Origin of the sequence: Pseudomonas sp. BCA17 (genome assembly GCF_004519405.1) — a bacterium.
In the GTDB taxonomy this organism is placed as follows: domain Bacteria; phylum Pseudomonadota; class Gammaproteobacteria; order Pseudomonadales; family Pseudomonadaceae; genus Aquipseudomonas.
Genome location: NZ_SGWI01000004.1, coordinates 284131 through 398365 on the forward strand (window position 1 = coordinate 284131; position 114235 = coordinate 398365).

105 protein-coding genes and 2 pseudogenes (2 of these 107 running past the window's edge) are annotated in these 114235 nt (G+C 58.8%); 50 read left to right on the plus strand and 57 right to left on the minus strand.

Annotation, left to right across the window (positions count from 1 at the left end):
* The 3 genes in view from EXW71_RS17445 to EXW71_RS17455 are tightly spaced (at most 3 nt apart) and all read right to left on the minus strand, a layout consistent with a single transcriptional unit that may run on beyond the window.
* Window positions 1-289, minus strand: the 5' portion of a protein-coding gene (locus tag EXW71_RS17445; RefSeq protein ID WP_134659710.1) for an ABC transporter permease. 569 nt of this gene lie to the left of the window's left edge; the window shows 289 of its 858 coding nt (coding positions 1-289); the start codon lies at window positions 287-289; the stop codon falls past the left edge of the window.
* Entirely contained in the window at window positions 286-1233 is a 948-nt protein-coding gene (locus EXW71_RS17450) for an ABC transporter permease (RefSeq protein WP_123715150.1), read from the minus strand. The genes EXW71_RS17445 and EXW71_RS17450 overlap by 4 nt, the downstream gene beginning before the upstream one ends.
* Window positions 1234-1236: 3 nt before the next feature.
* A complete protein-coding gene (locus EXW71_RS17455; protein ID WP_123715149.1) occupies window positions 1237-2124 on the minus strand; it encodes a proline iminopeptidase-family hydrolase in 888 nt (295 codons plus the stop codon).
* 183 nt (window positions 2125-2307) lie between these two features.
* Between EXW71_RS17455 and EXW71_RS17460 the strand changes: the two genes are divergently transcribed.
* Window positions 2308-3072, plus strand: a complete 765-nt coding sequence (locus EXW71_RS17460) for a LuxR family transcriptional regulator (RefSeq protein ID WP_134659708.1) — start codon at window positions 2308-2310, stop codon at window positions 3070-3072.
* Between the two features lie 92 nt (window positions 3073-3164).
* Window positions 3165-4097, plus strand: coding sequence for a proline iminopeptidase-family hydrolase (locus tag EXW71_RS17465; protein ID WP_134659706.1), 933 nt, complete (start codon window positions 3165-3167; stop codon window positions 4095-4097).
* 99 nt (window positions 4098-4196) lie between these two features.
* On the opposite strand, the gene EXW71_RS17470 is transcribed toward EXW71_RS17465, so the two are convergent.
* Window positions 4197-5699: a nucleobase:cation symporter-2 family protein gene (locus tag EXW71_RS17470; protein WP_134659704.1), complete on the minus strand. Its 1503-nt coding sequence runs from the start codon at window positions 5697-5699 to the stop codon at window positions 4197-4199.
* A 158-nt stretch (window positions 5700-5857) separates the two neighbouring features.
* On the opposite strand from EXW71_RS17470, the gene EXW71_RS17475 reads away from it, so the two are divergent.
* Window positions 5858-6691 carry a nucleoside-binding protein gene (locus EXW71_RS17475; protein ID WP_134659702.1) on the plus strand — a complete coding sequence of 278 codons (834 nt, stop codon included), beginning with the start codon at window positions 5858-5860 and terminating at the stop codon, window positions 6689-6691.
* A gap of 66 nt (window positions 6692-6757) precedes the next feature.
* On the opposite strand, the gene punC is transcribed toward EXW71_RS17475, so the two are convergent.
* Window positions 6758-7942 carry a purine nucleoside transporter PunC gene (gene punC / locus EXW71_RS17480; RefSeq protein ID WP_134659700.1) on the minus strand — a complete coding sequence of 395 codons (1185 nt, stop codon included), beginning with the start codon at window positions 7940-7942 and terminating at the stop codon, window positions 6758-6760.
* A gap of 122 nt (window positions 7943-8064) precedes the next feature.
* Between punC and punR the strand changes: the two genes are divergently transcribed.
* Window positions 8065-8982, plus strand: coding sequence for a DNA-binding transcriptional activator PunR (gene punR, locus EXW71_RS17485; RefSeq protein WP_134659698.1), 918 nt, complete (start codon window positions 8065-8067; stop codon window positions 8980-8982).
* On the opposite strand, the gene EXW71_RS17490 is transcribed toward punR, so the two are convergent.
* A complete protein-coding gene (locus tag EXW71_RS17490) occupies window positions 8960-10132 on the minus strand; it encodes an aspartate aminotransferase family protein (protein ID WP_123715142.1) in 1173 nt (390 codons plus the stop codon). The genes punR and EXW71_RS17490 overlap by 23 nt on opposite strands.
* Before the next feature lie 103 nt (window positions 10133-10235).
* Between EXW71_RS17490 and EXW71_RS17495 the strand changes: the two genes are divergently transcribed.
* The gene (locus EXW71_RS17495) at window positions 10236-11141 is read left to right on the plus strand and encodes a LysR family transcriptional regulator (RefSeq protein ID WP_123715141.1); all 906 of its coding nucleotides are present in this window, start codon (window positions 10236-10238) and stop codon (window positions 11139-11141) included.
* On the opposite strand, the gene EXW71_RS17500 is transcribed toward EXW71_RS17495, so the two are convergent.
* Both EXW71_RS17500 and fabV read right to left on the minus strand, forming a co-directional pair.
* Window positions 11138-11761, minus strand: coding sequence for an HAD family phosphatase (locus EXW71_RS17500; RefSeq protein WP_134659696.1), 624 nt, complete (start codon window positions 11759-11761; stop codon window positions 11138-11140). The genes EXW71_RS17495 and EXW71_RS17500 overlap by 4 nt on opposite strands.
* 148 nt (window positions 11762-11909) lie before the next feature.
* Window positions 11910-13103, minus strand: a complete 1194-nt coding sequence (gene fabV / locus EXW71_RS17505) for an enoyl-ACP reductase FabV (protein WP_123715139.1) — start codon at window positions 13101-13103, stop codon at window positions 11910-11912.
* Between the two features lie 274 nt (window positions 13104-13377).
* On the opposite strand from fabV, the gene EXW71_RS17510 reads away from it, so the two are divergent.
* The 5 genes from EXW71_RS17510 (at window position 13378) to EXW71_RS17530 (ending at window position 17119) form a co-directional block, all read left to right on the plus strand.
* Complete coding sequence (locus tag EXW71_RS17510; RefSeq protein WP_060753185.1) at window positions 13378-14202, plus strand: aspartyl/asparaginyl beta-hydroxylase domain-containing protein; 825 nt, start codon at window positions 13378-13380, stop codon at window positions 14200-14202.
* A gap of 151 nt (window positions 14203-14353) precedes the next feature.
* Entirely contained in the window at window positions 14354-15727 is a 1374-nt protein-coding gene (ppnN, locus tag EXW71_RS17515; RefSeq protein WP_134659694.1) for a nucleotide 5'-monophosphate nucleosidase PpnN, read from the plus strand.
* A gap of 297 nt (window positions 15728-16024) precedes the next feature.
* Window positions 16025-16282, plus strand: coding sequence for an AbrB/MazE/SpoVT family DNA-binding domain-containing protein (locus EXW71_RS17520; protein WP_134659692.1), 258 nt, complete (start codon window positions 16025-16027; stop codon window positions 16280-16282).
* Entirely contained in the window at window positions 16279-16674 is a 396-nt protein-coding gene (locus tag EXW71_RS17525; RefSeq protein ID WP_134659690.1) for a PIN domain-containing protein, read from the plus strand. The genes EXW71_RS17520 and EXW71_RS17525 overlap by 4 nt, the downstream gene beginning before the upstream one ends.
* Before the next feature lie 70 nt (window positions 16675-16744).
* On the plus strand, window positions 16745-17119 hold the full coding sequence (locus EXW71_RS17530; RefSeq protein ID WP_177421605.1) for a hypothetical protein: 375 nt from the start codon (window positions 16745-16747) through the stop codon (window positions 17117-17119).
* 7 nt (window positions 17120-17126) lie between these two features.
* Here the strand turns inward: EXW71_RS17530 and EXW71_RS17535 are convergent, their stop codons facing one another.
* Both EXW71_RS17535 and EXW71_RS17540 read right to left on the minus strand, forming a co-directional pair.
* A complete protein-coding gene (locus tag EXW71_RS17535; RefSeq protein ID WP_053255072.1) occupies window positions 17127-17456 on the minus strand; it encodes a YXWGXW repeat-containing protein in 330 nt (109 codons plus the stop codon).
* Between the two features lie 128 nt (window positions 17457-17584).
* A complete protein-coding gene (locus EXW71_RS17540) occupies window positions 17585-18481 on the minus strand; it encodes a LysR family transcriptional regulator (RefSeq protein WP_134659688.1) in 897 nt (298 codons plus the stop codon).
* 50 nt (window positions 18482-18531) lie between these two features.
* Here EXW71_RS17540 and EXW71_RS17545 point away from each other — a divergent pair, with 50 nt between their 5' ends.
* A complete protein-coding gene (locus EXW71_RS17545; RefSeq protein WP_256657096.1) occupies window positions 18532-19245 on the plus strand; it encodes an NADPH-dependent F420 reductase in 714 nt (237 codons plus the stop codon).
* 67 nt (window positions 19246-19312) lie between these two features.
* Here EXW71_RS17545 and mqo read toward each other — a convergent pair whose 3' ends face one another.
* Entirely contained in the window at window positions 19313-20959 is a 1647-nt protein-coding gene (mqo, locus tag EXW71_RS17550; RefSeq protein WP_123715133.1) for a malate dehydrogenase (quinone), read from the minus strand.
* Between the two features lie 482 nt (window positions 20960-21441).
* Here mqo and EXW71_RS17555 point away from each other — a divergent pair, with 482 nt between their 5' ends.
* Window positions 21442-22629, plus strand: a complete 1188-nt coding sequence (locus tag EXW71_RS17555) for an MFS transporter (RefSeq protein ID WP_134659686.1) — start codon at window positions 21442-21444, stop codon at window positions 22627-22629.
* Between the two features lie 73 nt (window positions 22630-22702).
* On the opposite strand, the gene EXW71_RS17560 is transcribed toward EXW71_RS17555, so the two are convergent.
* Window positions 22703-22924 carry a hypothetical protein gene (locus tag EXW71_RS17560; RefSeq protein ID WP_134659684.1) on the minus strand — a complete coding sequence of 74 codons (222 nt, stop codon included), beginning with the start codon at window positions 22922-22924 and terminating at the stop codon, window positions 22703-22705.
* 187 nt (window positions 22925-23111) lie between these two features.
* Window positions 23112-23516, minus strand: a complete 405-nt coding sequence (locus tag EXW71_RS17565; protein ID WP_134659682.1) for a MerR family transcriptional regulator — start codon at window positions 23514-23516, stop codon at window positions 23112-23114.
* A 74-nt stretch (window positions 23517-23590) separates the two neighbouring features.
* On the opposite strand from EXW71_RS17565, the gene EXW71_RS17570 reads away from it, so the two are divergent.
* Window positions 23591-24670, plus strand: coding sequence for an SDR family oxidoreductase (locus EXW71_RS17570; RefSeq protein WP_134660019.1), 1080 nt, complete (start codon window positions 23591-23593; stop codon window positions 24668-24670).
* Window positions 24671-24830: 160 nt separating this feature from the next.
* Here EXW71_RS17570 and EXW71_RS17575 read toward each other — a convergent pair.
* Window positions 24831-25064, minus strand: a pseudogene (locus EXW71_RS17575) (DUF6124 family protein); the annotation flags it as partial.
* Between the two features lie 563 nt (window positions 25065-25627).
* On the opposite strand from EXW71_RS17575, the gene EXW71_RS17580 reads away from it, so the two are divergent.
* Window positions 25628-26509 carry a restriction endonuclease gene (locus EXW71_RS17580; RefSeq protein ID WP_123715127.1) on the plus strand — a complete coding sequence of 294 codons (882 nt, stop codon included), beginning with the start codon at window positions 25628-25630 and terminating at the stop codon, window positions 26507-26509.
* 149 nt (window positions 26510-26658) lie between these two features.
* Here the strand turns inward: EXW71_RS17580 and EXW71_RS17585 are convergent, their stop codons facing one another.
* The gene (locus EXW71_RS17585; RefSeq protein ID WP_167659654.1) at window positions 26659-28335 is read right to left on the minus strand and encodes a multicopper oxidase family protein; all 1677 of its coding nucleotides are present in this window, start codon (window positions 28333-28335) and stop codon (window positions 26659-26661) included.
* A 916-nt stretch (window positions 28336-29251) separates the two neighbouring features.
* Between EXW71_RS17585 and EXW71_RS17595 the strand changes: the two genes are divergently transcribed.
* From EXW71_RS17595 to EXW71_RS17610, 4 genes are all read left to right on the plus strand, one after another.
* The gene (locus EXW71_RS17595; protein WP_134659678.1) at window positions 29252-30967 is read left to right on the plus strand and encodes a carbamoyltransferase C-terminal domain-containing protein; all 1716 of its coding nucleotides are present in this window, start codon (window positions 29252-29254) and stop codon (window positions 30965-30967) included.
* 74 nt (window positions 30968-31041) lie between these two features.
* Window positions 31042-32217 (plus strand): MFS transporter, encoded by a 1176-nt coding sequence (locus tag EXW71_RS17600; protein ID WP_134659676.1) that lies wholly within the window; start codon window positions 31042-31044, stop codon window positions 32215-32217.
* Complete coding sequence (locus tag EXW71_RS17605; protein WP_256657095.1) at window positions 32183-32890, plus strand: HAD family phosphatase; 708 nt, start codon at window positions 32183-32185, stop codon at window positions 32888-32890. The genes EXW71_RS17600 and EXW71_RS17605 overlap by 35 nt, the downstream gene beginning before the upstream one ends.
* Window positions 32890-33519 (plus strand): YdcF family protein, encoded by a 630-nt coding sequence (locus tag EXW71_RS17610; RefSeq protein WP_134659674.1) that lies wholly within the window; start codon window positions 32890-32892, stop codon window positions 33517-33519. Before EXW71_RS17605 ends, EXW71_RS17610 begins: the two co-directional genes overlap by 1 nt.
* A 707-nt stretch (window positions 33520-34226) precedes the next feature.
* On the opposite strand, the gene EXW71_RS17615 is transcribed toward EXW71_RS17610, so the two are convergent.
* The gene (locus EXW71_RS17615; protein WP_134659672.1) at window positions 34227-34985 is read right to left on the minus strand and encodes an SDR family NAD(P)-dependent oxidoreductase; all 759 of its coding nucleotides are present in this window, start codon (window positions 34983-34985) and stop codon (window positions 34227-34229) included.
* Window positions 34986-35797: 812 nt separating this feature from the next.
* Here EXW71_RS17615 and EXW71_RS29080 point away from each other — a divergent pair.
* Complete coding sequence (locus tag EXW71_RS29080; RefSeq protein WP_256657101.1) at window positions 35798-36082, plus strand: helix-turn-helix domain-containing protein; 285 nt, start codon at window positions 35798-35800, stop codon at window positions 36080-36082.
* 440 nt (window positions 36083-36522) lie between these two features.
* Here EXW71_RS29080 and EXW71_RS17625 read toward each other — a convergent pair whose 3' ends face one another.
* From EXW71_RS17625 to EXW71_RS17635, 4 genes and pseudogenes are all read right to left on the minus strand, one after another.
* Complete coding sequence (locus EXW71_RS17625; RefSeq protein ID WP_134659668.1) at window positions 36523-37542, minus strand: GGDEF domain-containing protein; 1020 nt, start codon at window positions 37540-37542, stop codon at window positions 36523-36525.
* A 177-nt stretch (window positions 37543-37719) separates the two neighbouring features.
* Window positions 37720-38226: a methyl-accepting chemotaxis protein gene (locus EXW71_RS29415; RefSeq protein ID WP_372241333.1), complete on the minus strand. Its 507-nt coding sequence runs from the start codon at window positions 38224-38226 to the stop codon at window positions 37720-37722.
* 42 nt (window positions 38227-38268) lie between these two features.
* Window positions 38269-38988 (minus strand): annotated as a pseudogene (locus EXW71_RS29420) (PAS domain-containing protein); the annotation flags it as partial.
* Window positions 38989-39097: 109 nt separating this feature from the next.
* Window positions 39098-39973 carry a helix-turn-helix domain-containing protein gene (locus EXW71_RS17635; RefSeq protein WP_134659664.1) on the minus strand — a complete coding sequence of 292 codons (876 nt, stop codon included), beginning with the start codon at window positions 39971-39973 and terminating at the stop codon, window positions 39098-39100.
* A gap of 362 nt (window positions 39974-40335) precedes the next feature.
* Between EXW71_RS17635 and dusA the strand changes: the two genes are divergently transcribed.
* Window positions 40336-41322, plus strand: a complete 987-nt coding sequence (gene dusA / locus EXW71_RS17640; RefSeq protein ID WP_134659662.1) for a tRNA dihydrouridine(20/20a) synthase DusA — start codon at window positions 40336-40338, stop codon at window positions 41320-41322.
* A gap of 216 nt (window positions 41323-41538) precedes the next feature.
* Here the strand turns inward: dusA and EXW71_RS17645 are convergent, their stop codons facing one another.
* The gene (locus EXW71_RS17645; protein WP_134659660.1) at window positions 41539-42285 is read right to left on the minus strand and encodes a hypothetical protein; all 747 of its coding nucleotides are present in this window, start codon (window positions 42283-42285) and stop codon (window positions 41539-41541) included.
* 425 nt (window positions 42286-42710) lie between these two features.
* Between EXW71_RS17645 and tal the strand changes: the two genes are divergently transcribed.
* Window positions 42711-43637, plus strand: a complete 927-nt coding sequence (tal, locus tag EXW71_RS17650; RefSeq protein ID WP_134659658.1) for a transaldolase — start codon at window positions 42711-42713, stop codon at window positions 43635-43637.
* 169 nt (window positions 43638-43806) lie between these two features.
* Here tal and rssC read toward each other — a convergent pair whose 3' ends face one another.
* The gene (rssC, locus tag EXW71_RS17655) at window positions 43807-44289 is read right to left on the minus strand and encodes an anti-sigma factor antagonist RssC (protein ID WP_010212025.1); all 483 of its coding nucleotides are present in this window, start codon (window positions 44287-44289) and stop codon (window positions 43807-43809) included.
* Entirely contained in the window at window positions 44289-45470 is a 1182-nt protein-coding gene (gene rssB / locus EXW71_RS17660) for a two-component system response regulator RssB (RefSeq protein WP_134659656.1), read from the minus strand. Before rssB ends, rssC begins: the two co-directional genes overlap by 1 nt.
* 276 nt (window positions 45471-45746) lie before the next feature.
* On the opposite strand from rssB, the gene EXW71_RS17670 reads away from it, so the two are divergent.
* On the plus strand, window positions 45747-46043 hold the full coding sequence (locus EXW71_RS17670; RefSeq protein ID WP_134659654.1) for a PilZ domain-containing protein: 297 nt from the start codon (window positions 45747-45749) through the stop codon (window positions 46041-46043).
* A gap of 62 nt (window positions 46044-46105) precedes the next feature.
* On the opposite strand, the gene EXW71_RS17675 is transcribed toward EXW71_RS17670, so the two are convergent.
* Window positions 46106-46744: a VacJ family lipoprotein gene (locus EXW71_RS17675; protein ID WP_372241334.1), complete on the minus strand. Its 639-nt coding sequence runs from the start codon at window positions 46742-46744 to the stop codon at window positions 46106-46108.
* A 247-nt stretch (window positions 46745-46991) separates the two neighbouring features.
* On the opposite strand from EXW71_RS17675, the gene EXW71_RS17680 reads away from it, so the two are divergent.
* Both EXW71_RS17680 and EXW71_RS17685 read left to right on the plus strand, forming a co-directional pair.
* Complete coding sequence (locus tag EXW71_RS17680; protein ID WP_134659652.1) at window positions 46992-47600, plus strand: HAD family phosphatase; 609 nt, start codon at window positions 46992-46994, stop codon at window positions 47598-47600.
* Window positions 47601-47710: 110 nt separating this feature from the next.
* Window positions 47711-47977: a DUF4404 family protein gene (locus EXW71_RS17685; RefSeq protein WP_134659650.1), complete on the plus strand. Its 267-nt coding sequence runs from the start codon at window positions 47711-47713 to the stop codon at window positions 47975-47977.
* Between the two features lie 136 nt (window positions 47978-48113).
* Here the strand turns inward: EXW71_RS17685 and queF are convergent, their stop codons facing one another.
* Together queF and EXW71_RS17695 are read right to left on the minus strand one after the other, a co-directional pair.
* On the minus strand, window positions 48114-48944 hold the full coding sequence (gene queF / locus EXW71_RS17690; protein ID WP_134659648.1) for an NADPH-dependent 7-cyano-7-deazaguanine reductase QueF: 831 nt from the start codon (window positions 48942-48944) through the stop codon (window positions 48114-48116).
* 69 nt (window positions 48945-49013) lie between these two features.
* Window positions 49014-49535, minus strand: coding sequence for a plastocyanin/azurin family copper-binding protein (locus EXW71_RS17695; RefSeq protein WP_134659646.1), 522 nt, complete (start codon window positions 49533-49535; stop codon window positions 49014-49016).
* Between the two features lie 157 nt (window positions 49536-49692).
* On the opposite strand from EXW71_RS17695, the gene EXW71_RS17700 reads away from it, so the two are divergent.
* Both EXW71_RS17700 and EXW71_RS17705 read left to right on the plus strand, forming a co-directional pair.
* The gene (locus EXW71_RS17700) at window positions 49693-50373 is read left to right on the plus strand and encodes a heavy metal response regulator transcription factor (RefSeq protein ID WP_134659644.1); all 681 of its coding nucleotides are present in this window, start codon (window positions 49693-49695) and stop codon (window positions 50371-50373) included.
* Entirely contained in the window at window positions 50370-51725 is a 1356-nt protein-coding gene (locus EXW71_RS17705; RefSeq protein WP_134659642.1) for a heavy metal sensor histidine kinase, read from the plus strand. The genes EXW71_RS17700 and EXW71_RS17705 overlap by 4 nt, the downstream gene beginning before the upstream one ends.
* 114 nt (window positions 51726-51839) lie before the next feature.
* Here EXW71_RS17705 and EXW71_RS17710 read toward each other — a convergent pair whose 3' ends face one another.
* The 3 genes from EXW71_RS17710 to EXW71_RS17720 are packed head-to-tail and all read right to left on the minus strand — an operon-like array spanning window position 51840 to window position 55085.
* Window positions 51840-53084 carry a lipoprotein-releasing ABC transporter permease subunit gene (locus tag EXW71_RS17710; protein ID WP_123715110.1) on the minus strand — a complete coding sequence of 415 codons (1245 nt, stop codon included), beginning with the start codon at window positions 53082-53084 and terminating at the stop codon, window positions 51840-51842.
* 59 nt (window positions 53085-53143) lie between these two features.
* The gene (gene lolD, locus EXW71_RS17715; RefSeq protein WP_167659653.1) at window positions 53144-53827 is read right to left on the minus strand and encodes a lipoprotein-releasing ABC transporter ATP-binding protein LolD; all 684 of its coding nucleotides are present in this window, start codon (window positions 53825-53827) and stop codon (window positions 53144-53146) included.
* Window positions 53828-53834: 7 nt separating this feature from the next.
* Window positions 53835-55085, minus strand: coding sequence for a lipoprotein-releasing ABC transporter permease subunit (locus EXW71_RS17720; RefSeq protein ID WP_134659641.1), 1251 nt, complete (start codon window positions 55083-55085; stop codon window positions 53835-53837).
* Window positions 55086-55179: 94 nt separating this feature from the next.
* Between EXW71_RS17720 and EXW71_RS17725 the strand changes: the two genes are divergently transcribed.
* Both EXW71_RS17725 and EXW71_RS17730 read left to right on the plus strand, forming a co-directional pair.
* Window positions 55180-55764 carry a PilZ domain-containing protein gene (locus tag EXW71_RS17725; protein ID WP_134659639.1) on the plus strand — a complete coding sequence of 195 codons (585 nt, stop codon included), beginning with the start codon at window positions 55180-55182 and terminating at the stop codon, window positions 55762-55764.
* 44 nt (window positions 55765-55808) lie between these two features.
* Window positions 55809-56531, plus strand: a complete 723-nt coding sequence (locus EXW71_RS17730) for a glycerophosphodiester phosphodiesterase (RefSeq protein WP_134659637.1) — start codon at window positions 55809-55811, stop codon at window positions 56529-56531.
* Window positions 56532-56573: 42 nt separating this feature from the next.
* On the opposite strand, the gene sthA is transcribed toward EXW71_RS17730, so the two are convergent.
* A complete protein-coding gene (gene sthA, locus EXW71_RS17735; protein WP_060753154.1) occupies window positions 56574-57968 on the minus strand; it encodes a Si-specific NAD(P)(+) transhydrogenase in 1395 nt (464 codons plus the stop codon).
* Window positions 57969-58202: 234 nt separating this feature from the next.
* Here sthA and EXW71_RS17740 point away from each other — a divergent pair, with 234 nt between their 5' ends.
* Complete coding sequence (locus EXW71_RS17740; RefSeq protein WP_134659635.1) at window positions 58203-58745, plus strand: chalcone isomerase family protein; 543 nt, start codon at window positions 58203-58205, stop codon at window positions 58743-58745.
* Window positions 58746-58907: 162 nt separating this feature from the next.
* Window positions 58908-60206 carry an MFS transporter gene (locus EXW71_RS17745; protein ID WP_123715105.1) on the plus strand — a complete coding sequence of 433 codons (1299 nt, stop codon included), beginning with the start codon at window positions 58908-58910 and terminating at the stop codon, window positions 60204-60206.
* 88 nt (window positions 60207-60294) lie between these two features.
* Here the strand turns inward: EXW71_RS17745 and EXW71_RS17750 are convergent, their stop codons facing one another.
* Window positions 60295-61758 (minus strand): glyceraldehyde-3-phosphate dehydrogenase, encoded by a 1464-nt coding sequence (locus tag EXW71_RS17750; protein WP_134659633.1) that lies wholly within the window; start codon window positions 61756-61758, stop codon window positions 60295-60297.
* Window positions 61759-62098: 340 nt separating this feature from the next.
* Between EXW71_RS17750 and mfd the strand changes: the two genes are divergently transcribed.
* From mfd to EXW71_RS17765, 3 genes are read left to right on the plus strand one after another with little or no spacing between them, the layout of a single operon-like run.
* On the plus strand, window positions 62099-65548 hold the full coding sequence (gene mfd / locus EXW71_RS17755; protein ID WP_123715104.1) for a transcription-repair coupling factor: 3450 nt from the start codon (window positions 62099-62101) through the stop codon (window positions 65546-65548).
* Between the two features lie 11 nt (window positions 65549-65559).
* A complete protein-coding gene (locus EXW71_RS17760; protein WP_123715103.1) occupies window positions 65560-66129 on the plus strand; it encodes a CsiV family protein in 570 nt (189 codons plus the stop codon).
* 9 nt (window positions 66130-66138) lie between these two features.
* A complete protein-coding gene (locus EXW71_RS17765; RefSeq protein ID WP_134659631.1) occupies window positions 66139-68829 on the plus strand; it encodes a DEAD/DEAH box helicase in 2691 nt (896 codons plus the stop codon).
* Here the strand turns inward: EXW71_RS17765 and nagZ are convergent.
* Window positions 68826-69833 carry a beta-N-acetylhexosaminidase gene (gene nagZ, locus EXW71_RS17770; protein WP_134659628.1) on the minus strand — a complete coding sequence of 336 codons (1008 nt, stop codon included), beginning with the start codon at window positions 69831-69833 and terminating at the stop codon, window positions 68826-68828. The genes EXW71_RS17765 and nagZ overlap by 4 nt on opposite strands.
* Before the next feature lie 153 nt (window positions 69834-69986).
* A complete protein-coding gene (locus EXW71_RS17775; protein WP_053255043.1) occupies window positions 69987-70694 on the minus strand; it encodes a TetR/AcrR family transcriptional regulator in 708 nt (235 codons plus the stop codon).
* Window positions 70695-70956: 262 nt separating this feature from the next.
* On the opposite strand from EXW71_RS17775, the gene lexA reads away from it, so the two are divergent.
* Complete coding sequence (gene lexA, locus EXW71_RS17780) at window positions 70957-71565, plus strand: transcriptional repressor LexA (RefSeq protein WP_123715100.1); 609 nt, start codon at window positions 70957-70959, stop codon at window positions 71563-71565.
* Window positions 71566-71575: 10 nt separating this feature from the next.
* The gene (gene sulA / locus EXW71_RS17785) at window positions 71576-72049 is read left to right on the plus strand and encodes an SOS-induced cell division inhibitor SulA (RefSeq protein WP_134659626.1); all 474 of its coding nucleotides are present in this window, start codon (window positions 71576-71578) and stop codon (window positions 72047-72049) included.
* 232 nt (window positions 72050-72281) lie between these two features.
* Here the strand turns inward: sulA and EXW71_RS17790 are convergent, their stop codons facing one another.
* The 7 genes from EXW71_RS17790 to EXW71_RS17820 form a co-directional block, all read right to left on the minus strand.
* The gene (locus EXW71_RS17790; protein WP_017254451.1) at window positions 72282-72515 is read right to left on the minus strand and encodes a hypothetical protein; all 234 of its coding nucleotides are present in this window, start codon (window positions 72513-72515) and stop codon (window positions 72282-72284) included.
* A 130-nt stretch (window positions 72516-72645) separates the two neighbouring features.
* Window positions 72646-73167 (minus strand): DUF6586 family protein, encoded by a 522-nt coding sequence (locus EXW71_RS17795; RefSeq protein ID WP_123715098.1) that lies wholly within the window; start codon window positions 73165-73167, stop codon window positions 72646-72648.
* A gap of 205 nt (window positions 73168-73372) precedes the next feature.
* A complete protein-coding gene (gene topA / locus EXW71_RS17800; RefSeq protein ID WP_134659624.1) occupies window positions 73373-75994 on the minus strand; it encodes a type I DNA topoisomerase in 2622 nt (873 codons plus the stop codon).
* A gap of 114 nt (window positions 75995-76108) precedes the next feature.
* The gene (locus EXW71_RS17805) at window positions 76109-76345 is read right to left on the minus strand and encodes a DUF1653 domain-containing protein (RefSeq protein WP_021490990.1); all 237 of its coding nucleotides are present in this window, start codon (window positions 76343-76345) and stop codon (window positions 76109-76111) included.
* A 97-nt stretch (window positions 76346-76442) separates the two neighbouring features.
* A complete protein-coding gene (gene fadA / locus EXW71_RS17810; RefSeq protein WP_123715097.1) occupies window positions 76443-77618 on the minus strand; it encodes an acetyl-CoA C-acyltransferase FadA in 1176 nt (391 codons plus the stop codon).
* 29 nt (window positions 77619-77647) lie between these two features.
* Complete coding sequence (fadB, locus tag EXW71_RS17815; protein ID WP_065902014.1) at window positions 77648-79795, minus strand: fatty acid oxidation complex subunit alpha FadB; 2148 nt, start codon at window positions 79793-79795, stop codon at window positions 77648-77650.
* Window positions 79796-80411: 616 nt separating this feature from the next.
* Window positions 80412-80849 carry a hypothetical protein gene (locus tag EXW71_RS17820; RefSeq protein ID WP_123715096.1) on the minus strand — a complete coding sequence of 146 codons (438 nt, stop codon included), beginning with the start codon at window positions 80847-80849 and terminating at the stop codon, window positions 80412-80414.
* 105 nt (window positions 80850-80954) lie between these two features.
* Here EXW71_RS17820 and EXW71_RS17825 point away from each other — a divergent pair, with 105 nt between their 5' ends.
* A complete protein-coding gene (locus tag EXW71_RS17825) occupies window positions 80955-81395 on the plus strand; it encodes a universal stress protein (protein WP_123715095.1) in 441 nt (146 codons plus the stop codon).
* An 87-nt stretch (window positions 81396-81482) separates the two neighbouring features.
* Here the strand turns inward: EXW71_RS17825 and EXW71_RS17830 are convergent, their stop codons facing one another.
* Window positions 81483-83402 carry an ATP-binding cassette domain-containing protein gene (locus tag EXW71_RS17830; RefSeq protein WP_134659622.1) on the minus strand — a complete coding sequence of 640 codons (1920 nt, stop codon included), beginning with the start codon at window positions 83400-83402 and terminating at the stop codon, window positions 81483-81485.
* Window positions 83403-83615: 213 nt separating this feature from the next.
* Here EXW71_RS17830 and EXW71_RS17835 point away from each other — a divergent pair, with 213 nt between their 5' ends.
* On the plus strand, window positions 83616-85544 hold the full coding sequence (locus tag EXW71_RS17835) for a transglycosylase SLT domain-containing protein (protein WP_123715093.1): 1929 nt from the start codon (window positions 83616-83618) through the stop codon (window positions 85542-85544).
* A gap of 79 nt (window positions 85545-85623) precedes the next feature.
* Here the strand turns inward: EXW71_RS17835 and EXW71_RS17840 are convergent, their stop codons facing one another.
* Window positions 85624-87417, minus strand: a complete 1794-nt coding sequence (locus tag EXW71_RS17840; RefSeq protein ID WP_134659620.1) for an ABC transporter transmembrane domain-containing protein — start codon at window positions 87415-87417, stop codon at window positions 85624-85626.
* 255 nt (window positions 87418-87672) lie between these two features.
* On the opposite strand from EXW71_RS17840, the gene EXW71_RS28805 reads away from it, so the two are divergent.
* Window positions 87673-87846: a PA1571 family protein gene (locus EXW71_RS28805; RefSeq protein WP_167659652.1), complete on the plus strand. Its 174-nt coding sequence runs from the start codon at window positions 87673-87675 to the stop codon at window positions 87844-87846.
* 229 nt (window positions 87847-88075) lie between these two features.
* On the opposite strand, the gene pdxB is transcribed toward EXW71_RS28805, so the two are convergent.
* Entirely contained in the window at window positions 88076-89218 is a 1143-nt protein-coding gene (gene pdxB, locus EXW71_RS17845) for a 4-phosphoerythronate dehydrogenase PdxB (protein ID WP_134657914.1), read from the minus strand.
* Between the two features lie 255 nt (window positions 89219-89473).
* Here pdxB and EXW71_RS17850 point away from each other — a divergent pair, with 255 nt between their 5' ends.
* Window positions 89474-90874 carry an MATE family efflux transporter gene (locus EXW71_RS17850; RefSeq protein WP_134657915.1) on the plus strand — a complete coding sequence of 467 codons (1401 nt, stop codon included), beginning with the start codon at window positions 89474-89476 and terminating at the stop codon, window positions 90872-90874.
* 83 nt (window positions 90875-90957) lie between these two features.
* On the opposite strand, the gene tusA is transcribed toward EXW71_RS17850, so the two are convergent.
* Both tusA and rlmM read right to left on the minus strand, forming a co-directional pair.
* Window positions 90958-91209, minus strand: a complete 252-nt coding sequence (tusA, locus tag EXW71_RS17855) for a sulfurtransferase TusA (protein WP_123715090.1) — start codon at window positions 91207-91209, stop codon at window positions 90958-90960.
* A 27-nt stretch (window positions 91210-91236) separates the two neighbouring features.
* Complete coding sequence (gene rlmM / locus EXW71_RS17860; RefSeq protein ID WP_123715089.1) at window positions 91237-92313, minus strand: 23S rRNA (cytidine(2498)-2'-O)-methyltransferase RlmM; 1077 nt, start codon at window positions 92311-92313, stop codon at window positions 91237-91239.
* A gap of 196 nt (window positions 92314-92509) precedes the next feature.
* On the opposite strand from rlmM, the gene acnA reads away from it, so the two are divergent.
* Window positions 92510-95251 (plus strand): aconitate hydratase AcnA, encoded by a 2742-nt coding sequence (gene acnA, locus EXW71_RS17865; RefSeq protein ID WP_134657916.1) that lies wholly within the window; start codon window positions 92510-92512, stop codon window positions 95249-95251.
* Between the two features lie 52 nt (window positions 95252-95303).
* Here acnA and EXW71_RS17870 read toward each other — a convergent pair whose 3' ends face one another.
* Window positions 95304-96242: an aspartyl/asparaginyl beta-hydroxylase domain-containing protein gene (locus EXW71_RS17870; protein ID WP_123715087.1), complete on the minus strand. Its 939-nt coding sequence runs from the start codon at window positions 96240-96242 to the stop codon at window positions 95304-95306.
* A gap of 109 nt (window positions 96243-96351) precedes the next feature.
* A complete protein-coding gene (gene cysK / locus EXW71_RS17875; RefSeq protein ID WP_123715086.1) occupies window positions 96352-97326 on the minus strand; it encodes a cysteine synthase A in 975 nt (324 codons plus the stop codon).
* A 124-nt stretch (window positions 97327-97450) separates the two neighbouring features.
* Here cysK and EXW71_RS17880 point away from each other — a divergent pair, with 124 nt between their 5' ends.
* The 3 genes from EXW71_RS17880 (at window position 97451) to EXW71_RS17890 (ending at window position 100646) form a co-directional block, all read left to right on the plus strand.
* Window positions 97451-98524, plus strand: coding sequence for a DUF748 domain-containing protein (locus EXW71_RS17880; RefSeq protein ID WP_134657917.1), 1074 nt, complete (start codon window positions 97451-97453; stop codon window positions 98522-98524).
* A 98-nt stretch (window positions 98525-98622) separates the two neighbouring features.
* The gene (locus tag EXW71_RS17885) at window positions 98623-99468 is read left to right on the plus strand and encodes a MoxR family ATPase (protein ID WP_060753128.1); all 846 of its coding nucleotides are present in this window, start codon (window positions 98623-98625) and stop codon (window positions 99466-99468) included.
* Window positions 99468-100646 (plus strand): VWA domain-containing protein, encoded by a 1179-nt coding sequence (locus tag EXW71_RS17890; RefSeq protein ID WP_123715084.1) that lies wholly within the window; start codon window positions 99468-99470, stop codon window positions 100644-100646. Before EXW71_RS17885 ends, EXW71_RS17890 begins: the two co-directional genes overlap by 1 nt.
* Window positions 100647-100774: 128 nt before the next feature.
* Here the strand turns inward: EXW71_RS17890 and EXW71_RS17895 are convergent, their stop codons facing one another.
* From EXW71_RS17895 to EXW71_RS17905, 3 genes are read right to left on the minus strand one after another with little or no spacing between them, the layout of a single operon-like run.
* A complete protein-coding gene (locus tag EXW71_RS17895) occupies window positions 100775-101689 on the minus strand; it encodes a biotin-dependent carboxyltransferase family protein (RefSeq protein ID WP_134657918.1) in 915 nt (304 codons plus the stop codon).
* Complete coding sequence (gene pxpB, locus EXW71_RS17900; RefSeq protein WP_134657919.1) at window positions 101686-102390, minus strand: 5-oxoprolinase subunit PxpB; 705 nt, start codon at window positions 102388-102390, stop codon at window positions 101686-101688. The genes EXW71_RS17895 and pxpB overlap by 4 nt, the downstream gene beginning before the upstream one ends.
* Window positions 102387-103127: a 5-oxoprolinase subunit PxpA gene (locus tag EXW71_RS17905; RefSeq protein WP_123715081.1), complete on the minus strand. Its 741-nt coding sequence runs from the start codon at window positions 103125-103127 to the stop codon at window positions 102387-102389. Before EXW71_RS17905 ends, pxpB begins: the two co-directional genes overlap by 4 nt.
* A gap of 173 nt (window positions 103128-103300) precedes the next feature.
* Between EXW71_RS17905 and EXW71_RS17910 the strand changes: the two genes are divergently transcribed.
* On the plus strand, window positions 103301-104221 hold the full coding sequence (locus EXW71_RS17910) for a LysR family transcriptional regulator (protein WP_134657920.1): 921 nt from the start codon (window positions 103301-103303) through the stop codon (window positions 104219-104221).
* Between the two features lie 67 nt (window positions 104222-104288).
* On the opposite strand, the gene EXW71_RS17915 is transcribed toward EXW71_RS17910, so the two are convergent.
* The 3 genes from EXW71_RS17915 to EXW71_RS17925 are packed head-to-tail and all read right to left on the minus strand — an operon-like array spanning window position 104289 to window position 106180.
* Window positions 104289-104831, minus strand: coding sequence for a DUF2937 family protein (locus EXW71_RS17915; protein ID WP_123715079.1), 543 nt, complete (start codon window positions 104829-104831; stop codon window positions 104289-104291).
* Window positions 104832-104842: 11 nt separating this feature from the next.
* A complete protein-coding gene (locus EXW71_RS17920) occupies window positions 104843-105619 on the minus strand; it encodes a class II glutamine amidotransferase (protein ID WP_123715078.1) in 777 nt (258 codons plus the stop codon).
* A 30-nt stretch (window positions 105620-105649) separates the two neighbouring features.
* Entirely contained in the window at window positions 105650-106180 is a 531-nt protein-coding gene (locus EXW71_RS17925) for an MFS transporter (protein ID WP_134657921.1), read from the minus strand.
* Window positions 106181-106201: 21 nt separating this feature from the next.
* Here EXW71_RS17925 and EXW71_RS17930 point away from each other — a divergent pair, with 21 nt between their 5' ends.
* Window positions 106202-108247, plus strand: coding sequence for a S9 family peptidase (locus EXW71_RS17930; RefSeq protein WP_134657922.1), 2046 nt, complete (start codon window positions 106202-106204; stop codon window positions 108245-108247).
* A 35-nt stretch (window positions 108248-108282) separates the two neighbouring features.
* Here EXW71_RS17930 and EXW71_RS17935 read toward each other — a convergent pair whose 3' ends face one another.
* On the minus strand, window positions 108283-108567 hold the full coding sequence (locus tag EXW71_RS17935) for a hypothetical protein (RefSeq protein ID WP_123715077.1): 285 nt from the start codon (window positions 108565-108567) through the stop codon (window positions 108283-108285).
* Window positions 108568-108645: 78 nt separating this feature from the next.
* On the opposite strand from EXW71_RS17935, the gene EXW71_RS17940 reads away from it, so the two are divergent.
* Complete coding sequence (locus tag EXW71_RS17940; protein WP_123715076.1) at window positions 108646-109332, plus strand: spermidine synthase; 687 nt, start codon at window positions 108646-108648, stop codon at window positions 109330-109332.
* 41 nt (window positions 109333-109373) lie between these two features.
* On the opposite strand, the gene EXW71_RS17945 is transcribed toward EXW71_RS17940, so the two are convergent.
* A complete protein-coding gene (locus EXW71_RS17945) occupies window positions 109374-110294 on the minus strand; it encodes a ParB/Srx family N-terminal domain-containing protein (protein WP_134657923.1) in 921 nt (306 codons plus the stop codon).
* Window positions 110295-110390: 96 nt separating this feature from the next.
* Between EXW71_RS17945 and EXW71_RS17950 the strand changes: the two genes are divergently transcribed.
* The 3 genes from EXW71_RS17950 (at window position 110391) to EXW71_RS17960 (ending at window position 111818) form a co-directional block, all read left to right on the plus strand.
* Complete coding sequence (locus EXW71_RS17950) at window positions 110391-110765, plus strand: YajD family HNH nuclease (RefSeq protein WP_134657924.1); 375 nt, start codon at window positions 110391-110393, stop codon at window positions 110763-110765.
* Window positions 110766-110932: 167 nt separating this feature from the next.
* Complete coding sequence (locus EXW71_RS17955) at window positions 110933-111400, plus strand: RNA methyltransferase (RefSeq protein WP_003189607.1); 468 nt, start codon at window positions 110933-110935, stop codon at window positions 111398-111400.
* A 67-nt stretch (window positions 111401-111467) separates the two neighbouring features.
* The gene (locus EXW71_RS17960; protein WP_134657925.1) at window positions 111468-111818 is read left to right on the plus strand and encodes a DUF2892 domain-containing protein; all 351 of its coding nucleotides are present in this window, start codon (window positions 111468-111470) and stop codon (window positions 111816-111818) included.
* Between the two features lie 78 nt (window positions 111819-111896).
* Here EXW71_RS17960 and EXW71_RS17965 read toward each other — a convergent pair whose 3' ends face one another.
* Window positions 111897-113117 carry a hypothetical protein gene (locus EXW71_RS17965; RefSeq protein ID WP_134657926.1) on the minus strand — a complete coding sequence of 407 codons (1221 nt, stop codon included), beginning with the start codon at window positions 113115-113117 and terminating at the stop codon, window positions 111897-111899.
* 13 nt (window positions 113118-113130) lie between these two features.
* Entirely contained in the window at window positions 113131-113580 is a 450-nt protein-coding gene (locus EXW71_RS17970) for a YcgN family cysteine cluster protein (protein WP_003172524.1), read from the minus strand.
* 152 nt (window positions 113581-113732) lie between these two features.
* Between EXW71_RS17970 and EXW71_RS17975 the strand changes: the two genes are divergently transcribed.
* Window positions 113733-114235, plus strand: the 5' portion of a protein-coding gene (locus EXW71_RS17975) for a nitroreductase family protein (RefSeq protein WP_134657927.1). It continues 82 nt past the right edge of the window; the window shows 503 of its 585 coding nt (coding positions 1-503); the start codon lies at window positions 113733-113735; its stop codon lies beyond the right edge, outside the window.

A 114235-nucleotide genomic window follows, 5' to 3' on the forward strand; every position in this document is an offset into this window, starting at 1 on the left:
TCACCCCGACGATGGCCAGTTGCAGGTCGATGCGCGCGCCCCAGATCACCCGTGAAAGGATGTCTCGGCCATAGTTGTCCGTGCCGAAGGGATGGGCCGCGCTCGGCGCCAGCAAGCTGAAGTCAGTGTTCTGCGCAATCGGGTCATAGGGCGCGACCCACGGCGCGAACAGCGCCAGGGCCAACCAGCCGAGCAGGATCAACAGCCCCCAGGCCGCGGTCAGCCGACCGTTGCGAAAACCAAACCGCAGGCGCAAGCGCCATGGGGCGATCAGTGGGCGGCTGCTCATTGCATCTTCACTCGCGGGTCGAGGGCCACCGTCACCACATCGGCGAGGAAGTTGACCACCACCGTCGCACAGGCCAGCACCATCGCCACGCCCTGCACCACCATGTAGTCGCGGGTAAAGATACCGCGCACCAGCAATTGGCCAATGCCCGGAATCGCGAACAGACTCTCGATCACCACGGTGCCGCTGATCAGCCAGCCGATATTCACTGCCAGCAGGTTGACCGCCGGCACCAGTGAGTTGGGCAGCACATGCCGGCGGAACACCGCGGCCTCCGACAGCCCGCGCGCCCGTGCAGCGGTGACATGGTCGGCCTGCAACTCCATCAACATGCTCGCCCGCAGGTTGCGTACCAGCACCGCCGACAGCGCCAGCGCGATGGTCAGGCAGGGCAACAGCATATGGTGGGCCTTATCCAGCCAGGTCCGCCCATAGCCGGACACCGGGAACAAGCCCCATTGCACACTCAGCAACAGGATCAACATCAAGCCCAGCCAGAATGCCGGCATGCCCAGGCCGACCGTGGTGAACACGCGGACCAGGTTGTCCACCCACCCACCTTTATTGCGTGCCGCCAGCGTCGCCAACGGCAGCGCAATCAGCAGCGCCAGCACCACACTGCCCAGTACCAGCACCAGGGTCGGCTCGATGCGGGTGACGATCAGCTTCAGCGCATCAACCTTGTACAGCAACGACTGGCCGAGATCGCCCTTGAGCAGGTTCTTGAGGAAGTAGAAATATTGCAGCCACAGAGGCTGATCAAGACCGTACTGCGCGCGGATTTTCAGCAGGGCATCCGGTGTGCTGCGCGAGCCGAGCAAGGCCCGCGCCGGGTCGCCGGGGATCGAGCGCACCAGCACAAAGGTGATCAGGCTGATGCCGAACAACACCGGCAGCAATTGCAGCGGCCGGGAGAGCACAAAGCGGTAGCGCGCCAGGTTCATCCGTCAGCCTCGATGACGAGCGAGAAAGTCCAGCAACACCGGAAAATATGCCTGGGGCTCTTCATAAAACGGCATATGGCTGCTGTTGGGGAACACGTGCAACTCGGCGTGCCTGGCGGCCTGCTTCATGCGCATGGCGCAGGCCGGGGTCAGCTCGTCATGTTGGCCGGTGGTGATCAATATCGGCATCTTGAACCCGGCCATCTCGGGGATGCGGTTCCAGTCCTTGAGGTTGCCGATGTACAGAAATTCGTTGGGGCCTTGCATGGTTTCGTACGGTCCCATGTTCCAGTCGCCGAGGGAGCGCTTGACCGGCTCGGGCCATTCGTCCAGGCGGCACACGTGGCGGTAGTTGAGCAAGGTAATGGCCGCCTGGTACTGCGGGTGGTCCAGGGTGCCCATGGCTTCGTGGCGTTGCATCATGGCCACGGTTTCGCTGCCCAGGGCACTGCGCAGGCGTTCAAGTTCTTGAGACAGGTGCGGGATGTCGCCGACGGTGTTTTCCAGGATCAGGCTTTTCAGCGCGTCGGGGTAATGGATGGCGTATTCGATACCCAGCCAGCCGCCCCAGGAATGCCCCAGCAAGTGCACGCGGCCCAGGCCCAGGGCTTGGCGCACGGTTTCGACTTCTTCCACATAACGGCGGATTTCCCACAGGGCAACATCGGTCGGTCTGGCTGATGCGCCCGTGCCAAGCTGGTCGAATGCAACCACTCGCAGGTTATGGTCCTTGAGCCAGCCATGGGCGTCGCGCAAGTAATCACACGGCAGGCCCGGACCGCCGTTGAGACACAAGAGCACCTCATCGCCGTCGCCAAAGCTGTAGACCACGAGGTTATGACCGTCGACTTGCACGTTGTACTGCTGGTCGGGGGCAATTTCACGCCACATGTATACATTCCTTGTGTTGTATCGGCCTGGCAGCTAGCGGCCGTTTATCAGGCCAACACTACCGAGGATGCCGCGCGTCCATAACCTAGTATTTCTTATAGGTTTGGCCTGGCAGTCCTTCGCCGGGGCGTGGCATTCTACTTGCAGCAAGTCGAGATTCAAACGAATTCGGGAGCAGAACGGATGCTGGCCAAGCTAACTGCCTTCAATAACCGCCTTATGCCGGGCAGGAGCCTGGATGAACAGATGGACAACACGTTCATCCTCGCCCAGCAGTTGGGCTTCGATGCGTTGGTGTATGACTACACCCCGGTGCCCATCGACCTTGATGGCACGCTGATCACCCCCTCGGTGCTGGAGTTGCGTAACACACCGACCGACTGGCAGGCCTTGTGGTGCAGCGAAGGGTTTTACCAGATTGACCCGGTGCAGCATCTGGCGCTGAGCACGGTGTCGCCGTTTGTCTGGTCTTACGAGGCAAAAACCGAGACCGCCCTGCAGAAAATCATCGACCCCTGCCACGCGCCGGTATCGTCCTACCTGCATGAACGGCAACTGACCTGCGGTGTCAGCGTGCCCATTCACTTGCCCCGGGGCGGTTTTGCCTCCCTTACCGGGCTGCGCATCGGCAAGGCGCACACGGTTTTGAAGGACGCCCAGCAGACCCTGGCGGATTTCAGCCTCATTACTCACGCCTTGCAGGAAGCGGCCTACCCGCTGTTCAGCAAAGAGCTTCGCACCTACCCGCACATTCATTTGACCAAGCGTGAACGCGAGTGCCTGAAATGGGCCACCGACGGCTTGACCGCCGCCGAAATCGCCACGCAACTGAGCCGTTCATTGGCGGTGGTCACCCTGCACCTGGCTTCGGCCATGCACAAACTGGGCGCCAAGAACCGCGTCCAGGCGGTGGTGCGTGCCACCCATTACCGCCTGCTCGAAGATTGAGCCATCGGCAAAACCTATCTGTTTTGCTAGTTACCTAAACGTCTCGTGCAGATTATCGTGGCCCTGATCCTTTTTTCAGAGCAGGGTACGAAATGGAATTCATCGAAAAAGTCCGCGAAGGCTATGCGACCTTTGGCGCTTACCAGACCTGGTACCGCGTCACCGGCGACCTGACCACCGGCCGCACCCCCTTGGTGATCATCCATGGCGGCCCTGGTTGCACCCATGACTATGTCGACGCCTTCAAGGACGTCGCCGCCAGTGGCCACGCGGTCATTCACTATGACCAACTGGGCAACGGCCGCTCCACTCACCTGCCCGACAAAGACCCATCGTTCTGGACCATCGGCCTGTTCCTCGAAGAGCTGAACAACCTGCTGGACCACCTGCAGATCAGCGATAACTACGCGATCCTCGGCCAGTCCTGGGGCGGTATGCTCGGCAGCGAACATGCGATCCAGCAGCCCAAGGGCCTGCGCGCGTTTATCCCCGCCAACTCGCCGACGTGCATGCGCACCTGGGTCAGCGAGGCCAACCGCCTGCGCAAATTGTTGCCGGAAGGCGTGCATGAAACCCTGCTCAAGCATGAACAGGCCGGCACCTACCAGGACCCGGAATACCTGGCCGCTTCGCGGGTTTTCTATGACCAGCACGTATGCCGGGTCAACCCATGGCCGGAAGAGGTGGCACGTACCTTCGCCCAGGTTGATTCAGACCCGACGGTGTACCACGCCATGAGCGGCCCGACCGAGTTTCACGTCATCGGCAGCTTGAAAGACTGGAACGTGATTGGCCGCCTGTCGGCGATCAACGTACCGACGCTGGTGATCTCCGGTCGACACGACGAGGCCACGCCGCTGGTGGTCAAGCCGTTTCTGGATGAGATCGCGGACGTGCGCTGGGCACTGTTTGAAGACTCCAGTCACATGCCCCACGTGGAAGAACGCCAGGCGTGCATGGGAACAGTGGTGAAGTTTCTGGATGAGGCGTGTTCGGCGAAACACCCCGAACGCAAGGCTGGATGATTGCCAAATGTGGGAGCGTGCCTGCCCACGAAGACGGTGTGCCAGCCGCGGTTATTTCAACCGAGCCACCGCCTTCGCGAGCAAACCCGCCCCCACCGTTCAGACCTCGCTGGTCTCAGGCTTTGCCGACTTCTTCGGCACATCGGCCAGCAACGGAATCTCCGTCCCCTGTGCATCAAACAACTTGCCGCCACTGAAGTAATCCCCGTCACGCAGTGCCGCCACATCGTGGAAGCACAAACTGCGCTCCGTCCCCGCCACGAACACCGATTGCTGGTCCGAATTACCGACGGTGAAGTGGTTGAACGCCAGGTTCAGCAAAATGGCCATGATCGCCGACGAACTGATCCCCGAATGGAAAATCGTCGCAAACCAAGTAGGAAAGTGATCATAGAAACTCGGCGCCGCGATGGGGATCATGCCGAAACCGATTGAAGTGGCAACGATGATCAGGTTCATGTTGTTGCGATAGTCCACCTTGGACAAGGTGCGAATGCCACTGGCCGCCACGGTGCCGAACAGCACAATACCGGCTCCCCCGAGTACCGAGGTCGGCACCGCAGCGATCACGCGCCCCATGAACGGCAGCAAGCCGAGCACCACCAGGAACACCCCGCCCGTGGCCACCACAAAACGACTTTTCACACCGGTCACCGCCACCAGCCCGACATTCTGTGCGAATGCACTCTGAGTGAAAGAGCCGAAAATCGGCGCGAACATACTCGACAGCATGTCAGCACGCAGGCCGTTACCGAGGCGCTTGGAATCGACTTTGGTATCGATGATCTCGCCCACGGCCAGGATATCCGCCGAGGTTTCCACCAGCGTTACCATGACAACAATGCACATGGAGATGATCGCGGCCACATGGAAGGTAGGTACGCCGAAATGGAAGGGTGCAGGGAAACCGAACATCGGCCCCTGGGTCACGCCGGAAAAATCGGCCATGCCGAGCAATACCGCGATCACCGTGCCTATCACCATCGCCAGCAGGATCGACAAGCGTGAAATAGTCGCGCTGCCGATCTTGCTCAGCAGCAATACCAGCACCAGGGTCAATGCGGCCAGGCCTATATTCGCCATGCTGCCGAAATCGGGCGCACGGCTATTACCGCCCATGGCCCACCGTGCCGCAACGGGCATCAGGGTCAGGCCAATGGTGGTGATGACGATGCCAGTCACCAGCGGCGGGAAGAACTTGGTGATCCTTGAGAATACCGGCGTGATCAACAACCCGATAAACGACGCGGCCATCACCGCCCCGAGAATCGCCGGCACGCCACCGGCGCCATCACTGCCGACAATCGCCACCATCGTCGCCACACCGGCGAACGAAACGCCTTGCACCAGCGGCAGCTGACAGCCGAAGAACGGCAGGCCAAGGGTTTGCAACAAGGTCGCCAAACCACCGGCAAACAACGAGGCCGCGATCAGCAGGCCAATATCCGCGGGTGATAACCCGGCCGCCTGGCCGACGATCAACGGTACCGCGACGATGCCGCCGTACATGGTGAGCACATGCTGCAGGCCGTAAGCCATATTGGCGGCGACGCCAAGATTTTCATCTTCTGGCCGCTGCGATGACGCCTTCGGAATAGTCATGGTGAGGGGTTCTCTGTTTTTGTTGTGCAAGCACTGTATGCAATGTCATGGCTCGATGTCCATAGAGTTGTATACAATCAATTGAACAAGATACCCTCCAACGGCGTTACAAAAACAATCCGGCCGTCATGAGCCAGAACGCCAAAGGACCTGAAACAATGAAAAAGGCATTACAAGGTGCAACCGTTGCCCTCACTCTCCTCGGCGGCGGGGAGGCCGTTGCAGTGGAATGGATGAACAACAGCTTGGGATTTCGCTACGGACAGCACTTCACCAACCCGAACAACCCCGACGACTTCAGCAAGCGCATCTACAGTTTTACCCACGCCAGCGGCTACCAGTACGGCAGCAACTACCTCAATCTCGATGTGTTCCTCTCCGACAGCCGCGACCCACGCAAGGGCACCGACCATGGCGGCAGTGAGGTGTATGCCGTCTATCGGCACCAGTTGTACGCGTCGCGGGTATTCGATGTGCCGCTCGGTACCGGGCTGATCAAGGACTACGCGCTGACCCTGGGTTTTGACGCCAACCGCAACAACAACTTCGCCTCGGCCAAAAAGCGCGCACTGGTAGCCGGCCCGACGTTGAAATTCAACACCGTCGGCGTGCTGGACCTGAGCCTTTTGTACTACAAGGAACGAAACCATACCGGCATCCCAGGTGCGAAGGAGTCCAATTATACCTTCGACGACACCTACATGCTCAACCTGACGTGGATGCGCCCGTTTGAAATCGCCAACCATGCGGCCAAATTCCAGGGTTTCATCAATTATGTCGGGGAAAAAGGCGAGGACTACCACGGCCGCGATACTGCGCCGGAAGCGCTGATGCGCACGGCGTTGATGGTGGCGGTGCGGCCGGGGAAAAGCGTCAAGCCGAACCTGTATCTCGGGCTGGGCTACGAGTACTGGCACAACAAGTTCGGCGTTGACGGCGGCCGGGGTAGCCGCACATCTACGCCGACGCTGAATATGGAAGTCACGTTCTAACCGAAGACCCCAATCAAAATGTGGGAGGGACGGTGCCCTCCCACATTTTTTGAACAGGTTGTCAGTTCACGCCTTGGCCAATTCCGAATGATCCGTCTTCGACCGCGCCAACCAATACCCCAGCACCGCCATCGGCGCGGTCGCCAGCATCACGATCACGGTAATCAGCAACGGCTGGTCGAGCATCGACGACACCAGCAGGCTGCTGAGAAAGCACAGGCCCAACTGCAGGGTGTTTTGCAGGGCCGCCGCCTTGCCGGAGTTTTCCGCAAACGGCATCAGCGCATTCGCCACCACGATGGGGTAACTGGCGCCGTTGACCAATGCCATCAGGCAGAACGGGATCAGCAACGTGGTGAGGGTCGGCACCGTCAATGTGGCGACCAGATACAACGCCACCATGCTGATGCAGTAGGCCAGCAGCAACCACGGCAGCAGGGTTTTACCCTGGTAACGCTGCAGTGCGCTGCGGCAACTGTAGCCACCGATGAGAAACGCCAAGGTCGGCAGCACATAGCTCAGGCCAATGTCATTCGGGCTATAGCCCATGCCGCCAAGGATAAACGGTGAAGCGGTCAGCCAAGCGAAAAAACTGGCGGAGCACGCGGCGAAGATCATCACGTTGCCGGTGAACACGCGAGAGGTCAGCAACTGGCCGTACCCCAGGCGTGAAGGTTTGCCCTCCTCCGCCTGACGTTTCGGCATTCTGCGCAGGAACAGCGTCGGCAGCAGCAACAACAGCGCCACACCCAGCAAGACCCCGAAGATCGCCTGCCAGCCAAAGTGATTCAACACCAGCGCCCCCAACAACGGCGCCAGGGCCGGCGACAGCGACATCAGCGGCATGATGCCGGCAAACACACGGTGAGCTTTGTCGGCCGGGTAGCGGTCGATCACCAGGGCCTGCCAACTCACCGCGGCGGAACACACGCCAATCGCCTGTATGAAGCGCAATGCCAGCAACTGCGGCGCGGTCTCGACCCAGAACATGCCGAGGCAGCCCAGCACAAACAGGCTAAGGCCCGTGAGCAGGATCGGCTTGCGCCCCAGACGGTCAGACAACGGCCCCCACAACAACTGCCCCACCGCAAAACCGGCGAGGAAAATACTCAAGCTGGCGCCCACGGCACCCGCACCAATCTGCAACTGCTCGCCCATGGCACCGAATGCCGGCAAGTACATGTCCATGGCGAGATAACCGAGCATGCTCAGCCCCGCCAGATACCCCGTAAAACCAAACGAATTTTTCATCGAAACCTTTGAGAACCTGCCATCAAACAATTTGTTGACCGACGCCCATTATGAAGCTGACAGTTTTGCTGTGAAGCGATAATAATTGGACACTCTTATCAATATTTTTGAAGGCAAGTCCCATGTGGTCCGAATACTCCCTGGATGTAGTCGATGCCGTGGCACGCCATGGCAGCTTCAGCGCCGCGGCCCAGGAGTTGCACCGCGTACCCTCGGCCATCAGCTACACGGTGCGTCAGATTGAAGAATGGCTGGCGGTGCCTCTGTTTGTGCGGCGGCATCGCGATGTCGAACTGACCCCGGCCGGCCGCCTGTTTATCGACGAAGCCCGTGGTGTGATGAAAAAAATGCTCGGCACGCGGCGTTTATGCCAGCAAGTGGCGAACGGCTGGAGCGGTCAATTGAAAGTCGCCGTTGACTCCATCGTCAAACCCCAGCGCTGCCGCCAGTTGGTGTTGGACTTCTACCGGCAGTTTCCCGAGGTGGAATTGCTGTTGGAGTACGAAGTGTACAACGGCGTGTGGGACGCCCTGGCCGATGAGCGCACCGACATCGTGATCGGCGCCACCAGCGCGGTGCCGGTGGCCAGCCACTTCACCTTTCGCGACATGGGCTTGCTGAACTGGTTGTGCGTGGCCAGCGCCAAGCACCCATTGGCGGCGGTTGAAGGTTTGCTCAGTGATGATCAATTGCGCCCGTTCGCGTCACTGTGCATGACCGATACCTCGCGCAACCTGCCCAAGCGCGATACCTGGACCCTGGATAACCAACGGCGTCTGGTGGTGCCCAACTGGGCCTCGGCACTGGATTGCCTGCGCGACGGCCTGTGCGTCGGCATGGCGCCGGCGCATCAGGTGTTACCGTGGATCGAACGCGGTGAACTGGTCGCGCTGCAATTGCACAGACCGTTCCCGGCCAGCCCGTCGTGCGTGGCCTGGGCCCAGAACAAACTGTCTCCGGCCATGGCGTGGCTGCTGGAATACCTGGGCGATACCGAGACGTTGAACCAGGAATGGCTCAATGGTCCAGTAAACGGGTGATTGCCCTCACGATCATATCGACCTCTTTGCCCGCCAGGGTCAACGGCGGCAACAGGCGGATGATTTTGCCCCGCGTCACGTTGATCAACAGCCCATGTTCCTGGGCGGCTCGCTGGGTCAGGTCGCGATAAGGGCTGGCCAGCTCGATACCGATCATCAAGCCCAGCCCGCGAATCGCCAGCACCTGCGGGTGCTCGCTCAGTTCCACCCGCAACCGCGCCAACAAGCGTTCGCCCTGTTGCGCGGCGTTCTGCAGCAAACCTTGCTCTTCAATAATATCCAGCACGGTGCAACCCACGCGGCACGCCAGCGGGTTACCGCCGAAGGTACTGCCATGGCTGCCCGGGGTGAACAACTGGGCCACTGCAGCGCGCGCCAGGCAAGCACCGATGGGCACGCCGTTGCCGAGGCCCTTGGCCAGGGTCATTACGTCCGGGGTAATGCTCTCGTGCTGGAAGGCAAACCAGGTGCCGGTACGGCCGATACCGGTCTGGATTTCGTCGAGCATCATCAGCCAACCGTGGCGCGTGCAGTGATCACGCAGGGCTTTCAGGTAACCGGGCGGTGCGGGCAACACGCCACTTTCGCCCTGGACAGGTTCCAGCAAGACGGCCGAGATGCGCGAGCCGAACTGTAGCGTGAGCGCTTCCAGAGCCGCCATATCGCCGAAGCGCACCTTGAGAAAATCCCCCGGCAAGCGCTGGAAACCCAAGCGCACCGACGGCCCGTCGCTGGCCGCCATAGTGCCCAGGGTACGGCCATGAAAGGCGTTTTCCATGACCACCACCAACGGCTGCTCTATGCCTTTTTTCCAGCCATGCAGGCGCGCCAACTTCAGTGCTGTCTCGTTGGCTTCGGCACCGGAGTTGTTGAAGAACGCACGGTCCAGGCCGGACAACTGGGTCAGGCGCCGAGCCAGCTGTTGTTGCCAGTCAATGCTGTAGAGGTTGGAGGTGTGCAGCAACAAACCGGCCTGCTCACTGATGGCCGTCACCAGTTTCGGATGGGAATGCCCCACATTGGTCACTGCGACACCGGCCACCGCATCGAGGTATTCACGGCCCTGCTGGTCCCACAGGCGTGTGCCCAGGCCACGGGTAAAACTCAAGGCCAAGGGTTGATAAGTGTCCATCAGGCAGGCGGCGGTCATGGCGGCGGGCTCCAGTGCATCATTGTGATAGCTCCAGTATCGTTAGCCACCCAAGCTGGATAAACTGCACATTCCTGCAATGACTTTAAACCAGGGCTTGATAATGGATCTGTTCCAGGCAATGTCGGTGTACGTAAAAGTGGTGGAAGCTGGCAGCATGACCGCCGCGGCTCACGCCTGCGGCATGTCGACCACCATGGTCGGCAACCACTTGCGCGCCCTGGAACAAAGACTGGGCGTCAGCCTGCTCAAGCGCACCACCCGCAAACAAAGCCTTACGGAGTTCGGCGGGCAGTATTACCAACGTTGTCTGGAAGTGCTCGGGCTGGTGGCTGACTCGGAGCAATGGGCGGAGCAAGCCCATAGCGACGCTCCCAAAGGCACCTTGCGTATCACGGCCCCGCCGGTGTTCGGCACAGAGCGACTGGCGCCGGCCTTGAGCGAATTTGCCCAGCGCTACCCCCTGATCAATCTGTACGTGGTGCTGAGCAATCAGCGCATGGACCTGGTCGACAGCGGCTTCGACGTGGCGATTCGCCTGGGCGAGCTGGAACCCTCAAGCCTGATCGCCAGGCCCATGCAGGACTACACCCTGACCCTCTGCGCCTCACCGATTTACCTGGCGCGACGCGGTACGCCGCAGGTGCCCGAGGACCTGCGACAGCACGATTGCCTGGCGTTCGCGTACCCCTCGACCGACGACTGGCGCAATGCCGACAAACTGTGGCGCATGACCGGCCAGGAAGGCGAAGTGGAAGTTGCCGTGTCCGGCTCGCTGACGATCAACAGCTCCCAAGGCCTGCACCAGGCGGCGGTACAGGGCATGGGCATCGTGATGCTACCTGACGCCCTCGTCCGACCCGACCTGCAGGCCGGAAAACTGGTGGCGCTGTTGACCGACTATCAACTGCCCTGCCGCCCTATGCACCTGCTGTACCGCCAGGACCGCTATCGCCTGCCCAAATTGCGTGCCTTCGTCGACTTCGTCATGGAAAAGTGGGCGCGCTAGAACGCCACGCCCAACTCACGCAGACGCGCAGCCGTACGCTCGGCCGAGACATGGTGAATTCCCTGCCAACCGAGCGCGACCGCCGCCTCGGTATTGCCGGCGACGTCATCGATAAACACCACTTCGCCTGGCTGGATATCCGGCAGATGGGCGCGCACCTGTTCCAGGCTCGCGTGATAGATCGCCGCGTCCGGCTTGATCTGCTTCAACTCGCCAGACACCACGATGTCGCGAAAGCGCTGCAGGAACGGGTAGTTGGCACGCGCATAAGGGAACGTCTCGGCCGACCAGTTGGTGAGCCCGAACAGAGGCATGCCGGCTGCGTGCAGCGCTTCGAGAATCGCCACGCCTTCGGGCAGCGGGCCGCGCAGCATCTCGTGCCAGCGGTCGTAGTAAGCCTGGATCAAGGGTTCGTATTGAGGGTATTGCTCGATCAGGCGGCGCGTGCCGTCCGCCAGGCTGCGGCCAGCGTCCTGCTCGGTGTTCCAGGCTTGGGTGCAGATGTTATCGAGAAACCATTGCCGCTCCTGGTCGCCGGCAATCAGCTTGCGATACAGATGTTGCGGGTTCCAGTCGAACAGGACACCGCCAAAATCAAAAACTACTGCACGAATCGTCATCAGATCCTCCGTTAGCGTGGCTTGATAGCCGAAGGAGTCTGGCAGATTGTGAGGGAGGGTGGGAGCGCGAGGGGGTGTAAGAAACTTCCAGGCTTACACGAGAAAAAATGGGAGGGAGACAAGCCCCCTCCCACTTTCAGACTGCGTCTCAGGCTTGAATCAGGCCATTGATCTTCACAGTCGGGTTCACGTCAGCGTCGTAATCCACGCCGTCGATTTCAAAGCCGAACAAGCGCAGGAATTCTGCCTTGTAGCCGGCAAAATCGCTGATCTCGTTGACGTTTTCGTCGGTGACCTGGTTCCACAGGGCCGCCACGGCGTCCTGGACTTTCGGTTCCAACTCGGCCAGGTCGGCACGCAGGCGGCCGTCGGCGTCCAGCTTGGGCTCTTTGCCGTACAGGCTGTCCTTGAACAGGCCGTAGACCTGCTCGATGCAACCTTCGTGGGTGCCCTGCTCTTTCATCACTTTGAATAGCAGCGACAGGTACAGCGGCATGATCGGGATGGCCGAACTGGCCTGGGTGACCACGGCCTTGAGTACCGACACACGGGCGTCGCCCTTCAGCGCGGCGAGGTTGTCGCGCAAGGTCAGGACCTTCTTGTCCAGGTCTTTCTTGGCTTCGCCGATGGAGCCGTTCCAGTAGATGTCCTGGGTCAGCTTCTCACCAAGATAGGTAAAGGCGGTGGTCTTGGCGCCTTCGGCGAGCACGTCGGCGTCACGCAGGGCGTCGATCCACAGTTGCCAATCTTCGCCGCCCATCACTTTGACGGTGCCGTCGATTTCTTCCTGGGTGGCCGGCTCAAGGGTGGTGTCGACCACAACACCCTTGTCGGTGTTGATACCGCGCAGGGTCACAGCCTTGCCGATAGGCTTGAGGGTGGAGTTGTGCACCACGCCTTGCGGGTCGGTACGGCGTGGCGCGGCCAGGCTGTAGACCACCAGGTCGATCTTGCCCAGGTCTTTCTTGATGGTTTCGATGGTCAGGCGCTTGATCTCGTCGGAGAACGCGTCGCCGTTGATGCTCTTGGCGTACAGGCCTTTTTCGACGGCAAACTTCTCGAACGCGGCGCTGTTGTACCAGCCGGCGGAGCTCAGCTTGCCTTCTTCGCCTTCCTTCTCAAAAAACACGCCCAGGGTGTCGGCGCCGCAACCAAACGCAGCACTGATGCGCGCGGCCAGGCCGTAACCGGTGGAGGCGCCGAGGACCAGCACCTTTTTCGGGCCGCCTTCGATGGCGCCGTGTTGGGTGACGTAGTCGATCTGCTCTTTGACGTTCGCTTCACAGCCAACAGGGTGAGCGGTCACACAGATAAAGCCACGAACCCGCGGTTTGATGATCATAAAAATTCTGCCTCTTCCAAGGTGCCGAAGGCCAATAGTGGCCATTCAACTTCAATCGTACCGGTCTATGACGTCCGAAAAACCGAAGCGTCACGATAGACGCAAATCTTCTGTTCTCAAAATTCAATCCACAAAACATCAGGACGGCCATAACACCTGTTAAAAATTGTGCCGGGGCTTCACAAATTCGCAATATTTAAACCGCCAGGCGACGTCATAAAGTCCTATCATGGGCGGATTGTTTCGCTTTGTTTCCGGTCCGGAGCCATGTTTCATGAGTAAAAGTGCTGTTCGCAAAAAGCTGGTATCAGTTGCCTGGGTGCTTGGCGTTCTGCTGTTTATCTACTGCTTCCCACGCACCAGCCTGGTATTTCTGCTGCTGGTGGTGTTCTGCGGCCTGTACGATTTCCTGCGCAACGGCCTGTATGACCGTGACACCATCAAGAAGTACTTCATCGGGAACGGCCGCAATACGTGGATATTGGCACCGTTCAATACGTTGTTCGACCTGTTGAGCAGCCGCAACCGCCATGTTTACACCATGCGCGACCTGCCGCCCGCCTGGCGCGAGGACCTGCAACAGGTGATCGATGACGCCATGGCCAACAAAGATGAAATCATCAGTTACCTGGATGAGCGCATGGCCGAGAAGAAGCGCGGCATGCTGTTCTTCCAATGGTACGGCCGGCCGATCGAAACCACCCTGGACATCCCGCAACTGCGCAAGAAACTGCCGTTTGTGAAGACCATCGGCGTCTCGGTATTCAACGAGAACCGCTCGACCTCCTTCCATTTCGGCCCCCTGCGCATGATGTTCCGCGTGCTCTACAACATGGCACCGGCACCGCACCATGAAGGCGTCTACATTCAGGTGGGCAAGCACAAGCACTACTGGCACGACGACCCATTGTTTATTTTCGATGACACCTTGATGCATGCGTCCTTCAACAAGAACGATGCAAAACGCTACTGCCTGTTCATCGATATCGTGCGACCGACCCCGCTGCCGGGCGTGCTCAACGCCGTGATCTCAGGCTTTGCCGGCCTGGTCTTCACCCTGCGTCGGGTTTTCTACAAAAACTGGAAGCTGATTCAGTAAGTTCTGCGGCATGATGGTGCCGGACGGTGTTTGCGCCCAGCCTGTGAGGCGGCCAGAATAACGGTCCAGTGCGCCCGAGTTCGGGCGCCCACCATTCCCAGGCCATCGCCGCTCCCGTGGGAGGCGATGGCTGTGCTTTCAAGGAATCAGAATGCCCCAACGTCAAGTCATCAATGCCTCCGTCAGCCCCAAGGGCAGCCTCGAAACCCTCTCCCAGCGTGAAGTGCAACAACTGAGTGAAGCCGGCACCGGCAGCATCTACACCCTGTTCCGTCAATGTGCCCTGGCCATTCTCAACACCGGCGCGCATATCGACAACGCCAAGACCATCCTCGACGCCTACAAAGACTTTGAAGTGCGTATCCACCAGCAGGATCGCGGCGTACGCCTGGAACTGCTGAATGCCCCGGCCGATGCGTTCGTCGATGGTGAAATGATCGCCAGCACCCGTGAGATGCTGTTCAGCGCCCTGCGTGACATCATCTACACCGAGAACGAGCTGGACAGCCAGCGCATCGACCTGAGCAATTCCCAAGGCATCACCGACTACGTGTTCCACCTGCTGCGCAACGCCCGCACGCTGCGCGCCGGGGTCGAACCGAAGATCGTGGTGTGCTGGGGCGGCCACTCCATCAACACCGAAGAATACAAATACACCAAGAAAGTCGGGCACGAACTGGGCCTGCGCAGCCTTGACGTATGTACCGGCTGCGGCCCCGGCGTGATGAAGGGCCCGATGAAAGGCGCGACCATTTCCCACGCCAAACAACGCATCACCAACGGCCGTTACCTGGGCCTGACCGAGCCGGGCATCATCGCCGCCGAAGCGCCGAACCCGATCGTCAACGAGCTGGTGATCCTGCCGGATATCGAAAAACGCCTGGAAGCCTTCGTGCGCGTCGGCCACGGCATCATCATCTTCCCGGGCGGCGCCGGTACGGCCGAAGAGTTCCTGTACCTGCTGGGCATCCTGATGCACCCGGACAACCGCGACCTGCCCTTCCCGGTCATCCTCACCGGGCCGAAACACGCCGCGCCGTACCTGGAACAATTGCATGCATTCGTCGGTGCCACCCTGGGCGAGGCGGCGCAAAAGCACTACCAGATCATCATCGACAACCCCGCCGAAGTGGCACGGCAGATGACGAGCGGCCTGAAGGCCGTGAAGCAGTTCCGTCGCGAGCGCAACGACGCGTTCCACTTCAACTGGCTGCTGAAGATCGACGAAGGCTTCCAGCGCCCATTCGACCCGACGCACGAGAACATGGCCAGCCTGCAACTGAGCCACGCGCTGCCACCGCATGAACTGGCGGCCAACCTGCGCCGTGCGTTTTCGGGCATCGTGGCCGGTAACGTCAAGGACAAAGGCATTCGCCTGATCGAACAGAACGGCCCCTACGAGATCCACGGCGACCCGGCCATCATGAAACCGCTGGATGAGCTGCTGAAGGCATTCGTGGCCCAACACCGCATGAAGCTACCGGGTGGCGCGGCGTATGTACCGTGTTATCGCGTCGTTCAATAAAAGTGACTCAGTAAAGGTGGCTGAGTAATCCGCACAGCACCGTCACACCATTGATTCCACCCACGGGCCAGGGTGCGCCAGTTTGCGCACCCCGGCCGTGGCTCCAGGCGCAATGCCCACGTGGAAACAGGCGGTCGGTCATATGCTGTATCTCTTTGCAGGCGTTTTCGGGCGTGTCGACGGGGTAAACCGGACTATCGTTTTTAACTGTCCCGATCAACTCGCACCAGAAGAGCGCCTATGGACCAACGGATCTTGTCCTCCATAATTCCTTACCCTAATGTAAGGAGCATAACGATGGAGATATTCAATATGGCAACCGCCACACTGACCTCAAAAGGGCAAATCACTATTCCGGTCCAGGTCAGAACAGCCTTGGGCCTGGAAACCGGAGACCGCGTAGAGTTTGTCGAGATGGAAGACGGCAGGTTTTCCATCATTGCCGCCAGCAAAACCGTACACGACCTCAAGGGCCTGGTCCGTAAACCTGCCAGGGCTGTCTCGATCGAAGACATGAACCGCGCCATCGCCACGCAAGGAGCAAAAGCCGGATGATCGGCCTGGATACCAACGTGTTGGTGCGCTACGTCACTCAGGATGATCCCGTGCAATCCCCCAAGGCGTGCGAGCTGATCGAATCGCTCACCACGCTTTCGCCAGGCTTTGTCAGCCTGGTGTCAGTGGTGGAATTGGTGTGGGTCTTACAAAGCTGCTACCAATGCGCCAAAAGCGAATTGGTGACGGTTTTGGAGACGCTGTTGCGCACCCGCGAATTGATCATCGAACAGGCGGAAATCGTTTGGCAGGCACTGCGGCGGTTCACGGCGAGTAAAGCCGATTTTGCCGACTGCCTGATCGAGCGCTGCGCCCATTCAGCAGGGTGTGAATACACCGCTACATTTGATCTGGATGCAGCCAAGGCAGCCGGGATGAAACGCCTGAGCTGAGCCATCGCGTTGCGGTGGCGACCAGGCTTTGGTAAAAACGCGTTCAGACCTGATCAAGAGAAACACTCACGTGCGTAAGCTGCTTTTCGCAATCTTGAGCGTGGCCCCTGCACTGGCCATCGCCGACACCATCACCTGGCCCGACCTGCCGCAAACCTGCTTCGTCAGCGGTCGCTCTGCCACCAGCGTAGATGTCGATACGGGCTGTGCGGCCTTCCTGATCAACGTGAAAGGCAAGGCGGCGGGTACGCCGATCAAGCTGGATATCCCGCAGTACGCCCTGCACGTCGACGAGGCCACCGGCAAGGAAACGCCGGTGATCATCATCCAGGCGGAAGAAAACGGCGAGATCAAGGCCGTGGGCTATCGGGAGCTGGGCACCGACCAGCTCGGCGCCGCATTGCTGCGGGAGGTTCGGCTCCTAGGTACCCAGAAGCCGAGCTAGCCAAGGCTTAGCGAACCCAGCCGCCACCCTGCCAGTGGTAACCGTCATTACGTTGCACCCAATGCGGATGCACATAACGGTAACCTTCGCGCACCGGCTCCCAGTGGCCATGCACCGCCACGTATCGCCCGCCCTGCCAACGCCAGTAACCGCGCGACCAGACATAGCCGTAACGTGCTGCCGGCTCGACCTCGATCACTTGGACCGGTGGCGGTTGCGGCGCGACGACCTCGACATACTCACGTTGTACCGGTCCGCGTTCATGCACCACGCGCTCTTGCACACACCCGGACGCCGCGACGACCACTGCCGCCAAAGCTGCATAACGTAGCAACATACAAAACCCTCGGGCGTTATCGCCCAACAAACACGCTGAAAATTCCCCCTTCCTGCAGCCTCGCTCCTGCTTGGCTCTGAGTTCTTTTTAACAGGTAGTGTCTGTCGGCGGGCTGAACGGCGGGCGCCTTAAGCCTGGCCAAAACGCTGTAACACAGCGTCGACAAAGCGCCGCAGCTTGGCCGTGCGTTGCCGGTTTGCGGTGTAGACGAGGTGCATCGGGCGACTCGGTGCGTCAAAGGCCGGCAGTACGCGCACCAACTCCCCCCTGGCCAGCGCCGCACGCAAGAAATCCTCAGCCCCCAGGACAATGCCAAATCCATCCAGCGCGGCCGACATCAAGGCCCTGCTCTCATTGATCTGCAAACGGCTGGAAACCGCCACTCGGTAAGTGGCCGCACCTTGGTGGAACACCCATTCCCGATCAGCAAGGCGGGCCCAGAAGGCGTAGCCCAGGCATTCATGCTGCTCAAGGTCTGCCGGTATCAGCGGTGTACCGCGTGCCGAGAGGTAAGCCGGTGCCGCACAGGCCACCAAGCGATAAGGTGCCAAGGGCCTCGCCGTGAGGCTGTTCGTGGCCAGTGGGCCGATACGAAAGGCCACCTCATAACCTTCCTCCACCAGGTCGACGAAGCGGTCTGTCAGGTGCAGGTCGATTTCCACGTCTGGATGATCGCGCAGGAACGCCGTGATCAGAGGCATCAGGCTATAGGAGCCAAAAGTTACCGGGGCGGTGATCCTCAGCTTGCCGCGCGGCGTGTCGTTCATGATCTGCGCGAGCGAGTCGGCGGCGTCGGCTTCCGCGAGGATATGTTTGCAACGCTCGTAGTAGGCACTGCCCAGCTCGGTCAAGCTTTGCCGGCGAGTGGTGCGATTAAGCAGGCGCGCACCCAGACGCTGCTCAAGCGCGGCGACATGCTTGGCCACCATCTGCGGCGACATGTTCAAACGCTCGGCTGCACGTGCGTAGGAGCCCGACTCAGCGGCCATGACAAACGCATGCATGCTTGAAAGACGGTCCATCATTCCCTACTCCCAGTAACAACATCGACACCAAAACGCTTATTTATCGAGATTTGGTTGCTAATCATCATAACCGCTCCCCCGTTCACAGGAGCAAGGACATGAAGATTGGCGTAATAGGCGCAGGCTTTATCGGGCGGGCCGTGGCCGAATTGGCACTGGCGGCCGGGCATGAGGTGATGTTGAGCAACTCCCGTGGCCCCCAGACCATGAGCAGCGTGCTCAGCGGCATCTTGGGTGTGCAGGTGGGCAGCGCGGACGATGCCGCCAGATTTGGCGATGTGGTGCTGGTGGCCATCCCCCTGGAGCACTACCGCAGCGTCCCGGCGCAATGGCTGGAGGGCAAGGTGGTGATGGACGCCAATAACTACTACCCGAACCGTGACGGGCATATTCCGGCGCTGGACCGCTTTGAAACCACCACCAGCCGGCTGCTCGCCGAGCACCTGCCGCATGCGCATGTGGTGAAGGTGTTTAACGCGATATTTGCCCCCGACCTGACCCAGGACGCTCGCCCCCACGGTGCAGCGGACCGCCGCGCCCTGCCGGTGGCAGCGGACGATGCGGCAGCCAAGGCGCAGGTGATCAGCTTGCTCGACGAACTCGGGTTCGATGCCGTGGATGCTGGCGGGCTGGATGACAGCTGGCGCTTTGAACGGGGCAAACCCGCGTACTGCATTCCGCTGGATCAGGCAGGCCTGGAGGCCGCGCTGACCAAGGCCGAACGTACGGTTGAACTGCCTGCTGTCGAACGAACCCGCCGATAAACGCCCGTGCACAAAAAAGCCCGCTGACCGTCACCGGTTCAGCGGGCTGTTTACATCAGGACTTGGCTTACAGCGCCAGGTCAGACGCAGGCTTGCTTGGCTCGGCCGCAGGCTTGGCAGCCTCGGTGGCCTTTGGCGCCGCCAGTTGCGGGATGGCTGGCGGTGGAGTCAGTTGCAGGACGCCGGCCGTGTAGGCCCATTCCTTGGCAACCGCTTCAGGACTGTCGTTCAGCTTGGTACCGTAGCTCGGTACGATCTGGTGCAGTTTGGCCTGCCACTCAGGGCTCGCCACTTTGTCCTTGAACACTTTCTGCAGCACGGTCAGCATGATCGGAGCCGCGGTGGACGCGCCCGGCGATGCACCCAGCAGGCCGGCGATGGTGTTGTCGGCGGAGCTGACCACTTCGGTACCGAGTTTCAGGACGCCGCCCTGCTCTTCGTCACGCTTGATGATCTGCACACGCTGACCGGCCTGCCACAGGCGCCAGTCTTCTTTCTTGGCGTTCGGGAAGTACTCTTGCAGCGCCTTGAAGCGGTCGTCGTCCGACAGCATCAGTTGACCGGCAAGGTACTCGACCAGTGGGTATTCATGAATACCGACTTTGGTCATTGGCCAGATGTTGTGGGTGGTGGTGCTGGTCAGCAGGTCCAGGTACGAGCCTTCCTTGAGGAACTTGGTCGAGAAGGTCGCAAATGGGCCAAACAGGATCACGCGCTTGCCGTCCAGCACGCGGGTGTCCAGGTGCGGAACCGACATCGGCGGCGAACCCACCGAAGCTTTACCGTAAGCCTTGGCCAGGTGCTGCTCGGCCACGGTTGGGTTATCGGTCACCAGGAACGAGCCACCCACTGGGAAGCCTGCGTATTCCTTGGCTTCAGGAATGCCGGACTTTTGCAGCAAGTGCAGTGCACCGCCGCCCGCGCCGATGAACACGAACTTGGCATCGGTTTCGGTCTTGGTGCCGTCTTTCAGGTTTTTGTAGCTCACACGCCACGAACCGTCGGCGTTCTTGGTGATGTCCTGCACTTCGCTCGACAGTTTCAGGTCGAACTTCGGTGTGGTTTGCAGGTGAGCGACGAACTGACGGGTGATCTCGCCGAAGTTGACGTCGGTGCCGATTGGCGTCCAAGTGGCCGCGATTTTCTGGTTCGGGTCACGCCCTTCCATCATCAGCGGAACCCACTTGGCGATCTGCGCCGGATCTTCGGAGTACTGCATGCCGGCGAACAACGGGCTCGCCTGCAGGGCTTCGTAGCGCTTCTTGAGGAACTTGATGTTGTCATCGCCCCACACAAAGCTCATGTGCGGCGTGGAGTTGATGAACGAACGCGGGTTCTTCAGCACGCCCTGCTGGACCTGCCAGGACCAGAACTGACGAGAAATCTGGAAGGCTTCGTTGATCTCGACCGCTTTCGGGATCTCAACAACGCCATCCTTGTTTTCCGGGGTGTAGTTCAACTCAGCCAGGGCCGAGTGACCGGTACCGGCGTTGTTCCAGCCGTTGGAGCTTTCTTCGGCAACGCCATCAAGACGTTCGACCATCTCCATCGACCAGTCCGGCTGCAGCTCGTTGAGCCAAACACCCAGGGTCGCACTCATGATGCCGCCGCCGATCAGCAGCACATCGACTTTCTTTGCCTCTTCCGCGTGAACGGACGTGATCCCCATCGACAAAGCCAGCCCCAGCAGGGCAGTGTTTACTTTCTTAAACATCAGTAGCACCTATGATAAAACGCCATCCGCCCCGCCGCCCCGGATCATGGCAACCCTCGATCACGCTACGTCAGGCAACGTACCGTGGGGTTTACGCAATCACATGAGGACCGCAGGGTGGGCACACAAGGCCGATGAATCGGCCTCACTGTTATGTCCCTTCTGCGCTGACTTCTTATCATTATTGGCTTCAGCTACCTGGGCGACAGACCACCGCCGGGACGTATACGGGTGTACGCACCAGGGAAAGACTAGACCAAGACGGCGCGCAGAATATCACGCTGAGCGGTGTTTATGCGTCGTTTGGCCAATTGACAGCTCTAAATCGCCCGTTTTGGCGCGACCGTGTCAAGGCTGGCAGACGCGACGTGGCGTCACAGGGTTGGAACGTTTACGCAAAACGCTGTTCTAGACAGTTTCGCCGCTGCTTGCGTAGCATCGGCGGCTTTCCTTCGTGCGATCCATCCAGACTAGAGTTGTCCATGACTATCCAGCAGACACCCGGGCATGTACTGCCCGCGCGTAGCGCCGCCAAAATGGAAGCGGCCATGGCCGTGGGTGCCTTCGCAATCGGTACCGGCGAATTTGCCATCATGGGCTTGATGCCCGACATCGCCCACAACCTGGGTTTAAGCGAACCCCAGGTCGGCCACGCCATCAGCGCGTATGCCTTGGGTGTGATGGTCGGCGCCCCATTACTGGCGATCCTCGGCGCCAAGTTGCTGCGCAAACACATGTTGCTGTTGCTGATGGGGCTCTACGCCCTAGGCAACCTCGCCACCGCCTTCACCCCGACCTTCGGCTCACTGGTGGCCTTCCGCTTTATCAGCGGCCTGCCCCACGGCGCCTACTTCGGGATTGCCGCCGTAGTCGCCTCGAGCATGGTGCCCAACGACAAACGCGCCGGCGCCGTGGCCCGCGTGATGATGGGCCTGACCCTGGCCATGCTGCTCGGCAACCCCATCGCCACCTTCCTCGGCCAGCACCTGGGCTGGCGTTCGGCGTTCGGGCTGGTCAGCGTGATTGCCCTGTGCACCATCGCTCTGGTCTGGCAATTCGTGCCCCACCGCCACGACGAGCAACGCAGCGACCCGCGCAAGGAAATGCGCGCCTTCACCAAACCCCAGGTGTGGATGGCGCTGTCGATTGGCGCCATTGGGTTTGCCGGGATGTTCTGCGTATTCAGCTACCTGGCACCGACCATGCTCGAAGTGACCAAAGTGTCGCCGCAGTGGATTCCGTTTGGGCTGGCGGCGTTTGGTGTCGGCGGGATTATCGGCAACATTGCCGGCGGCAAGCTGTTTGACCGCATGCAGTTCCGAGCGGTGGGCTTGATATTGGTGTGGTCGATGGCCGTGTTGCTGTTCTTCCCCTTCGCGGCGTCGTCGCTGTGGGGCGTGCTGCTGAGCATGGGATTGGTCGGCACCATGGTGGCCTTGGCTGCGCCGCTGCAGATCCGACTGATGGACATCGCTCATGAAGCCCCGAGCCTGGCGGCGGCGTCCAACCACGCGGCGTTCAACCTGGCGAACGCACTGGGGCCGTGGTTCGGAGGCATGGCAATCACGGCGGGATATGGCTGGACAAGCACCGGCTACATCGGCGCGGCTACCGCGCTGGTGGGCCTGGGCCTCTACCTCATCGCCCGCCGCATGCAGGGCGGCCACTGAAAGCCCAATTGTAGGAGGGGGCTTGCTCCCGATGGCAGCGGGTCAGTCAACACACTGATGACTGACCTCCCCGTCAATCATCATGCAACAGCCCTGACCCATACTCCCCATAACTGCTGCCCAACCCACTGCCGCCAAAATTCATCTTGGCGGCTTTGCTCGGACTGTGGTCACCAAACGCCTGGCATCCCCCCGAGAAACACGGGTCGCCGCTCACGCCCGAAGAACCCGACGAACAAGCACTCAACAGCAACGTACCAGCAACCATCACGACTTTGACGAGGTTCGAAATCATGTTTTCAGTTCCCTGTGGGCTGGAGGCGCGAGGGTCCTCTCTTGAAGAGGATCGTAGACCTCAAAGGCTCAGGGAGTGATGAAACTTTACTGCGCGACAGCAGGGGTTCAGGTTGCCGCCTTGGGGTAAGGCGGAGGCGCGGCGTTGCCGGCTTGCTCCTGGGCTGGAGGATTGCAGCCTTCGTTGTCTAGACGCCAACCGTTGAATGGGCAGCGTTGCTCAGTTGCTGAAGTTCAAGCTGCTTGGCAGCACTGGCCTCAAGACTCGCGCGCTCTGCATCCAGATACTGATAAATGCCATGGAGGTTGGTGATTTTCTGCTTGATCTCCGCCATCTTCTTTTCAATCAGCTTAGCGCCGTCAGCACAATCGATCAGCTTGTTGCGCTGCGCATCCAGAATCTCGCCTATTTCCCCGAGGGAAAACCCCATGCTTTGCGCCCGCTGGATGAAGTCCAGGTCCTGCAGGGTTTGCGCGGTGTAAACACGATAATTGTTGGTTCGCCGCTGCGGTGAGATCAAGCCGATTTGCTCGTAATAACGCAGCGTATGGCGGCTTGCACCGCTGCGCGCCTCAAGTTCGCCTATTTTCATGAAAACAACACTTGACTGTAGAGTTGGGTCGACAGTTTACGCTTGATTTCTTACCTGACCCAAGGAACATAGAAATGAGCGTGGAGTGCTTTGTCACGGGCGGTACCGGCTTTATCGGTCAACACCTGGTGGCGCACCTGAGTGCAAAAGGTCACACCGTACAGGTGTTGATGCGTCGGCCAGAGCGCCTTGCCGCACTGCGGGAACAAGTCGACCGGTTGGGAGGGAACGCGTCCCGGGTATTTGCCGTGGCTGGCGACCTGGAGCAGGACAACCTCGGGCTGAGCCTTGCCGACCGCGAAAGGCTGAGGCAAGCCAGCGTGGTATTTCACCTGGGAGCCCACTTTGCCTGGGGGCTTTCAGTGCAGCAGTCACGTGCCGTGAATGTAGAAGGCGCAAAACGCGTGGCGCTATTGGCGGCTGAGCAAAAAAGCCGGTTAGTGATGATCGGCGGCTTCATGCTGAAAAACCATGAACACCTGCAACGCATAGGCATTGATCCTCATCATCCGGAGTTGACCAATTGGCCCGCCCTCTACCGGCGTGTCGGTGCTTATGAGGGGAGCAAGCTGGAGGCACACTTTGCCACCCTGGCGCTGATGTCAGCCAAGGGCGCAGACGTGACCGTCGTCCATCCCGCCACGGTGTGTGGTCACAGCCACACCGGCCATATCCTCGAAGGTCAGCCACTGATGGAGCTTATACGAAGCCTTATGCACGGAAAGCTGACTGCCGTGCCCGGCACCGCCGAACACTGGCTGCCGCTGGTCACCGTGGATTATCTGGTCGAGTTGGTGGCGGCCAGTGCTTTTGACCCGGCCATGAAGGGCCAGGAGCTGCTGGCACTGGATGCCCAAACGCCCAACTTGCGCGAACTTCTGGCACAGGTGGCACAAGCCATCAGCGTAAAGCCTCCCAAGCATCACATTCCGCTCCGAGTGCTGAAATGGCTACTGAGGATTCCTCCCGTCGCGCGTTTTTTGAATACCAGTGTCGAGGCTTTGGACTTCATCCAGACCACGCGTTTTGATACAGCGGCGGTCGAGCAATTTGCCGGCAGGCATGGGATAGCTAAATCGGATATACGTGAGTCTTTGCGGCGTACTGCTGTGTTCGTCAAGTCACAGGGCATAGCCACGGGCGAGTCTCGCTGACTTATTGCGGGCAACCAGAGATCGTGTTTTCAGTTCTCTATGGGCTGGAGGCGCGAGGGGCCTCCCTTGAAGAGGATCGTAGGCTTCAAAGACACAGGGGATGATGAAGGGACAACACGGGTTCAGGCTGCCGCCTTGGGTAAGGCGGCGGGACGGATTGTCAGGCGGTGGCCTTGCTGGCGGCAGGCGCGGCTTGCTCCTGGGCTCGGTCAACGAGTAACGCGCTCAGGTCGATTAGTTGTTGGATGCCCAGGACGATGGCGCGGTGGGGGTCTTCAAGTTCGAACGCTAGCGTGGCGGCCATTTGGTTGGCGGATTCCAGGTTTTCGGAGGCGTTAGCCAGGAGGGTTTCTGTGTCTATTTTGGGGTTGACTAGGAATAGGTTGCCGGATGGCGCAGTGTTTTGATCGACATGAGGATTGTGTGATTTGTTAGGCATGGGCGAAGCTCCAAATATTTACGGGAGTTAAAACGCCTTAGCAATACGGACTTCCACCTCCGGCCGCTGGGTTTGCAGCGGCTTAAGGAGGTTAGTTACAGATGGTCTGACGGGCAAGCCGAGAAAAGTGTGGGAAGGTTCCTAGGGTAGATCGTGATCTGACCCCGATATACACGCGGTTCTTTTTGGTGGCGAGCAAAGTGACGATTTCACTCAACTTCATAGCTGGTTGATATGCGCAAGCAGGATCTAGGGAATAGATAGAAAAGAGCAGGGCCCGATAGCCGCCGATAGCCATGGGTAGAAACCGGCAGCGTCCGGCCAAAAGCAGACCATGGACAGGCTGTCAAAGTCTTTCTAAGCTCTGCGGAGGCTATCTCGCGTTCCCTCGCCTCATGCCGCGCTTCTGGCGTGACACTCAACTTGCTTAAGGAGTTATGCATGGATACGAAATCATATAAAGCCTTTGGCAGAACCTATTATGCCCCTTGTGGCGCCTACCTATAATTAGGCAGCTCATGAGCATCTGGGTGCACCACGAAGTCGGAGACGTTCCATCTATCGGAGAGATTTCCGGACAGCAGTGCAGGTTCTGTAACGGTCCTCTTGTCCAAGAACAAATCGAGGATCGCTGGGCCGGAATCTCAAATGAGACCGCTGAGTTGCACAGGAAGACCGTGCTTGGGATGGCCGAGATTCATGGCGACTTCATACTAAGAGAAATGGAACTAGTGTGTGAGCCGGATGAGAGGGAAGCATATCTTTCCACTTGCCCCTTGTGCGGGTGGTGGCAAGTATTCAAAGAAATCTACCTTTGCACCAAGAGCCAGATATGGTTTGTCGAATGCGGTACAAGTGCAGTCCTGTACAAATTTAATACAGTTGACATTACAATTCCGGCTGAAGAGGTGCGCCAATACTTGGTGGCAAAATACGAGGGCCGTTTCAACGTTCATCCACGTCGACTCGAGGAAGTAGTCGCGAGTGTCTTCTCGAGTCACGGCTTCAGATCAGAGGTAACGTCCTATTCACGAGATGGGGGAATCGACGTTATCCTCCGTGACGCGCTCGGTCGCCCTATAGCCATCCAAGTGAAGCGCTATAAGGGAGCAATCGAGGTGGCTTCTATCCGCGAGTTGCTTGGAGCTATGGTACTGAAAGGCTTCACCAGGGGAGCCTTCGTCACTACCTCCACATTTCAGGCTGGCGGACAAGAGATGGTGAGGACCGCATCGGTTCGAGGCCTCGCCCTAGAGTTGATTGACGGTGCGCGATTTTTAAGCGGCCTTCAAATCGCCCAACTAATAGATTTCCGTCGGTATCCGCGGTTCCTTCAGGACGATGTCCTGGGTTCGCTGAAACTCCGGCTGGGCAATGAATACCACTGCAATTCCCTTTAAGAACAGAGCACTTGCTTTGTTCATTCACCGCAGCAGCAAGATGCCTGACTGCGATAGGCACGGAAATCGGAATCAGGCCACAATATAACTCTGACTCCCCCACCCAACCTCATAAAACGTGAACCGTACTTTTCAGCCCTCCACTCCCCTCAATGCCCCTTATGATGCCCCACCCCCTCACCCGCTACTGACACGCTCGCCTGCGCCACTTTCCCCGACGCGGGAAGCACTCGAATGATGCTCATCATCCCCAGGTCTTCGTGCCCCAGCAGGTGGCAGTGAAAGACAAAATCCCCCACCACTTCACCGCGAAAATCCATCAGCAGTGACACGCTGGGGTACGGGTCCTGTGCATTACCGGACCAGGCCGGCACCTCGATGGTGTCCAGGTATTGCCCCACAATCCCCGGTGCCTGCGGCTCTTTACCGAAGTTGTTCTGCCCCTGCACATAAAAATGAATCTGGTGGATGTGAAACACATGGTTTTCGGTGCTGCGGTTCTCGACAGACCACTGCTCCACCGTGCCTTGAGTGGTGGTAATACTCGGTGGCTGGTCGGGATTGAACACGTGCGGCACTTGGCCGTCGACCGTCATGTAGAACTCGGTTTGGTTGGCGTTTTCGGAGAAGTACAAGTTGCGCTGGGCAACGACGGGGGCTTGCTTCAATCCGGCAAAGCGCTTTCCAGCCGTTTCGGAAATTGGTCGTGCAGGCAGGCTGGCAAGTTTTGCCTCGGTGTTAGCCCCTACGTCGAGCGTGATCAGCGGGCGAGTCGGGTTGCAGTCGCCGTCCGCACCGGTGTTGATATTGGCCGTCATCAGCGTGGCTTTTTGCACGCCGACGCCAGGCATATTCGCCACGAATTCTACGCGCGACGCCGGCGGCAACCGGAAATGATTGACCGCAATGCTCTGGCCGGTGCCGCCCGTGCCGTCTTGAGAGTTGATTGGAACACCGTCGATGGCTATCAAGTTAAGGGTCTGCGGCACGTTGTCGTAGACGAGGCTCAGGTCGAGTATTGAATCTGCGGAAATATTGGCGACCCGCCAAAACTGGGCCTGGCCCGGTGGGACTTGCATCTTGGCGGCGACAAAAAATACGTTGTTCTTATCGGTGTAGGAGTTGACCGGCACATTGTTCACGGTAACGTCGTGGAACGGCACGTCGACCCCGCAGTTACCGGGCCCTTCCTTCAGGTTATTGAGCTGGCGCTGATCACGCAGAACCAGGACCTGTTGCGGTAGCCCCTGCACCGCTGGAAAAAACCGTTCGATCCCGTCCACAATCAATGCGCCAGTCGCGCCGCCCATGACGACCGGTTCGGAAATGCCGTGCACATGCGGGTGGTACCAGTACATCCCTGGTGGCTCGTCAGTGGGGAAGTCCAGGGTGTAGGTGAAGGTTTCGCCGGAATTGATGATGGTTTTGATCACCTCATCCCCGCCACATACCGGTGCGGTATTGGTGCCGTGATAATGCAGGTTGACCGAGGTGCTGTTCATGAACTTGGCACCGCAATTGGGCGGGTCGAGCGCCATCGGCTTGATTCCCTGGGGCGTGTTGTTGGTGACCACCACCGTCAGTTTGTCGCCGGGCAGCACATGCAACGTGGGATTCTGCATGCCGTCGGGCGCCATGAAGCAATAAAGTGTACGGCCCTTGTCATCGACCGTTTGCTGATAAGAAAAGCTCACCGCCAGCGTGCCATTTTCACTGTAAAGCGCGGGCGGCGTGACTACGTGCGCGCCTTGGGCAAACCTTGGACACCCGCCGGGAATCGGCGCGATTGCTGCGCTCCTGATAGCGGCAGGCGCGGTTTGCGCCAATGTGCTGCCATGTGGGAGCAGGGATGACAGGAGTACCACGCACGCCGATGCAGCAAGCGCCTTGATCGCTATAAGTCCATTCATGTTCACCTCGTCATTGAGAGCGACCGGGTGTACGCCTACTGCGCATCACCACTGCAATTGAACAACCGTATGAGGGAAGAGGCGCCTATCTGACTGGAACAAACGCTGCGACACGCGGGGCGGCTGCCCTTGTGACATTCCACATCATATCCTGCCAATCCTGAGCGACAGACTAGCTCAGCCGTTACAAGGGTGAGCGGCGTTGAAAGATCATTGAGTTATAAAAGCAATAGCAAAATGACATCGCGCGAAAAAGATGATGGCATCTTGCGTCAGGATAAGGTCACGTGTCAGGGGAATACTCAATCCCGGATTTGCTAAAAAGATGTATGAAAATCAACTCGCGTTAGAAGCGACACTAATAGAGTTTGCTCTCCATAGTGAAAAGTCAGGCTGAGTGAGGTTGGTAATAACGTATGGGGTGCTCTTTCGTAATAGGTAAAAACGCTGGGTACATCAAGCAGGGCTTGGCCAAGCTAAGAATTAAACACTTTTGACGAAGCACGCCATTATTATTTTCAGGTATGCGGTGGAATTGGGGGACAGCCTCTGCATATGGGCTTAATACGTAACGCCACAGCCACAAGGATTTAACTGAATTTTCGGGCAATCCATAGTTATAACCAAAAGCCATGTCAGAATTTTCTTATGGAAAATTTTCATAGGAGCGTCACAATCCCATGCTACGGTTTTTTCGTCAGAGGGCAGGATCGCCCACTTGGGACTATTAAACGGTCCACTGGACGCCAGGGAATATTCTGAGGACAGAGTTATGGGCGGTACTGATGCAGTGATCTCTGATAATCACTGAACTGCAAAACATGGAGTTGTTATGATAGTTTTAGGAATTACTAACAATGATTTATCAGGTGCCTGCCTGGTGCGCGACGACCGAATTCTCTCTGCGGTAAGTGAAGAACGGTTTACCCGTATCAAAGATGACAAAGTCTGGCCTGCGCAATCTATTTCATTTGTACTGAGTGAAGCGGGTATTAGTTTAGAGGACGTAGACTATGTGGCCTATGGCTGGAACGCAGGCTTCACAGTTGAAAAGCACTTACCTTTATATTTCGACCGTATTGTAGATGAAGTCAAGAACAACCCTGATGGGCTACCTCTTTTTCGTAAACGTATTGCTGACGAAATCAGCAATGACAAGGAAAAAAGAGCTGAGTTCGATAAGTTTATCTCAGATAACGCGTTGTCCGCCTACTACATAGACCATCATGAATGCCACGCGTTGGGTGCTTATGTATGCTCCCCCTTTGATGAAGCTTTAACCTTGACATGTGATGGGCGAGGTGATTTCCAATCACTGACGCTAACACATTACACACCCAACGAAACCACGGTATTACAGCGTGAAACAAGCATTGATAGTCTGGGGTACTTCTACGGACGTATCACCCATCTACTAGGTTACAAACCTAATCGTCATGAAGGTAAGATCACAGGGTTGGCTGCATTCGGCGATCCTGAGAAATTGCTTGGCGTGATGCGACAAATGATTAATGTCGAGGATGGGCGCATCAGAGCCAAATGCGGAGACCTTTTCCTGCCTTCGTATAATGGTTATAGCGACACTTTACAGACTTTACTAGCGCAGGAAAAACCGGAAGATATCGCAGCCGCCGTTCAACGCCATGTTGAAGACATGCTTGTCAAAGTCGTAACTTACCATCTAGAAAATATAGGGACTAGCAACCTTTGCTTAGCTGGTGGTGTATTTGGCAACGTGAAGCTTAACCAGCGTTTACGAGAAATCCCTAACGTGAGTAACGTCTATGTGCTGCCATGCATGGGAGACGGTGGCCTAGCATTGGCTGCTGCAGTGGGTGCTGCTTACCTGGAAAAAGGCACTCGATTCAAAAACCCGGCGATGACGCTGGGCCCATCAGCACGTAGTGTTTCACAAAATATAAACCTCATAAATCGTGACTATCCTGAATTGGGTTATCACAACCCGACCAATATCATTGAAACGCTCGTAGATGCTTTAATGGAAAACCAGGTTCTAGGAATGTTCAAAGGAAAAATGGAGTTTGGCCCGAGGTCGCTGTGCAACAGGAGTATCGTCTACCATGCCAAAGACGCTGATGTGAACGACTGGCTCAACAAACGGATGCACCGAACTGAGTTTATGCCATTTGGCCCAGTGACAGCTGTCGAGCAGGCCGCCGAATGCTATATCGGCTGGTCCGAAGAGCAGATTGCCGCTGATACCATGACAATGACATATGATTGCCATCCGCAGTTTATCGAGGCCAGCCCCGCTGTCGTGCATATTGACGGTACCGCTAGACCGCAGGTAATTCGTCCTGAAGCTGATGGGTTTATGCATAAACTGCTAAATGCCTGGCACTCTCGAACAGGGCAATCTGCTTTGATAAACACTTCTTTCAATCGTCATGAAGAGCCGATTGTATGCTCGTCACAAGATGCCTTGGCTGCCCTTAAGGAAGGCATGGTCGATTTGGTAGTTATGAGCGAGTCGTTAATCGTATGGCGTAAAAACAAGAACAGTTTCGCATTACAGCGCTTTGAGTAAGACCGATTGGCTTAGGGGCTTTATAAAGCCCCTTTTTCAAAGTTGGTGTTCTGCTGTTTTTATCTGGTGACCCGATGTACATGATATTTTTTGGTTTTTTTGCAGCTGAGGGCATTATCTATCCATTCTGGCCAACCTGGCTGGATACCCTAGGATTTAGCGCCGGCCAGATAGGTTTGCTGATCGCGGCAGCTTATTGGCCTCAAATTGCAACAGGGGTGTTGATTACATACGTCGCGGACTGGCGTGTAGATCAAATTTACCTGGCCGCACTACTAAGTTTTTCAGCAGCAGTGAGTACTCTGCTGTTTTATTTCCTACCCACCTCTCTATTAATTTTTATCACGCTGAGCATTTCGTTCGGCGGCGTATGGATGGTCGTGCTGCCTCTGTCCGAGTCGTATCTGCTCAAACGAGACAAACAGTCCATTCAAAATTACGGCTGGGTAAGAGCGGTTGGCTCTTCAGCATTTATTTTAATGTCGACACTGGGTGGTATTTTTTTTACTATTTATGGGCTTTCCTGGGTGCCTGTCATCGCTGCTGCAAGCATGACCTTTACAGGCTTGAGTTGCCTATGGCTAAGACATCGAATTCCAAATACAAAATTATCTGGTAATACTCAGATCGCTAAAAAGCCAGATTGGAGACGGCTATTCGAAAACAAAATACTGCTACTTGCAATCGCTTCTGCAGGCATAATCCAATTAAGTCACACGCTATACTTCGCCACAATCTCAATAAACTGGGGACTTAAAGGCTACTCATCGACTACAGTTGGATTATTCTGGTCAGTCGCTGTGTTTGCTGAAATTACATACTTTGCATTCTCAAACAAAATTTTAAGATTTTTCTCTCCGCTATCTATCGTAGTTCTATCCAGTTTATGTGCATCGCTTCGCTGGGCGTTTTTCTCTAATAGCGACGCTGTATCACTAATCATTATAGGACAGTGCATGCACGCGCTGAGTTTTGCTGCTTATCACACGGCAATTATGCGCTTTATCCGCGATCACGCTCCGCAAGACATCCAGATTTTAACTCAGGGTTTCTATTATTCTTTCGCAGTAGCAATACCAATGGGGCTAGCCACGCCTCTTTCCGGCTACCTTTACGAGATAATGCCCAATGGCTCTTTTTATGTAATGGCAATTATAGCCTTACTCGGCGCGCTACTAGCCTTAATCGCTCATCAAAAAATGCGGAACTCTAAACATGATGGCACACACGTTTACAGCGGTCTGTTTTGATATGGACGGTGTTCTTATTCAGTCACGGGAAGTTATTGAGCATGCTTGGACTAGCGTGGCGCGCGAGTACGGCGTTGAAGTTAGTCAGAATTTTATCCATGAACACATCCATGGTCGACCAGGGGAGTATACTCTTCAAGCTCTCTTTCCTAACTTCAGCCAACCCACCCGCAGCATAATCAAAAAACAAGTAGATGCGGCTGAAGAGGTCGCTGTCTGTTTGTTGGTACCTGGGGTGGCAAAGCTAATTTCTCAATTGCGGGAACGCTCAATTCCGTTGGCATTGGTAACCAGTAGTTGGCCCGCTCGTATCGCCTACGTACTCGATCATCATGGGCTAGAAGCTACCTTTGAATGTATAGTCTCACGCGAGGATGTCAGCAATGGAAAGCCAGCGCCTGACTGTTATCAGCTGGCGGCTCGAAAGCTAAACACCCCCATAAATGAGTGCCTTGTCTTCGAAGACTCCGTAAGCGGTGTCCAGTCGGCTGTAAGCAGTGGTGCATGTTGTCTCGGCATCAGCAATGACTTTTCGCTAAGCAACTACGGCGCCAAGGCGGTGTACACCGACTTTAACGCCCTGCCAATTATAGAAAGTTTGGCACCAACCTCTCTTTTTAATGAAAATGGCCTGATTCTCGGCAACCATAGTTCTAGGAGTTTAACTTCTTAATGACATCAACACTAAAGTATGCCGCTATTCTCTGGGAGTTCTTATCTGAAGGACGTCAGCATGAAAAGTGTGACTTGTTAGTAGTCTGTGGATCGTACGATCTTCGTGTCTGCGATTACGCTTGCGAATTGCTTCGCAAGGGAGTAGCTGAACATTTATTGTTCACAGGCAATACCGGTAACTGGACTAGACATTTATGGGATAAAACTGAAGCCGAAATTTTTGCTCAGCGTGCACTAGACCTCGGCGTTTTACATGAGCAATTCAGCCTAGAAAAACGAGCAACCAACTTTGCTGAAAATATCGCCTTTGCCAAAGAAATGTTCCCACAAATAAAGAGCGCTACTTTTCTTACCAAGCCAAACTCAATCCGCCGAGTAAAATTGACTTTACCCATCCAGTGGGCGGGCCTTGACGCGTGGGTTGATGCGCCGAGGTATTGTTTCCCTGAGCAAACTTCCAATCAGGTGGGAGTGCTCGGATTAATCGATGAAATGGTGGGCGATATACAGCGTATTATGGTGTATCCAAAACAGGGATTTCAAATTGAAGAAGAAATACCGAAAAAAGTCCAGGCGGCCTGGAAGTACTTAATTGAGCAGGGGTTTAAAAACCACCTTATCAGTTAATATGAAACGGACGTTTCTGGACGTATCACTTTGTGGTGCCTACAAGGGAAACCCGTTAGTCCACGTAATCCACAGTTGGCCATGCGGGATGTCACGCATCCTGCCCAGCCACTATTATCGCCCGTTCAATAACACCTGACAGGGGCCAGCTTCATCTCCCGTCGCTTGATCCAGGCTTGGGCAACGTGTTTACGGTCGAAGGTTTAGTTTGGCCCCGATGATGGATTGGACTAACTCTATGTACTACCCCAATATCTATTGAGAAAACTGGCGCACACCTCATCCCGTACCACTTTTTTACCACTCTTTCGAAAAAGAAAGCATTCATCCTTGCAGGTGCCCTTACGCCACTACCATGACATCATCGAATCTACCGCCCTATTTCCATCTCAAGAAAATAAGGATTTTTTCGATGAAACAGAGCCGCCGTCGATCAAGTCCAGTTTCAGATATTCGCATGGTCCTACGCTTTTCCGTCGCTCCATGACGGTTTGGACATAGCACTTCTCAAACCGCCGGCAGTCTGGCTTAAAGTATTAAGCCGTGGATCTCTTAGCAATTTCCAAGCAAGCATCAATTTGGAACGCTCAACGTAACCGTCCGCGCAAGGCACCATGTTTCGGTGATACGACCTAATCAACCAGTCGCATAAATAGGATCGCAAGCCCGGTCCGTCAACACGGCTTAAGTTACCGAAAAAGGCCTTATCAAGAGCCTGCAGGGACGCTCATCCCTCCGTCTGCCATGACTACGGCTCCTAAAATGTAAGACGCCCGCTCCGATGCCAGGAAGGCGACCACTTCTGCGATTTCCTCGGGCTGAGCGGCACGCTTGATGGGCGTTTTTTCGCCATGCTGGGCTAGGAATCCAGGGCCGTCATCCACAACATCGTTCAAGATATTAGTAACCACATCCCCAGATCCGACCGCATTGACGCGAATGCCGTAGTCAATGACCTCCAAGGCCAGCGTGCGCGTAAGCTGGGCCAGCGCTCCTTTTGAGGCGGTGTAGGCAGCAATCGTAGGGAACGCCTGGTAAGTAGCGTAGGAGGCGATGTTGACGATGGCCCCACTTCGATTCGGGATCATCGCCTTTACGGCTTCCCGAGCATGTAAAAATGCGGCGGTAACATTGACCGCCTGGATGCGCTCCCAGTCGTCACGTGTCATATCCACGACTAATTTGTTAATAATTATCCCAGCATTATTGACCAATATGTCCAAACGGCCGAAATGCGCTATCGCTGTAGCCACTGCTGTTTCGGCAGCGCCATCCTGGGTGATATCCGCAATCAGCGGAATCAGGCCAGGTTTGGCGAGCTGCTCGACCGTCGGGCTTTTGTCTTCAGCGACTACTTTAGCCCCACGCTCATGCAGCATCAGGGCGACAGCTCGACCAATTCCGCTAGCTGCACCGGTTACCAGAGCTACTCGACCCTCGAACTCACCACGCGTATCAGAAGCCATCTCTATCTCCAAGGCAGGCGTCCAGCAGCAAGAACTGCCGCTGTAGACAACGTCACCTTCTCCTATCCGTGAGCTAGGATCTGACGCGTTTTTGCCGAACTGTCGGGATTTTGCTATTTGTTGCCAGGTACCCTGTCCAACCATCGCCCGCGAAACCACGCCATGGAAAAATTCAGACAGCCAATTCTTTCAACTCATCAGGAGCGTATTCCTGCCCATAAAAAATGCCAGATTACCTGCCCGCTACCGCCCATCAGCCTATCGGCCAAAGCGTTAACTCTCAGGTGCAAGTACAAATATTCAGGCATCGAACCACCCTACAGAATCTAACGATCCCCGCCGTCGCAGAGCCATTGCTTGTTCTGGTCGTTTCAGGCGCTGCGATTGTAGAAGAGCGCGTTGGGGAAGAAGATTGGATATCCAACGCCGTCACAACTGACGACTTTTTTCTGACGATGTCGCCCGTTCCCTATGAAATGCGATGGCAAACAGCAAGCGATGGGGGCTTTGAGGTAATACATGTCTATCTCAGCCAGGGGCTACTGGATCTTGCCGCTAGGGATGTATTTGCTGGCCATGGTGGGACAATGAGGCTTCGGGAGGTATCAGGGGAGCGAGACGATGAAATCTCCAGACTCATGAGATCCCTCTATCACGAAATGACCTCAAGCGAACAAGCCAGCTCTTTGTATTTACAAGGAGTAGCCCAGGCGCTGGCCGTGCATTTAGTCCGAGGCTACGGGGACAGTATTGACTCGTCCACGCGCATGAATGCCTTGCCTGCTTACAAACTTCATAGGGCCATAGCCGCCATGCATGCTGGGCTGGATAGCGCGTTCAACTTAGGCAGGCTGTCCTCAGAAGCTAGCATGAGCATTTCGCATTTCAGTCGCATGTTCAGAAAGGCAACGGGACGTAGCCCTTCCCAGTACTTTATTCATATGCGAATGGAGGTGGCACGTCAGCTACTTCTGGAGTCCGATCTCAGCATCCTTAACGTCGCCCTCAACGTTGGATATGCAAGTCCGAGCCATTTCGCTCAAGTTTTCAGGCGTCATACCGGCGTAACACCGCGTGAGTACCGACATCGCAGCTAAGTTCAGATAGATACCCGCGTCGCACTATCAACACCCAGCCCCCTCTGAACCATTCCTGATCAACAGCCCCCCTTCGCATTCTCCATCCCAGATTCCAATGCCCTCAGTCATAGCTCAACCGCAAACCCTCTCCCGCCGCTTCACCGTCGCCATCATGAAGGATTGGATATAGTCCTCAAAACCACTAGCTCTGCTATCGAGCACTGATAGATCAGTCTCATAGTAAATTCTAAGCAAGCATAAATTTGGTAGACCCCTGCTATGCTTAGCCGTTCTCGATGAGGTAGTACACATGCCAGATGATTATTCACTCTCGGATTTGCTTGAACGAAGACCGAAGAAAGTTTTCAGAATCGAACGATTCAAGAACATTAAAGTAAAGGTGTGCAACGTCAACATAGACGTCATCCAGTCAAGCCTTATTATATAGTCGCAAGAAGCTACGGCCCGATCCGTTTGCCGTTCTGAAACACCCTATCCTTGCCATCATGTTTGGCTTTATACATATTAATATCTGCGCATTTAAGCACTGCTGACATGTCTGATATTGCCGAAAATTGCGCGATACCCGCGCTACAGGTATATTGATGTGGAGGCAAGACACTGCAACGAATGTTTGCTAATAAGTGCATTGCATATTCATGCGCAACGGCGTCATCGTCGCCCAATAGTAAGACACCGAACTCTTCGCCACCGATCCGCCCAACACTGTGGCTGCCCGGGGTAAGTTTCAGGCAAGACGCCATAGCGCATAAGATCTTATCCCCAATATCGTGACCGTACTGATCGTTCTTCTGCTTAAAGCTATCGATATCCAACATAATAAAATAGCCGCTGCGACCTTCTGCCAATGAGCGTTGAAAGGTATCCATGAAGGCACGCCGGTTAAGTATAGAGGTAAGAAAATCCGTCTCCGCCAATGCTCTGAATTCACTTTCTTTCAAAAGTATTGAACGCATGCTTCTCAAATAGGTAAAACTAAGTGTAACGCCAATAAACATGGAAGCGATGCTAAAAATGCCCAGATAAATCCCGAGCCCACTATACAAACCGAGATCGAGTGAGGGCCACATTACTGCCCAAACCAGCACTGCGGACAATAAATAATCTTGCACCGCAACAAATAAAATGGCGCTACTCACTACGATAATTACAGCAAGCGGAAGTGCGAAGATGCGCAACTCAATATGTGCGGCAATAACATGCCCAAAACCTAATGACAACAAAAAAATATATACACCGCCGAATACTCTCCACACCCAAAAATAAGCGGTTTTACAGTGGATATTCCAGACCAATAACAGAGTGATTGTAACCGTAATATTTGGCAGATCCAGCGTGGTCATAGGATCAATCAACAAAACAACTATCCAAGCAACCAGCCCCACCAATTCAATCTTGGTAACTGCGGGTGATAGTAGCGTTCGCATTCTTGATCTGATCTTGAAAATCACCGGCATCCTAAACTCCGCTTTCGAAACCACCTGGATATTTCAATGTCAGGGCCAGAGCTCATCCATGACGCAGATTTTTCTCTACTACTGTCGATCTTATTAATCTGAAAAAGAATGCATGTAACAATCGCGGTGCCTGCAATCTATGAAACAGTAAGAATTAATGCGAGGAACACAAAAAATTCAATCCAGGTCGCTGGTGACCCTACCAATTGCTTTCACGACTTGCTCAGCGCCAAACTGGATAGCCGCCATTGCCATGCGTGCCTGCTCGGATAACTCCAGCAAAACGTCGGCTTGGTCCCTGCTACACTGAACGCGCAACGCGGCTTGACCAGCAAATTCACGATTTTGCAGGACCACGCCTGTAATCTCTTGCGTTGCTAAACTGGTGCGGCCGGCGAGTTTGCGCACTTCATCCGCCACTACCGCAAAACCTCGCCCGTGCTCACCTGCGCGTGCGGCTTCTATAGCAGCGTTAAGCGCTAAAAGATTGGTCTGGGTGGCAATGGACCCAATGGTATCAACTATAGAACCGATCAACTGCGACTGCGATTCAAGAGCGGTCATGCTTTCGGTCACTGAGGCCATCTGTTGCGCAATAGTTTGCATACCGCGAATCGAATCGGCGACCAGATCGATGCCTCTTTTAGCTTTTACGTCGGTATCCAACGACACGTCGTAAGCCATAGTAGCGGCTTGCTTGACTCCTTCGGCTTTCTCAACTTGCTCGGTCACCACGCTGGCGAATTTGGCTATTTTATAAATCCGGCCGGAAGCGTCCTTGATGGGATTGTAAGTGGCCTCCAACCACACCACTTTTCCGCCTTTATCAACCCTGCAAAAGCGCCCGGCGTGAAAAACACCTCTGTTTAGTGTTTTCCAGAACTCGGAGTAGTGCGCCGAAGCCACGTCCTGCGCCAAGCAGAAAATACGGTGATGCTTGCCCTGTAATTCCGCAGCGCTATACCCCATAGCTTGTACGAAAGACTCGTTGGCATGAACGACCTCACCTGCAAGGTTGAATTGAATTATCGCCATTGAACGATTCAGCGCGCTAAATATTTCTATGGCGTCCTGTTCGTCCCGCGCCAGGGGGGGCGCGACAATGCCGTAGCCTTGGAACGTTCGGTTCGCCGCTTTGACCCAACCGATACTAAGTGCAACAGTGCAGCCATCGGCGGCGCGATAGAGTTGCTGATCTATAGCGCATAGGCTCGGAGCGAATTTTCTTTGCGGATCATTTGAGATGTCGCTCACTGCCATGCTCGACAGACTTTCCAAAGAATACCCTAGCGTCTCTGCAAATCGCTGATTGGCCGAAATAATTCGCCCAGCTCCATCAACATGTATTGAGAGAAAGACCGAATCGATGCCGGCGAGCGTACCGAGCAACTCCGTTAGTTTCCCTTGATGTTCAAACAGAGCATTCTTGACTCGACGATTAAACATACTGACATCCGGTAGGAGCGAGCGCAAAAAAGGACAGTTTTATGTACATATTTTTCTAGAGAGCGAATTAAAAATAATGCATCTTCATCAGGTTCACACCCTAAAAACTTCAGATATCAACAGAATTACTCTCATCCTCGTACTCAGCAACGCCTAATTCCATACTTACCCGAGAAACCGAAAAACATATTGACATGGCCCGCCTCATCAGCTCGACAAATGCCGGGCTCAACTCTATTAGCCGCTTATTACATTTGAAGTAACCTTGTAACTCTCCCTCTTTGATCATGCGTTGCATGTGGGTTTTTGACACGCCCAAGTTCGACGAAATTTGAACATAGGACGAGACGTTGTAACCGGTTTCCAGCGATCCGTTTCGCAGGGCATCGGTATAAAGCGCAAGCATTGGCAAGTGACCGCCGTCCCGATTGAGAATCCATTTTGCTTCAGGGAGCATCTTATCGAGCAGCAAATCTGATTCAAGAATTTTGGCAAACCCACGAGCAAAAACCCGTAATAAATTCGCTGACCTTTCTAATCCCGACAACGAACTATTGTACGGAGAGATCATCTGCGCAGGCAGTAAGTACGACTTGATCAACTGCGTGGCATCGCACAACGTCTTATCCGTAGGTTGAAAACTACGCTGGCGTCCATCCTGAACGTGTAGCTGAACGTCCATATAGCCACTTAAAACCAAAAATGAGAAATAAGTATCCAGACTGTTGCGAGACATATAACCTCGCCTCTGGCAAAAAGCTTTTACTGTCGACAAGGGGACTTTTTCATCTTTATAGCTAAAACTCAGCAAAGATAGGGCCACCATGAACCTGTCATACTTTAAAAGATTCTTATAGAAAAAAGGCTTTTCTCGATAGCTTTTCATTATCAAATCAAAATGCAGAAGAATAGCTTCGTCTATATAGACTTGTGTCATCTCGAAACTGGTCTCTTTCAAACGCTCAAGCAGATCAGTTATGTTCATCTAACCTAAACGACCTCTTCACACTAACCAGATAGTTACAAATCGCAATTTTCGTAGTATATACATATTCCAACAGTTGGCTGATTCACCCCAAAAATGTTTTATGGCCTGGATCGCCTCAAGCACGTTAGGCTGAGCGCGCGTCAGATCGATTTCCTATCGGCGGAGTGCTGTCTATCGAAGGAAGGGCTATATAGGGGGCAGATCACGATATCTGAGGCAATGGCCGGTTTCTGATCGTCGGTATATTTCATCCGTTAACGTTACGTGCGATATGGTCAGGAGCGCTTCACACCTCCCCGACACCCAAGACCCATCCCTGATAAACTGCGCCCCATTCGCCTCGCTGACTCAGATTCCCCATGCCCCTACAAACCGCTCCCCTCTCCCGCCGCTTCTCCGTCGCCCCGATGATGGACTGGACCGATCGCCATTGCCGCTACTTCCTGCGCCTGCTCTCCAAGCACGCCCTGCTCTACACCGAGATGGTCACCACTGGCGCGATCCTCCACGGCGATCACGAGCGCTTTCTGCGCCACAACGAAGCCGAGCACCCGCTTGCCCTCCAATTGGGTGGCAGCGTTCCGGCCGACCTGGCGGCGTGCGCGCGTATGGCGGAGGCTGCCGGTTACGATGAGGTGAACCTGAACGTCGGCTGCCCCAGCGACCGCGTCCAGAACAACATGATCGGCGCGATTCTGATGGCTCACCCTGCGCTGGTGGCCGATTGTGTGAAGGCGATGCGTGATGCGGTGTCGATTCCGGTGACGGTGAAGCATCGCATCGGGATCAATGGGCGGGACAGTTATGCCGAGTTGTGTGATTTTGTTGGCACGGTGAGGGATGCGGGGTGCACCAGTTTTACGGTGCATGCGCGGATTGCGATTCTGGAGGGGTTGTCGCCGAAGGAGAACCGCGACATTCCACCATTGCGCTATGACGTGGCCGCGCAGTTGAAGCGGGACTTCCCGGAGTTGGAGATTAATCTCAACGGCGGCATCAAGACGTTGGAGCAGTGCCATGAGCATTTGCAGACGTTTGATGGCGTGATGCTGGGGCGGGAGGCTTATCACAATCCGTATTTGCTGGCGGAGGTGGATCAGCAGTTGTTTGGCAGTGAGGCGCCGGTGATCAGCCGGGCGCAGGCGTTGGCGCAGTTGCGCCCGTATATCGCTGAGCATTTGGCCAGCGGCGGGACGATGCACCATATTACGCGGCATGTGCTGGGGCTGGGCACCGGGTTCCCGGGGGCGCGCAAGTTCAGGCAGTTGTTGTCGGTGGATATTCATAAGGCGGCTGACCCGCTGGCTTTGCTGGATCAGGCTGGGGAATTGTTGGAGGGGCGGTGATTGGTTAGCGGCTGGGGATCAGTTGGTTTTGGATTGACGGACACATTGCTATCGGGGCAAGCCCCCGCCCACATTTGGATTTATGTATCTCAGCAAGGCAGCGGTGGCTGTGAGGCTGTCATCGCAGGCAAGCTAGCCCTTGCAATTTGAGCGGTGGCCTAGCCTGGGCAAGTGCGAGGGCGCGGCATACGCTGCCGGCCCTTGCTGCAATGTTGCTTAGTTCTCCGGCACTGTTCCTTTGGGAACAGTTACCCATTGGTCGGTGTCGCGGTTATACTTTTTCCAATCTTTCTCGGTTCTAACCTTGCGGTATAGCGTGCTGAATGTTGTGCCGCCTAGAATTTGAAATTGAACTTCGCCGCCTGGTGTTTTGCAGTTAACCAACCCCAGAATGGGGGAATTCGGGTTCACTTGTAGTGCATACACTGCATTCCCAAAGGTTCCGGTGGTGGCGTAGTCCAATGCAAAACTCACGAACTGGCTTTTCGGGGTGTCGCTGGACTGTAATGCGAGCAGTCGCATTGTCGTGAAGGTGGCACCGTTAAAACCCAGCGCATGCAAGTCAGGCCCATCGATGGCCCAGTACTCTTGGGGTGTGCCGCCAACTTTGACGTTTTTATCCAGGTCATTCTGAGCCTTGGAATAGATCACCCCGGCCTTGAGCTTCTGGACATGCCAATTGTTGGTGTCTGCGTTTTCATACGCGCGGTACACCCAGGTGGCAGGCGCCGTCACTCTGGAATCAGTGATCTTCCCGCCATAGGTCGAGGTCAGTTCATTTTCCTTCTCGAGGGTACGACTGCCTATCGGTTTGCTGGCTTTGGCGGTGGCAATGATATCGCTCATCTCCTGGTTATCGTAGCAACCGGCGGTGAGGGCTTGCTGCACTGTTACATCGGCAAATACCACCGTTGAACATATAAAGCCCATGGCAGCGACTAGCGTTGATACATTCCATTTCATCACGTCTCTCCTTTACTTTTTCACTGGCGGACAAGCAGATAATTAATGGGAAGGCACACACGCACTTCGCCGCGGACAATTAAGTCATCAGAGTTTTTATCGGCGTATTCAGCGTCTGCGATTCAGGTATAGCACAAGCAAAAACAGCAACAAGCAAACTTATAAGAAATAAAGTTTTCACAACTTCAAAGTATTGAATTCAGCTATTTAAATTGGCTTAAAATTGACTTAAAGGCTGAGGCATAGCCTGCGGTCACTCCGGTTGAACCTACCACCGGTTTTGCCCTCCTATTGATCAGCAAGGCCGGTCATTCAAACGGCTGTTTTCAGGTTATCGCCCTCGCAAACGCTCGAACACGTTTGCGCCCTTGAGCGCCTGCCGGTGCTCGGGTAATGTCACCAGACCCATAGGACAGAGCACGCCCATGACTTCCAAGCTGGAACAACTCAAGCAATTCACCACTGTCGTTGCCGATACCGGCGATTTCTCGGCACTCGCCAAGCTCAAGCCACAAGACGCCACCACCAACCCTTCCCTGCTGCTCAAGGCCGCGTCGATTCCGGGCTATACCAAGCTGCTGAATGAATGTGTAAAGGACTGCGATGGCGATGTGGGCCTGGCCAGCGACCGCTTTGCGGTGGCGGTGGGTCAAGAAATCCTCAAAGTGGTACCGGGCCGCATTTCCACCGAGGTGGACGCCCGTCTGTCGTTCGACGAAGCCGCCATTCTCAAGCGGGCGCACCGCCTGATCGACCTTTACGACAAAGCCGGCGTTGGCCGTGACCGTGTGCTGATCAAGATCGCCTCCACGTGGGAAGGCATCCGCGCGGCGGAAAAGCTGGAAAAAGAAGGTATCCAGACCAACCTGACCCTGCTGTTCTCCTTCGCCCAGGCCGTGGCCTGCGCCGAAGCCGGGGTGTTCCTGATTTCACCGTTCGTGGGCCGTATCTACGACTGGTACAAGAAGGCCAACGGCAACGACTACACCGGCGCGGATGACCCGGGCGTGCAGTCGGTGACGCGCATCTACAACTACTACAAAGCCAATGGCTATAAGACTGTAGTGATGGGTGCGAGCTTCCGTAACCTGAGCCAGATCGAGGAGCTGGCCGGGTGTGATCGCCTGACCATCAGCCCGGATCTGCTGGAGAAGCTGGCAGCCGATACTGGCAAGCTGGAGCGTAAGCTGGCGCCCGGGCAGGCCGGTGAGGCGCGTATTCATATGGACGAGAAAGCGTTCCGCTGGGCCTCCAACGAAGACGCGATGGCAACTGAGAAACTGGCGGAGGGTATTCGGCAGTTTGCTCGGGATCAGGAGAAGCTGGAGGCGTTGTTGTCGGCCAAGCTGTAAAAGCGCAGGCGGCAAAAAGGGCGGCACCTTTGCGGGTGCCGCCCTTTTTTGTGCCTTTGTCCCGGGCTCAAGCCAGGCTTAGCTTAACTGAGGGCGCGAAAGGTGGGTCAATCTGGAGACCGACGCTCGCAAGCCCGCTCCCACAGCTGGAGGGGATTTCAGCTGCAGATCAGTGGCGTTCCAGGGCGTTGACGAGGTCGTGGAAGGCTTCGCGGTTGGACTCGTTCAAGCCCATCAGGATCTTGTGCGCTTCCAGCACCTTGACCCGTACGATTTCTTCGGACTGGTCTTGCGAAGGCAGGTCGGTCAGGCATTCAGGGCATGGGATCGGGCGGTCAACGATGTTGAACACCTGGTCGAAGCCCATCGACTGCAGCAGACGGGTGATGTCTTCGTGGGTGGTGACCACAGTCGGCAACAGGCCGACCTTCTGCCGAGACAGAATGGACAACTTGGCCAACAGGCCCAGCGTGGTGCTATCGATGCTGCGGGTTTCGGTCAGATCGATCACGATCGCCGAGAAGTTCAGCGCTGTGAAGATCCGCTCAATCGTCGCATCCAGCGCCGAACACAAGGTCAGGCGCACTTCACCGACAAACTTGAGGACAAATGTCCCGTCCTGCTCGGCGAATTGGATTCTTCCGGTACTCATCAAAGATTCCTGCTCAACACCAATAGGGCGATATCATCCGGCATCTCCCCTAGCGTGGCCAATCCAAACACTTGCCGCAGGCCATCCAGGCTGCCGCCCGCCGACTTGACCTTTTGGGGCAAGGCGGCTTCTTTCTCCTTGAGTGTAGGCTCTGGAAGAAGGTCCAGGATACCGTCGGACATCAGCGTGAGGCTGAAGGTCGGCGGCAGTTCCAGGATGTGGTCTTCGTAGGTGGCTTCATTGAACAAGCCTACGGGCAGACCACGCCCTTCCAGGTAACGCACACTGTCGGGAGTGTATAAAACAGGCATCGGCAGGTGACCGCCAATACTGTAGGTCAGAAGACCGGTTTCTTCATCAATCACGCCGCCGACCATCGTCACGTGCTTGCCCAGCTTACAGCTGATCAGGCCTCGGTTGATGTGGCCCAGCACCTCGGAGGGGGTAAATTCCGGCAAGGTGCCATTGCGCTTGGATTCGAACAACAACCGCGTGGTCATGAACTTCAACAACACGGTGACAAAAGCAGATGATGCGCCATGGCCGGAAACGTCGGCCAGGTAAAACGCTACACGTCGTTCATCCACACGGAAGTAGTCGACGAAATCACCCGACAGGTACAACGACGGGATGATCTGGTGGGCAAACTTGAACTCGTCAATGCTCCACGGGCTGACCGGCAGCATGTTCATCTGCACCTGGCGACCGGCGTTCTGGTCCTCCTGGAGCAGATTGAGGCTGGCTTCGAGCTCGCGGTTGGCGCTCTCGAGCTTTTCGCGGTAACGCTGGTTCTCGACCAGCAGGCGTGCCCGGTCCAGCGCGCGGCGCACCGAATGCTCCAGCACGGCGAGGTCTTCCAGGGGCTTGATCAGGTAGTCGGCGGCGCCCAGGCGCAGGGCCTCGACGGCATCGTTCATCACGCCGGCACCGGACACGACAATCACCGGCGTCTGTGGGGCACGCTCAGTCACCTGGCGAATCAGCTCCAGGCCACCCATCTGGGGCATGCGCAGGTCGCAGATCACGAGGTCGGGCTGGTCGCGCTCGAACACCTGGAGACCCTGTTGGCCATTACTGGCCTGCAGGACGCTGAAGCCACTGTCTTCCAAATAGGCCGCGAGGCTCGCGCGCACTACTTCGTCGTCATCGATTATCAGCAGCGTGGCACTGGTTTTTTGCATGTGGGCAAACGGCGCCAGAATTAGGTTGGCGTAGGTGGCTCGACAATGGCCGGGCGCACGTACTGGATTCGCTTTCTAGCCTCTCTGTCCTACAAAGCATAGGCAATTAACCCACGCACAACTGTAAAGCAGAGGTGCCCTTCTAAGGCGCAGACGGTACTCCCATCCGTCAGGGGTTTCAAGCTCATGCCGATGGTCGCCGGGCGTCTTTACACCGCAAATCACCGGGAGTTATAAGAACAGCCAACACCACAACACAAAGTAAGGATGGAACCCATGAGCGAACACGAGCGCGACTACGCCGAGAAACGCGACTTCATCCGCATGCGAGTGGATGCCGATGTGTCGTTGATCCACGCCGGGCAGGAGATAGCCGGGGTTTGCCTGGACCTTTCCAGCTCAGGCATGCAGGTGCAGGCCCCTCGCCAGTTCAACGTGGGTGACCCATTGACGGTACGCATCGATTCAGAGCATCCGGCCCTCAAGGGGCTGGAGGCGGACACCGAGGTGGTGTGGACCAAGGCTATGGGGGATGAGCAGCACCTGGGCCTGAAGATCTTGAAAATGCGCTGAAAGCCATCCACAAAAAAGGCGACCACTAAGGGTCGCCTTTTTCCATTTCAAAATGTCACAGCTTAAAAGTCGTCGACGACCTTGCCATCCTTGACCTTGAACTCACGGTTCTGCAGGTACGCATTACGGATGAAGGTGTACTTGTCGCCGGTGATCAACTTCTCGCTGTCGAGCAGGCTGGCACGGGTATCAACAATGTTCAGGCCGAAGGTGCTGTTACGCCAGCCGATATCGTTCATGTAGCGATACGGCTGGGTGTAGGTGTCGACGTATCGGGACGGCGCATCACGCAGGGTGCTCGGCCCCAGCAACGGCAGCATCACGTAAGGACCACTGCCAACGCCCCAGTAGCCGAGGGTCTGGCCGAAGTCTTCATCGTTGCGGTGCAGCCCCATTTTGGTGCCGACATCGATAAAGCCCAGCACACCGAATGTGGTGTTCACCAGCAGGCGAGCGGTGTCGACACCGGCCGCATGCGGTTTGAGCTGCAGCACGTCATTGGCAAAGTTGCCGACATCGCCGATGTTGCGGAAGAAGTTATGGATGCCCGTCTGCATGAACTGCGGGGTGACAAACTGATAACCCTGGGCCAATGGCTTGAGCGCGTAAGTGTCAACGGTGTCGTTGAAGGTGAAGATCGGACGGTTGACGCTTTCCCATGGATCGTCTTCCGACGCAGCCTGGGCGGCGAACGGGGCCATTAAAATAGTGGCACACACAGATAGCTGAGCGAAGTACTGGCTCCAGCGCATAGCTTTGGCTCCTTGAATAGTCTGTCATGGGCGCTATGCCCTGAAGAAGGCCGTCAGTATATGACGGAAGTAACAATTTAGGCAGCCAGTAGGAAACGTCATATGGAAAATGCACAAAATTCCTACAATCACCTGCCGATGTCATCTGCTTGTCATACCGCCTCGCTAGCGTCACAGCTATTTCAGGGATGTTGAAATGCCTCACGCCGAAATTGCCGTCTCCAGCGCCCCGGCCCTGACTGCCATACTGTTCGGCCTGAGTGGCTGCCTGGTGGACTTCGGTTCCCAGGCACGCACCGATTCGTCATCTCTCGACTCCCAAGCCACCCCTGGCGCGCTGAAGATCCTGCGTAGCCTCAAGGAGCAGGGCGTGCCATGTGCCTGGCTGGATGAACTGCCCGCCGCAGTGACCAAGCCACTGGCCGCCCAATTACCTGATTGGTTGAAAGCAATACCGCCCTCCTCCATCCGCTGGCCTGCGCCTCATGCGTGCTGGCAAGCCTTGATGGAATTGAACATCGAACGCCTGGACGGCTGCGTACTGGTCAGCGGTGAGCCACGCCTGTTGCAGTCAGGGCTGAATGCCGGGCTGTGGACCATTGGCCTGGCGTCCTGCGGGTCACTCTGTGGCCTGGCGCCCGAGCAATGGCAGGCACTCACCGAGCAACAGCGCGAGCACAAGCGCGGCAAAGCCACGGTGGCGCTGTATGGGCTGGGCGTGCACTCGGTGATCGATCACCTGGGCGAGCTTGGTACCTGCCTGGCGGACATCAGCCTGCGCCGGCTCAAAGGCGAGAAGCCCTGATCGAGATCATGCACAGTCGGCGCCGGTGGATTAATCTACAGGTCAGCCCGTAGACCTTTCCCGGCGTGCCGCGGTCTATGCCAGTGCCTATCGATAAAAGGAAAAACGTCATGCCTGATCGCAAAAAACTGGAAGAACAGGTCGAAATCCTGCGCGGGCAGCTGGAACAGGACCCGCCGCTCTCGCTCGAAAAACGTGAAGCGCTGGAAGAGTTGATCGCCCGATTCGAAGTGCAACTTGAATTGGAACCGGCGACTCAGACACCCAGCATTGCTGACGATGTAAACCGGGCGGTGGAGGGGTTTGAACTGGATCATCCAGGCATTGCCGGGACATTGCGCAATATCGTGCTCACGCTGGGCAATATCGGGATCTGATTTACCCCGCCAACCAAGCGCAGATCCAACTGTGGGAGGGGGCTTGCTCCCGATAGCAGAGGTTCAGACACAAAAGCTGTGACTGACACTCCGCCATCGGGAACAAGCCCCCTCCCACATTGGTGTCGCGTGCAGGCTACTGACGAGCCAGGCGCACGTTCTGGAACGCTACATCCTCAGTGCTGCGATACGGGTTGATATCCAACCCGCCACGGCGCACATACCGCGCATACACCGTCAATTTCTCCGGCTTCAGCAGGCGCTGCAGGTCGAGGAAGATGCGTTCCACGCATTGCTCATGGAAGTCCGAGTGCTGGCGAAAGCTCACGATATATTCCAGCAGGCTCGCGTGATCCAGCGCCGATCCACGGTACTCCACCACCACGCTGCCCCAATCGGGCTGGCTGGTGACCGGGCAGTTGGATTTGAGCAGGTGGCTGTGCACGCTCTCCTCGACGATGCGCGAAGCATCGCAGCGCAGCAGTTCGGGGCGCGGATGCTCGTAGTTGCTGACACTGATATCCAAGCCATCGATACACACACCCGGCAATGCCATCACGCCCTCGGCCTCGATCTCGGCCAGGCTGCGGATGCGCACAGTCACAGGTTTGCCGGCGGCGGCGCTGAGGTCGTCGCGTAGCGTCGTTTCCAGGCTCTGGGTGTCGGCGAAGGCGGTCTGATTCAGCGAATTGAGGTACAGCTTGAAGGACTTGGACTCGATGATGTTCGGCGAGTCGGCCGGAATGCTGAATTCACCGATGGCCACCACCGGCTTGCCCGACGGCAGCAGCCAGGACAATTCGAAGCAGTTCCAGAAATCTACGCCCTTGTAAGGCAAAGTCTCGGCGCTGAGGCCAAGCTCGGCCCACTTGGCAGCGCGAGGGATCGGGAACAGCAACGACGGCGTGTAAGTGGAGATGTATTCACTGGACTTGCCCAGCGGCGAATGTTCGGCTGCGGGATGCATGGCGGAAACCTGGCTAAATAAACCGCGCCAGTCTACCAGTCTTTGCCCCCGCGCCTAAACGGCACGGGATCAATCGACGTTGAGCTGGCCGACCATGCCCGCCTGGTAGTGCCCGGGAATGTTGCAGGCAAACTCCAGGCCGGTACTTTTACTGAACGTCCAGGTCAATTCGGCGGTTTTACCCGGCTCGACCAGCACGCTATTGGGGTCATCATGCTGCATGCCGCCCTTATCACCATGCCCCATTGCACTGTGATCCATCTTGCCCATGCCGGTCGCGGTGAGCATGCCACTGGCCTGCATCTGTAACATTTCCTTCTGGTGTTCGGCATGCATCGCCGCGTCGCCCAGGTTGAATTCGTGAAGCAACTGGCCTTTGTTGACGAGTACAAAGCGCACCGTCTCACCGGCTTTTACGTGCAAAGATTTGGGCGAAAACGAAATGTCCTGAAGTACAACTTCCACGGTACGCGTGGCCTTGCTCGCCGGCGCCGGCTGGCCAAATGCGAACGTGTGGCCTGCATCGGCAGTTGCATCGAAACTCAAGGCCAACAAGCAACCCGCCAGGATCAGGGGTATACGCAACGCCATCGCTCTTCTCCAAAAATGTGTGACTCGCTTGACCCACACTCTAAGATTACGCCGCTGCCAGCCAGCTGACTGTTAGATTACAACTTTGTCAGCTTGCGCCCTTCCCCTGGCGCCCACGGTATAAAGCCCGTCGTGCCCCGTTGCCAAGAGTTACCCCATGAAACTGCTGATCGTCGAAGACCAACCCAAAACCGGCCACTACCTGCGCCAGGGCCTGGCCGAGGCCGGCTTTACCACCGAGCTGGTGGCTGACGGCACCACGGGACAGCACCTGGCACTGACCGGCGACTACGACCTGCTGATCCTCGATGTCATGCTGCCGGGCCGCGACGGCTGGCAAATCCTGCAAGCGGTGCGCAGCGCCGGCCTGGACCTCCCGGTGTTGTTCCTCACCGCCCGCGATGCCGTGGAAGATCGCGTACACGGCCTGGAGCTGGGGGCCGACGACTACCTGATCAAGCCCTTCGCCTTCTCCGAACTGCTGGCCCGGGTGCGCAGCCTGTTGCGCCGAGGCAGCAGTACCTCCCAGGAAACTGCACTGCAACTGGCCGACCTGCGCCTGGACTTGATCCGTCGCAGGGTCGAACGCAACGGCCAGCGTATCGACCTGACCGCCAAGGAATTCGCCCTGCTGGAGCTGCTGCTGCGGCGCCAGGGCGAAGTGCTGCCCAAGACGTTGATCGCCTCCCAGGTGTGGGACATGAACTTCGACAGTGATACCAACATCATCGAAGTGGCCATCCGCCGGCTGCGCCTGAAAGTCGACGACAACTCCCCCAATAAACTGATCCACACCGTGCGCGGCATGGGTTATGTGCTGGAGGAGCGCGTCAATTGATCAAGCGCCTGTCCCTGACCAGCCGCCTGGCACTGTTGTTTGCCGCTTGCACGGCGGTGGTCTCGCTGCTGGCCGGGGTACTGTTCAACCGTGCCAGTGAAGCGCACTTCATTGAGCTGGACCAACAACAACTCGACAGCAAGCTGTTGGCCTTGCGCGCAACCTTGCAGGGTGTCGACTCGCTGGAGTCATTCGCCCAGCGTGAAGCACAACTGCGCGCCGAACTCCTTCTCCAACAGGATCTGACACTGCGTATCACCTCCGCCGGCCAGCGTTGGCTGGACAACGCCCCCAGCGTCACCCTGCCCGAAGCACCCGGCCTGCACAGCGTGCAACATGCCGGTACCGAGTACCGGGTGTATAACGCCCCATTGAGTACCGGCCAGCCCGATTCGCCGCAAGTGACCCTGATACTCGACATCACCCACCACCAGCACTTCCTGCAACGCATGCAGCATCTGATCTGGCTCACCGTCGGCCTCTCGGCCCTGGCTACCGCCCTGCTCGGCGCCTGGGCGGCACGCAGCGGGTTACGGCCCTTGCGCCGCATGGGGGAAGTGGCCGCCAGCGTGTCCGCCCACTCCCTCACCCAGCGATTGCCCCAGGAACAAATGCCGGTGGAGCTGGCCGAACTGGCCCAGTCTTTCAACGCCATGCTTGGCCGCCTGGACGATGCCTTCCAACGCCTGTCGGCGTTCTCTGCCGACATCGCCCACGAACTGCGCACGCCCCTGTCCAACCTGTTGACCCAGACCCAGGTCATCCTCACCCAACCGCGCCCGCTTGAGGACTATCGGGAAGCACTGCACAGCAACCTGGAAGAGCTGCAATGGATGGCGCAACTGGTGAATGACATGCTGTACCTGGCCAAGGCGGATAACGGTTTGCTGATACCCAGGCGCGAAGCCTTGGCGCTGGAGGAGGAAGTCGAGGCACTGCTGGAGTTCTTCGCACTGTTGGCCGAGGACGCGCACATCAGCCTGGTGCGCGAGGGCACGGCCCACACGGCGGGTGATCGCGGCATGTTGCGCCGGGCATTGTCGAATTTGCTGGATAACGCACTCAGGTTTACCCCGGCCGGTGGCGAGGTGCGAGCGCGACTGACTGAAAGCACGCGCGGCGTGACGCTGACGGTGGAGAACACCGGGGAAGGTATTGCGGCGGTGGTGTTACCGCGCTTGTTTGATCGGTTCTACCGAGCCGACCCGGCGCGCCGTGAAGGCAGCAGCGAGCATGCGGGGTTGGGGTTGGCGATTACCCAGTCGATTGTAAAAGCGCATGGGGGAAGGATTTATTGTGAGTCTGGAGCAGGCTGGACCAGGTTTGTAATTGAGTTGCCCAAAGGAAATTGATCCAGCTGTTCCGGCCCCTTCGCGAGCAAGCCCGCCCCCACATCTGGCCGCTTACTTGCGTTGGAGGGCGGTCGAATGTGGGAGCGGGCCTGTTCGCGAAGGCGGTCTCAAGAACTATGAATACCGGAGGGCATGCGCCGGCTCAATCTTCGCCGCCCGATACGCCGGGTACAGCGTCGCCAGAAAACTCAACACAAACCCTGCCGAGCAAATCAGCAGCACATCGCCGCCCTGCAGTTCCGAAGGCAGGTTGCTGACAAAATACACATCCGAGCTGAAGATATGCTGCCCGGTCGTCCGCTCCAGCCAGCCCACCAGTTCACTCACGTTCAGCGCTGCAATCACCCCCAGCACACCACCGATCAAGGTACCGACGATGCCGATCACCGTGCCCTGCACCATGAAGATCGCCATGATCTGGCGTGGCGTGGCGCCGATGGTACGCAGGATCGCGATATCCGCGCCCTTGTCGTTCACAACCATGATCAGGGTGGCGATGATGTTGAACGCGGCGACAGCGACGATCATCAGCAACAGCAGGCCGATCATGGTCTTTTCCATCTTCATCGCGCTGAACAGGCTGCCCTGGGTGTGGGTCCAGTCATCGGCCTTGTAGGCGTCGCCCAGGCCGGCGGCGATGTCCGCCGAAACCTTGGGTGCTGCGTAAAGGTCTTTCACCGCCAGGCGCACGCTTTGCACCTGGTCAGGTTGCCAATGCTGTATCTCTGCCGCGTCAGCCATGTGGATCAAGGCCATGGAACCATCCAGCTCGGCGCCGACCTTGAAGATACCGACCACGTTCAAACGCTGCATGCGCGGAGTGATGCCGCCCGGTGCAGTGCTGACTTCCGGCACGATCAACGTCAGCTTGTCGCCCACGTTCAGGCGAAAACGCCGAGCGGTGATTTCGCCCACCACCACACCGAACTCGCCAGGTTTAAGGTCATCCAGTTTGCCCTGCACGATGTGCTGGGCCACGATCGACACCTTGCCTTCCTGGGCCGGGTCGACACCGCTGATCTCGATCGGCTGCATCGCCCCTTTGTAGGAAAACATGCCGTCCATCTGCGTAAACGGCACTGCCGCCGTCACTTGCGGGTTCTTCATCGCCGCAGCGGCCACCGGCCGCCAATCGTCAATCGGGCTCACGCCGACGATGGTGGCGTGGGGCACCATACCGAGGATGCGCGAACTCATTTCGCGCTGGAAGCCGTTCATCACCGACAGCACCACGATCATCGCCAATACGCCCAGGGCGAGGCCGATCATCGAGGTCATCGAGATAAACGAAACAAAACGATTGCGGCGCTTGGCGCGGGTATAGCGCGTGCCGATGAAAATCGATAACGGTCTGAACATTCGCGGGCACCGTTGAAAAAATAGAAAACCCGACGTCCGGCGCCGGGCTTGAAACAGGGTCAGATGGTGACCAGATGACCTTCCTGCAAGTGCAGCACACGGTCCATCTGGCGGGCCATGCTCATGTCATGGGTCACCACCAGGAACGCGGTACGCATCTGGGTGCTCAACTCCAGCATCAGGTCCTTGATGCCCTGGGCGGTGTGGGAGTCGAGGTTGCCGGTGGGCTCATCGAGCATCACCAACCCTGGGTTGTTGACCAGGGCACGGGCAATCGCCACGCGCTGGCGCTCACCGCCGGACAGCTCGGCCGGCTTGTGCTCCAGGCGGTGCCCCAGGCCGACCCGCTCCAACAAGGCTTTTGCCCGCTGGCGCGCTTCAGGGATCGCGGTCTTGCCGATCAACAGCGGCATGCACACGTTTTCCAGCGCGGTAAACTCCGGCAACAGGTGGTGGAACTGGTACACAAAACCGAGCGAACGGTTGCGCAGTTGGCCACGGGCCTTCTCACCCAGCGCCGACAGTTCTTCACCGGCCAGCCAGACACTGCCCTGGGACGGCGTATCCAGGCCGCCCAACAGGTTGAGCAAGGTACTTTTGCCGGAACCGGAACTGCCGACGATCGCCACGCGCTCACCTGGATGAAGCTCCAGTTGCAGGTTGGACAGCACCACCACCGACTCCGGGCCTTCCTCGTAGGATTTGCCCAGGTTGCGGCAGCTCAGGATTGCTTTTTCACTCATGCCCGATTCACTCATAACGTAAGGCCTGTGCTGGCTGGGTACGTGCCGCGCGCCAGGCTGGATACAGGGTGGCAAGGAAACTCAAGACCAACGCGGCACCGCCTACCATCAATACGTCCTGGGCCTGGACCTGGGACGGCAGGTAATCGATGAAGTAGACGTCGGCGTTGAGGAACTTGTGACCGATGACTTTTTCCAGGGCGGCGATGGCGGCACTGACGTTCAGCGCGGCCAGGATGCCTACGGCGGTGCCGATCAACGTGCCGACCACGCCGATCACGGTGCCCTGCACCATGAAGATCGCCATGATCTGCCCCGGCGTGGCGCCAAGGGTACGCAGGATCGCGATATCGCCTTTCTTGTCATTCACCACCATCACCAGCGTGGAAATGATGTTGAACGCAGCCACGGCGACGATCAGCAGCAACAGCAGGCCGATCATGGCTTTTTCCATGCGGATGGCCTGGTACAGGTTGCCGTGGGTGCGGGTCCAGTCGCGGGCGTAGTACTGGCTGTCGCCCAGGTGCTGGGCGATTTCCCACGCCGTGCGCGGCGCATCGAACAGGTCGCTGAACTTCAGGCGCAAGCCCTGCACTTGATCCGGCTGCCAACGATGCAGGCGGGCCAGGTCGGTGAGGTTGGTCAGGCCGAGGTAACCGTCGATCTCACCGGCGCCCACATGGAAGGTGCCGACCACAGTGAAGCGCTTCATGCGCGGGAACATGCCGGCCGGGGTCACGGTGACTTCCGGCGCGACGAAGGTCAGCTTGTCGCCCACCTTCACCCCGAGCTTGGCCGCGGCCTTGTCGCCGATCACGATGCCGAAGCTGCCGGGCGTCAGGTCATCGAGTTTGCCTTGCAGCATGAACTTATCAATGATCGAGACCTTGCGCTCCTGGGCCGGGTCGATGGCATTGAGCAGAATCTTCTGCACCTTGCCATCGTTGGTCAGCAACCCCTGCATCTGGGTGAAGGGCGCGACGGCCACCACCTTGGGGTTCTGCTTGACCTTGCCGGCCAGGCTCTGCCAGTCGCTGATGGGCGAGTCGGCCTCGATGGTCGCGTGGGGCACCATGCCCAGCACGCGGGTGCGCATCTCATGGTCGAAGCCGTTCATGACCGACAGCACCACGATCATCACGACCACGCCCAAGGCGAGCCCGATCATCGAGGTCAAGGAAATGAACGACACAAAATGATTGCGACGCTTTGCACGGGTATAACGCGTGCCGATGAATACGAAGAGAGGTCTGAACATGTCGGGGCTTGTTCGGAGGAAAAGAAGACGTCCCGGTGGCGGGGTCTGGTAAGCAGCTTTACACTCTGACCATTACCGTTAGCTGGGGTTCGCCATGTCGACATTAGATGAAGAAGAGCGCCGCGAATACTACCGTATCGCCGACATGATCGCACTCCAAATCAAACACCTGTCCGTGCCCGAAGCGGCGAGCAAAGATGTGTTGCTGGATGACTCGCCGCTGTTCAATCTGCTCAGCGAACTGCACCTCAGCGAATTCGAAGCCCAGCACTTGCTGCGCCAGATCAGCGAGAAAGATCGCAACCTGGCGGCCTTCCTCAAAGTCCAGAACAAACGCCTGGACCTGCTCAGCCAGGTCATGGCTCGCGGCCTGTTGAGTGAAGTCGGCGCGCCACAGCCGGTGATCATTTCCGAAGGCGGTATCGACTTCCAGCACGCCACGCCGCTCGCCCCCGGCGCACACCTGGCCGTCAAGCTGGTGCTGATGCCCCAGGCACTCGGCCTGCTGCTGCGTGCCCGGGTCACCCATTGCGACCCTAAAGGCGATGGCTTTGACGTGGGCACGGAGTTCGAGTCCATGACCGACGCCCAACGCCAGTTGCTGGCCCGCTACATTCTGCAGAAACAAGCCCAGGAGCGGCGCCTGGCGCGAGAACAGAGCGACGCCCAACACCCCTGAATACGTATTCACCCCGCCAGACAAGCTGGCGCAAAGGAGCAACTGTGACCCTGATTTACGGCCACCGCGGTGCCAAAGGCGAAGCACCGGAAAATACCCTGACCAGTTTTCAGGAGTGTCTCAAGCACGGTGTACGCCGTTGCGAACTGGATTTGCACCTGTCCATGGACGGCGAGTTGATGGTTATCCACGACCCGACCCTCAAGCGCACCACCGACCGGCGCGGCAAAATCGTCGAGTATTCGGCGGCCGACCTCGTGAAGATGGACGCCCGTAAAGGCGGCCCGGGCTGGGTCAAGCCATGCCCGATCCCACGCCTGGAGGAACTGTTCGAACAGTGCGACTTCGATCACTGGCAACTGGAAGTCAAAAGCGCTTCGCGCACCCGCGCCGCGACCACCGTGCTGGCGATTCGGGAAATGGCCGTACGCTTTGGCCTGATGGACAAGGTCACCGTGACCTCAAGCTCGCGGGAAGTGTTGAAGGCGGCGCTGGAGCTCACCCCGGACCTGTCACGCGGCCTGGTCGCCGAATACGCCTGGCTGGACCCGCTGAAGGTCGCGCAGAACTACGGCTGTGACATCCTGGCGTTGAATTGGACGCTGTGCACCCCTGAACGCCTGGAAAAAGCCCAGCGTCAGGGCTTGCACGTGTCCGTGTGGACAGTCAACGAACCTGCGCTGATGCGCAGGCTCGCCGACTTCGGCGTAGATAGCCTGATTACAGACTTTCCCGGTTTGGCCACTGCCACCCTCGGGAATTACTGAAATCGGTCTCCCCGGCCGGCTCAGGCCACCGGCCGGAGCCGCTCAAAAAAGCCGGTTGAGGCCATCGTAGGCCGCTACCCGATAGGCTTCGGCCATGGTCGGGTAGTTGAACGTGGTGTTGACGAAATACTTGAGGGTATTTTGCTCACCCGGCTGGTTCATGATGGCCTGGCCGATGTGCACGATCTCCGACGCCTGGTAGCCGAAGCAATGCACGCCGAGGACTTCCAGGGTTTCACGATGGAACAGGATCTTCAGCATGCCTTGCGGCTCGCCGGCGATCTGCGCGCGCGCCATGCTCTTGAAGAACGCCTTGCCCACTTCATAAGGCACCTTGGCCTTGGTCAGCTCGTGCTCGTTCTTGCCGATCGAGCTGATCTCGGGAATGGTGTAGATCCCGGTCGGCACGTCGTTCACATAGCGCCAGCTGCCATTGTCGACAATGCTGCCCGCCGCCGAACGGCCTTGGTCGTGCGCCGCACTGGCCAGGCTTGGCCAGCCGATGACGTCACCCGCGCCATAGATGTTTGGCACGCAGGTGCGGTAATTCTCGTCGACCTCGATCTGGCCACGGCTGTTGACCTTGACGCCGATGTTTTCCATGCCCAGCTTGTCGGTGTTGCCGGTACGGCCGTTGCACCACAGCAAGGCATCGGCCTTGATCTTCTTGCCGGACTTGAGGTGCAGGATCACGCCGTTGTCCAGGCCTTCGACCCGCTCGTATTCTTCGTTATGGCGCACGGTGATGTTGTTGTTGCTGAAGTGATAGCTCAACGCCTGGGAAATTTCCGAGTCGAGGAAGCTCAGCAATTGGTCGCGGTTGTCCACCAACTCCACCAACACACCCAGGCCGCTGAAGATCGAGGCGTATTCACAGCCGATCACGCCGGCGCCATAGATGATCAGTTTGCGCGGGGTATGGCCCAGGCTGAGGATGGTGTCGCTATCGTAGATACGCGCGTGGTTGAAATCGATATCGGCCGGGCGATACGGGCGTGAACCGGTGGCAATGATGATGTGCTTGGCCACCAGTTTTTCGACCACACCGTTGGAGCACACCACTTCAACGGTTTGCTCGTCGGCGAAGCTGCCGGTGCCGAAGAACAGGTCGACACGGTTACGGGCGTAGTAACCGGTACGCGACGCCACTTGCTTGGCGATGACTTTCTCAGCGCTTTTCAACACGTCCGGGAACGAGAACCAGCGCGGCTCACCAATGGCCCGGAACATCGGGTTGGTGTTGAACTGCATGATCTGGCGCACCGAGTGACGCAAAGCCTTGGACGGGATGGTACCCAGGTGGGTGCAGTTACCGCCGACCTGACGGCGGCTATCGACCATCGCCACCTTGCGCCCTGCCTTCGCAGCGTTCATCGCTGCACCTTCTCCAGCCGGGCCGGAACCCAGTACCACCACGTCGTAGTTGTAGACAGCCATGCGTACTCCTCAGAACAGGCCAGGCGCACGGTAGAACGCCTGGCTAAATCATGCCGCGGCCAGCGGTCATGAAAGACAATTCGGCTCAAGTGTGTGAACCGGGGCACAGTCTATATAAGGCTCAACGCCGCGCACATTAACCCTTGGTCGCGTCATAGGCCAGTATTGCCTGAACGACGGGCTCTGGAAATTGCAATTACACTCTCGGCACGCACCTTTGCAGGATGGGCAATTATGCGGCATATCGTTTTGTGTCTATTGCTGATCTTATCGGTGACGGTACACGCCAGTGAAGCCGAACGACTCAGGCAAGCCGGCTTCCCGCCGCGCGCCCATGAGCTGAGCCTGAAAAGCCAGACAGTGCTGACCTATCTCTGGGCGGATGTCTATGCCGCCGCGCTGTACGCCCCGACGGGCATCAGCGCCAGACAGGCGTGGGATCAGCAAAAGGATCTGCGCCTGACGCTGTATTACTTTCGCGACATCGACCGCAGCGATGTGATCAAGGCCGCCACCACAACCCTGGAGCGTCAGCAAACCAGCACCACCCTCGCCCGCCTGAAGCCCGAACTGGAGCAATTGCATGGCAGTTTCCGCGATATTCGCAGCGGTGACCGCTATGCCCTGGATTTTCGCCCCGGTCGCGGCTTGAACCTGGAGATCAACGACACGGTGGTGTTCAGCAGTCGCAACGCTGAACTGGCGAAGGTCTATCTCGGTATCTGGCTGGGCGAAAAAGGCTTGTCGGAGGGCCTGCGCAACAGCCTTTTCAAATGACCCTGCGACAACCAGTCAGCTTGCTATCGGTTTTTATTGCCTGTACTGGCTAATACACATATGGTTACAAAACTGCTCGTTAAAGCCTCGCGCAGCGACTTTGCAGCAAGGATGACCAGCGACCAGGGATCACCAATAAGATAGCCAAAATGAGTGCATGACATGTCCACTTCAACGGGCAAAGGCAAGGCGATTTTTCGCGTTGTCAGCGGTAACTTCCTCGAAATGTTCGACTTCATGGTCTACGGCTTCTACGCCACGGCCATTGCCAAAACCTTCTTCCCCGCCGACAGCGCCTTCGCGTCCCTGATGCTTTCGCTGGCGACCTTCGGCGCGGGCTTCCTGATGCGGCCACTGGGCGCGATCTTCCTCGGCGCCTATATCGACCGCCACGGCCGCAAGAAAGGCCTGGTGATCACCCTGGCGTTGATGGCCGCCGGCACCATCCTGATCGCCTGCGTGCCCGGGTACGCCACCCTGGGTGTCGCTGCACCATTGATCGTATTGTTTGGCCGACTGCTGCAGGGCTTCTCCGCCGGTGTGGAGCTGGGCGGCGTTTCGGTGTACCTGGCGGAAATCGCCACGCCGGGCCGCAAGGGCTTTTTCGTCAGTTGGCAGTCCGCCAGCCAACAGGCCGCAGTGGTATTCGCCGGCCTCCTCGGTGTGGGCCTGAACCACTGGCTCAGCCCGGAAGAAATGGGTGATTGGGGCTGGCGCGTGCCGTTTCTGATCGGTTGCCTGATCGTGCCGGTGATCTTTGTGATTCGCCGCTCCCTGGAGGAAACCCCTGAATTCCAGGCACGCAAACACCGCCCTACCCTGCAGGAAATCGTGCGTTCGATCGGCCAGAACTTCGGCATCGTCATCGCCGGCATGGCACTGGTGGTCATGACCACCGTGTCGTTCTACCTGATCACGGCCTACACGCCGACCTTCGGCAAGGCAGAACTGCACTTGTCGGACTTCGATGCCCTGCTGGTGACAGTGTGCGTGGGTATTTCCAACTTTATCTGGCTGCCGGTCATGGGCGCCGTGTCCGATAAGGTCGGGCGCAAACCCTTGCTACTGGGCGCGACGACGCTGGCGATCCTCACGGCGTATCCGGCACTGTCGTGGCTGGTGGCCAACCCAAGTTTCAGCCATCTGCTGATCGTACTGTTGTGGTTGTCGTTCCTGTACGGCTCGTACAACGGTGCGATGGTGGTGGCGCTCACCGAGATCATGCCGATCGAGGTGCGCACCACCGGCTTCTCCCTGGCCTACAGCCTGGCGACGGCAACGTTCGGCGGCTTTACACCAGCGGCGTGCACTTACCTGATCCATGTGCTGGACAACAAGGCGGCACCGGGGATCTGGCTCAGTGGCGCGGCGGTACTGGGGTTGATTGCCACGCTGGTTCTGTTCAAGGGCAATCGACATGCACTGAGGACGGCGCAAGCCTCGGTAGCAGGCGGCGCCTGACAGGCCGCTCTCGCGGCCCTCACGCACAAAACCTGAAGACATAAAAAAGCCCTGAACCAGTCAGGGCTTTTTCATTTATCGCAAGTGCTTAGCGCGGGAATGCAGGCGGGTTGACCCCAGCCATGTCTTCCATCACGCGAACCACCTGGCAGCTGTAGCCGAACTCGTTGTCGTACCACACGTACAGGACAACGCGGTTGTCCTGGGTGATGGTCGCCTCGGCATCCACCACACCGGCGTGGCGCGAGCCAACGAAGTCGGTGGATACCACTTCCTGCGAGTTGACGAAGTCGATCTGCTTGTGCAGATCGGAGTGCAGCGCCATATAGCGCAGGTACTCGTTCATCTCTTCACGGGTGGCGGCTTTCTCAAGGTTCAGGTTGAGAATGGCCATCGACACGTTTGGCGTCGGAACGCGGATCGCGTTACCGGTCAGCTTGCCGGCCAGCTCAGGCAAGGCCTTGGCGGCAGCGGTGGCGGCACCGGTCTCGGTGATCACCATGTTCAACGCGGCGCTACGACCACGGCGATCGCCTTTGTGGAAGTTGTCGATCAGGTTCTGGTCGTTGGTGTACGAGTGAACGGTTTCGACGTGGCCATTAACGATGCCGAACTTGTCATTCACAGCCTTCAGCACCGGCACGATGGCGTTGGTGGTGCAGGAAGCGGCGGACACGATCTTGTCGTCAGCGGTGATTTCAGCGTGGTTGATACCGTGAACGATGTTCTTGAGCTTGCCCTTGCCAGGCGCGGTCAACACAACGCGATCGATACCCGGGCAGGCCAGGTGCTGGCCCAGGCCCTCGGCATCGCGCCATACGCCGGTGTTGTCCACCAGCAGGGCGTCCTTGATGCCGTACTGGGTGTAATCCACCTCGGACGGGTTCTTCGCGTAGATCACCTGGATCAGGTTACCGTTGGCGGTGATGGTGTTGTTTTCTTCGTCGATGACGATGGTGCCGTTGAACGGACCGTGTACCGAGTCGCGACGCAAGAGGCTTGCGCGCTTGGTCAGGTCGTTCTCGGCGCCTTTGCGCACCACGATGGCACGCAGGCGCAGGCCGTCGCCACCACCGGTTTTCTCGATGAGGATACGCGCCAGCAGACGGCCGATACGACCGAAGCCGTACAGGACAACGTCGGTACCTTTACGGGCAGCGGCGTTTTGCTGGCCAACCACATCGGCCATTTCTTCGCGCACGAATTGTTCGGCGCTGCGGCCATTGCCTTCGTTGCGGAATTTATAGGCCAATTTGCCCAGGTCTACCGAGGCCGCGCCGAGCTTGAGCTCGCTCATGGCCTTGAGCAGCGGGAATGTTTCGTGGACGGAGAGTTCGCTGTCGTCGGCGGAGCGATGGCGTGCAAAGCGGTGGGCTTTGAGAATCGCAATGACAGACTGGTTGATCAGGCTGCGGCCATAGATCGAGCTCACCACATTGTTATTGCGGTACAGCTGGCCGATAAGCGGAATCATCGCTTCTGCGAGTGCTTCACGGTCGATCCATTCACCAAGACACTGGTCGGGCTTCTGAGTCACGGGAACCTTCCACATGTAGGGGCAGAAAAAAGGGGCTACATTATGCCGCCCGACCGCCCTCGGAGCAATGCGCCCAGGACAACAAAAAGTGCTTGCCAAAAAAAGGCACCCCGCTGCAGCCCAGTAAATACGCGGCTTCCAGAAGACCACCAATCATGCGACCCGGGCGACTTGTCCGTAACCCTCCGAAAACTACGCGCACTTTGGCACTACATATTGAGTCAAAACGCAGCTTTGTTTGTCTTAGCCACTACATTTCCTACAATCCGCATTAGGCACAGTCAGCAACTGACAGGCGGCACCTTGGGCCGCTACAATTACCGACTTTGTCGCAACGCTTGGAGCTCAACCTTCCGTGCCCGTTCTGCGTCTACCGCTTCTCCCTGCCGCGGCAGGTAAACAGCACTGGGGCAACCTGCCCGGTGCCGCCCTGAGCCTGGCCATTGCCGAGGCTGCCAGCGCAGCCAAGCGCTTTACCCTGCTGCTCACCGCCGACAGCCAAAGCGCCGAGCGGTTGGAGCAGGAGCTGAGCTTCTTCGCCCCCGATTTGCCGGTGCTGCATTTCCCCGACTGGGAAACGCTGCCCTACGACCTGTTCTCGCCGCACCAGGACATCATCTCCCAGCGCATCGCCAGCCTGTACCGCCTGCCGGAACTGGCCCACGGCGTATTGGTAGTGCCGATCACCACGGCACTGCACCGCCTGGCACCGACCAAGTTCCTGTTGGGCAGCAGCCTGGTGCTGGATGTCGGCCAGAAACTCGACGTGGAGCAGATGCGCACGCGCCTGGAAGCCAGCGGCTACCGCTGCGTCGATACGGTGTACGAACACGGCGAGTTCGCCGTGCGCGGTGCGCTGATCGACCTGTTCCCCATGGGCAGCAAACTGCCGTACCGCATCGACCTGTTCGATGACGAAATCGAGACCCTGCGGACCTTCGACCCGGAAAACCAGCGCTCCATCGACAAAGTGGATTCGATCAAGCTGCTGCCGGCGCGGGAATTCCCGCTGCAAAAGGACGCGGTCACCCGCTTCAAGGCGCGCTTCCGTGAGCGCTTCGACGTGGACTTCCGCCGCTGCCCAATCTTTCAGGACTTGAGCAGCGGGATTACGCCGGCCGGTATCGAGTACTACCTGCCACTGTTCTTCGACGAAACCTCGACCCTGTTCGATTACCTGCCCCAGGACACCCAAGTGTTCTCGCTGCCGGGTATCGAACAAGCGGCGGAAAATTTCTGGAACGATGTGCGCAACCGCTATGAAGAGCGTCGCGTCGATCCATCCCGGCCTTTGTTGCCGCCGGCCGAATTGTTCCTGCCGGTGGAAGAGTGCTTCGCGCGCCTGAAAAACTCTCCACGCGTGGTCGTCAGCCAGCAAGACGTGGAAGCAGGCAGCGGACGCGAGCGTTTCCCGGCGCAAACGCTGCCCGACCTGGCGATTGAAGCCAAGGCCAACCAGCCGCTGGCGGCGCTGTCGAATTTCCTCGGCGACTTCCCTGGCCGCGTGTTGTTTACCGCCGAATCCGCCGGTCGCCGCGAAGTGTTGCTGGAGCTGCTGGAACGCCTGAAGCTGCGCCCTAAAACCGTCGACAGCTGGCCGGACTTTGTTGCGGGCAAGGATCGCCTGGCGATCACCATCGCGCCGTTGGACGAGGGTCTGCTGCTGGACGACCCGGCCCTGGCGCTGATCGCCGAAAGCCCGCTGTTCGGCCAACGGGTGATGCAACGTCGTCGCCGGGAGAAACGCGCCGACGCCAACAACGATGCCGTGATCAAGAACCTCACCGAGCTGCGCGAAGGCGCACCGGTGGTGCATATCGACCATGGCGTGGGCCGCTACCTGGGCCTGCAGACCCTGGAGATCGATAACCAGGCCGCCGAATTCCTCACCATGGAGTACGCCGAGGGCGCCAAGCTCTACGTGCCGGTGGCCAACCTGCACCTGATCGCCCGCTACACCGGCAGCGACGACGCCCTGGCGCCCCTGCACCGCCTGGGTTCCGAGACCTGGCAGAAAGCCAAGCGCAAAGCCGCCGAACAGGTGCGCGATGTGGCCGCCGAATTGCTCGACATCTACGCCCGTCGCGCCGCCCGCGAAGGTTACGCGTTCGCCGACCCGAAAGCCGACTACGCCACCTTCAGCGCCGGCTTCGCCTTCGAAGAAACCCCGGACCAGCAAACCACCATCGAAGCCGTGCGCGCCGACATGCTCGCGCCCAAACCGATGGACCGGCTGGTGTGCGGCGATGTGGGCTTCGGTAAGACCGAAGTGGCCATGCGCGCAGCGTTCATTGCCGTGCACGGTGGCAAGCAAGTGGCGATTCTGGTGCCAACCACCCTGCTCGCCCAGCAGCACTACAACAGCTTCCGCGACCGCTTCGCCGACTGGCCGGTGACCGTGGAAGTGATGAGCCGCTTCAAGTCCGCCAAGGAAGTGAATGCCGCCATCGCCGACCTCGCCGAGGGCAAGATCGACATCGTGATCGGCACCCACAAGCTGTTGTCGGACGATGTGAAGATCAAGAACCTGGGCCTGGTGATCATCGACGAAGAGCACCGTTTCGGTGTGCGCCAGAAGGAACAGCTCAAGGCCCTGCGCAGCGAAGTCGACATCCTCACCCTCACCGCCACGCCGATTCCGCGCACGCTGAACATGGCAGTGTCGGGCATGCGCGACCTGTCGATCATCGCCACGCCGCCGGCGCGCCGCTTGTCGGTGCGCACCTTCGTCATGGAGCAGAACAAAAGCACGGTCAAGGAGGCGCTGCTGCGCGAATTGCTGCGCGGCGGGCAGGTTTACTACCTGCACAACGACGTGAAAACCATCGAGAAGTGCGCCGCCGACCTCGCCGAACTGGTGCCGGAGGCCCGTATCGCCATCGGCCACGGCCAGATGCGCGAGCGCGAGCTCGAACAGGTGATGAGCGACTTCTATCACAAGCGCTTCAACGTGCTGATCGCCTCGACCATCATCGAGACCGGCATCGACGTGCCGAGCGCCAATACCATCATCATCGAGCGTGCCGACAAGTTCGGCCTGGCGCAGTTGCACCAGTTGCGTGGCCGAGTCGGGCGCAGCCACCACCAGGCCTACGCCTACCTGCTGACGCCTCCACGCCAGCAAATTACCGGCGATGCCGAAAAGCGCCTGGAAGCCATCGCCAACACCCAGGACCTGGGGGCCGGTTTTGTGCTGGCCACCAACGACCTGGAAATCCGCGGTGCCGGCGAATTGTTGGGCGACGGCCAAAGCGGACAGATCCAGGCGGTGGGCTTCACCCTTTATATGGAAATGCTTGAACGCGCGGTGAAGGCTATTCGCAAGGGCGAGCAACCGAACCTCGACCAACCCTTGGGTGGCGGCCCGGAAATCAACCTGCGCTTGCCGGCACTGATCCCTGAGGATTATCTGCCGGATGTGCATGCGCGACTGATCCTGTACAAGCGCATCGCCTCGGCCACCGACGAAGAAGGTCTCAAGGACTTGCAGGTGGAAATGATCGACCGCTTCGGCCTGTTGCCCGAGCCGACCAAGAACCTGGTTCGCCTGACCTTGCTCAAATTGCAGGCCGAGCAGTTGGGAATCAAAAAGGTCGACGCCGGGCCTCAAGGTGGACGCATCGAATTTGAAGCGCAAACGCCGGTAGACCCCTTGGTGCTGATCAAGCTGATCCAGGGCCAGCCCAACCGTTATAAGTTCGAAGGCGCTACGCTGTTCAAATTCATGGTCCCGATGGAACGCGCCGAAGAACGCTTTAATACCCTGGAGGCGCTGTTTGAGCGCCTCATCCCGAAATCCGTTTGAAGGACGCCACCATGCGCCTGCTCCGCACTCTAAGCCTGCTGTTGGCGGTACTCGCACCTTCGGCATTTGCCGACAGCCTGTATCAGGTGGAAATGATCCTGGTGCGCCAGAATGCGGAGCCGGTGATCAACAGTCGCGCCGCGCCGGAAAACTGGGACAGCGGGGCTGTACACCTGGGCAGCGATAAAATGAGCCCGCCGCGCCTGAGCAACATCGTCGACAAGCTCAGTGCCGACAGCAGCTACACCGTGGTGGCGCACAAAGCCTGGGAGCAGAACCTCGGCGATCAACCGGTGAAAGTCGCGATCACCGACGGCCAGGAGCAATTCGGCCAGTTCCCTGTCGAAGGCGTGCTGAACCTGCAATTGGGCCGTTTCACCGATATCGACGCCGACTTCTGGATCAACCAGTTCGACAGCAATGGCAGCGTGATCGCCAGCGAGCACCTGGCCCAGAAAGACGTGCGCACCAAAAACAACCAGCTCAATTACCTGGATGGCGGCCATCTGGCGCTGCTGATCAAGATCACTTCGCTGACCGCCAAGCCACCCAGCGCACCACCGCCCGACATGCAGGACTGATCCAGCGCCATGCCCCTGACGTCGTCGTTGACCAAACCGCTGGCCCCTTCGTGGGCCAATCGCTTTAAAGAGCAGAGCCTTGAGCGCGGGCGGCGTTACGCACTGGAAAATCGCGTGCGCATCGTCGAGTCCGGCGACAGCACGATCGTCGCCAGTTGCGAAGGCTCCGCCGGCAACGTTTACCGGCAGACCATTTCATTGCGCGAGTCGGCCAAAGGCACACTTATCCTGGTGGACAGCCGCTGTACCTGCCCGGTGCACACCAACTGCAAACACATCGCGGCGGTGTTGCTCAAGGTCCAGGAGACCCTCGCCTTCCCAGCCGCCGCCCAGGATGCCGAGTTGCTGGAAAAGCTCCAGGCCGTGCTGGACAACCGCGTGGTGTTGCCGCAAGTCGTGATGGAAGATGTGCCGCCCGTACCGCGCTTGTGGCTGGCCAGCGCCGAATTCAGTGCGTTCGAGCCGCGCAACGGCAAGATGCAACGCTATATCCAGCACCGTGCGGCGTTGTCGTTCAATTACCTGGGTAACTACGTCAGCGGGCAGAAAAACGCTGACATCATCGTACGCCAGGACACCCAGAGCCTGCGCATCAAGCGTCATCCCGAACTGGAGCAGCGGTATCGTGAGCAATTGCGCCTGCTGGGTTTCAAGATCGCCACGCGCCAGAGCAAAGCCCTGCCGGAAAGTGCCGGCGAACTGTTCGAAATGGTCAATGACAGCGCCTGGCTGAACTTCACCCTCAATGCATCGCCCACCTTGCGCAACGAAGGTTGGGAATTGCAGATCGATGAAGACTTCGGCTTCGACCTGAGTACCGTCGATGACTGGTACGCAACGGTCGATGAAGGGCAGGAGCGCGATTGGTTCGATCTGGAGCTGGGGATTATCGTCAACGGCGAGCGACTGAGCCTGCTGCCGATCCTGTTGAACCTGATGCGCTCCCACACGGAAATTCTCAACCCGGAAAAACTCGCACGGCGCCGCGACGACGAGTTGATCCTGGTGAATATTCCGGGGCTGCCCAATGGTCATGGGCCGCTGCAAGTGGCGCTGCCTTATGGCCGGTTGAAACCCGTATTGGCCACCCTCGGCGAGTTTTATCTGCAGGAACCCGGTACCACGGCGCTGCGCCTGGCCAAGGCCGACGCGATTCGCCTGAACCCGCTGGAAGACTTGCCGCTGCAATGGGAGGGTGGCGAGAAAATCCGCAACTTTGCCCAGCGCCTGCGCGACATCAAGGATTTTACCTGCGTCGCGCCCGAAGGGCTGAACGCGACGTTGCGCCCGTATCAGCTGGAAGGCTTGAGCTGGATGCAGTCGCTGCGCCAACTGGACGTCGGCGGGATTCTTGCGGATGACATGGGCCTGGGCAAAACCCTGCAAACCCTGGCGCATATTCTCACTGAAAAAAACGCCGGGCGCCTGGACCGGCCGTGCATGGTCGTGATGCCCACCAGCCTGATTCCCAACTGGCTGGATGAAGCGGCGCACTTCACACCGCAGCTCAGGGTGATGGCGCTGTACGGCGCGGGACGCAAGAAACATTTCCCGAACCTGCAGGACTATGACCTGCTGCTGACCACCTATGCGTTGCTGCCCAAGGACATCGAACAGCTCGCCGCCCTGCCCTTGCACGTACTGATCCTCGACGAAGCCCAATACATCAAGAACCCCGGCAGCAAGGCGGCCCAGGCGGCGCGCGAGCTGAATGCACGGCAGCGCCTATGCCTGAGCGGTACGCCACTGGAAAACCACTTGGGCGAGTTGTGGTCGCTGTTCCACTTCCTGCTGCCGGGCTGGCTGGGCGACGTAAAAAGCTTCAACCGCGATTACCGCGTACCCATCGAAAAACGCGCCAGTGATGTGCGATTGCAGCACCTTAACGGTCGGATCAAACCGTTCCTGCTGCGCCGCACCAAGGAGCAGGTGGCGACCGAGTTGCCACCCAAGACCGAGATTATCCACTGGGTCGAGCTCAATGAGGCCCAGCGCGACGTATACGAGACCATGCGGTTGGCGATGGACAAGAAGGTGCGCGACGAGATCACCCGCAAAGGCGTAGCACGTAGCCAGATCATCATTCTTGAAGCACTGCTCAAGCTACGCCAGGTGTGCTGCGACCTGCGCCTGGTCAACGATGCCACCCTGCCCGTGCGTGGCAGCAGTTCGGGCAAGCTCGATAGCCTGATGCAAATGCTCGAAGAGCTGTTTGAAGAAGGTCGGCGCATTCTGCTGTTTTCCCAGTTCACCTCGATGCTGAGCCTGATCGAAACCGAGCTCGAAAAGCGTGGCATCGCCTACGCATTGTTGACTGGCCAGACCCGGGATCGGCGTACACCCGTGAAGGACTTCCAGAGCGGCAAACTGCAGATTTTTCTGATCAGCCTGAAGGCTGGCGGCGTGGGCTTGAACCTGACCGAAGCCGATACCGTGATCCATTACGACCCATGGTGGAACCCGGCCACGGAAAACCAGGCCACCGACCGCGCCTACCGCATCGGGCAAGAGAAGCCGGTATTCGTGTACAAGATGATTGCCCGTGGCACGGTGGAGGAGAAAATCCAACACCTGCAGAAAGAGAAGTCCGACTTGGCGGCGGGCGTGCTGGATGGACGCACGACCGGGGATTGGCAATTGGGCAACGAGGATATCGAAGCGCTGTTTGCGCCGCTGCCCAATAAGCAGGAAAAACGCTAGATCAACTGCGCGCTCCGCAAAGCCGTGAGCGCTGTCAGCCAGCGCGGGTCCTGCTTGTAGTCCGTCGACGCAATGGCCTGGCCGCGCATGCGTGCAATGCGTGCCGATGGCTTGACCTTCATGCGCTGCGCCGCGCTGAGTGCAAGCTCGGCGGCAGCACGATCGTTGCACACCAACCCCATGTCGCAGCCCGCTGTCAGCGCAGCTTCGATACGGCTGGCCGCGTCGCCCACTACGTGAGCACCGGCCATGGACAGGTCATCACTGAAAATGACCCCGTCGAACTGCAACTCACCGCGCAGGATGTCCTGCAGCCAGCGGCGCGAGAAACCTGCGGGCTGAGAATCAACTTGCGGATAGATCACGTGTGCAGGCATCACTGCCGCCAACTGCTTGCCAAGGCGTGCGAAAGGCACCAGGTCGTTGGCGCGAATCTGTTCCAGGCTGCGTTCGTCAGTGGGAATAGCGACGTGGGAGTCGGCCTCAGCCCAACCGTGACCGGGGAAGTGTTTCCCGGTGGCGGCCATGCCGGCGCTGTTCATGCCGCGAATAAAGGCTCCGGCAAGCACGGCGGCGCGTTCAGGGTCGCCTTCGAAGGAGCGCGTACCCACCACGGCGCTGCGCTGGTAATCCAGGTCCAGAACCGGAGCAAAGCTCAGGTCAAGGCCCACAGCCAGCACCTCGGTCGCCATGATCCAGCCACACTGTTCGGCCAGGTACTCGGCGTTGGGGTTATCCGCCAGGGCGCGCATGGCCGGCAAACGCACAAAACCCTGGCGCAGGCGCTGTACACGACCGCCTTCCTGGTCGACCGCCAACAGCAAGTCCGGGCGCACGGCACGAATCGCCGCGCTCAGTTCGCGGACCTGGCGCGGGTGCTCGATATTGCGCGCAAAAATAATCAGCCCGCCCACTTCCGGTTGGCGCAACAGGTGACGGTCCTCAGCCGTCAGCCAGGTACCGGCCACGTCAACCATCAAAGAACCTTGCAGGGCAGCAGTCATAAACCTTCCTTAAATAACGCACACAACCCGTTGCCCTCACATGGCGCCCGGCATCCTGGGCACTGAGTGAAAGCAACGGGTTGTGAGTCAATAGCTGAAATCGGCATGGCAGCTAGCTTAGCGGATGCAAGCAGCCACGCACACCCGGGGCGGTCACGCTTTGGCGACGGCCGGTGTCGATTTGCTGCGTGGGCGCAATTGAGCAGCGGCCATCGCTTGATCGGTCACACCGGTTTCGGCACGCATGCCTGCGGCGAGGAACGGCACCATCAGGCGCATCACCTGCTCGATGGAAGTATTCACGCCGAAATCGGTCTCGGCAATGGCGCGCAAGGCTTTGATCCCAGACATACTGAAGGCCGCCGCACCGAGCATGAAATGCACACGCCAGAACAGTTCGATCGGCGGAATACGGGGAGCGGCTTCGTTGACCAGCAACATGTAACGGCGAAACACCTTGCCGTACATATCTTCAAGATAACGCCGCAGGTGACCCTGGCTCTGGCTGAACGCCAAGCCCAATAGACGCATGAAGATCGACAGGTCGTTGCCGCTGCGCGGTTGCACCACCAGCGCCTGCTCGACCAGGATTTCCAGCAGGTCTTCCAGGCTGGGCTTGTTTTCCGGCTTGGTCTGGCGGCGCTCCAGCTCACGGTCGAGGCTGGCGCAGAACGGTCCCAGGAAGCGCGAGAACACCGCCTGGATCAGGGCTTTTTTCGAGCCGAAATGGTAATTCACTGCCGCGAGGTTGACCCCAGCCTTGCTGGTGATCAGACGCAATGAGGTTTCAGCAAATCCTTTTTCCGCGAACAACTGCTCGGCAGCATCGAGAATGCGTTCAACGGTTTCCGACTGGGCCATGGCTACTCCGCCTGACAAACACTTGTTTGAAACATACGTTTCAGAGTATGTCTTGTCAAGCCTGCGGTCCATTTTCCGGCCGGGCAGTCATCGATTTGATGGCTATTTAATCACATCCTTCGTGCTCTGTAGGCAGCGCTGTCTCTGCCCCGCAGGACGACTGACGAATGACCGTCCAGCGGAGCGCTCAAAAAGGATGATTGCCAAGCGCAGTCCACTGTATATAATCCCAGTCACTGTATAAAAAGACAGAGCGATCAACATGCTAAAACTGACGCCACGCCAAGCTGAGATTCTGGCTTTTATCAAGCGCTGCCTTGATGACAACGGCTACCCGCCGACCCGAGCGGAAATTGCGCTGGAACTGGGATTCAAGTCTCCCAACGCCGCCGAAGAACACCTCAAGGCCCTCGCCCGTAAAGGCGCGATCGAAATGACTCCAGGTGCTTCACGCGGTATTCGCATCCCTGGTTTCGAAGCCAAGGCCGATGAGTCGACGCTGCCCATTATCGGCCGCGTCGCTGCCGGCGCACCAATCCTGGCGCAGCAGCACGTCGAGGAGTCCTGCAACATTAACCCGACCTTCTTCCATCCGCGTGCCGACTACCTGTTACGGGTTCAAGGCATGAGCATGAAGGATGTGGGCATATTCGACGGAGACCTGCTGGCCGTCCACACCACCCGCGAAGCCCGTAATGGCCAGATCGTGGTGGCCCGTATCGGCGATGAAGTGACCGTCAAGCGCTTCAAACGTGAAGGCAGCAAGGTCTGGCTAATGGCCGAAAACCCTGAGTTCGCCCCGATCGAAGTCAACCTTAAAGATCAGGACCTGGTCATCGAAGGCCTGAGCGTCGGCGTCATTCGTCGCTAAAGGAGGCACCATGCAGCTCGTGCACACCCCACAGCACACACAACTGTCGCTGTTCGAGGCCTTCATGGCTCAACCTCTTGTGCCCACCCTCAAGGAGGCGGCCGACGCCCCCTGGAGCGCCGAACCCGAGGCGTTCAGCGAGCTGTCGTTGCGCGGCGCTGCCGAGAGCTGCCTGAACCTGCTGGCGCCGATCCTTCGCGAACTGAGCGAAGAGAAAGACGCACGCTGGCTGACGCTGATCGCCCCGCCCGCCAGCCTGACTCAGGCCTGGCTGCGGGATGCCGGCCTCAACCGCGAACGCATCCTGCTGCTGCAGCCACGCGGTGCGCAAAGTGCTCAGCAATTGACCTGTGAAGCTTTGCGACTGGGCCGTAGCCATACAGTCGTCAGTTGGTTGAACCCGATCAATGCCACCACGAAGCAACAGTTGATCAGTGCCGCGCGCGAAGGCGATGCACAAAGCTTGAATATTCGATTGGGATAAAGGGGTGTGCCGCTGAATGGCCCTCTGACGAAGGGAGCCAGTGGTTAACGGACCAGCGTGTTGAGCGGGCTTGCCCCGCGCGGGGGCTGCAAAGCAGACCACAACCAGGCACCGTGGAATACCTGATATACCGCATCAATCAATTCAGAGCCGCTTCGCATCCAGTGCGGGCAAGCCCTGTTCACCACGGCAGCTTGTCACCATAAGGAGCCCGCGGCACACAAAGCAGCACTCAGTGAAGCACGCGCGGCCCATCTTCCTTCTCGGGCTCGCCTTCCGCCAGACGACCAGCCATCTGCACGCCCACGCTCAACATGGCTTTGGCCACTTCCACGTGCTGGCCCTGCAGGAACGCTTTTGCGTCCTCGGAAAAATCCAGAATAACCAGAGAACCCTCGTCCTCAGCCCGGCGCAGCTCGATTCGGCCGTCAGGCAACTCAACAATTTCCAGAAAGGACGTCGGCATAAAAATGTGTTCTCCACGAAAGGCCGGGATTATATCAGTCATCCACCCAGCCCCGCAGAGGATCTGAAGAGGTTTCTTTACAGCTTGATGAACGGTTCTTTGTGCTGTGCACCAGAATAATGGGGGTGCCTCAGCACTCGTTCAACCCTTCCCGAAACCGCAACGCCATCTTTTTCAGCTCCTGACGCCAGCTCTCCAGCTCTTCGCGGCTCAACGGCTTTGGCTCATCCTCTTCCAGGGCGACCGCGACAATCAGCGGCTGGGTCACATCCCCCTTGGGCACGTGGCGAACCCGTGGAGGCTGGAACATATCGGCATGGGCCTTGAGCAAGCGAGCTACCCAACTGTCAGGGCTTTGAGCCATTTCTACCAATTCAGCCAGTTCAGGGATGGCCATGGTGTCCAGCACTTCACGGCTGATGATCATCTCGGCACGAGGTGAGCCGGCCTGGGGCAGGCGATAGAACCCGGCAATTTCATGGCACAACCCCAGCAAGGCGCCATACAGATGGAATAACGCGGCCTCACGCCCCGCCTGGACCAGCGCGATGGCATTCATCTCCTTCCCTTCCTCGGCACGGCCAAGGGCTTCCAGGGACAAACCCGCGAAGTAAATTTTCTGGTTGGTACGGGTATAGAGTTCGTTGGCCATAACGGCAGTCTCCGCAACGAAAGAGGCGTAATGCTGGCTGTGCAGGAGCGAGTTTACTCGCGAAAACCTGAGAACGCAGTGGTGTATCAGACTTCCCGCGTCATCGCTAACGATTTTCGCAAGCAAGGACCGGGCGTCCCCCTCACTCCAGCCCCAAAAAAAGGCCGCCTGTGCAGGCGGCCTTTATGTCTCGCAGGTCAGTCGATCAAGCGCCTTGACGCTTATCTTCGACTTTCCACTTGCCGCCGTCGTAGAAGGCTTTCCAGCCGGTAGGCTTGCCTTCCACTTCGGTCTGCACGTACTGCTCCTTGGTCTTGCGGCTGTAGCGGATCACGGCCGGGCGACCGTCCGGATCTTTCTTTGGCGCTTCACACAGGAAGTGGTACTTCGGATCGATTTCATCCTTGTGCGGCACGATCTCCAGCACCAGCGGTGCACGGGTCTCGCGGTTTTTCGGGAACTGGCTGGCCGCCAGGAACAGACCCGAAGCACCGTCACGCAGGATGTAGGTGTCGTTGACCTTCTCGCACTTAAGCTCAGGCATCTTCACCGGGTCCATCTTCGGCGGCGCCGCATCACCGCTCTTCAGCAGCTTGCGGGTGTTTTTGCAGGTCGGGTTGGTGCAACCGAAGAACTTGCCGAAACGCCCGGTCTTGAGCTGCATCTCGCTGCCGCACTTATCGCATTCCAGGCTCGGACCTTCGTAGCCCTTGATGCGGTAGGTGCCCTCTTCGATCTCGTAACCATTGCAATCCGGGTTGTTACCGCAGATGTGCAGCTTGTGCTTCTCGTCCAGCAGGTAGGCATCCATCGCCGTGCTGCAGATCGGGCACCGGTGCTTGCCACGCAGTACCAGCGATTCGGATTCGCCCTCGTCATCGGCGGCGATTTCATCACCCGGCACCAGGTTGACCGTCGCCTTGCAGCGTTCTTTTGGCGGCAGGCTGTAGCCCGAGCAGCCGAGGAATACGCCGGTGGACGCCGTACGAATCTGCATCGGACGCCCGCAGGTCTGGCATGGGATGTCGGTCATCACCGGCTGGTTGGCACGCATGCCGCTCTCAGGGCTTTCGGCCACTTCGAGTTTGTTCTTGAAGTCGCCGTAGAACTCGTCGAGTACGTTTTTCCAGTCGCGCTCGCCCTGGGCCACGTCGTCGAGGTTCTCCTCCATGCCGGCGGTGAAGCCGTAGTCCATCAGGTTGGAGAAGCTCTCGGACAAACGCTCAGTAACGATGTCGCCCATTTTTTCCGAATAGAAACGGCGGTTATGCAGCGCCACGTAGCCGCGGTCCTGGATGGTGGAGATGATCGCGGCATAAGTCGAAGGACGACCGATACCACGCTTCTCCATCTCTTTTACCAGGCTGGCTTCCGAATAACGCGCCGGCGGCTTGGTGAAGTGCTGGGACGGATCAAGCTTGATCAGCTTGAGGTTATCGCCCTGGGCCATGTCCGGCAGCACATCATCGTCGCCTGGCTTGGCAATCTGCGGCATCACACGGGTGTAGCCATCGAACTTGAGGATGCGGCCCTTGGCACGCAGCTCGAAGTCCGACGCCGCCACGGTGACGGTAGTGGACAGGTATTGCGCCGGCAGCATCTGGCAGGCCAGGAATTGGCGCCAGATCAGCTCATAGAGGCGCTCAGCGTCGCGCTCCATGCCGCTCAGCTTGGCCGGCGTGGTATTGGCGTCGGAAGGACGAATCGCTTCGTGAGCCTCCTGGGCGCCTTCCTTGCTGCTGTAGACGTTCGGCTTCTCCGGCAAGTACTTCGTGCCGAACTCGCTTTCGATATAAGTACGTGCCATTGCTACCGCGTCCACCGACAGGTTGGTAGAGTCGGTACGCATATACGTGATGTAGCCGGCTTCATACAGACGCTGGGCCATCATCATGGTTTTCTTCACACCGAAGCCCAGGCGGTTGCTCGCTGCCTGCTGCAGGGTGGAGGTGATGAACGGCGCCGATGGCTTGCTGCTGGTCGGTTTGTCTTCGCGCTTGACGATGCTGTAGCTGGAAGCCTTGAGCTTATCCAGCGCGGCCATGGCCTGGGCTTCGTTCAGCGGCTTGAAGGCCTCGCCTTTCTCGCGGGCTACTTCAAAGCGCACGTTGGCGCCCTTGACAGTGGCCAGGTCAGCGTGGACTTCCCAATATTCTTCAGGGTTGAACGCACGGATCTCGCGCTCACGCTCCACCACCAGCTTCACCGCTACCGATTGCACACGGCCGGCGGACAGGCCACGGGCGATCTTGGCCCACAGCAGTGGCGAAACCATGTAACCCACCACGCGGTCGAGGAACCGCCGTGCCTGCTGCGCATTGACCCGGTCGATATCCAGCTCGCCCGGCTTGGAGAAGGCTTCCTGAATGGCTTTTTTGGTGATTTCGTTGAACACCACGCGCTTGTAGCGGCTGTCGTCACCGCCAATGGCTTCCCGCAGGTGCCAGGCAATAGCCTCCCCTTCGCGGTCCAAGTCCGTTGCGAGATAGATGGTGTCAGCATCCTTGGCGAGCCGGCGCAGCTCTTCGATGACCTTTTCCTTGCCCGGAAGGATTTCGTACTTGGCCTTCCAGCCATGATCCGGGTCCACCCCCATACGCGAGACCAGCTGCTTGCGCGCTTTCTCTTTAGGGCTGAGCACCGGGCCTTCGCCCGCAGCCGCCTTGCCGCGCTTGGCTGCAGGCTCCTTGCTGGCGCTAGCCGAACCGCTGGTGGGCAGGTCTCGGATATGGCCGATACTCGACTTCACCACGTACTCGTTGCCCAAGTACTTGTTGATGGTCTTGGCCTTAGCCGGGGATTCCACAATGACCAGCGATTTGCCCATGGATCGGAAAATTCCTGAATTCGAGAAGTGAAAGGCAGTTGGCGCCTGTCGCGGCAACGCTATATATAGTGGCAACAAGGTGAGGTCAAGCGCAGCATTCTGCGCGGCCTGCCGTTATTGCCCTGAAAAAAGGCTGGGTTCGGCCTGGACCAAAGCAAAGCGCGGGACCTGCTCGCCGTCAACTTCGACGGTCTCCAGGAACATGCTCAATGGGCGCACCCAAAAGCCGTAATCGCCATACAGTGCTTGGTAGAACACCACTTCCTCTTCGGTCTCGGAGTGCCGCGCCACATTAAAAACGCGGTACTGCGGACCTTTATAATGCTGGTAGAGCCCTGGTTCGACTTTCATGCTCTGGCCCTCTTACAAAATTTGTTGAAAAAAAATATTAAAAATTCCAAAAAACAAAAACCGGGGCACTGGGCCCCGGCTTCCGTCGACGAAACGTTTAGACGCGTTCGAAGACGGTGGAAATGCCTTGGCCGAGGCCAATGCACATGGTCGCAACCCCAAGGTTGCCGCCATTTTGCTTCATCACGTTAAGCAGAGTGCCGGAAATACGTGCACCGGAGCAACCGAATGGGTGGCCCAAGGCAATCGCACCGCCGTGCAGGTTAACCTTCTCGTTCATCTTGTCGAGTACTTTCAGATCTTTCAGCACTGGCAGGGCCTGTGCGGCGAAAGCTTCGTTGAGCTCGAAGAAGTCGATGTCGTTGATGGTCAGGCCCGCGCGCTTCAAGGCTTTTTGTGTGGCCGGTACTGGACCATAGCCCATGATCGCGGGGTCCACACCCGCCACAGCCATCGAACGGATCACGGCCATCGGCTGGATACCCAGGTCCTGGGCACGTTGCGCCGACATCACGATCATGCACGAAGCACCGTCGGTGATCTGCGACGAAGTACCGGCTGTCACGGTGCCACCCTTTGGATTGAAGGCCGGCTTCAAAGCCGCCAGGCTTTCCAGGGTGGTGTCCGGACGGATGGTTTCGTCGTAGTCGAACAGCTTCAGGAAACCGTTCTCGTCGTAGCCGTTCATCGGGATGATTTCATCCTTGAACTTGCCTTCCACGGTCGCCTTGTGGGCCAACTGGTGGGAACGCAGGCCGAACGCGTCCTGGGCTTCGCGGGTAATGCCGTGCATTTTGCCGAGCATTTCTGCGGTCAGGCCCATCATGCCCGAGGCTTTTGCCGCGTACAGCGACATGTGCGGGTTCGGGTCGACGCCGTGCATCATGCTCACGTGGCCCATGTGCTCCACGCCACCGACCACGAAGACATCACCGTTACCGGTCATGATCGCCTGCGCGGCAGTGTGCAGCGCGCTCATCGACGAACCGCACAGACGGCTGACAGTCTGGCCGGCGGCCGTGTGCGGGATCTGGGTCATCAGCGACGCCATGCGCGCGATGTTCCAGCCCTGCTCCAGGGTCTGGTTGACGCAGCCCCAGATCACGTCCTCGACTTCGTTCGGGTCGACCTTGACGTTGCGCTCCAGCAGCTTGCTGATCAGGTGCGCCGACATGTCTTCGGCACGGGTGTTGCGGTGCATGCCGCCCTTGGAGCGGCCCATCGGTGTGCGACCGAAGTCGACAATCACCACGTCTCTTGGATTCAAGCTCATAAATATTCTCGCTCTAGTCGTCTGGGCGCTTAGCCGAAGAAGCTCTGGCCGTTCTTGGCCATTTCACGCAGCTTCGCGGTCGGGTGGTACAGCGGGCCCAGATCAGCGTATTTGTCAGCCAGGGCAACGAACTCAGCCACACCGATCGAGTCGATGTAACGCAGCGCACCGCCACGGAATGGAGGGAAACCAATACCGTACACCAGGCCCATATCGGCTTCGGCGGCGGTTTCAACGATGCCATCTTCCAGGCAGCGCACGGTTTCCAGGCACAGGGCGATCATCATCCAGTTGATGATGTCCTCGTCGGACACCTCACGCTGTTCGTAAATGACCGGCGCGAGCACTTCGTGAACCGAAGGGTCGGCCACTTTCTTCTGCTTGCCCTTCTTGTCGGCCTCGTAGGCGTAGAAACCCTTGCCGTTCTTCTGGCCCAGACGCTTGGCCTCGTACAGCGCGTCGATCGCCGAGCGGCGGTCGTCTTTCATGCGGTCCGGGAAGCCCTCAGCCATTACGTCGCGACCGTGGTGGCCGGTGTCGATGCCGACCACGTCCATCAGGTACGCCGGGCCCATCGGCCAGCCGAATTTTTCCATGACCTTGTCGATGCGCACGAAATCCACGCCGGCGCTGACCAGCTTGGCGAAACCGCCGAAGTACGGGAACAGCACGCGGTTGACCAGGAAGCCCGGGCAGTCGTTGACCACGATCGGGTTCTTGCCCATTTTCTTGGCATAGGCAACGGTGGTGGCAATGGCCAGCTCGCTGGACTTCTCGCCACGGATCACTTCCACCAGCGGCATCATGTGCACCGGGTTGAAGAAGTGCATGCCGACGAAATTTTCCGGACGCTTGAGGGCCTTGGCCAGCAAGCTGATGGAAATGGTCGAGGTGTTCGAGGCCAGGATAGTGTCGTCCTTCACCTGGGCTTCCACCTCGGCCAGTACGGCTTGCTTGACCTTCGGGTTCTCGACAACCGCTTCGACCACCAGGTCGACGTGGCCGAAATCGCCGTAGGACAGCGTAGGGCGAATGCCGTTAAGCACTTCAGCCATCTTCGCGGCGGTCATACGACCCTTGTCCACACGACCGACCAGCAGCTTGGCGGCTTCCGCCAGGCCCTGCTCGATGCCGTGCTCGTTGATGTCTTTCATCAGGATCGGCGTGCCTTTGGACGCCGACTGATAGGCGATACCGCCGCCCATGATACCGGCGCCGAGTACGGCAGCCTGTTTCACGTCCTTGGCGATTTCGTCATAGGCCTTGGCCTTTTTCTTCAATTCCTGATCGTTCAGGAACAGGCCGATCAGGCTCTGGGCCGCCGAGGTTTTCGCCAGTTTGACGAAGCCTGCCGCTTCCACTTCCAGGGCTTTGTCGCGACCGAAGTTCGCGGCCTTCTGGATAGTCTTGATCGCTTCAACCGGCGCCGGGTAGTTCGGGCCGGCTTGACCCGCCACAAAGCCTTTGGCGGTTTCGAACGACATCATTTGTTCAATGGCGTTGAGCTTGAGCTTTTCCAGCTTCGGCTGACGCTTGGCCTTGTAGTCAAATTCGCCGCTGATGGCGCCCTTGATCAGGTTCAGTGCGGCTTCGGCCAGCTTGTCCGGCGCAACCACGGCATCGACGGCACCGACTTTCAGCGCGTCTTCCGCTTTGTTTTCCTTGCCGGCGGCGATCCACTCGATGGCGTTGTCGGCACCGATCAGACGCGGCAGGCGTACGGTGCCGCCGAAACCCGGGTAGATGCCCAGCTTGACTTCAGGCAGGCCGATCTTGGCCGTGGCGGACATGACGCGAAAGTCTGCGGCCAGGCACATTTCCAGGCCGCCGCCCAACGCGATGCCGTTGATCGCGGCAACCGTTGGTACGTTGAGGTCTTCGAAATCGCTGAAAATCTTGTTGGCTTCGAGGTTGCCAGCCACCAGCTCGGCATCGGGCAGCTTGAAGTTGTCGACGAATTCGGTGATGTCAGCGCCGACGATGAACACGTCCTTGCCGCTGGAAACGATCACACCCTTGACCGAGGCATCTGCTTTGATGGTATCTACGGCCTGACGCAGTTCGTTCAGGGTTAGACGGTTGAACTTGTTGACGGACTCACCCTTGAGGTCGAATTTCAGTTCGACGATGCCACTTTCAAGAGCCTTAACCGTGATGGCTTTACCTTCGTAAATCATCAACTGATCTCCACGATATGGAAGCTGAACAGTACACATTGAACGCTGGCCTCTGGTTGGACATTGACTGTTGCGTCAATGCTCATGCCAATCCGCCAGGCACACCCGCCAATGCGATAGTCGGGATTCTGTATGAGCGGTCTGACAGACAAACGCTCAATTCATACGCCCGTTTGATTTGGGTACGTCACCTTCATCCAATTCCAGGCAATTGTCAATCGCTCCAAAGGCTAGGGAAAACGCGACTTTCCAGTCATTTCGGAACCTCGCCCCCGGGCTCGCCTCGCGTCAATATTCAATTATTCACGAAATCAATAAGAGAAAAGTTGTGGGAAAAGGCTGTACAGAACGGGATATGCCGCTAGGCTAGCGACAACCTTAATGCGTTGGAATGAACATCCGCCGCAGTGATGCAATTACCGGCCTGCCTGGCCAACTCCAGCCCGATGAAAGATGTCGGGCTTTTTATTGCCCAGGATTTGGTACCCGGACGCCCCGAGAATTCTGTAGGAGCGAGCTTGCTCGCGAAGATCGTCAACGATAACGCAGCGCATCTGGTTTAACGCGGCGCCCCCAGGCTCTTCGCGAGCAAGCTAGCTCCTATGCAGAGCAGCTTTCAGGCCAATGCCTTGAGCAGCGCATCGATGTCCTTCAGGACGCTGGCTTCGCCCTTCTCGCCCCAATACAGGGCGATCATTTGCTTGTCGGCTTCGACTTTGTAGACGTTGGCCGGCAGCGTCGCAAAATGCGGCAACAACTTCTCATCGACACATATTTCGCGCCATTGATTGACCCAGACCCCTGGCTCCAACTGCCAGTAACTCCAGATCGCCGGCGTGCTGCCACGCCGTGGCCGACAGTACTGCGCACAGGGGCTCGGAGGCTCCTGCTTGAGCCAGTGCGGCCATTCCTGGGGTGCCAATTGCATGGTCAGCCCAATGCGGCGTGCCTCCATGCGCAGGGCCATGCGCCCACTCTGATTGCGCGACGGACGCAGCCACGCCAGAGGGCTCAGAACCACTGCAAGGATTGACACCACTATCCAGACCGTCATATGTGTACTCCCGAATTTCCAGTTGAGCGGATTTGACCTGACGCAAGCCGATCCGCTTGAAAGCAGCCATACTGAATACATTGCAGTCCCCTGGAGGAACGCCCCATGTCCTACGAACATATTCTGGTCGCCGTCGACCTGACCGAAGAGTGCGATCCAGTGATCAAGCGCGCCCGCGCCTTCGCGGTCGCCAGCGGCGCAAAGCTGTCACTGGTGCACATCGTCGAACCCATGGCCATGGCCTTCGGCGGCGACGTGCCCATGGATCTCTCCCAGTTGCAGCAACAACAGTTCGACCAGGCCAAGGAACGCCTCGACCGACTAATCCTTAAATACCCCGAAGTGACCAAGGAAAACTCTCACCTCACATACGGCCAGCCGCGCCAGGAAATCCACCACTTGGCCAAGGAGCAGCATTGCGACCTGATCGTGGTCGGCAGCCACGGTCGTCATGGCCTGGCGCTGTTGCTGGGCTCCACGGCGAATGATGTGTTGCATGGCGCGCCATGCGATGTGTTGGCGGTAAAACTGGTCAAATCCTCATAAGGTCACTGACGTTTTTTGCCCGTATTCCATATGAAAAACCCGGTGCTCATCAGATGAACACCGGGTTTTTTATTGCGTGTGGATCACTCAGGCGTCCAGCTCGGCCCAACGCTCAACCAACGCTTCCAGCTCCTGGTTCAGTGTCTCCAGGGAAGCAATCACCTTAGCGGTTTCCGCCGCCGGACGCTGGTAGAAACCCGCGTCAGCCATTTCCGCTTCTACCGCAGCAATCTGCTGTTCCTTGGCGTCGATATCACCCGGCAAGGCTTCCAGCTCGCGCTGCAGCTTGTAACTGAGCTTCTTCTTGCCGGCCGGTGCCGCCGACTCTACGGGTGCTGCAGCGGCAGCCGGGGCGACCACCGCCGAGTTCAGGTCGGCCTTGCCGGACTTGCTCTCGGTCACGCCCAACAGGCGCGGCGAGCCGCCCTGACGTAGCCAGTCCTGATAACCACCGACATATTCACGCACCTTGCCTTCACCTTCGAAGACCAGCGTACTGGTGACCACGTTGTCGAGGAATGCCCGGTCGTGGCTGACCATCAGCACAGTGCCGTTGAAGGTCAGCAGGACCTCTTCCAGCAACTCGAGGGTTTCCACATCGAGGTCGTTGGTCGGTTCGTCGAGGACCAGCAGGTTGGCCGGCTTGCTGAACAGCTTGGCCAGCAGCAGGCGCGCACGCTCGCCACCGGACAAGGCTTTCACCGGTGTGCGGGCACGCTGCGGGCTGAACAGGAAGTCGCCCAGGTAGCTCAGCACGTGACGACTCTGGCCGTCGATATCGATAAAGTCGCGGCCTTCGGCAACGTTGTCGATCACGGTTTTTTCCAGGTCCAACTGATGGCGCAACTGGTCGAAGTACGCCACGTCGATCTTGGTGCCCTCCTCCACCTTGCCGCTGGTGGGCTGCAGGCCGCTGAGCATCAGCTTGAGCAACGTGGTCTTGCCGGTGCCGTTGGCACCCAGCAGGCCGATACGGTCGCCGCGCTGCAGGACCATGGAAAAGTCCTTGATCAGGAACGGGCCGTCCGGGTGATGGAAGCTGACGTTTTCCAGCACCATCACTTGCTTGCCCGACTTTTCGGCGGTATCCAGCTGAATATTGGCCTTGCCGGTACGCTCGCGACGTTCGCTGCGTTCAACGCGCAGCGCTTTCAGGGCGCGTACGCGACCTTCGTTACGAGTGCGGCGCGCCTTGATGCCCTGACGGATCCAGACTTCTTCCTGGGCCAGTTTCTTGTCGAACAGCGCGTTGGCGGTTTCTTCAGCAGCCAACGCAGCCTCTTTGTGCACCAGGAAGCTGGCGTAGTCGCCATTCCAGTCGATCAGGCCACCACGGTCCAGTTCGAGGATGCGCGTCGCCAGGCTCTGCAGGAAGGCACGGTCGTGCGTGATGAACAGCACGGCGCCCTGGAAGTCCTTGATGGCTTCTTCCAGCCAGGCGATCGCGCCGATATCCAGGTGGTTGGTCGGTTCGTCGAGCAGCAACAGGTCCGGTTCGGACACCAATGCCTGGGCCAGCAGCACACGGCGACGCCAGCCGCCGGACAACTCGGCCAGGGTCTTGTCCGGCGGCAGTTGCAGGCGGCTCAGGGTGCTGTCCACCAACTGCTGCAGGCGCCAGCCGTCACGGGCTTCGAGGTCTTGCTGGACGTGCATCAGTTTGTCCAGATCGGCATCGGTCACGCAGTTCTGTGCCAGATGATGGTATTCGGCGAGCAACGCGCCCACGCCGTCGAGGCCTTCGGCGACCACGTCGAACACTGTCCGCCCGTCGGCTACCGGCAATTCCTGCGGCAGTTCGCCGATCTTGAGGCCCGGTGCGCGCCAGACGGCGCCGTCGTCGGGCTTCTGATCGCCCTTGACCAGCTTCATCATGCTGGACTTGCCGGTGCCGTTACGGCCGATGATGCACACCCGCTCACCACGGGCGATCTGCCAGGACACCTTGTCCAACAACGGCATAGCGCCGAAAGCAAGGGACACATCGCTGAATTTGAGCAGGGTCATGAGCTTCTCCAAAAACTGGGCGCGCATTCTACCTGAGTTGAGGGCGGGATGCGGCCGGCATTTTCGCTGTCGATACGTTCTACGCGCCATTTGCGCCTAACTGGGATCAAGCGGGCCGCAAAGCTTTCAACGGCTGCGGGCAAAAGGCTAAGCTAGGGACAATCAGTGTCGGCGGTGCCGGCGCTATTCGTGATTTCTCTGCACGGACGTCTCATGCGCAGCCGCCTTTTCAACTTTTTATCTTGTCTGCTTCTTTCCGCCACCGCCGTTCAATCTGCCCAGGCCGTGGATCTCACCACCCAACGTCAATATTACGATGAGGCCAAACGTGCCCTGGCCAAAGGCGACAGCGGGCCGTACATGCAATACAGCCAGGCCCTGGCCGATTACCCGCTCACGCCGTACCTGGCGTACGACGAGCTGACCGCGCGCCTGAAAACCGCAAGCAACGAGGAAATCGAACAATTCCTCGCCAAAAACGGTGACCTGCCCCAGGCCAACTGGATGAAGTTGCGCTGGTTGCGCTGGCTGGCGGACCGCGGCGACTGGCAGACTTTTGAAAAGTACTACGACCCCAAGCTGAATTTCGTCGAGCTGGACTGCCTGCACGGTCAGTACCAGCTCACGCATAACCTGAAAGCTGAAGGCTACAAGACCACAGAAAAGCTGTGGATGACCGGCAAATCTCAACCGACTGCTTGCGATGCCACCTTTGGCCAGTGGGCGGCCGATGGCCAACTCACCGAACAGAAGATCTGGGACCGCGCCAAGCTCGCCGCCGAAGCGCGCAACTATGCGCTGGCCAACAGCCTGGTGAAAACCTTACCGACCCTCGGCGCCCAAGGCCGCCTGATGGTCGACGTTGCGCAAAAGCCCGACATGCTCAGTGACCCGTCGCGTTTTCTGCCGGCCAACGAGGCCATGTCCGATGCGGTTGGCCTGGGCCTGCGCCGGCTGGCACGCCAGGACCCGGACAAGGCCATGGCCCTGCTCGACGGTTATGCCAGCAGCATGCACTTCTCCCGTGACGAAAAAGTGTCGATCGCCCGGGAAATCGGCCTGACCCTGGCGCGCCGGTACGACCCGCGCGCGCTGGACGTGATGACCCAGTACGATCCGGAGTTGCGTGACAACACCGTCTCCGAATGGCGTCTGCGCCTGTTGCTGCGCCTGGCTCGCTGGGAAGAAGCCTACCAGCTCACCCGCAAACTCCCACAAGACCTGGCGACCACCAACCGCTGGCGCTACTGGCAGGCGCGCAGCCTGGAACTGGCCGAACCGAAAAACCCGCAGGCGCTGGTGCTGTACAAAAACGTGGCGAAAGAGCGCGACTTCTACGGTTTCCTCGCCGCTGATCGCTCCAAAGCCCCTTACCAGCTGACCAACAAACCGCTGGTAATGAGCCAGGCACTGATGAACAAGGTGCGCAACACCCCCGGCGTACGCCGAGCCCTGGAGTTCTATGCGCGAGGCCAGGTGGTGGATGGCCGCCGCGAGTGGTACCACGTCAGCCGTCACTTCAACCGTGACGAAATGGTCGCCCAGGCCAAGCTGGCCTACGACATGAAGTGGTATTTCCCGGCAATCCGTACCATCAGCCAGGCGCAGTACTGGGACGACCTGGATATCCGCTTCCCGATGGCCCATCGCGACACACTGGTGCGCGAAGCCAAGGTGCGCGGCCTGCATTCGAGCTGGGTGTTCGCCATCACCCGCCAGGAAAGCGCCTTCATGGACGACGCCCGTTCCGGCGTCGGCGCCAGTGGCCTGATGCAACTGATGCCTGGCACCGCCAAGGAAACCGCACGCAAGTTCAGCATCCCGCTGGCCTCCCCGGCCCAGGTGCTCGACCCGGACAAAAACATCCAGCTCGGCGCCGCCTACCTGAGCCAGGTGCACAGCCAGTTCAGCGGCAACCGCGTTCTCGCCTCGGCCGCCTACAACGCCGGCCCCGGCCGCGTGCGCCAATGGCTGCGCGGGGCTGATCACCTGAGCTTCGATGTGTGGGTGGAGAGCATTCCTTTCGACGAAACCCGCCAGTATGTGCAGAACGTACTGTCTTATTCGGTGATCTACGGGCAGAAGCTCAACTCACCACAGCCGTTGGTGGATTGGCATGAGCGGTATTTTGACGATCAGTAACTGATCCGGAAATGAACATGCCCGCCTCGAAAGATGCGGGCATTTTTATAGGGCCGCCGGGCGCCTGCGCTGTACAACTTCAGCCAAAGCCAGGCTCAACGCCTGCCGCATGAAGGTGTGCCCCATCACTGAACTGCAACGCCGCCAACCGCGCATACAGCGGGTTGCTCGCAATCAACTGCTGGTGCGTACCCACCGCTATCAATTTACCCTGATCCATCACCGCGATCCGATCCGCGTTCTTCACGGTTGCCAATCGATGCGCGATCACCAGGGTGGTGCGGCCTTGCATCAATTGCGGCAGCGCCTGCTGGATCAAATGCTCACTCTGGGCATCCAGAGCACTGGTGGCTTCGTCCAACAGCAGGATGGGGGCGTCTACCAGCAATGCTCGGGCAATCGCCAGCCGTTGGCGTTGACCACCGGAGAGGCCCATCCCGCCGTCGCCGAGGTGAGTCTGGTAGCCGTCGGGCATTTGCAGGATAAAGTCGTGGGCATGGGCGATACGCGCAGCGGCTTCGACCTGTTCCCGAGTGGCGGACGGGTTGCCGTAGCGGATGTTTTCTTCGACGCTGCCGAAAAACAGCGCCGGGCTCTGGGACACCAGGGCGAAGTGGCGGCGCAGGTCCATGGGGTCCAGGTCGGTCAGCGGGTGACCTTCCAGCAGGATGCGGCCTTGCTGTGGGTCGTAGAAACGCAGCAACAGGTCGAAAATCGTCGATTTACCTGCCCCGGACGGCCCAACCAAGGCGAGTGTTTCGCCAGGGTTGACCGTGAGGCTCAGGCCATCGATGGCATAGCTGTCCGGCCGCGACGGGTAGGAAAAGCGCAAATCCTGCAGCTCCATGCGACCGCTGACCCGCTGCGGCAACTGCACCCCTCCATTGGCCGGTGCCTGGATCTCGTTGCTCGACTGCAATAGCTCGCCGATGCGCTCAGCGGCACCCGCGGCCCGTTGCAACTCACCAAGGACTTCACTCAAGGTGCCCACGGCACTGCCCACGATCAAGCTGTAGAACACGAACGCCGCCAGCTCACCACCGGAAATGCGCCCGCTGATCACGTCCATGCCGCCCACCCACAACATGACCCCCACGGCGCCCAGCACCAGCATGATCACCAGGGTAATCAGCCAGGCCCGCTGGGCGATGCGCTTGCGCGCCGTGGCAAACGCGTCTTCCACGGTCACGGCAAAGCGTTGTTCGTCCTGCACCTGATGGTTGTAGGCTTGCACCGTCTTGATCTGGCCGAGGGTCTCGGACACGTAGCTGCCCACGTCGGCGATACGGTCCTGGCTCAGGCGCGAGAGGCTGCGCACGCGGCGACCAAAAATCAGGATCGGTGCCAGCACCAGCGGCAGCGCCACCACTACGATGCTGGTCAACTTGGGATTGGTGACAAACAACAAAACGATACCGCCGATGACCATCAACGCGTTACGCAGGAACAACGACAACGACGAACCAATCACCGATTGCAACAGCGTGGTATCGGTGGTCAGCCGTGACTGGATTTCCGAGCTGCGATTGTTTTCATAGAACCCCGGATGCAGGTAGATCAAGTGGTTGAAGACCTGCCGACGGATATCCGCCACCACCCGCTCGCCAATCCACGACACCAGGTAGAACCGGGTGAATGTGCCCACGGCCAGGCCCAACACCAGAATCATGAACAGCCCGATGGACTGGTTGAGCAAATGCGGTGACTGGGTCATGAACCCCCGGTCCACCAATAGACGGATGCCCTGGCCCATCGACAAGGTGATGCCCGCCGTGACAATCAGTGCCAACAAGGCACCCAATGCCTGCCAGCGATAGGGCGCGATAAAACGACTGGCCAAGCGAATCGCGTGACGTTGACGGGCTGAGAACATGGCGGGTTTCACCTGCGCTTAAGGAGAGAAGTCTCTACAGAGCAACATTGGGGGAACTTGTGTAAATAACAATGAGTCAGGTTGATTATGCCCACCGGTGCAGGCTCCTAGAGGCTATCGGTCTAAAGCCTGGCTGGAAATATGTGTCGGTTTCTGGTGGACTGAGTATCCGGACCGTGACCTTGTAAGGAGTTGTAATAGCTCGGTCACGCGGGGGAATTAAAGTAGGTATACAACCTGATGAGGAGACAGGCCATGACCTTGCAAAATAGCAGCGATGCCAAAATTAACGTAATCCGCCAGCCGCAGCAGTTGCCTTGCTCGTACATCGACGCCAAGGGCCGCGAGGTTCAGATTACCGAGAATATGATCCAGCAAGCCTGCCGCGAGCTGGAACAGCGACTGGTCAGACCTGCCAAGCAAGGCTGAAGCGCCACGCTCTTTCAAACCCGGCCTCGAAGGCTAATGCCAGTCAGTTAAGAAGTAACCTGTGGCGAGGGAGCTTGCTCCCGTTGGGCCGCAAAGCGGCCCCGCTCTTTGTTTACAAAGAATGGGACTGCTGCGCAGTCCAACGGGAGCAAGCTCCCTCGCCACAAATACAGCGTTTACTCTTAACTGACTGGCATTAGCCTCGATGGCCGGTTTTTTTATTTGAGGATTAAATCGTTACCGCACCCAAGGCGGACACGATATTCGACAAGGCCGCCGATTCGCCATTGATCCGCACGCGCAGACCGTCGATCTCGCGACGCTCCGGATAGTGCTTGCGCAGCAGGTCGAATGCCTTGCGCTGCTCGCTTACGGTTCCCACGAGGCTACGACGAAAATCCGCATCATCACGGCGCGGGTCGTACACGCTGCGACACAAGGTCGCCAGCGCCCAGGCCGGGTCGGTCGAGGCATTCAGGTGTACCTGCGCCAGCCATGGCGGCGGCAGCAGATCACTCAGCCGAATGCTGGGTTCCTGGCTCAGATGCGCACAGAGCGCTTGATAGATCTGCGCCGTACCGCGTTGCTTGCCGTCCAGGCTGTAACCGGCAATATGCGGCGTAGCCAGCACGCACAGGTCAGCCAGTTCCACGTCCACCTGCGGCTCGCCTTCCCACACGTCCAGTACCGCCTGCAGGTCTTCACGGGCCAGCAACACGTCGCGCAGGGCCGCGTTGTCGACCACCGGACCACGGCTGGCATTGATCAGCCATGTGCCTGGCTTGAGACGATTGAGGCGCTGGCGATCAAGCAGATGCCAGGTGGAGCCATTGCCGGATTGGGTCAACGGCGTGTGCAGACTGATCACATCGCAGTGCTCGATGATCTGCTCCAGGCTGACGTAATCACCGTCTTCAGCGATCTGACGCGGCGGGTCGCACACGCGTACATCCCAGCCCAACCCCTTGAGCACCTTGACCAGACGCCCGCCCACCTCACCAGCGCCGACCACGCCGTAGGTGCGCTGCCTGAGGTCGGCACCTTCAATTTCCGCCAAGGTCTGCAAGCTGCCCAGCACATAATCCACCACGCCCCGCGCATTGCAGCCGGGAGCACTGGACCAGGCGATACCGGCCTGCTTGAAATATTCCAGGTCCAGGTGATCGGTGCCGATGGTGCAAGTGCCGACAAAACGCACCGGTGTCCCCTCCAGCAAGGCACGGTCGACGCGGGTCACCGAACGCACCAGCAAGACATCGGCCTGCTCAACCGTGGCGCGGTCGATGGAGCGACCGGGCACCCGGCGAATTTCGCCAAACCCTTGGAAGAAGGCATCGAGCAGCGGGATATTTTCGTCGGCAACAATCAGCATGGCAGGCTCCTTTCGCGGACTGGCAGTGTAACAGCGCGTATCCCCTGTGGAAGGGGGCGTGCTCCCGATAACGGTGGATCAGTTACACATGTTCCACCCGCCATACCGCAATCGGAAGCCAGTCCCCTTCCACGCTGGATTTGGGCCATGAGCACGGACGCTTACAAATCCGCAACACAGGTTTTTTCCTGACCATCATGTCAAGGCGTAGAATCCGCCGTCCTTGCGTCTCCCCTTATTCCTGGACACCCGTACGTGAACACTGTCACCGCCCCCCTCACCCGCCCCGCCCGTATCAGTCGGGAAGTGCGCGGCCTGCTGACCCTCGCCCTGCCGATCATGATCGGCCAACTGGCAACCACGGCGATGAGCTTCGTCGATGCGGTGATGGCCGGGCGCGTCAGCCCACAGGATCTGGCTGCGGTGGGCCTGGGCAATTCGATCTGGATTCCGGTGTATCTGTTGATGACCGGCACCCTGCTGGCCACTACGCCAAAAGTCGCCCAGCGTTACGGCGCCGGTCAGTTCAGCGAGATCGGCCCGCTGGTGCGTCAATCGCTGTGGCTGGCGCTGGTGGTGGGGATCATCGGAGCATTATTGCTGCTCTGCGCCGAACCCATCCTGCACGCCATGAAGGTCGAGCCCGACCTGATCAAACCCTCCATGGGTTACCTGCACGGTATCGCCGCAGGCATGCCGGCCGTCGCGTTCTATTACGTATTGCGTTGCTTCAGTGATGGCCTGGGTCGCACGCGGCCGAGCATGGTCATGGGCCTATGCGGGTTGGCGCTGAACATTCCACTGAACTACATCTTCATCTACGGCCACCTGGGCGTACCCGCCATGGGCGGCGTAGGCTGCGGTTGGGCCACGGCCATTGCCATGTGGGTGATGACGCTTGGCCTCGCCGCCTGGACCCGCTGGGGCTCGGCCTATCAGAGCAGCGAGTTGTTCAAGCGTTTCGACTGGCCCCAGTGGTCGGTGATCAAGCGTGTGCTGGGCATCGGCCTGCCTATCGGCGTCGCGATCTTTGCCGAGTCGAGCATTTTCGCGGTGATCGCCCTGCTGATCGGCAGCCTGGGCGCTACGGTGGTGTCGGGGCACCAGATCGCGCTGAACGTCAGCTCCCTGGTGTTCATGATTCCCTACTCCCTGAGCATGGCGGTCACCGTGCGTGTCGGCCAGGCCCTGGGCCGTGGCGAGCCGCGTGAAGCGCGCTTTGCGGCGGGGGTCGGCATGGGCACGGCGCTGGCGTACGCCTGCGTGTCCTGCAGCCTGATGCTGTTGTTCCGTGAACAGATTGCGACGATCTACACCCCGGACCCGGTGGTGATCCACCTGGCCTCGACGTTGATCGTGTTCTCGGCGTTGTTCCAGTTCTCGGACTCGATCCAGGTCACCGCCGCCGGTGCGCTGCGTGGCTACCAGGACACCCGGGTGACCATGGTACTGACCTTGTTCGCCTATTGGGGCGTGGGCCTGCCGGTGGGTTACGCCTTGGGCCTGACCCCTTGGCTCGGCGAGCCCAGCGGCCCAAGCGGCTTGTGGCAAGGGCTGATCGTAGGCTTGAGTTGTGCGGCGGGGATGTTGCTGGTGCGCTTGGCGCGCAGTGCGCGCCGACGCATCCGTGCAGATAAGGCGCGGGCTCAAGCCTGATTCCGGCCAGCTAAGACCGTCTGTAGGAGCGAGCAAGCTCGCTCCTACAGACGGTCTTACGCTTAATTGAATTGCATTAGGGGTCAAGCCAGCTTTTTGCGAATCCAGTACAGGTAGGTACCGGCCTGTTCCTGCTGATCCACCAGTTCGTGGTCAAGGAACACGCAAAACTTGGGAATATCGCGACGGGTCGACGGGTCGGTCGCGATCACCTTGAGCAAGCCGCCCGGCGGCAGGTCGCGGATGTGTTGGTGCAGCATCATCACCGGCTCCGGGCAATTGAGGCCCGTTGCGTCTAGGGTGCCGTCGACGGCGGTGTCACTGATATCGCTCATCATCTACTCCTGGAACAGGCGCTCAGTTTATCGGGCCTTGGCTTTCTTCACATCCACCAGCCGACGCAAGTGGCACGTCACTTCTTCACGATCGTGATACAGCTGCTTGCAACCGATCTCCACGCGAATCCCGCGCGCCTTGAAGCCCTCCTCGATACGCTCCAGCAAGCGCTTCACTTCGGCATAACGCTGCTTCATCGGTAACTTCAGGTTCACCACCGCCTCACGGCAATGCCCCTCGCCGATCCAGGTTTCCAGCAGCGCCGCGTTACGTGCAGGCTTTTCGACGATATCGCAGACCATCCAGTCCACCGGCTGCTTGGGCACAAAGGTGAAGCCGTCGGCCATCAGGTGCTGGACCAGGCCGGTGTCCATCAGGCTTTCGGCCATGGGGCCGTTGTCGATGGCGGTCACCAGCATGCCGCGATTGACCAGTTGCCAAGTCCAGCCACCCGGCGCCGCGCCCAGGTCGACGCCGGTCATGTCGCCGTGCAGACGCTCGTCCCACTGATCACGCGGGATGAAGTGGTGCCAGGCCTCTTCCAGCTTCAAAGTCGAGCGGCTCGGCGCTTCACGCGGGAATTTCAGGCGGGGGATACCCATCGGCCACATCGCCGAATTATTCGACTCGGCCAGGCCCATGAACACTTCCCGGCCACTCTTGAAGGTCAGCAGCAGGCGCGGCTTGCTCGGGTCGTCTACCAGCTTGCCGGCATTCAACAAGGCTTTGCGCAGGTGCACTTCAAATTTCTTGCAGAAGTTCGACAGTTCCTTCCCGTCGTTGGTATCGACCATCTCCAACCACAGGCTGCCGCACACCGGGAAGCCTTGCAGGTGAGCGAGGATCACGCTGATGCGGTCAGTTTCCGGCAAGTCAATAAACACCCCGCGTGCCCACTGCCTTGGGAAGATCAACTCGGCAAAACGCTGGCCGTGCATCAGGCGCTGGGCGCCGTCTTCTTCGGTGCAGACAAATTCGGCGCAGGCGCTGCCGGTCTTGGCCTTGGCGTAGCCGGAAACGTTCAGGCGCGCGGCGTGTTCCGAGATCTCGGAGCAGACTTCGCCTTCAAAACCCGGGCGGCAGTGCATAAAAAGGGTGTTCATCAACTCTCCTGGTGAATCAACCGGCTTGCGCTATCGCAATACCTGTCATGAAAACCCGCGCATGATAACGGAGTTCGGAACCTTGGACTTAACGATAGAGTCCAGTTATTAGCCTGCTAATGAAAACAGGGCTAACGTGTAAAGCTCTGTTCGCCCCGTCAGGTCCGTAGCCGTGCGGACCATAAGGAGTTGTGTCATGTCATCGCTTGATAGCCTGAGAACCCTTAAAACACTGGAAATAGACAACAAGACCTATCACTACTTCAGCCTGCCCGAAGCCGCCAAGAGCCTGGGTGACCTGGACACGTTGCCGATGTCGCTCAAGGTGCTGCTGGAAAACCTGTTGCGCTGGGAGGACGCCAAGACCGTCACCGGTGCCGACCTCAAGGCCATCGCCGCCTGGCTCAAAGAGCGCCAGTCCGACCGTGAGATCCAATACCGCCCCGCCCGGGTGCTGATGCAAGACTTTACCGGCGTACCCGCCGTGGTCGACCTGGCCGCCATGCGTGCCGCGGTGGCCAAGGCCGGGGGCGACCCGCAGCGCATCAACCCGCTCTCCCCCGTGGACCTGGTGATCGACCACTCGGTGATGGTCGACAAATTCGGCACCCCAGGCGCATTCGAGCAGAACGTGGACATCGAAATGCAGCGCAACGGCGAACGCTACGCCTTCCTGCGCTGGGGCCAGAGCGCCTTCGACAACTTCAGCGTGGTGCCACCGGGCACCGGCATCTGCCACCAGGTCAACCTCGAATACCTGGGGCGCACCGTGTGGACCAAGGACGAAGACGGTCGCACCTACGCGTTCCCCGACACCCTGGTGGGCACCGACTCCCACACCACCATGATCAACGGCCTGGGCGTGCTGGGCTGGGGCGTCGGCGGGATCGAAGCAGAAGCGGCGATGCTCGGCCAACCCGTGTCGATGCTGATTCCGGAAGTGATCGGCTTCAAGCTCACCGGCAAGCTGAGGGAAGGCATCACCGCCACCGACCTGGTGTTGACCGTCACCCAGATGCTGCGCAAAAAAGGCGTGGTCGGTAAATTCGTCGAGTTCTATGGCGACGGCCTCGCCGACCTGCCTCTGGCCGACCGCGCCACCATCGCCAACATGGCCCCGGAATATGGCGCCACCTGCGGCTTTTTCCCGGTGGACGAAGTGACGCTGGACTACCTGCGCCTGTCGGGCCGCCCGACAGAAACCGTCAAGCTGGTGGAGGCATACACCAAGGCCCAGGGCCTATGGCGCAACGCGGGCCAGGAGCCAGTGTTCACCGACACCCTGGCGCTGGACATGGGCAGCGTCGAAGCCAGCCTCGCCGGGCCGAAACGCCCGCAGGACCGGGTGTCGCTGCCCAATGTGGGCCAGGCGTTCAGCGACTTCCTCGACCTGCAATTCAAACCCGCCAGCAAAGAAGAAGGCCGCCTGGAAAGCGAAGGCGGTGGTGGCGTCGCGGTGGGCAATGCCGATCTGGTGGGCGAAACCGACTATGAAGATGATGGCCAGACCTATCGCTTGAAAAACGGCGCGGTGGTGATCGCCGCGATCACCTCCTGCACCAACACCTCCAACCCCAGCGTGATGATGGCGGCCGGGTTGGTGGCAAAAAAAGCCGTGGAAAAAGGCCTGACCCGTAAACCCTGGGTCAAGAGTTCCCTGGCGCCCGGTTCCAAGGTGGTCACCGATTACTACAAGGCGGCGGGCCTTACCCAATACCTGGATAAACTCGGTTTCGACCTGGTCGGCTACGGCTGCACCACCTGCATCGGCAACTCCGGCCCACTGCCCGAGCCGATTGAAAAAGCCATCCAGAAAGCTGACCTCACCGTCGCTTCGGTACTGTCCGGCAACCGTAACTTCGAAGGCCGCGTGCACCCGCTGGTGAAAACCAACTGGCTGGCCTCGCCGCCGCTGGTGGTGGCCTATGCCCTGGCCGGTACGGTGCGCATCGATATCAGCAGCGAACCGCTGGGTAACGACAAGGACGGCAAACCGGTGTACCTCAGGGATATCTGGCCAAGCAGCAAGGAAATCGCCGACGCCGTGGCCCAAGTCAGCACCGGCATGTTCCACAAGGAATACGCCGAGGTGTTTGCCGGGGATGAGCAATGGCAAGCGATTGAAGTGCCGCAGGCCGCGACGTACGTGTGGCAGAAGGATTCCACCTACATCCAGCACCCACCGTTCTTTGATGACATTGCCGGGCCTTTGCCGGTGATCAAGGATATCAAAGGCGCCAATGTGCTGGCCCTGCTGGGGGATTCGGTGACCACTGACCACATCTCCCCTGCCGGTAATATCAAGACCGACAGCCCCGCCGGCCGCTACTTGCGCGAGCAAGGCGTGGAACCGCGCGACTTCAACTCCTACGGTTCACGTCGGGGCAACCATGAAGTGATGATGCGCGGCACCTTTGCCAATATCCGTATCCGCAACGAAATGCTCGGCGGCGAGGAAGGCGGCAATACGTTGTACATCCCCACCGGCGAGAAGATGGCGATTTACGATGCGTCGATGAAGTACCAGGCGTCGGGCACGCCGCTGGTGGTGGTTGCCGGGCAAGAATACGGCACCGGTTCCAGCCGCGACTGGGCAGCCAAGGGTACCAACCTGCTGGGGGTCAAGGCGGTGATCGCCGAGAGCTTCGAGCGTATTCACCGCTCCAACCTGGTAGGCATGGGCGTGCTGCCCTTGCAATTCAAACTGGACCAGAACCGCAAGACGCTCAAACTGACCGGCAAGGAGAAGATCGACATTCTTGGGCTGACCGACGCCGAGATCGAGCCGCGGATGAACCTGACGCTGGTGATTACGCGCGAGGATGGCAGTACGGAGAAGGTCGAGGTGTTGTGCCGGATTGATACCCTGAACGAAGTCGAATACTTCAAATCCGGGGGCATTCTGCATTACGTCCTGCGTCAGCTGATCGCGTCCTGATACACGCTGGAGATCAAATGAGGGAGCGGGCAAGCCCGCTCCCTCATTCCAATCAGCCGAACAACCACTTCCACAGCAGCACCAGTACCACTACCGCCAGTACCGGCCGCGCAATACGGTAGGCCTTGGGATGCTTGCGCTTCCACTGCTTGACCACACCACTGAACTTGTCGCTGAAGGTCTTGCTCCAGGCGTAGGCCTGGTTGATCCCGCCTACGCGTTCGTCATCCAGGTTCTGCGGCGCGGTGGCGCGGCCCAATTGCTTGCTGACCCAGCGGTTGATGCGGGTCATCAGGCGGTTGCTCAGGGGGCGCTCGATGTCACAGAACAGGATGACACGGGTATGCTCGGTTTCGTTCTTCACCCAGTGCACGTAGGTTTCGTCGAACATCACGTCTTCACCGTCACGCCAGGCGTAGACCTGGCCATCGACGAAGATGCGGCAGTCGTCGGAGTTCGGCGTGGACAGGCCCAGGTGATAACGCAGGGAACCGGCAAACGGGTCGCGGTGCGGGTTCAGGTGGCTGCCGCCCGGCAACAGCGCGAACATCGCGCCCTTGACGTTAGGGATGCTGCTCACCAGTGCCACGGTTTTCGGGCACAGCGCTTCGGCAGAGGGCAGCGGCTTGTCGTACCACTTGAGGTAGAAACGCTTCCAACCCTTTTTGAAGAATGAGCCGAAACCGGCGTCGTTGTTCTTTTCGGCGGCGCGGATGTAACCCTCGTCGAACAGGTGCATGGCCTCTTCGCGGATCACTTCCCAGTTGTCCTTGAGCACATCCAGCTCCGGGAACCTGGTGCGGTCCAGGTAGGGTTTGGACGGTACCGCAGAAAACAGGTACATCAAGGCGTTATACGGGGCGAACAGCGCCGAATGGTTGACGAACTGACGCAACACAGGCAAACGCGCCTTGCCGCGCAAATGCACGTACAGAATGCTGCCGATAAAAAGCGACAGCACCGACAGTTTGGCGGCCAAAGAAAAGGTCATGCAGCAACTCCTGAAAATAAGCGCCTGGCCAACAGCAGACGTAGCAGCCGGCCATGATAAACACTTGGGCCAGTATGCAGAAGGCCCAGCGTATTGGCGCTGACTCAAATCAAGCCTGGTTCTCTTGCTCGGTAAACAAATCACTGAACAGCATGCTCGACAGGTAGCGCTCACCGGAGTCGGGCAGGATCACCACGATGGTCTTGCCCTGCATTTCCGGCTTCTCGGCCAGGCGCGCGGCCACCGCCATGGCGGCGCCGCAGGAAATACCGCACAAGATCCCCTCTTCCTGCATCAGGCGCAGCGCCATGGCCTTGGACTCCTCGTCACTGACCAGCTCAACGCGGTCGACCATCGACAAATCGAGGTTTTTCGGCACGAAACCGGCGCCGATTCCCTGGATTTTATGCGGGCTGGGCTTGATCTCTTCACCGGCCAGCGCTTGAGTGATCACCGGCGAGACGATCGGCTCGACGGCCACCGACAAGATCGGCTTACCGGCAACGTTCTTGATGTAACGCGACACGCCGGTGATGGTACCGCCGGTCCCCACGCCCGCCACCAGCACATCCACGGCGCCATCGGTGTCGTTCCAGATTTCCGGGCCGGTGGTTTTTTCGTGGATGGCCGGGTTGGCCGGGTTTTCGAACTGGCCCGGCATAAAGTACCGGGACGGGTCGCTGGCAACGATTTCGCCGGCTTTTTCGATCGCCCCCTTCATGCCTTTGGCCGGTTCGGTCAGCACCAGCTCGGCGCCGAGGGCCTTGAGCACTTTACGCCGTTCGATGCTCATGGACGACGGCATGGTGAGCAGCAGTTTGTAGCCACGGGCCGCGGCGACAAAAGCCAGGCCGATGCCGGTGTTGCCGGATGTCGGCTCGACAATGGTCATGCCAGGCTTGAGCTTGCCGGTGCCCTCGGCATCCCAGATCATGTTGGCGCCAATGCGACACTTCACCGAATAGCCCGGGTTACGCCCCTCGATCTTGGCCAGGATGGTCACGCCACGCGGTGCGATGCGGTTGATCTGAACCAGGGGCGTATTACCGATGGAATGCGCGTTGTCTGCAAAGATGCGGCTCATGACGGGTCCTTGAGGCTGTTTGGAGAATGGCCCAAGGGTATGCCTCGTCATCCGGGGCGTCCAGTCAGAGGAACGTTGCGCCCGCGCCAATGGTCCATCGCCTATACCGTTGGAGAACCTCACTATGAAACGTCGTTACAGTGGGCTGCTATGGATCGTCGCCGTACTGGTGGTGGTGTTGATCGCCCTGGACCTGGCCCTGCCCTATCTGGTGCGCAATTACCTCAACGACAAGCTCGCCGACATGGGCGATTACCGTGGCCAGGTCACGGACGTGGATGTGGCCCTGTGGCGCGGCGCCTACAAGATCAACGGCCTGCAGATCGTCAAGGTCGACGGCAAGGTGCCGGTACCGTTCGTCAAGGTGCCGATGATCGACCTGTCGGTGAGCTGGCATTCATTGTGGTACGACCACGCCGTGGTAGCCGAGGTGCAGTTCTTCAAGCCGGAGCTGAATTTTGTCGACGGTGGCAACCAGCAATCCTCACAAACCGGTAAGGGCACCGACTGGCGCGAGCAGTTGGGCAAACTGTTGCCCATCACGCTCAACGAAGTGCGCATTGAGGACGGCAAGATCGCCTTCCACAACTTCACCTCCAAGCCGGCGGTGAACATCAATGCCAGCTCGGTCAACGCCAGTTTCTATAACTTGACCAATGTGGTCGATGTCAAAGGCAAGCGCGGCGCCAGCTTCGAAGGCAAAGCCCTATTGCAGGGCCAGGCACCGTTGCAAGCCAACGCCACCTTTGACCCGCTGAGCAATTTCGAAGATTTCGAATTCCGTTTTCGCGCCAAGGACCTGCAACTCAAGCGCATGAACGACTTCGCCTCGGCCTACGGCAAATTCGACTTCAAGGCCGGCACCGGCGATGTGGTGATCGAGGCCCAGGCCGAAAAAGGCCAGTTGACCGGCTATATCAAGCCGTTGCTGCGCGATGTAGAAGTGTTCGACTGGAAGCAGGACGTTGAAAACAAGGACAAGAACATCTTCCGCTCGATCTGGGAAGCCGTGGTTGGCGCCAGCGAAACTGTGCTGAAAAACCAGAACAAAAACCAGTTTGCCACCCGAGTGGAGCTCAGCGGCAGCGTGCACCAGCAAAATGTCAGCGCGTTCTCCGCGTTTCTGGCGATTTTGCGCAACGGGTTTATCCAGGCATTCAATGCACGCTATGAACAACCCAAGCCCTCGGCGAATTGAACGTGACCGGTCATTCAGAGACTGATAAGCCGCCTGCGTTCACAGTCGCCGGGGCTGCGAGGTATAGTCCGGGCATTGATGAATTCGAGGAATGACCGATGAAGTTCGAAGGCACCCAGGCCTACGTTGCCACTGACGACCTGAAACTGGCTGTCAACGCTGCCATCACCCTGGAGCGGCCCTTGCTGGTCAAGGGCGAACCGGGCACCGGCAAGACCATGCTCGCCGAGCAACTGGCCGAGTCCTTTGGCGCCAAGCTGATCACCTGGCACATCAAGTCCACCACCAAGGCCCATCAGGGCCTGTACGAGTACGACGCGGTCAGCCGCCTGCGCGACTCGCAGTTGGGCGTGGACAAAGTCCACGATGTGCGCAACTACCTGAAGAAAGGCAAACTCTGGGAAGCCTTTGAATCTGAAGAACGCGTCATCCTGTTGATCGACGAAATCGACAAGGCCGACATCGAGTTCCCCAACGACCTGTTGCAGGAACTCGACAAGATGGAGTTCTACGTCTACGAAATCGACGAGACCATCAAGGCCAAAAAACGCCCGATCATCATCATTACCTCCAACAACGAAAAAGAACTGCCGGACGCCTTTCTGCGCCGCTGCTTCTTCCACTACATCGCCTTCCCCGACCGCACCACGCTGCAAAAGATCGTGGATGTGCACTACCCCGATATCAAGAAAGAGCTGGTCAGCGAAGCGCTGGACGTATTCTTCGACGTGCGCAAAGTGCCGGGCCTGAAGAAAAAGCCTTCCACTTCCGAACTGGTCGACTGGCTCAAATTACTGATGGCCGACAACATCGGCGAAGCCGTGCTGCGCGAGCGCGACCCGACCAAGGCCATTCCGCCCCTGGCCGGTGCCTTGGTGAAGAACGAGCAGGACGTGCAGTTGCTGGAGCGCCTGGCCTTCATGAGCCGTCGCGGTAATCGATAATGTTGCTCAACCTGTTCAATGAGATGCGCGCAGCCAAGGTGCCGGTGTCGGTACGCGAGCTGCTCGACCTGATCAACGCCCTGAAACAGCGCGTGACCTTCGCCGACATGGACGAGTTTTACTACTTGGCCCGGGCGATCCTGGTCAAGGACGAGCGGCATTACGACAAGTTCGACCGAGCCTTTGGCGCCTACTTCAACGGCCTGGAAAAACTCGACGACCACCTGCAGGCGCTGATCCCCGAAGATTGGCTGCGCAAGGAATTCGAACGCTCGCTGAGCGATGAAGAACGCGCGCAGATCCAGTCCCTCGGCGGCCTCGACAAACTCATCGAGGAATTCAAGAAGCGCCTGGAAGAACAGAAGGAACGCCACGCCGGCGGCAACAAATGGATCGGCACCGGCGGCACCAGCCCGTTTGGCTCCGGGGGCTACAACCCCGAAGGCATCCGCGTCGGCGATGCCGGCAAGCGCCAGGGCAAGGCCGTGAAGGTGTGGGACCAGCGCGAGTACAAAAACCTCGACGATCAGGTTGAGCTGGGCACGCGCAACATCAAGATCGCCCTGCGCCGCCTGCGCAAGTTTGCACGCCAAGGCGCGGCGGAAGAACTGGACATTGACGGCACCATTGACCACACCGCGCGTGATGCCGGCCTGCTGAATATCCAGATGCGCCCGGAACGGCGCAACACCATCAAGCTGCTCTTGCTGTTCGATATCGGCGGCTCGATGGACGCCCATGTGAAGACCTGCGAAGAGCTGTTCTCCGCGTGCAAGACCGAGTTCAAGCACCTGGAGTATTTCTACTTCCATAACTTCGTATACGAGTCGGTGTGGAAGAACAACCAGCGCCGCACCTCGGAGCGTACCTCCACGCAAGACCTGCTGCACAAGTACGGCGCGGATTACAAAGTGATCTTCATCGGCGATGCGTCGATGGCGCCCTACGAAATCACGCAAGCCGGCGGCAGCGTCGAGCACTGGAATGAAGAGCCAGGGTACGTGTGGATGCAGCGCTTCATGGCCAAGTACAAGAAGTTGATCTGGATTAACCCGTATCCGAAGGACACCTGGGGGTATACGGCGTCGACGGGGATTGTGCGGGAGCTGGTGGAGGATCAGATGTATCCGCTGACACTGCGCGGCCTGGAAGAAGGCATGCGCTTCCTCTCGAAATAACCCCGCCGTCCCCTGTAGGAGCGAGCTTGCTCGCGAAGAACCTGAGAGCGCCGCGTTAAACCGGATACGCTGCGTTATCGTTGACGTTCTTCGCGAGCAAACTCGCTCCTACAGGGGGTCAGGGCGGTTCAAGGTCGGTTGAACCGCTGCAAATACTCGATGTGCTGCCGATGCGCCGTCTCCTGCACTACCGGCGCCAACCTGACCTTCTCCCCCGGCAGGCACTGCGCCAGCCGCGCCAGCGACAACGGCGTCAGTGCCCCCAGGCGCGGATAGCCGCCAATGGTCTGGCGATCATTGAGCAACACAATCGGCTGCCCATCCGGCGGCACCTGGATCGCCCCCAGCGGAATGCCTTCTGAAATGAGCGAAGGCCCCTGGTAGTGCAACGGCGTGCCCAGCAAGCGCATGCCCATGCGATCGGCGCGGCTGTCGAGCGCCCATTCGGTGTTGAAGGCATCGAACAGGCTTTGGCCGCTGAACCGGCCGATCTGCGCGCCCACGATCACCTCCAATGCCGCCTTGGCCGGCAGGGTCGGATCGCTCAGCACCTTCATCGCACCGCCCACACCGGAATACGCCAGGCGACCGCCTTCGGCCAATGCCTTACCGAAACCATCCACCCCGCCCAATTCTTCACGCGCGACCGTGGCACAACTACCGAGTACATCCGGCGCGTCAAACCCGCCCGGCGCCGCCAGATAGGCGCGCGCCCCGCTGAAAGGTTGGGTGAAACGCAAGCGCTGGCCCTTTTGCAGGATGAAACTGCGGCCGGGGCTGATCGTGCGCTCGTCGACATAGGCGCCCAGATCCGCACCGGCCAGGGCCAGCAGGCAATAATCCTCGGCCTGCACGGTAAAACCGCCCAAGGTGATTTCCACCACCGGTGCATCCAGCGCATTGCCCAGCAGCCAATTGGCCCAGGACATCGACACCCAGTCCAACGCTCCGCCCTGGGTCACGCCCAGGTGGCGCACGCCAAAGCGGCCGGCGTCCTGCAACAGGCACAACGGCGTGCTGGCCTCGATCAACAAGCGGCTCATGCCTGCGCCTCCAACGGCGTGTCATCGCCACCCAGGTTGATGAATTCAGCATGGCCAACCGCCTCGAAGCGCACCGTGTCGCCGGGCTGCATCAGGCTGTAGCCGTCTCGTTCGCGGTCAAAGAGTTTAGCCGGGGTGCGGCCGATCAGGTTCCAGCCACCCGGCGACACCACCGGGTAGGCGGCAGTCTGCCGTTCGGCGATGCCAACGCTGCCGGCCGCCACGCGTTTGCGCGGCGTGTTGAGGCGCGGTGCGGCGAGTCTTTCATCCACCAGCCCCATAAAGGCAAAACCCGGGGCAAAGCCGAGGGCGAACACCTGGTATTCATGGGCGGTGTGACGGCCGATCACGTCGTCTATAGACAGGCCGCTACGCTGGCTGAGCAAGGTCAGCTCAGGGCCGACACTCAGGTCATACCACACCGGCAACACATGGGACTGCCCGCTGCCCTGAACCTGAGGTTGCAGGTCAGTCAGTGCCTGCTCGATCAGTTGCCGTGCCTGGGCCGGGCTCAACGCCGTGAGATCGTAATGCACCATCAACGTGGTGTAGGACGGCACCAGATCCACCAGCGCCGCGCCGAAACCTTCGCGCAAGCGCTGAGTGGCGGCGAGCATCCAAGGCATATTGGCTTCGGCAATCACTTCAAACAGACGCACCATCAGGCAGTCAATGGCTACCACTTCAATGCGTGGTCTCATGCTGACTTCAACGCCTCGCGAATGCGTTGCACCGCGGCGATCGAACTGGCGTTGTCGCCGTGCACGCACAGGGTATTGGCCTGCAACATCAACGCGCTGCCGTCGCTGGCAGTCAGGGCTTCGCCACGGGAAATGGTCAGGGCTTGCTGTAGGATCGTGTCGGAATCGTGATGCACGGCCCCCGGCAACTGACGGGAAACCAAGTGGCCCTGGGCGTCGTAGGCACGGTCGGCGAACGCTTCAAACCACAGGATCACACCGTATTCATCACCCAGGGCCTTGGCCGCGCTGTTGTCACGGGTGGCCAGGAGCATTAGCGGCAAATCGCCATAGGCCGCCACGGCCTGGATCACCGCACGCAATTGCGTGGGGTTGGCCATCATGTCGTTGTACATCGCGCCATGGGGTTTGACGTAGCTGACCCGTCCGCCTTGAGCGCGACAAATACCGTCGAGAGCGCCGATCTGGTAATGCAGCAGGTCCTGGATTTCCTGGGGGGTGTAGGCCATGGAACGACGGCCGAAGCCTTGCAGGTCCTGGTAGGCCGGGTGTGCACCCACTTGCACGCCGTGCTTGAAAGCCAGGCTGACGGTCTTGCGCATGATGCTTGGGTCGCCGGCATGGAAACCGCAAGCCACATTGGCGCAATCGATGAACGGCATGACCTCGGCATCCAGACCCATGGTCCAGTTGCCGAAGCTCTCGCCGATATCACAATTCAATAACAGACGGCTCACGGTGGGCGCTCCTGTAGGCGTTGTTTTTTGTAGTGTGGGATTTTTTACCCGGAACTCGCAACTTGTCCTCATACCCCAACGACGCTTATCGTGGAATGACTCGATTTTTGGCGTTTGCCCGGTGCGACGTCCAACTAATAAAAACCGATCCATGCATAAGAAAAGTTGATCCCATGAATTTGAAGTTCCTCGAAACCTTCGTCTGGGTGGCCAAGCTCAAGAGCTTTCGACTGACCGCCGAAAAGCTGTTCACTACCCAGGCCTCGATTTCCAGCCGCATCGCCGTGTTGGAAAGCGAGTTGGGCGTGAAGCTGCTTCTGCGCGACTCACGGGGCGTAAGCCTGACCCCGGAAGGCTTGAAGGTGCTCGATTACGCCGAGCAGATGATGGTGACCATGCAGGGCTTGAAGCAGTCCCTGGAAACCACCAGCAGCAAGGTCGGGCGCATTCGGATCGGCGTAATGGACACCGTCATCCACACGTGGCTGAGCCCGCTGGTGGCCGAACTGATGGATCATTTCCCCTTGGTGGAAATCGAGTTGATCGCCGATACCGCATTGAACCTCAGCGATCAGCTGCAAAAAGGCTTCCTCGACCTGATCCTGCAAACCGACCTGCTGCGCCTGGAAACCGTGCGCAGCCTGGAACTGGCCAGCCACCCCATGGCCTGGATTGTCGCCAGTCACTCGATCTACCACCGCGACTATGCCTCCCTCGCCGAACTGGCTCAGGAACGCATCATCACTTATTCGAAAAACTCCCACCCACATCAGGACGTGCTGAGCCTGATGCAGGCCAACGGTGTGGCCGCGCCACGGATGAACTGCGTGAATTCGGTGTCGGCGATTACGCGTTTGCTGCGCGATGGTTTCGGGATTGGTGCGCTACCGCCGGTGCTGGTCAGCGAGGAACTGGCGCGGGGGGAATTGGTGATGTTGCCCATGGCGCAAAAACTGCCGAACCTGCAGGTCGTGGTGTCGTGGCGCGTGGGAGTGGAATTGGTGGAGGAGATTGTGGGGTTGTGCCGCAAGGTCGTCGCCCGCTATGCCGCGCAAGTCGGCGAGGCGCGGATGCTGCTGAGCACACCCACTTGACTGAAAAAACCGGGTTAACCAGGTGGGAAGAGGCAACCCCCTCCCTCCTCTGGATGTGCGATGACGCTTAGAGGCCCTTGAGGTCCCGCTCTTCAATCGGCCGGCTCTGGCGCATGCGCTTGCCGCCCAACACGATCCAGTCGATCAGACGAAACAGGCATTCCAGCCCGAACGACAACAACATCGCCCCACCCAGTCCCCACCCCATGGCTTCGGGGGTCAGCAGGATCTGGTAGCTGTAGCCGTTCCAGGTTTCCAGACGAATGTCCGGGTCGGCGGCCACCGCCACCTGCAGGGCACGGATATACCAGGGGCCTTGCATGGCCTGGAATTGCTTGTCCAACGCCACCTGGCGGTCGAGCAAGGTGCCCAGGCTGTTGGCGTCGCTGCGGAACACCGGGTCGTCACTGGCGCGGTAATGCGCCACCAATGCCTGCAAATCGCCGTTGAAGAACTGCTGCGCGGTGGCATCAAAGCCACGCAGGCCGGTCTGGGCTTCAATCAGATGGGCTTCGACGCGCTTGGCGTAGTCGTTGATAAAACCCGGCACTTGCACACCGACCAACAGGCCAATGGCAAACAGCACCAACCGCAGATAACTGAGCAACATGGTCGATATCCTTACTCGGTAACGCCCTGGCTAACGCATTCACCGCGTCGCCACAGGCTCCATTGGCCCGGTTCGTAGCGGGTCCAGTTTTCGTTGTCGGTCAAAGGCTCGGTAGCAATGACCGTTACCACGTCGTCAGGCGTGGTTTCGGCCTGAAAATCGACGATCACGTCGACATCTTTCAAGCGCGCCGGACCAAAGGGGGCGCGGCGGGTGATCTGCGCCAATTTGGTCGAGCAGTAGCAGAATAGCCAGTCGCCATCACTGAGCAGGCAGTTGAACACGCCTTTGCTGCGGTACTCCGCGCAAGCGGCGATCAGGTCCGGCAAGACCTGCTCGATGTCCACCGGCTCCGGGAAGGCCTCGCGCACACGGTTGAGCAGGTCGCAGAACGCCGCTTCGCTGTCGGTATCGCCCACTGGGCGGTAGAACGTGGCGCGGGGGTTGAAGTCCGCCAGTTGGCCGTTATGCGCAAAACACCAGTTGCGCCCCCACAGTTCACGCACGAACGGGTGGGTGTTGGACAGGCACACCTTGCCCACATTGGCCTGGCGTATATGGCCAATCACCACTTCACTTTTGATGGGATAACGCTGCACCAGCAAGGCGACTTCCGACTCACTGCTGGCAGCCGGGTCCTGGAACAGGCGCAGGCCACGACCTTCATAGAAAGCAATGCCCCAGCCATCGCGGTGGGGGCCGGTACGCCCGCCCCGCTGCATCAGCCCGGTAAAGCTGAATACGATATCGGTGGGGACGTTGGCACTCATGCCCATTAATTCACACATGCCAGGGCTCTCGCTGCGGGGCAGACAACGTTAAAGGCGCGGCTCGACCCGTGCACCACTGACCGGTGCCGGGCGACGGAAGGGTTCCTCATCGTCCTGCTCGGCGGCCAAAGCGGCATCGACAGCCGCCTTGCGCTCGCGACGGGCATTGGCGGCACGCTCGATGGGCCAGCGGATCAACACGAACACGAGATACACGGCAAACGCGATCATCGTGTACATGAACAGATCGGAAATGGCCCGCCAGGCGTTATTGCCGACCTTGAGCACCAGGTCCATGGCGGTGATGGCCACCGCCGGCGCGAACTGGGTCTTGACCGGGTCGACGATGGTCGGGCTGAACAGCACCACGGCCATCAGCAATTGCAGCGGCTCGCGCAGCCAACGCCAGATCCAGCGGGTCAGGCGCCACCATACCAACAGGCAGCCCAAAGCGGCGAAGGCGTAAAGGCCCCAAGCGGTCAGATAGTCGTTCTCGGTCATGGTGTCCATGGCAAGGTAGGCAAACAGGCGGCTATGATAACGGCTTTTGCGTGTCTCGGCTGCAATGCCTGCCACCATCCGCCAGACAGAGAGTATTCCATGCCTATATCGACCGCCCCGATTGCCCGCAAGGGCGAAGGCCCAGATCCGTACGCCTGGCTGCAAGCGCGTGACAACCACGACGTGCTCGATTACCTCAAGGCTGAAAACGCCTGGCAGGAAGCCCAGCTCGCCGACCAGAAAGCCCTGCGCGAAACCCTGTTCGAAGAGATCAAGGGCCGCATCCTGGAAACCGACCTGTCCCTGCCCTCGCCCTGGGGGCCGTACCTGTATTACACACGCACCACCGCAGGCGACGAATACGCCCGCCACTACCGCTGCCGCCGCCCGGAGGATGAAGGTCACCAGGTGGACGAGCGCAGCGAAGAACTGCTGCTCGATCCTAACGTGTTGGCCAATGGCGGCTTTTTCTCCCTCGGTGCCTTCAGTATCAGCCCCGACCATCAGCGCCTGGCCTACAGCCTCGATACCAGCGGTGAAGAGGTTTACACCCTGTACGTGAAGGAATTGGCCACCGGCAAGGTCAGCGAACTGGAGTTCGAAAACTGCGACGGCAGCATGACCTGGGCGAATGACAGCCTGACCCTGTTTTTCGGCGAGCTGGACGATACCCATCGTCCGCACAAGCTGTATCGCTACCGCCTGGATGGCACAGCGGCGCAGGAAGTGTTCCACGAGCCCGACGGACGTTTCTTCCTGCATTGCTACCGCTCCAGCTCCGAGCGCCAGTTACTGCTGGCCCTGGGCAGCAAGACCACCAGCGAGACCTGGGCGTTGGACGCCGACCAGCCACACCTGGACTTCACCTGCCTGGCGCCCCGTGTCGAGGACCATGAATACGATGTGGACCACGGCAAGCGTAACGGCGAGTGGACCTGGTTTATCCGCAGCAACCGCGACGGCATCAACTACGCGCTGTTCGTCGCCGCCGACACCGGCAGCGTGCCCGGCGAGGCTGACTGGCACAACCTGATCCCTCACAGCGATGAGGTCATGCTCGACGGTGTGAGCCTGAACGCCAGCGCCATGACCCTTAGCCTGCGTATCGGCGGCCTGCCGGTGATCGAAGTGCACCCCCAGGACATGCCGACATACCGCGTGGAATTGCCCGACGCCGCCTATAGCCTCTACGTACAGAACAGCCTGGAATTCTCGAGCGACAAAATCCGCCTGCGCTACGAAGCCCTGAACCGCCCGGCCCAGGTGCGTCAGCTTGAACTGGCGACAGGCGCGCAGGCGGTGCTCAAGGAAACCCCAGTACTCGGCGCGTTCAACGCCGACGACTACGTCAGCCAGCGCCTGTGGGCCACTTCCGTCGACGGCACCCAGGTGCCGATCAGCCTGGTGGTCAAGCGTGACCAGCTCGGCAAAACCACACCGCTGTACCTCTACGGCTACGGTGCCTACGGCTCGAGCCTGGACCCGTGGTTTTCCCATGCGCGCCTGAGCCTGCTCGACCGTGGCGTCGCGTTTGCCATCGCCCATGTGCGCGGCGGTGGTGAACTGGGTGAGGCCTGGTATCGCAACGGCAAACAGGAGCACAAGCAGAACACCTTCAGCGACTTTATCGCCTGCGCCGAACACCTGATCGCCCAAGGCCTGACCACATCCAGGCAACTGGCGATCAGCGGCGGCAGTGCCGGAGGCCTGTTGATCGGCGCCGTACTCAACCAGCGGCCGGAGCTGTTCCAGGCGGCGATTGCCGAGGTGCCCTTCGTCGACGTGCTCAACACCATGCTCGACCCGGAGCTGCCGTTGACCATCACCGAGTACGACGAATGGGGCAACCCTGAAGAGCCGGAGGTCTACGCACGCATCAAGGCTTACGCACCTTACGAAAACGTCAGCGCCCAAGCCTACCCGGCCATCCTGGTGATCGCCGGTTACAACGACAGCCGCGTGCAGTATTGGGAAGCAGCCAAGTGGGTAGCCAAGCTGCGTGACACCAAGACGGACGACAACCTGTTGCTGCTCAAGACCGAACTGGGCGCCGGCCATGGCGGCATGAGTGGCCGTTACCAGGGACTACGTGATGTGGCGCTTGAGTACGGGTTTGTGTTCAAGGCACTGGGGTTATCTTACTGACTGGGTGCGGCGGGCAATAACGGCCGCAACCGTCATTAACCGCCGGGCGTCTTCGGCTTGCTGTCGTTTTGTTGCAGGCCGGGCACCGTCTGATCTTTCGGCGGCGTGGGCAACACAATCGGTTCCAGCGCGGGCGAGCCGTTGACGGTAGCCTTGGGGGGCGCGGGCGGGCTGACTTGCGGGTACAACGTGGGTGTCGGTGTGCCGGGGGCACCCGGGGTTGGCGCGGGTGCGATCGGCACGGTTTGCACTTCTTGCGCCTGCGCCGTACCCAATGCGAGCGCGCCAAGCACAATGACCGTTAGAATGTTGCACTTCATCGATGGCTCCATGGCCTGACTGGAATACCGTAAGGCTACTCCCAACCGCGCAAGAATGCCCTTCCCAATGAGATTTCCATGAAACGTTTCGTTCTGCTGGACACCACCCCGATCCCCGACAACGGCGGTGCCTTGTGCCTGTTCGAATACGGTGAAGATTTTGTCATCAAGATTCAGGGAGGGGATGGCGGCCAGTTGATGAACACGCGCATGCACGGTTCCGAGGATGCGCTGGCGGAAATTCCCTGCCGCAAGGTCGCCGGCCGGCCGGGTTCACGGGTGTTGATCGGCGGCCTGGGCATGGGCTTCACCCTGGCCTCGGCCCTCAAGCATCTGGGCAAGACGGCCGAAGTGGTCGTCGCGGAGCTGGTGCCAGGTGTGGTGGAGTGGAACCGCGGCCCGCTCGGGGAGAAATCCGGGCGGCCGTTGCTGGACCCACGCACGGTGATCCGCATGGAGGACGTGGCCAAGGTGCTGCAAGCCGAGCCCCAGGGCTTTGACGCGATCATGCTCGATGTGGACAACGGTCCCGAGGGCCTTACGCAAAAAGCCAATAGCTGGTTGTATTCCGCCGGTGGGCTCGCCGCCTGCGCCAAGGCCCTGCGCCCCAAAGGCGTGCTGGCCGTATGGTCGGCCAGCGCCGACAAGCTGTTCAGCGACAAGCTGCGCAAGGCCGGGTTCAAGGCCGAAGAAGTGCAAGTATTTGCCCACGGCAACAAGGGCACCCGGCATACCATCTGGATTGCGGAAAAAATCAAAGGTTGAGACGGTCTGCCAGTTACCGTCTCTCACCTGTTTGATCGACCTTAATTCAGAGATTTGCGGTAATCGATCACGTACGGCACTTTCTTGTCGACCGTCTTTTCCAGCTCATCGCGATCCAGCTTGGTCATGCCGCCCAGTTGATGGGCAGTAAAACCGCTGTCACCGACCTGTGAGCCCGGCGCCAGGCTGACCATGCGCTTGGCTACCGCTTCGATCGCATCCTTGTAGCCACCCTTCTTGTTCAGGTTGTAAGCACCCAGGTCGATCTGGGTGCGCAGCCAGTTGCCCCAGTAGAACTCGAGGAATTCCGGCGCGATGGCACCATCGTCCGGCTTGCCGTAGGCGGCCTTGCGGGTGAAATACACCAGGCTGCGGAAAGTGTCGTCCTGCAGGTTCTTGAAGCCCAGGTGCGCCGGCAATTGCCCGGGCGGCAAGGTCTGGCCCTGGTTGTCCTTGAGCCAGACCTTACGCGCCGCCTGCATACGCTGCCAGAAGGCGGCCATGTCCGTACTGTTGCTGAAGTCATCGGTGACCTTGACCCACATTTTCAGCTTGGGACCGCCGCCGGGTACTTCCCACAAGGTGGTGAAGCTGTGATGACCGTCGGTGAGGTACAACTGACCGGCAGGGCCGACTACCACGGTTTTCATGTCCTCGGGATGGGTGCCCACCGGGTCTTTGCAGGTGAAGCTGGTCGGTTGGTGCAGGTCCGCCTTCTTCGGCACGTTATCAGCGGCACCCTGGCCGTTGGTCTCGCAATATTCATCGAAGACCTTGGCCGGCTTGTCGGCGAACAGGCCAAGGCTGTAGTAAATCTGGTCAAACCCCACCACGGCCTGGGTCGGATGCAGTTGTTCAAGGGCCACCTCGATCACCTGCCCGGGTCTGGGCGTGGAGAACGCCTGGGCCTGGGCAGTGAAGACACACAGCAACAGCGCAATAATCCATGAATGCAGACGCATAAGTTTCAGATCCTTGTATGTAAAGTGAAGCAGTCATTTACAGCGCGAGCGGCTAGAATCAACCTTGTCCGTGAACCCAAATAGCCAGGAGCCATGATGAGCTCGACCAACCCGCCCTCCCACACCGCCAAGCTGGATCGCATCCTCGCCGATGCCCAGCGCGACCGGGAAATGGGCTACCGCGACAAAGCCTTGAAGATGTACCCCCACGTGTGCGGCCGCTGTGCCCGTGAGTTTTCCGGGAAACGCTTGAGCGAACTGACAGTACACCACCGTAACCACAACCATGATGACAACCCCCAGGACGGCTCCAACTGGGAGTTGCTGTGCCTGTACTGCCACGATAACGAACACTCGCGCTACACCGACCAACAATATTTCGGCGAAGGCTCCACCAGCAGCCCGACCATCGCCAAGGCCACGCATAACCCGTTTGCGGCGTTGGCAGGGTTGATGAAGAAGGACGGTTGAAAGCCTCAAGCTGCAAGCGGCAAGCTGCAAGAAAAAGCCAGTGCGCTTTTAACTTGCCGTTTGAACAGCCGAAAGCCTAAATCTGCGGGCTGCAAGAAAAAGCCGTGCGCTTTTAACTTGCAGCTTGAAGCTTGCCGCTATAATGCTGCCCTTTTAAGGCACTCCCAGTGGGCAATAAACGCTACAGCTGCATCGGTCTGTATAACCCCAAATCCCCCGAAAACGTCGGCTCGGTGATGCGTGCCGCCGGCTGCTACGGCGTGGCCTCGGTGTTTTACACCGGCGTGCGTTACGAGCGCGCCCGGGATTTCATCACCGATACCAAGAAGGTCCACCACGACATTCCACTGATCGGCATTGATGACCTGAAGAAAATCCTGCCCCTGGGCTGCATCCCGGTCGCCGTGGAATTGGTGGAAGGCGCCCGCCCGCTGCCCGAATACACCCACCCCGACCGCGCGCTGTACATCTTCGGTCCCGAAGACGGTTCCCTCGACAAAGAGATCCGCGACTGGTGTGAAGACGTGGTGTACATCCCGACCACCGGTTGCATGAACCTCGCCGCCACGGTCAACGTGGTGCTCTACGACCGCCTGGCCAAGGGCAACAACACCCGTTCGGGCCCCAAGTACTGATTTTTCGGGAACATCCAGCGCCTGCAAACAGTCAGCTATTTACACTTGCCCTTGTTGGAGACAGACCATGAGCGACAGCACAAACCTGCGACCTATCATCGAACACACCCCCTTCGAAACTCCGCCCACCCAGAACGTGCACGGCTGGGAACGTATCGGCTCGGTAGCCGGCGGTGTGATGATGGTCGGCAAAGGCCTGCGCCGTGGCGGGATTTTCGGCTTGATCCAGGTGGCAATCGGCGGCGTGGCGCTGGCACGGGGCTTTACCGGGCACAGCTCGCTCAAGGACAAGCTGGAGCAGGGCCGCCAGGAAATGAACAGCGTGCGCACGAAGATCGAACGTGCCGGCCAAGAGTTGAAGAACCTGAAGACCAGGGCGGAAGTAGCCGCAGAAAAAGCCACCAAAACTGCAGGTTGATTCCAGCCTCCAGGCTGTTGGAGATCTAGATGTGGGAGCCAGCCGCCTCCCACACTTTTGATAGGTGCATGGCTGGGATCAACGCAACAGCTTGGTATCGAGCACCACCGACGATTCGCCGATAACGCTCTCAGCCAGTTGTACAAACTCCGCGGTGGTGATGCTGTTGGACCGCATGACCCCCTGCGCGAGATCATCGAGTGAACGCTTGTTGTGGGTTTTCACGCGGATTTCGCGATCCAGGTCCTGCAATACCACCACTGCCCTGGCCACCGCGCCGGCGCTGATGTGCTCGCCGCGCAGAGTGGTGACGTCCTTGCCTTCCTTGCCCAGCCGCGCCTGTATGGCCGCGTAGCGTTCATCGGTGATGCCGCCGGCACGCCGTAGCAACTCGATGGCGTAATACTCTCCCAGCCCCTCGCGGATCCAATCGCTGCTGTCGTGATCATTGAAGCGGCCGATGGCCTGCACCACTTCGCGGATCAGCGGGCTGCTGCCGTTTTCGCTGACCAGCGGCGTGCGACTGTTGAGGTAGATCGAATCGCGTGAGGCCACCACGCCACGGCGCATCGGGTCGCTGGCACCCACGATCAACAGTTTCGCCGGATGGCGCGGGAAGGCCGCTTCAACTTGCGGCCAGACAAACGTCAGCAGCGTCAGCACATCCATACGACGCATGCCCTGCCCCTTCGGAGCGGCCACGGTGACTTCGGTTTCGCCAAAGCGCATGCGACGGCTGCCGAGGGTACCGGCGAGCATCCAGCCGGTGGGGCGGTCGAACAGGCGCGAGAGGTTGTCGACGCGGAATTTGTTTTTGCCGATGCGCGGCCAGGCGGTTTCGATGCTTTTCCAACCGGCCGGCAGTTCGAACACCAGGCGCGAGACCAACTCGATGCCGTCCTGTTGGTCCAACCGGGCAGCCGGCACCAGGTCTTCACCACGAAACAGCGCCCAATCGGGCGTCATGCGGGCTTCATAGAGACCAGGTTTACGCGCATGGGTGAGGCGTACGCGGTAGGTCAGGCTGGCTTTGTCGGCACCGGGCTGCCACACACCGCGGCTGCCGCTGACTTTCCATTGACCGTCGGCCTTGAAGTCGCTGTAGTCGCCGGCGCGCCCCAGGTCGAAGTTGAGGCTGCGCACTGCCGAGCCTTGCGACAGGCTCACGCGCACTTCGGCTTGATCGCTCTGGGGCAATAACTTGACGTGATAGTCCAGGTCGACTTTCTTCGCACACCACGCAGGCATGCTCAGCGCCAGCAATACCAGGCTTGCCGTCAGCTTGGTTCCCACCCGCATAGAGACCCCTTGGTTAGCCGGCACGGAAGATCAGGTAATCCTCCCAGTCGTCTTCGGGCACGCTGCCTTCGCTGAGCATGCGTCCGGACTGGGAAATGCGTTCGTGATGCACCGCATCGCGGTCACCGCAGACCAGGTGGTGCCACAGCGGCAGGTCTTTGCGTTCGCTGACCAGGCGGTAGCCGCAGGTCGGCGGCAGCCATTTGAACTGATCAGCCTGGCCCGGGGTGAGCTGGATGCAATCAGGCACCGAGGCGCGACGGTTGGGGTAGTCGGTGCACTGGCAGGTTTTCAGGTCGAGGAGCTTGCAGGCGATACGCGTGTAATAAACGCTGTTGTCATCTTCATCCTCGAGCTTCTGCAGACAGCACAGGCCACAGCCATCGCACAACGACTCCCACTCCTCCTGATCGAGGTGTTCAAGGGTTTTGCGTATCCAGAAAGGTTCGACTTTGGCGGCCATGGCTCTACATCAACATCGTCAGGTGAAAGGCCGTCAGTCTAGTGCCCAAGGCCCCTGGGGCCAAGCGCTTACGACTGGCGGTGTGACAAGACTTGTCAGTGCGGCGGACCCGCAGTAGCTTTGAGCACCGAATTGACGATCAGGAATTGCTCATGACACGTGTTGCCGATTATCCGATTCATCCCCAATTCACCGACCGCTGGTCGCCCCGCGCCTTCACCGGCGAAAGCATCCCGCAGGAGACCCTGCTGAGCTTTTTCGAAGCCGCGCGCTGGGCACCGTCGGCCTACAACTCGCAGCCATGGCGCTTCCTGTATGCACGTCGCGACACGCCAAACTGGGAACGCTTCCTGGGCCTGCTCAATGAATTCAACCGGGGTTGGGCGCAGCACGCATCGGCTTTGGTGATCATTGCTTCGAAAACCGACTTTATCGCCCCTGGCGCCAGCGAAGAAACGCCTGCGCTGTGGCACACCTTTGACACCGGTTCTGCCTGGGGCCACCTGGCACTGCAAGCCAGCCTCGCCGGCTGGCACACCCACGGCATGGCCGGCTTCGATCAGGAGCTGACGCGCAAGGAGCTGAAGATTCCGGAAGGTTATGCGTTGCACGCAGCGGTGGCCGTGGGCAAGCTGGGTGACAAATCGACCTTGCC

Bases quoted from the DNA above. Each gene is read 5' to 3' on its own strand.
- EXW71_RS17450 (WP_123715150.1), bottom strand. From the start codon at position 1,233: ATGAACCTGGCGCGCTACCGCTTTGTGCTCTCCCGGCCGCTGCAATTG.
- EXW71_RS17455 (WP_123715149.1), bottom strand. From the start codon at position 2,124: ATGTGGCGTGAAATTGCCCCCGACCAGCAGTACAACGTGCAAGTCGAC.
- EXW71_RS17460 (WP_134659708.1), top strand. From the start codon at position 2,308: ATGCTGGCCAAGCTAACTGCCTTCAATAACCGCCTTATGCCGGGCAGG.
- EXW71_RS17465 (WP_134659706.1), top strand. From the start codon at position 3,165: ATGGAATTCATCGAAAAAGTCCGCGAAGGCTATGCGACCTTTGGCGCT.
- EXW71_RS17470 (WP_134659704.1), bottom strand. From the start codon at position 5,699: ATGACTATTCCGAAGGCGTCATCGCAGCGGCCAGAAGATGAAAATCTT.
- EXW71_RS17475 (WP_134659702.1), top strand. From the start codon at position 5,858: ATGAAAAAGGCATTACAAGGTGCAACCGTTGCCCTCACTCTCCTCGGC.
- punC (WP_134659700.1), bottom strand. From the start codon at position 7,942: ATGAAAAATTCGTTTGGTTTTACGGGGTATCTGGCGGGGCTGAGCATG.
- punR (WP_134659698.1), top strand. From the start codon at position 8,065: ATGTGGTCCGAATACTCCCTGGATGTAGTCGATGCCGTGGCACGCCAT.
- EXW71_RS17490 (WP_123715142.1), bottom strand. From the start codon at position 10,132: ATGACCGCCGCCTGCCTGATGGACACTTATCAACCCTTGGCCTTGAGT.
- EXW71_RS17495 (WP_123715141.1), top strand. From the start codon at position 10,236: ATGGATCTGTTCCAGGCAATGTCGGTGTACGTAAAAGTGGTGGAAGCT.
- EXW71_RS17500 (WP_134659696.1), bottom strand. From the start codon at position 11,761: ATGACGATTCGTGCAGTAGTTTTTGATTTTGGCGGTGTCCTGTTCGAC.
- fabV (WP_123715139.1), bottom strand. From the start codon at position 13,103: ATGATCATCAAACCGCGGGTTCGTGGCTTTATCTGTGTGACCGCTCAC.
- EXW71_RS17510 (WP_060753185.1), top strand. From the start codon at position 13,378: ATGAGTAAAAGTGCTGTTCGCAAAAAGCTGGTATCAGTTGCCTGGGTG.
- ppnN (WP_134659694.1), top strand. From the start codon at position 14,354: ATGCCCCAACGTCAAGTCATCAATGCCTCCGTCAGCCCCAAGGGCAGC.
- EXW71_RS17520 (WP_134659692.1), top strand. From the start codon at position 16,025: ATGGAGATATTCAATATGGCAACCGCCACACTGACCTCAAAAGGGCAA.
- EXW71_RS17525 (WP_134659690.1), top strand. From the start codon at position 16,279: ATGATCGGCCTGGATACCAACGTGTTGGTGCGCTACGTCACTCAGGAT.
- EXW71_RS17535 (WP_053255072.1), bottom strand. From the start codon at position 17,456: ATGTTGCTACGTTATGCAGCTTTGGCGGCAGTGGTCGTCGCGGCGTCC.
- EXW71_RS17540 (WP_134659688.1), bottom strand. From the start codon at position 18,481: ATGATGGACCGTCTTTCAAGCATGCATGCGTTTGTCATGGCCGCTGAG.
- mqo (WP_123715133.1), bottom strand. From the start codon at position 20,959: ATGTTTAAGAAAGTAAACACTGCCCTGCTGGGGCTGGCTTTGTCGATG.
- EXW71_RS17555 (WP_134659686.1), top strand. From the start codon at position 21,442: ATGACTATCCAGCAGACACCCGGGCATGTACTGCCCGCGCGTAGCGCC.
- EXW71_RS17560 (WP_134659684.1), bottom strand. From the start codon at position 22,924: ATGATTTCGAACCTCGTCAAAGTCGTGATGGTTGCTGGTACGTTGCTG.
- EXW71_RS17565 (WP_134659682.1), bottom strand. From the start codon at position 23,516: ATGAAAATAGGCGAACTTGAGGCGCGCAGCGGTGCAAGCCGCCATACG.
- EXW71_RS17570 (WP_134660019.1), top strand. From the start codon at position 23,591: ATGAGCGTGGAGTGCTTTGTCACGGGCGGTACCGGCTTTATCGGTCAA.
- EXW71_RS17580 (WP_123715127.1), top strand. From the start codon at position 25,628: ATGAGCATCTGGGTGCACCACGAAGTCGGAGACGTTCCATCTATCGGA.
- EXW71_RS17595 (WP_134659678.1), top strand. From the start codon at position 29,252: ATGATAGTTTTAGGAATTACTAACAATGATTTATCAGGTGCCTGCCTG.
- EXW71_RS17600 (WP_134659676.1), top strand. From the start codon at position 31,042: ATGTACATGATATTTTTTGGTTTTTTTGCAGCTGAGGGCATTATCTAT.
- EXW71_RS17605 (WP_256657095.1), top strand. From the start codon at position 32,183: ATGATGGCACACACGTTTACAGCGGTCTGTTTTGATATGGACGGTGTT.
- EXW71_RS17610 (WP_134659674.1), top strand. From the start codon at position 32,890: ATGACATCAACACTAAAGTATGCCGCTATTCTCTGGGAGTTCTTATCT.
- EXW71_RS17615 (WP_134659672.1), bottom strand. From the start codon at position 34,985: ATGGCTTCTGATACGCGTGGTGAGTTCGAGGGTCGAGTAGCTCTGGTA.
- EXW71_RS29080 (WP_256657101.1), top strand. From the start codon at position 35,798: ATGCATGCTGGGCTGGATAGCGCGTTCAACTTAGGCAGGCTGTCCTCA.
- EXW71_RS17625 (WP_134659668.1), bottom strand. From the start codon at position 37,542: ATGCCGGTGATTTTCAAGATCAGATCAAGAATGCGAACGCTACTATCA.
- EXW71_RS29415 (WP_372241333.1), bottom strand. From the start codon at position 38,226: ATGGCTTACGACGTGTCGTTGGATACCGACGTAAAAGCTAAAAGAGGC.
- EXW71_RS17635 (WP_134659664.1), bottom strand. From the start codon at position 39,973: ATGAACATAACTGATCTGCTTGAGCGTTTGAAAGAGACCAGTTTCGAG.
- dusA (WP_134659662.1), top strand. From the start codon at position 40,336: ATGCCCCTACAAACCGCTCCCCTCTCCCGCCGCTTCTCCGTCGCCCCG.
- EXW71_RS17645 (WP_134659660.1), bottom strand. From the start codon at position 42,285: ATGAAATGGAATGTATCAACGCTAGTCGCTGCCATGGGCTTTATATGT.
- tal (WP_134659658.1), top strand. From the start codon at position 42,711: ATGACTTCCAAGCTGGAACAACTCAAGCAATTCACCACTGTCGTTGCC.
- rssC (WP_010212025.1), bottom strand. From the start codon at position 44,289: ATGAGTACCGGAAGAATCCAATTCGCCGAGCAGGACGGGACATTTGTC.
- rssB (WP_134659656.1), bottom strand. From the start codon at position 45,470: ATGCAAAAAACCAGTGCCACGCTGCTGATAATCGATGACGACGAAGTA.
- EXW71_RS17670 (WP_134659654.1), top strand. From the start codon at position 45,747: ATGAGCGAACACGAGCGCGACTACGCCGAGAAACGCGACTTCATCCGC.
- EXW71_RS17675 (WP_372241334.1), bottom strand. From the start codon at position 46,744: ATGGCCCCGTTCGCCGCCCAGGCTGCGTCGGAAGACGATCCATGGGAA.
- EXW71_RS17680 (WP_134659652.1), top strand. From the start codon at position 46,992: ATGCCTCACGCCGAAATTGCCGTCTCCAGCGCCCCGGCCCTGACTGCC.
- EXW71_RS17685 (WP_134659650.1), top strand. From the start codon at position 47,711: ATGCCTGATCGCAAAAAACTGGAAGAACAGGTCGAAATCCTGCGCGGG.
- queF (WP_134659648.1), bottom strand. From the start codon at position 48,944: ATGCATCCCGCAGCCGAACATTCGCCGCTGGGCAAGTCCAGTGAATAC.
- EXW71_RS17695 (WP_134659646.1), bottom strand. From the start codon at position 49,535: ATGGCGTTGCGTATACCCCTGATCCTGGCGGGTTGCTTGTTGGCCTTG.
- EXW71_RS17700 (WP_134659644.1), top strand. From the start codon at position 49,693: ATGAAACTGCTGATCGTCGAAGACCAACCCAAAACCGGCCACTACCTG.
- EXW71_RS17710 (WP_123715110.1), bottom strand. From the start codon at position 53,084: ATGTTCAGACCGTTATCGATTTTCATCGGCACGCGCTATACCCGCGCC.
- lolD (WP_167659653.1), bottom strand. From the start codon at position 53,827: ATGAGTGAAAAAGCAATCCTGAGCTGCCGCAACCTGGGCAAATCCTAC.
- EXW71_RS17720 (WP_134659641.1), bottom strand. From the start codon at position 55,085: ATGTTCAGACCTCTCTTCGTATTCATCGGCACGCGTTATACCCGTGCA.
- EXW71_RS17725 (WP_134659639.1), top strand. From the start codon at position 55,180: ATGTCGACATTAGATGAAGAAGAGCGCCGCGAATACTACCGTATCGCC.
- sthA (WP_060753154.1), bottom strand. From the start codon at position 57,968: ATGGCTGTCTACAACTACGACGTGGTGGTACTGGGTTCCGGCCCGGCT.
- EXW71_RS17740 (WP_134659635.1), top strand. From the start codon at position 58,203: ATGCGGCATATCGTTTTGTGTCTATTGCTGATCTTATCGGTGACGGTA.
- EXW71_RS17745 (WP_123715105.1), top strand. From the start codon at position 58,908: ATGTCCACTTCAACGGGCAAAGGCAAGGCGATTTTTCGCGTTGTCAGC.
- EXW71_RS17750 (WP_134659633.1), bottom strand. From the start codon at position 61,758: ATGTGGAAGGTTCCCGTGACTCAGAAGCCCGACCAGTGTCTTGGTGAA.
- EXW71_RS17760 (WP_123715103.1), top strand. From the start codon at position 65,560: ATGCGCCTGCTCCGCACTCTAAGCCTGCTGTTGGCGGTACTCGCACCT.
- EXW71_RS17765 (WP_134659631.1), top strand. From the start codon at position 66,139: ATGCCCCTGACGTCGTCGTTGACCAAACCGCTGGCCCCTTCGTGGGCC.
- nagZ (WP_134659628.1), bottom strand. From the start codon at position 69,833: ATGACTGCTGCCCTGCAAGGTTCTTTGATGGTTGACGTGGCCGGTACC.
- EXW71_RS17775 (WP_053255043.1), bottom strand. From the start codon at position 70,694: ATGGCCCAGTCGGAAACCGTTGAACGCATTCTCGATGCTGCCGAGCAG.
- lexA (WP_123715100.1), top strand. From the start codon at position 70,957: ATGCTAAAACTGACGCCACGCCAAGCTGAGATTCTGGCTTTTATCAAG.
- sulA (WP_134659626.1), top strand. From the start codon at position 71,576: ATGCAGCTCGTGCACACCCCACAGCACACACAACTGTCGCTGTTCGAG.
- EXW71_RS17790 (WP_017254451.1), bottom strand. From the start codon at position 72,515: ATGCCGACGTCCTTTCTGGAAATTGTTGAGTTGCCTGACGGCCGAATC.
- EXW71_RS17795 (WP_123715098.1), bottom strand. From the start codon at position 73,167: ATGGCCAACGAACTCTATACCCGTACCAACCAGAAAATTTACTTCGCG.
- topA (WP_134659624.1), bottom strand. From the start codon at position 75,994: ATGGGCAAATCGCTGGTCATTGTGGAATCCCCGGCTAAGGCCAAGACC.
- EXW71_RS17805 (WP_021490990.1), bottom strand. From the start codon at position 76,345: ATGAAAGTCGAACCAGGGCTCTACCAGCATTATAAAGGTCCGCAGTAC.
- fadA (WP_123715097.1), bottom strand. From the start codon at position 77,618: ATGAGCTTGAATCCAAGAGACGTGGTGATTGTCGACTTCGGTCGCACA.
- fadB (WP_065902014.1), bottom strand. From the start codon at position 79,795: ATGATTTACGAAGGTAAAGCCATCACGGTTAAGGCTCTTGAAAGTGGC.
- EXW71_RS17820 (WP_123715096.1), bottom strand. From the start codon at position 80,849: ATGACGGTCTGGATAGTGGTGTCAATCCTTGCAGTGGTTCTGAGCCCT.
- EXW71_RS17825 (WP_123715095.1), top strand. From the start codon at position 80,955: ATGTCCTACGAACATATTCTGGTCGCCGTCGACCTGACCGAAGAGTGC.
- EXW71_RS17830 (WP_134659622.1), bottom strand. From the start codon at position 83,402: ATGACCCTGCTCAAATTCAGCGATGTGTCCCTTGCTTTCGGCGCTATG.
- EXW71_RS17835 (WP_123715093.1), top strand. From the start codon at position 83,616: ATGCGCAGCCGCCTTTTCAACTTTTTATCTTGTCTGCTTCTTTCCGCC.
- EXW71_RS17840 (WP_134659620.1), bottom strand. From the start codon at position 87,417: ATGTTCTCAGCCCGTCAACGTCACGCGATTCGCTTGGCCAGTCGTTTT.
- EXW71_RS28805 (WP_167659652.1), top strand. From the start codon at position 87,673: ATGACCTTGCAAAATAGCAGCGATGCCAAAATTAACGTAATCCGCCAG.
- pdxB (WP_134657914.1), bottom strand. From the start codon at position 89,218: ATGCTGATTGTTGCCGACGAAAATATCCCGCTGCTCGATGCCTTCTTC.
- tusA (WP_123715090.1), bottom strand. From the start codon at position 91,209: ATGAGCGATATCAGTGACACCGCCGTCGACGGCACCCTAGACGCAACG.
- rlmM (WP_123715089.1), bottom strand. From the start codon at position 92,313: ATGAACACCCTTTTTATGCACTGCCGCCCGGGTTTTGAAGGCGAAGTC.
- acnA (WP_134657916.1), top strand. From the start codon at position 92,510: ATGTCATCGCTTGATAGCCTGAGAACCCTTAAAACACTGGAAATAGAC.
- EXW71_RS17870 (WP_123715087.1), bottom strand. From the start codon at position 96,242: ATGACCTTTTCTTTGGCCGCCAAACTGTCGGTGCTGTCGCTTTTTATC.
- cysK (WP_123715086.1), bottom strand. From the start codon at position 97,326: ATGAGCCGCATCTTTGCAGACAACGCGCATTCCATCGGTAATACGCCC.
- EXW71_RS17880 (WP_134657917.1), top strand. From the start codon at position 97,451: ATGAAACGTCGTTACAGTGGGCTGCTATGGATCGTCGCCGTACTGGTG.
- EXW71_RS17885 (WP_060753128.1), top strand. From the start codon at position 98,623: ATGAAGTTCGAAGGCACCCAGGCCTACGTTGCCACTGACGACCTGAAA.
- EXW71_RS17890 (WP_123715084.1), top strand. From the start codon at position 99,468: ATGTTGCTCAACCTGTTCAATGAGATGCGCGCAGCCAAGGTGCCGGTG.
- EXW71_RS17895 (WP_134657918.1), bottom strand. From the start codon at position 101,689: ATGAGCCGCTTGTTGATCGAGGCCAGCACGCCGTTGTGCCTGTTGCAG.
- pxpB (WP_134657919.1), bottom strand. From the start codon at position 102,390: ATGAGACCACGCATTGAAGTGGTAGCCATTGACTGCCTGATGGTGCGT.
- EXW71_RS17910 (WP_134657920.1), top strand. From the start codon at position 103,301: ATGAATTTGAAGTTCCTCGAAACCTTCGTCTGGGTGGCCAAGCTCAAG.
- EXW71_RS17915 (WP_123715079.1), bottom strand. From the start codon at position 104,831: ATGTTGCTCAGTTATCTGCGGTTGGTGCTGTTTGCCATTGGCCTGTTG.
- EXW71_RS17920 (WP_123715078.1), bottom strand. From the start codon at position 105,619: ATGTGTGAATTAATGGGCATGAGTGCCAACGTCCCCACCGATATCGTA.
- EXW71_RS17925 (WP_134657921.1), bottom strand. From the start codon at position 106,180: ATGGTGGCAGGCATTGCAGCCGAGACACGCAAAAGCCGTTATCATAGC.
- EXW71_RS17930 (WP_134657922.1), top strand. From the start codon at position 106,202: ATGCCTATATCGACCGCCCCGATTGCCCGCAAGGGCGAAGGCCCAGAT.
- EXW71_RS17935 (WP_123715077.1), bottom strand. From the start codon at position 108,567: ATGAAGTGCAACATTCTAACGGTCATTGTGCTTGGCGCGCTCGCATTG.
- EXW71_RS17940 (WP_123715076.1), top strand. From the start codon at position 108,646: ATGAAACGTTTCGTTCTGCTGGACACCACCCCGATCCCCGACAACGGC.
- EXW71_RS17945 (WP_134657923.1), bottom strand. From the start codon at position 110,294: ATGCGTCTGCATTCATGGATTATTGCGCTGTTGCTGTGTGTCTTCACT.
- EXW71_RS17950 (WP_134657924.1), top strand. From the start codon at position 110,391: ATGAGCTCGACCAACCCGCCCTCCCACACCGCCAAGCTGGATCGCATC.
- EXW71_RS17960 (WP_134657925.1), top strand. From the start codon at position 111,468: ATGAGCGACAGCACAAACCTGCGACCTATCATCGAACACACCCCCTTC.
- EXW71_RS17965 (WP_134657926.1), bottom strand. From the start codon at position 113,117: ATGCGGGTGGGAACCAAGCTGACGGCAAGCCTGGTATTGCTGGCGCTG.
- EXW71_RS17970 (WP_003172524.1), bottom strand. From the start codon at position 113,580: ATGGCCGCCAAAGTCGAACCTTTCTGGATACGCAAAACCCTTGAACAC.